The organism is Streptomyces sp. NPDC003248 (assembly GCF_055563235.1).
Map to the genome: position 1 here is coordinate 227877 of NZ_JBVHDT010000009.1, position 95148 is coordinate 323024.

General features: G+C 70.7%; 75 protein-coding genes, 1 tRNA gene, 4 pseudogenes and 1 riboswitch. Of the genes and pseudogenes, 27 read left to right on the plus strand and 53 right to left on the minus strand.

Translation table 11 applies throughout. The annotated features are described in order from the left end of the window. The 7 genes and pseudogenes from ACZ3KJ_RS22360 to ACZ3KJ_RS22390 all read left to right on the plus strand — a co-directional run. Positions 1 to 333 (plus strand): annotated as a pseudogene (locus ACZ3KJ_RS22360) (hypothetical protein); the annotation flags it as partial. Then, positions 330 to 521: a hypothetical protein gene (locus ACZ3KJ_RS22365; protein ID WP_467529366.1), complete on the plus strand. Its 192-nt coding sequence runs from the start codon at positions 330 to 332 to the stop codon at positions 519 to 521. The pseudogene ACZ3KJ_RS22360 and the gene ACZ3KJ_RS22365, both read left to right, overlap by 4 nt. 119 nt (positions 522 to 640) lie before the next feature. Then, complete coding sequence (locus tag ACZ3KJ_RS22370) at positions 641 to 844, plus strand: hypothetical protein (RefSeq protein ID WP_058083009.1); 204 nt, start codon at positions 641 to 643, stop codon at positions 842 to 844. Between the two features lie 302 nt (positions 845 to 1146). After that, on the plus strand, positions 1147 to 1503 hold the full coding sequence (locus ACZ3KJ_RS22375) for a plasmid mobilization protein (RefSeq protein ID WP_466386199.1): 357 nt from the start codon (positions 1147 to 1149) through the stop codon (positions 1501 to 1503). Then, positions 1500 to 3218 carry a relaxase/mobilization nuclease domain-containing protein gene (locus ACZ3KJ_RS22380; RefSeq protein ID WP_351348558.1) on the plus strand — a complete coding sequence of 573 codons (1719 nt, stop codon included), beginning with the start codon at positions 1500 to 1502 and terminating at the stop codon, positions 3216 to 3218. Before ACZ3KJ_RS22375 ends, ACZ3KJ_RS22380 begins: the two co-directional genes overlap by 4 nt. Positions 3219 to 3391: 173 nt before the next feature. After that, positions 3392 to 3751 carry a hypothetical protein gene (locus ACZ3KJ_RS22385; RefSeq protein ID WP_467529471.1) on the plus strand — a complete coding sequence of 120 codons (360 nt, stop codon included), beginning with the start codon at positions 3392 to 3394 and terminating at the stop codon, positions 3749 to 3751. A 77-nt stretch (positions 3752 to 3828) separates the two neighbouring features. Next, positions 3829 to 4524, plus strand: coding sequence for a hypothetical protein (locus ACZ3KJ_RS22390; RefSeq protein WP_467529369.1), 696 nt, complete (start codon positions 3829 to 3831; stop codon positions 4522 to 4524). A gap of 61 nt (positions 4525 to 4585) precedes the next feature. On the opposite strand, the gene ACZ3KJ_RS22395 is transcribed toward ACZ3KJ_RS22390, so the two are convergent. The 8 genes and pseudogenes from ACZ3KJ_RS22395 to ACZ3KJ_RS22430 all read right to left on the minus strand — a co-directional run. Continuing rightward, complete coding sequence (locus ACZ3KJ_RS22395) at positions 4586 to 5194, minus strand: hypothetical protein (RefSeq protein WP_467529371.1); 609 nt, start codon at positions 5192 to 5194, stop codon at positions 4586 to 4588. A 280-nt stretch (positions 5195 to 5474) separates the two neighbouring features. Further along, entirely contained in the window at positions 5475 to 6293 is an 819-nt protein-coding gene (locus tag ACZ3KJ_RS22400; RefSeq protein WP_365170432.1) for an SPDY domain-containing protein, read from the minus strand. Positions 6294 to 6305: 12 nt separating this feature from the next. Beyond that, positions 6306 to 6596 carry a hypothetical protein gene (locus ACZ3KJ_RS22405; protein WP_365170429.1) on the minus strand — a complete coding sequence of 97 codons (291 nt, stop codon included), beginning with the start codon at positions 6594 to 6596 and terminating at the stop codon, positions 6306 to 6308. Positions 6597 to 6969: 373 nt separating this feature from the next. Further along, entirely contained in the window at positions 6970 to 7836 is an 867-nt protein-coding gene (locus ACZ3KJ_RS22410; RefSeq protein ID WP_467529373.1) for a serine peptidase, read from the minus strand. Beyond that, positions 7833 to 12254, minus strand: coding sequence for an AAA family ATPase (locus tag ACZ3KJ_RS22415; RefSeq protein WP_467529374.1), 4422 nt, complete (start codon positions 12252 to 12254; stop codon positions 7833 to 7835). The genes ACZ3KJ_RS22410 and ACZ3KJ_RS22415 overlap by 4 nt, the downstream gene beginning before the upstream one ends. 303 nt (positions 12255 to 12557) lie before the next feature. Continuing rightward, on the minus strand, positions 12558 to 13547 hold the full coding sequence (locus ACZ3KJ_RS22420; protein WP_467529473.1) for an ATP-dependent DNA ligase: 990 nt from the start codon (positions 13545 to 13547) through the stop codon (positions 12558 to 12560). A gap of 272 nt (positions 13548 to 13819) precedes the next feature. Next, a complete protein-coding gene (locus ACZ3KJ_RS22425) occupies positions 13820 to 14242 on the minus strand; it encodes a DUF6233 domain-containing protein (protein WP_450676799.1) in 423 nt (140 codons plus the stop codon). Positions 14243 to 14633: 391 nt separating this feature from the next. Continuing rightward, positions 14634 to 15362 (minus strand): annotated as a pseudogene (locus tag ACZ3KJ_RS22430) (NAD(P)/FAD-dependent oxidoreductase); the annotation flags it as partial. Position 15363: 1 nt separating this feature from the next. Between ACZ3KJ_RS22430 and ACZ3KJ_RS22435 the strand changes: the two are divergent. The 3 genes and pseudogenes from ACZ3KJ_RS22435 to ACZ3KJ_RS22445 all read left to right on the plus strand — a co-directional run. Further along, a pseudogene (locus ACZ3KJ_RS22435) lies at positions 15364 to 15981 on the plus strand (flavoprotein); the annotation flags it as partial. Beyond that, complete coding sequence (locus ACZ3KJ_RS22440; RefSeq protein ID WP_467529376.1) at positions 15978 to 17231, plus strand: MFS transporter; 1254 nt, start codon at positions 15978 to 15980, stop codon at positions 17229 to 17231. The pseudogene ACZ3KJ_RS22435 and the gene ACZ3KJ_RS22440, both read left to right, overlap by 4 nt. A gap of 164 nt (positions 17232 to 17395) precedes the next feature. Further along, a complete protein-coding gene (locus ACZ3KJ_RS22445) occupies positions 17396 to 18241 on the plus strand; it encodes an SDR family oxidoreductase (protein WP_467529378.1) in 846 nt (281 codons plus the stop codon). Positions 18242 to 18364: 123 nt separating this feature from the next. On the opposite strand, the gene ACZ3KJ_RS22450 is transcribed toward ACZ3KJ_RS22445, so the two are convergent. The 5 genes and pseudogenes from ACZ3KJ_RS22450 to ACZ3KJ_RS22470 form a co-directional block, all read right to left on the minus strand. Beyond that, positions 18365 to 19390 carry an MSCRAMM family protein gene (locus ACZ3KJ_RS22450; protein ID WP_467529379.1) on the minus strand — a complete coding sequence of 342 codons (1026 nt, stop codon included), beginning with the start codon at positions 19388 to 19390 and terminating at the stop codon, positions 18365 to 18367. Positions 19391 to 19423: 33 nt separating this feature from the next. After that, the gene (locus ACZ3KJ_RS22455) at positions 19424 to 20179 is read right to left on the minus strand and encodes an SPDY domain-containing protein (protein ID WP_467529475.1); all 756 of its coding nucleotides are present in this window, start codon (positions 20177 to 20179) and stop codon (positions 19424 to 19426) included. Positions 20180 to 20251: 72 nt separating this feature from the next. Further along, the gene (locus ACZ3KJ_RS22460; protein WP_467529381.1) at positions 20252 to 20743 is read right to left on the minus strand and encodes a hypothetical protein; all 492 of its coding nucleotides are present in this window, start codon (positions 20741 to 20743) and stop codon (positions 20252 to 20254) included. Positions 20744 to 20761: 18 nt separating this feature from the next. Then, a complete protein-coding gene (locus ACZ3KJ_RS22465) occupies positions 20762 to 21622 on the minus strand; it encodes an SPDY domain-containing protein (RefSeq protein WP_351348531.1) in 861 nt (286 codons plus the stop codon). 28 nt (positions 21623 to 21650) lie between these two features. Then, positions 21651 to 21965: pseudogene (locus ACZ3KJ_RS22470) on the minus strand (HAD-IA family hydrolase); the annotation flags it as partial. 10 nt (positions 21966 to 21975) lie between these two features. Between ACZ3KJ_RS22470 and ACZ3KJ_RS22475 the strand changes: the two are divergent. Together ACZ3KJ_RS22475 and ACZ3KJ_RS22480 are read left to right on the plus strand one after the other, a co-directional pair. Next, positions 21976 to 22365 carry a hypothetical protein gene (locus ACZ3KJ_RS22475; protein ID WP_467529481.1) on the plus strand — a complete coding sequence of 130 codons (390 nt, stop codon included), beginning with the start codon at positions 21976 to 21978 and terminating at the stop codon, positions 22363 to 22365. Between the two features lie 59 nt (positions 22366 to 22424). Further along, positions 22425 to 23489 carry a Wadjet anti-phage system protein JetD domain-containing protein gene (locus ACZ3KJ_RS22480; RefSeq protein ID WP_467529383.1) on the plus strand — a complete coding sequence of 355 codons (1065 nt, stop codon included), beginning with the start codon at positions 22425 to 22427 and terminating at the stop codon, positions 23487 to 23489. Positions 23490 to 23550: 61 nt separating this feature from the next. Here the strand turns inward: ACZ3KJ_RS22480 and ACZ3KJ_RS22485 are convergent, their stop codons facing one another. The 9 genes from ACZ3KJ_RS22485 to ACZ3KJ_RS22525 form a co-directional block, all read right to left on the minus strand. Beyond that, a complete protein-coding gene (locus ACZ3KJ_RS22485; RefSeq protein ID WP_285430703.1) occupies positions 23551 to 24156 on the minus strand; it encodes a PIN domain-containing protein in 606 nt (201 codons plus the stop codon). Continuing rightward, complete coding sequence (locus ACZ3KJ_RS22490) at positions 24153 to 25259, minus strand: ImmA/IrrE family metallo-endopeptidase (RefSeq protein ID WP_467529386.1); 1107 nt, start codon at positions 25257 to 25259, stop codon at positions 24153 to 24155. The genes ACZ3KJ_RS22485 and ACZ3KJ_RS22490 overlap by 4 nt, the downstream gene beginning before the upstream one ends. 111 nt (positions 25260 to 25370) lie before the next feature. Next, positions 25371 to 26111 carry a DISARM system phospholipase D-like protein DrmC gene (drmC, locus tag ACZ3KJ_RS22495; protein ID WP_031082086.1) on the minus strand — a complete coding sequence of 247 codons (741 nt, stop codon included), beginning with the start codon at positions 26109 to 26111 and terminating at the stop codon, positions 25371 to 25373. Continuing rightward, a complete protein-coding gene (gene drmB, locus ACZ3KJ_RS22500) occupies positions 26104 to 28131 on the minus strand; it encodes a DrmB family protein (protein WP_467529388.1) in 2028 nt (675 codons plus the stop codon). Before drmB ends, drmC begins: the two co-directional genes overlap by 8 nt. Then, complete coding sequence (drmA, locus tag ACZ3KJ_RS22505; RefSeq protein WP_467529390.1) at positions 28128 to 31877, minus strand: DISARM system helicase DrmA; 3750 nt, start codon at positions 31875 to 31877, stop codon at positions 28128 to 28130. Before drmA ends, drmB begins: the two co-directional genes overlap by 4 nt. Next, on the minus strand, positions 31874 to 35914 hold the full coding sequence (locus ACZ3KJ_RS22510) for an Eco57I restriction-modification methylase domain-containing protein (protein WP_467529392.1): 4041 nt from the start codon (positions 35912 to 35914) through the stop codon (positions 31874 to 31876). Before ACZ3KJ_RS22510 ends, drmA begins: the two co-directional genes overlap by 4 nt. Then, positions 35911 to 39117 carry a DISARM system SNF2-like helicase DrmD gene (drmD, locus tag ACZ3KJ_RS22515; protein ID WP_467529394.1) on the minus strand — a complete coding sequence of 1069 codons (3207 nt, stop codon included), beginning with the start codon at positions 39115 to 39117 and terminating at the stop codon, positions 35911 to 35913. Before drmD ends, ACZ3KJ_RS22510 begins: the two co-directional genes overlap by 4 nt. A gap of 412 nt (positions 39118 to 39529) precedes the next feature. Further along, the gene (locus tag ACZ3KJ_RS22520; RefSeq protein WP_467529396.1) at positions 39530 to 40921 is read right to left on the minus strand and encodes a class I SAM-dependent RNA methyltransferase; all 1392 of its coding nucleotides are present in this window, start codon (positions 40919 to 40921) and stop codon (positions 39530 to 39532) included. A 113-nt stretch (positions 40922 to 41034) separates the two neighbouring features. Beyond that, positions 41035 to 43140 (minus strand): APC family permease, encoded by a 2106-nt coding sequence (locus ACZ3KJ_RS22525; RefSeq protein ID WP_467529397.1) that lies wholly within the window; start codon positions 43138 to 43140, stop codon positions 41035 to 41037. A 394-nt stretch (positions 43141 to 43534) separates the two neighbouring features. Here ACZ3KJ_RS22525 and ACZ3KJ_RS22530 point away from each other — a divergent pair, with 394 nt between their 5' ends. Together ACZ3KJ_RS22530 and ACZ3KJ_RS22535 are read left to right on the plus strand one after the other, a co-directional pair. Then, positions 43535 to 44203, plus strand: coding sequence for a potassium channel family protein (locus ACZ3KJ_RS22530; RefSeq protein ID WP_401696718.1), 669 nt, complete (start codon positions 43535 to 43537; stop codon positions 44201 to 44203). Continuing rightward, positions 44203 to 44880 carry a potassium channel family protein gene (locus ACZ3KJ_RS22535; RefSeq protein ID WP_389515665.1) on the plus strand — a complete coding sequence of 226 codons (678 nt, stop codon included), beginning with the start codon at positions 44203 to 44205 and terminating at the stop codon, positions 44878 to 44880. The genes ACZ3KJ_RS22530 and ACZ3KJ_RS22535 overlap by 1 nt, the downstream gene beginning before the upstream one ends. Before the next feature lie 234 nt (positions 44881 to 45114). On the opposite strand, the gene ACZ3KJ_RS22540 is transcribed toward ACZ3KJ_RS22535, so the two are convergent. The 6 genes from ACZ3KJ_RS22540 to ACZ3KJ_RS22565 form a co-directional block, all read right to left on the minus strand. After that, on the minus strand, positions 45115 to 45873 hold the full coding sequence (locus tag ACZ3KJ_RS22540; protein ID WP_467529400.1) for a DUF3159 domain-containing protein: 759 nt from the start codon (positions 45871 to 45873) through the stop codon (positions 45115 to 45117). A 3-nt stretch (positions 45874 to 45876) separates the two neighbouring features. Beyond that, the gene (locus tag ACZ3KJ_RS22545; protein ID WP_385070595.1) at positions 45877 to 46275 is read right to left on the minus strand and encodes an OB-fold nucleic acid binding domain-containing protein; all 399 of its coding nucleotides are present in this window, start codon (positions 46273 to 46275) and stop codon (positions 45877 to 45879) included. Between the two features lie 194 nt (positions 46276 to 46469). Beyond that, a complete protein-coding gene (locus ACZ3KJ_RS22550) occupies positions 46470 to 47630 on the minus strand; it encodes an alginate lyase family protein (protein ID WP_467529477.1) in 1161 nt (386 codons plus the stop codon). A gap of 307 nt (positions 47631 to 47937) precedes the next feature. Further along, complete coding sequence (locus tag ACZ3KJ_RS22555) at positions 47938 to 48708, minus strand: DUF3710 domain-containing protein (RefSeq protein ID WP_467529402.1); 771 nt, start codon at positions 48706 to 48708, stop codon at positions 47938 to 47940. A gap of 1 nt (position 48709) precedes the next feature. Further along, entirely contained in the window at positions 48710 to 49261 is a 552-nt protein-coding gene (gene dut, locus ACZ3KJ_RS22560) for a dUTP diphosphatase (RefSeq protein WP_467529404.1), read from the minus strand. Then, positions 49258 to 49842: a PaaI family thioesterase gene (locus tag ACZ3KJ_RS22565; RefSeq protein WP_467529406.1), complete on the minus strand. Its 585-nt coding sequence runs from the start codon at positions 49840 to 49842 to the stop codon at positions 49258 to 49260. The genes dut and ACZ3KJ_RS22565 overlap by 4 nt, the downstream gene beginning before the upstream one ends. Before the next feature lie 58 nt (positions 49843 to 49900). Here ACZ3KJ_RS22565 and ACZ3KJ_RS22570 point away from each other — a divergent pair, with 58 nt between their 5' ends. After that, positions 49901 to 50365: a DUF3093 domain-containing protein gene (locus ACZ3KJ_RS22570; RefSeq protein ID WP_389515675.1), complete on the plus strand. Its 465-nt coding sequence runs from the start codon at positions 49901 to 49903 to the stop codon at positions 50363 to 50365. Between the two features lie 309 nt (positions 50366 to 50674). Here the strand turns inward: ACZ3KJ_RS22570 and ACZ3KJ_RS22575 are convergent, their stop codons facing one another. From ACZ3KJ_RS22575 to ACZ3KJ_RS22590, 4 genes are all read right to left on the minus strand, one after another. Next, on the minus strand, positions 50675 to 51610 hold the full coding sequence (locus tag ACZ3KJ_RS22575) for a hypothetical protein (RefSeq protein ID WP_467529408.1): 936 nt from the start codon (positions 51608 to 51610) through the stop codon (positions 50675 to 50677). Positions 51611 to 51623: 13 nt separating this feature from the next. Next, complete coding sequence (locus tag ACZ3KJ_RS22580) at positions 51624 to 51920, minus strand: DUF4193 domain-containing protein (protein WP_003993510.1); 297 nt, start codon at positions 51918 to 51920, stop codon at positions 51624 to 51626. A 396-nt stretch (positions 51921 to 52316) separates the two neighbouring features. Next, complete coding sequence (locus tag ACZ3KJ_RS22585; RefSeq protein WP_467529409.1) at positions 52317 to 53552, minus strand: sensor histidine kinase; 1236 nt, start codon at positions 53550 to 53552, stop codon at positions 52317 to 52319. Between the two features lie 4 nt (positions 53553 to 53556). Beyond that, positions 53557 to 54210: a response regulator transcription factor gene (locus ACZ3KJ_RS22590; RefSeq protein WP_003993508.1), complete on the minus strand. Its 654-nt coding sequence runs from the start codon at positions 54208 to 54210 to the stop codon at positions 53557 to 53559. Positions 54211 to 54627: 417 nt separating this feature from the next. On the opposite strand from ACZ3KJ_RS22590, the gene ACZ3KJ_RS22595 reads away from it, so the two are divergent. Beyond that, positions 54628 to 54801 carry a hypothetical protein gene (locus ACZ3KJ_RS22595; protein ID WP_385070576.1) on the plus strand — a complete coding sequence of 58 codons (174 nt, stop codon included), beginning with the start codon at positions 54628 to 54630 and terminating at the stop codon, positions 54799 to 54801. An 83-nt stretch (positions 54802 to 54884) separates the two neighbouring features. Here ACZ3KJ_RS22595 and ACZ3KJ_RS22600 read toward each other — a convergent pair whose 3' ends face one another. Beyond that, positions 54885 to 55700, minus strand: a complete 816-nt coding sequence (locus tag ACZ3KJ_RS22600) for an inositol monophosphatase family protein (RefSeq protein WP_467529412.1) — start codon at positions 55698 to 55700, stop codon at positions 54885 to 54887. A gap of 8 nt (positions 55701 to 55708) precedes the next feature. Next, a complete protein-coding gene (locus tag ACZ3KJ_RS22605) occupies positions 55709 to 56836 on the minus strand; it encodes a ferrochelatase (RefSeq protein ID WP_467529414.1) in 1128 nt (375 codons plus the stop codon). A gap of 766 nt (positions 56837 to 57602) precedes the next feature. Here ACZ3KJ_RS22605 and ACZ3KJ_RS22610 point away from each other — a divergent pair. The 3 genes from ACZ3KJ_RS22610 to sepH all read left to right on the plus strand — a co-directional run bounded on the left by ACZ3KJ_RS22610 (position 57603) and on the right by sepH (position 61567). After that, entirely contained in the window at positions 57603 to 58841 is a 1239-nt protein-coding gene (locus tag ACZ3KJ_RS22610) for an MFS transporter (RefSeq protein WP_467529415.1), read from the plus strand. Continuing rightward, positions 58801 to 60120: a D-arabinono-1,4-lactone oxidase gene (locus ACZ3KJ_RS22615; RefSeq protein WP_467529417.1), complete on the plus strand. Its 1320-nt coding sequence runs from the start codon at positions 58801 to 58803 to the stop codon at positions 60118 to 60120. The genes ACZ3KJ_RS22610 and ACZ3KJ_RS22615 overlap by 41 nt, the downstream gene beginning before the upstream one ends. 415 nt (positions 60121 to 60535) lie before the next feature. Further along, positions 60536 to 61567: a septation protein SepH gene (gene sepH, locus ACZ3KJ_RS22620; RefSeq protein ID WP_467529418.1), complete on the plus strand. Its 1032-nt coding sequence runs from the start codon at positions 60536 to 60538 to the stop codon at positions 61565 to 61567. 88 nt (positions 61568 to 61655) lie between these two features. Here the strand turns inward: sepH and ACZ3KJ_RS22625 are convergent, their stop codons facing one another. Beyond that, the gene (locus ACZ3KJ_RS22625; protein WP_467529419.1) at positions 61656 to 62507 is read right to left on the minus strand and encodes a sulfurtransferase; all 852 of its coding nucleotides are present in this window, start codon (positions 62505 to 62507) and stop codon (positions 61656 to 61658) included. Between the two features lie 294 nt (positions 62508 to 62801). On the opposite strand from ACZ3KJ_RS22625, the gene ACZ3KJ_RS22630 reads away from it, so the two are divergent. Then, complete coding sequence (locus ACZ3KJ_RS22630) at positions 62802 to 63605, plus strand: VOC family protein (protein WP_467529420.1); 804 nt, start codon at positions 62802 to 62804, stop codon at positions 63603 to 63605. Positions 63606 to 63650: 45 nt separating this feature from the next. Here the strand turns inward: ACZ3KJ_RS22630 and ACZ3KJ_RS22635 are convergent, their stop codons facing one another. After that, a complete protein-coding gene (locus ACZ3KJ_RS22635; protein WP_467529422.1) occupies positions 63651 to 64166 on the minus strand; it encodes an ATP-binding protein in 516 nt (171 codons plus the stop codon). A gap of 148 nt (positions 64167 to 64314) precedes the next feature. On the opposite strand from ACZ3KJ_RS22635, the gene ACZ3KJ_RS22640 reads away from it, so the two are divergent. Together ACZ3KJ_RS22640 and ACZ3KJ_RS22645 are read left to right on the plus strand one after the other, a co-directional pair. After that, positions 64315 to 65250 (plus strand): helix-turn-helix domain-containing protein, encoded by a 936-nt coding sequence (locus ACZ3KJ_RS22640; protein WP_467529479.1) that lies wholly within the window; start codon positions 64315 to 64317, stop codon positions 65248 to 65250. After that, positions 65247 to 65462, plus strand: a complete 216-nt coding sequence (locus ACZ3KJ_RS22645; protein ID WP_467529424.1) for a DUF397 domain-containing protein — start codon at positions 65247 to 65249, stop codon at positions 65460 to 65462. Before ACZ3KJ_RS22640 ends, ACZ3KJ_RS22645 begins: the two co-directional genes overlap by 4 nt. A 78-nt stretch (positions 65463 to 65540) precedes the next feature. Here the strand turns inward: ACZ3KJ_RS22645 and ACZ3KJ_RS22650 are convergent, their stop codons facing one another. The 10 genes from ACZ3KJ_RS22650 to ACZ3KJ_RS22695 form a co-directional block, all read right to left on the minus strand. After that, a complete protein-coding gene (locus tag ACZ3KJ_RS22650; RefSeq protein WP_467529426.1) occupies positions 65541 to 66989 on the minus strand; it encodes a COG1470 family protein in 1449 nt (482 codons plus the stop codon). A gap of 127 nt (positions 66990 to 67116) precedes the next feature. Next, complete coding sequence (locus ACZ3KJ_RS22655; RefSeq protein WP_467529427.1) at positions 67117 to 68313, minus strand: vWA domain-containing protein; 1197 nt, start codon at positions 68311 to 68313, stop codon at positions 67117 to 67119. An 11-nt stretch (positions 68314 to 68324) separates the two neighbouring features. After that, a complete protein-coding gene (locus ACZ3KJ_RS22660) occupies positions 68325 to 69530 on the minus strand; it encodes an AAA family ATPase (RefSeq protein WP_467529428.1) in 1206 nt (401 codons plus the stop codon). Beyond that, entirely contained in the window at positions 69527 to 71350 is a 1824-nt protein-coding gene (locus ACZ3KJ_RS22665; protein WP_467529430.1) for an ankyrin repeat domain-containing protein, read from the minus strand. Before ACZ3KJ_RS22665 ends, ACZ3KJ_RS22660 begins: the two co-directional genes overlap by 4 nt. After that, complete coding sequence (locus ACZ3KJ_RS22670; RefSeq protein ID WP_467529432.1) at positions 71347 to 72480, minus strand: leucine-rich repeat domain-containing protein; 1134 nt, start codon at positions 72478 to 72480, stop codon at positions 71347 to 71349. The genes ACZ3KJ_RS22665 and ACZ3KJ_RS22670 overlap by 4 nt, the downstream gene beginning before the upstream one ends. Before the next feature lie 108 nt (positions 72481 to 72588). Next, positions 72589 to 72661: transfer RNA gene (locus tag ACZ3KJ_RS22675), tRNA-Arg, on the minus strand. 216 nt (positions 72662 to 72877) lie between these two features. After that, entirely contained in the window at positions 72878 to 73525 is a 648-nt protein-coding gene (locus tag ACZ3KJ_RS22680; RefSeq protein WP_467529433.1) for a thymidine kinase, read from the minus strand. Positions 73526 to 73571: 46 nt separating this feature from the next. Further along, positions 73572 to 74765 (minus strand): alkaline phosphatase family protein, encoded by a 1194-nt coding sequence (locus ACZ3KJ_RS22685; protein WP_467529435.1) that lies wholly within the window; start codon positions 74763 to 74765, stop codon positions 73572 to 73574. Further along, positions 74765 to 75361, minus strand: a complete 597-nt coding sequence (locus tag ACZ3KJ_RS22690; RefSeq protein ID WP_389515713.1) for a DUF5998 family protein — start codon at positions 75359 to 75361, stop codon at positions 74765 to 74767. The genes ACZ3KJ_RS22685 and ACZ3KJ_RS22690 overlap by 1 nt, the downstream gene beginning before the upstream one ends. Before the next feature lie 301 nt (positions 75362 to 75662). Further along, positions 75663 to 78626 carry a bifunctional acetate--CoA ligase family protein/GNAT family N-acetyltransferase gene (locus ACZ3KJ_RS22695; RefSeq protein WP_467529436.1) on the minus strand — a complete coding sequence of 988 codons (2964 nt, stop codon included), beginning with the start codon at positions 78624 to 78626 and terminating at the stop codon, positions 75663 to 75665. A gap of 178 nt (positions 78627 to 78804) precedes the next feature. Here ACZ3KJ_RS22695 and ACZ3KJ_RS22700 point away from each other — a divergent pair, with 178 nt between their 5' ends. Next, the gene (locus ACZ3KJ_RS22700) at positions 78805 to 79086 is read left to right on the plus strand and encodes an HPr family phosphocarrier protein (protein WP_385064723.1); all 282 of its coding nucleotides are present in this window, start codon (positions 78805 to 78807) and stop codon (positions 79084 to 79086) included. 363 nt (positions 79087 to 79449) lie between these two features. Here the strand turns inward: ACZ3KJ_RS22700 and ACZ3KJ_RS22705 are convergent, their stop codons facing one another. The 4 genes from ACZ3KJ_RS22705 to ACZ3KJ_RS22720 all read right to left on the minus strand — a co-directional run bounded on the left by ACZ3KJ_RS22705 (position 79450) and on the right by ACZ3KJ_RS22720 (position 84490). Beyond that, entirely contained in the window at positions 79450 to 80142 is a 693-nt protein-coding gene (locus tag ACZ3KJ_RS22705) for a GntR family transcriptional regulator (RefSeq protein ID WP_467529438.1), read from the minus strand. Between the two features lie 389 nt (positions 80143 to 80531). Continuing rightward, positions 80532 to 81287, minus strand: coding sequence for a M23 family metallopeptidase (locus ACZ3KJ_RS22710; protein WP_467529439.1), 756 nt, complete (start codon positions 81285 to 81287; stop codon positions 80532 to 80534). A gap of 13 nt (positions 81288 to 81300) precedes the next feature. Next, positions 81301 to 81468: riboswitch (cyclic di-AMP (ydaO/yuaA leader) on the minus strand. A 245-nt stretch (positions 81469 to 81713) separates the two neighbouring features. Beyond that, positions 81714 to 83102 carry a M16 family metallopeptidase gene (locus ACZ3KJ_RS22715; RefSeq protein ID WP_467529441.1) on the minus strand — a complete coding sequence of 463 codons (1389 nt, stop codon included), beginning with the start codon at positions 83100 to 83102 and terminating at the stop codon, positions 81714 to 81716. Beyond that, positions 83099 to 84490, minus strand: coding sequence for a M16 family metallopeptidase (locus tag ACZ3KJ_RS22720; protein WP_467529443.1), 1392 nt, complete (start codon positions 84488 to 84490; stop codon positions 83099 to 83101). Before ACZ3KJ_RS22720 ends, ACZ3KJ_RS22715 begins: the two co-directional genes overlap by 4 nt. A 323-nt stretch (positions 84491 to 84813) precedes the next feature. On the opposite strand from ACZ3KJ_RS22720, the gene ACZ3KJ_RS22725 reads away from it, so the two are divergent. Further along, a complete protein-coding gene (locus tag ACZ3KJ_RS22725) occupies positions 84814 to 87270 on the plus strand; it encodes a DNA gyrase/topoisomerase IV subunit A (RefSeq protein ID WP_467529444.1) in 2457 nt (818 codons plus the stop codon). 41 nt (positions 87271 to 87311) lie between these two features. Here ACZ3KJ_RS22725 and ACZ3KJ_RS22730 read toward each other — a convergent pair whose 3' ends face one another. Further along, positions 87312 to 88529, minus strand: coding sequence for a CobW family GTP-binding protein (locus ACZ3KJ_RS22730; protein WP_467529445.1), 1218 nt, complete (start codon positions 88527 to 88529; stop codon positions 87312 to 87314). 369 nt (positions 88530 to 88898) lie between these two features. On the opposite strand from ACZ3KJ_RS22730, the gene ACZ3KJ_RS22735 reads away from it, so the two are divergent. From ACZ3KJ_RS22735 to ACZ3KJ_RS22745, 3 genes are all read left to right on the plus strand, one after another. Then, a complete protein-coding gene (locus ACZ3KJ_RS22735) occupies positions 88899 to 89837 on the plus strand; it encodes a sucrase ferredoxin (protein ID WP_467529447.1) in 939 nt (312 codons plus the stop codon). A 515-nt stretch (positions 89838 to 90352) separates the two neighbouring features. Further along, positions 90353 to 92023, plus strand: coding sequence for a sensor histidine kinase (locus tag ACZ3KJ_RS22740; RefSeq protein ID WP_467529449.1), 1671 nt, complete (start codon positions 90353 to 90355; stop codon positions 92021 to 92023). Next, positions 92020 to 92700: a response regulator gene (locus ACZ3KJ_RS22745; protein WP_467529450.1), complete on the plus strand. Its 681-nt coding sequence runs from the start codon at positions 92020 to 92022 to the stop codon at positions 92698 to 92700. Before ACZ3KJ_RS22740 ends, ACZ3KJ_RS22745 begins: the two co-directional genes overlap by 4 nt. Positions 92701 to 92743: 43 nt before the next feature. Here ACZ3KJ_RS22745 and ACZ3KJ_RS22750 read toward each other — a convergent pair whose 3' ends face one another. Both ACZ3KJ_RS22750 and ACZ3KJ_RS22755 read right to left on the minus strand, forming a co-directional pair. Then, positions 92744 to 94336, minus strand: coding sequence for a solute symporter family protein (locus ACZ3KJ_RS22750; protein WP_467529452.1), 1593 nt, complete (start codon positions 94334 to 94336; stop codon positions 92744 to 92746). Continuing rightward, positions 94333 to 94893: a DUF485 domain-containing protein gene (locus tag ACZ3KJ_RS22755; RefSeq protein ID WP_467529453.1), complete on the minus strand. Its 561-nt coding sequence runs from the start codon at positions 94891 to 94893 to the stop codon at positions 94333 to 94335. Before ACZ3KJ_RS22755 ends, ACZ3KJ_RS22750 begins: the two co-directional genes overlap by 4 nt. Positions 94894 to 95148: the final 255 nt, after the last annotated feature.

Consider the following 95148-nt stretch of genomic DNA (forward strand, 5'->3'; position numbering starts at 1 on the left):
ACCGGGGACCGGAGGGCCCAGGTTCCCCTGCGCCGGACGCCGGCCCCCAAGGCAAAGGGGAAGAGCAAGCGCAGTAGCCGGTCCCGCGGCCCGCAGGCTCAGCGTCCGGCGCGTGAGCCGGAGCAGGACATCGACCAGCTGGTCGAGCTGATCCGCCCCCACGTGCCCGCGCTGCTGGAACGGGACGGCAACGCGGCCGTGACTCGAGTCCAGCTCAGGGAGATCATCCGCCGCGAGAAGCTCCCCGGCGGCCGAAACGACCGACTCAGCCTGGTCCTGGCAGCCCTGCGCAGCCCAAACAGCAACACGACGACAAGGAGCACCACACCATGAGGACCTGCCCGCAGTTCGCCGCCATGCGTGAGGAATACGAGCGGGAGATCGGCTATCTGAGCGCCCACTCCAGGCGGCATGCCGGCAAGCCGTCGGCGAAGGCCAGCTCGACGTACGCCGCTTCAACGAAGGCGCGGATGGCCCGGGCGCTCAGCGGCCACGTCGGACGCTGCCCCGAGTGCGGCTGACCCTGCAAACCAGCAGGTCACTCCCCCTGTCCCCCTTTGGTGGCCCGGCGCACCCCGGGCCACCGCCCCGTACCGAGAGGCATCCCGTGGTTTCCCACCCCAACCCTCCGTCGCGGCACATGGCCACCGAGGCGGCTGCGTGGGCCACCGTCCTGGTCCGCCGGCACCTCGTCTACGCCATGGTGCCCGTCCCGACCGGCCAGTGGCTCGTCCAGCAGGTGCCGAACGGGCCGGTCCAGCTCCTGCACGGACCGGCCTCCGTTCTCGATCTGGCCGCCACCATCCAGCGGCAGCTCCGTACGGCGAGGCCCGACAGCCGATGACGAACCCGAACGAGAACAGCGCCACCCCGGATCCTGCTCGGGACCCCAACTCGGTCTGGGGGCGAGCAAGTTATCGCAAGAGCATTGCTCCCGTCGGGAGCAATGCTCTTGCCTCCCCCGCCTCTGGAATGGCGGGAGCGGACCGGCACCGGGAGGTGCCGGTCCACCAGGGTGCGACCGAAGGCGGACCGCATCCAGAAGGGGGGCTGCCGCACACGTGCCACACCGCGTACTGCGAGCACGCCGCGCCGCCGAAGCCACACGTGCGCCAGCGCGAGCGCCTGCGTGACGAGCACAAGCGCATGCGTCAGCCCAGCTGCCGTATGAACGACGACGAGTACCAGCTCCTCGTCCGCGCCGCGTCCGCCTGCCGCATGAGCGTCGCCAGCTTCCTCGCCTACGCCGCCCTCAAAGCAGCCCGTGACCTCGACCGCGCCGCTGCCGAGATCGCCACCGAACGAGAAGTGCTGACCGAGCTGTTCGCCGTACGCCGGCACCTCGGCCAGATCGGCAACAACCTCAACCAGGTGGCCAAGGCCACCAACGCCGGCGCCGACGTCCCGCACACCCGAGCCGTCCTCGACGCCGTCCACCGCGCCGCCAAGCGGGTGGAGACCTTCACCCAGCACTACCTGGACACCGAGAACCACGTCGCATGATCCCCAGAGTCCACAAGCGCGGGACACGCACCATCGGGCTGCTGTACTACCTGTACGGGCCGGGCACGCACGAGGAACACGTCGACCCGCACCTCGTGGCCGCCTGGGACAGCCTGGCGCCAGACCCCGGCCGCGACCCGCAGGCGACGTACACGGAGTTGCAGAAGCTCCTCGACCAGCCGGTCGAAGCCCTCGCCCCCAGCCGTCGCCCGGCCAAGCATGTGTGGCATCTGTCGGTGCGTGCCGCGCCAGAGGACCCCGTACTCTCCGACGAGCAGTGGGGCGAGATCGCCCGGCGCATGGTCGCGGCCACCGGCATCGCCCCCGACGGCGACGCCGCCGCCTGCCGCTGGGCGGCCATCCGCCACGCCGACGACCACATCCACATCATCGCCACCCTCGTCCGGGAGGACGGCCGTAGGCCCCGCCTGAACAACGACGCGGGACGCGCTCAGGCCGAAGCCCGTCTGATCGAAGCCGAGTACGGCCTCAAGCGGCTCAACACCGGGGACGGCACCGCCGCCCAGCGGCCGACCAGCGCCGAGCGCCACAAGGCCGAACGACAGCAGCGGGAACGCACCCCGCGCGAGGAACTGCGTGAAACCGTTCGCCGGGCCGTGGCCGGAGCCACCGGTGAGAGGGAGTTCTTCGACCGGCTCGCCGCTGCCGGCCTGCTCATCCGGCGGCGGATCGCACCCTCCGGTGACCTGCTGGGCTACACCGTCGCGCTGCCCGACGACCGCAACAAGGACGGCGAACCCATCTTCTACTCGGGGTCCAGACTTGCCCCGGACCTGTCGCTGCCCCGCATCCGCGAACGCTGGTCCGCCGACGACGACCAGGCCAGCGGTTCAGTCGCTGCGCCGTCACGCACGGCGCCCGGCGCCCCGTCCACCGCGCGCCGCGGCACTGCCTCCGCGGCATGGCAGGCACTGATCGTCATCGAGGAAGGCGACGACGCGGTCGCCGCCGCTCACATCGCCTCGGCCGGCGAGGTCCTGGACGCGCTCGCCAAGACCTCCGCCGCCCACACCCGGACTCAACTGCGCGAGGCCGCCCTCGCCTTCGAGCGGGCCTCCCGTTCGCACTTCCGGGCCGAGCGCGGCCACGACCGGGCGCTGCGGCAGGCCGCCCGCGACCTGGTCCTCAGCGGGCCCGCGCTCGGCCGCGGGGAGGACGGGGCAACCACCGCGATGGCGATCGACATGTTGTTCTTCCTCGTCACCGCGGCCATGCACTGGCACGCGAAGAAGGGCCACGCTCAGCAAGCTGCCTCCGCCCGTCAAGCCGCCGAACACCTTCGTGCCGCCTACCAGGCCGCCGCCGCCCAGCCGCTGGGCGCCCTCTACCAGCGCGGCCGGCGCTTGGGCCACCCTCTCCTGCAGCGGCAGACGGCCGTGCTGCGTGAGGCTGTGCCGGAGTTGGCGGACCAGGTCCTGGCCGAGCCCGGCTGGTACGCGCTCGCAGCCACCCTCGCCGACGCCGAAGCCGCCGGCCACAACGCCACCGCGCTCCTCGCCGATGCCGCCGGACGCAGGGAACTCGACACCGCGGAATCCGTCAGCGACGTGCTGGTTTGGCGCCTGCGCCGTAGTGCCGACCTGCCCGCCGACACCAGCAATGCCGTGACCGCCGACCGCGGGACGGAGCACCTGACCAGCCGCACCGGACGCGCGGAGCAGGGCCGGACCACCGCCCGGCGAGGCCGGTCGTGACTGTGGACTTTGCGAGTTGAACAGGTCACATGCCTTCGAGGACGATCATGACGCGAGCAGGACGAGGCGCAGGAGGAGCCAGCGTGTTTGATCGGATACGCCGCCGCAAGCCGGATGTGTTCGACATCGAGATGCAGCGCCGGCACGAGGAGATGTGGGAGATGTGGCAGCGCATGCCCCTCCCCACGCCTCCGATGCCGCAGCCTGGCGTGCAGCTGTCCGAGCCAGTGGCCGAGGTGGACGACTTCCTGCCGCCGGATCTGCGGGTCCCGAGCCACGACCAGGTCGCCGGCCGGATGATGCCCTGGCTGCGGCCTCTCGTCCTGGACGGCGAGGTCGTCACCTGCGCGGAGTGCGGCGCGTACCGGGACTGGATCATCATCTCGACCCAAGATGAGCTTTGGCTGCGCTGCCGCGCCGGTCACCAGCAGCAGGAGAGGCGCCTGGACACGGCCTGGTACAACCGGAACTCCGCGTCGGTCGATGCCACGCACGCCACGTTCGAGGACTGCCTGCGCCACCTCGGCCACTGACCCCTATACCCCTACGACCCCACAGGGCCCACTGGCCCGCACTGCCCAACCTTCTCCCAGAACCAAGGGGTTAAGTCGTGCGCGTTCGCGTCGCCACCAACGCCGTCGGCATCACCGCCGTTGCCCTGCTCGCCCTGCCCGCCTGCTCGCCCCACAGCGCGGCACTTCCTGCACCGTCGTCCTCCGCCGCCTCCGGCAGCCCGGCCGTCAATGAGGTGAACAGCACCCCACTGTCGTCGGCCGCACTCACCGCCCGCCTGCTCGACGAGAGCGACCTGGGCAGCGGCTACACCCGCAAGGCCGAGCTCCCTGCACGGCATGACGACGTCACCGTTCTCGGCTGCCCTGCCCTCTCCGACCTCGGCGGCGAGGCGGCCACCGGAGGATCGCTCGACTTCCCCCGCCAGGCGAAGACCTCCTTCACCTACGCCGGCCACAGCGACTCCGAGGTCTCGGAGGAGCTGTACAGCGACACGCCCGCCAAGCTGTCCGACGGCATGGTCGAGGTCTTCGACGCCATGGCCGGGTGCCCCGAGTACCAAATCCTCGTCGGCGGCTCCGCCGTTGACATCGCCACCCAGAAGACGGCATCGCCCCACCTCGGCGAGGAGCAGTGGAGCCAGCTGCTGGCCTTCTCCGCCGGCGGACACGACAGGGTGGTGAAGCAGACCGCGATCCGCGACGGGAACGTCCTCGTGGTCGTTTCCGGTTCGCCCGCTCTCGTCGACCGGCACCTCGACAAGGCCCTCACCAAGGCAACCGCAGGCCGCTGAAAATCCCACTGCTCGGTGCCCCGCCCCGCGCGTTCCTGGCGGGGCACCGTCGCATGGCCCTTCATTCACATCGCAGCGAGCCGCGCTGGACCTCGTACGCCCACCCGCGTGGGACAGGCCGTCCTTCGGCGAGCAGTAGGGCCTCGTACGTGTCGCATATCAGCCGGAATGCGGCGTCCTCCGCGGCCAGGATGTCGATGCGGTAGGGGCCGGCGACGTATACGGGGCGTCGTTCGTCACTGGTCCCGGCCCACTCCAGACGGTGCCTGAATTCTTCAGACAGTTGATCGTCCGGCTGCCGCTGTCTGAAGTTGCGCACCTGGGGCTGTTGCAGGTTGCCGACACCCATGGCGTACTCGTCGAAGTGCTCGATTACATCCCGGGCGTGTTTTCCGCCCGGCACCGCACGGTCGAATGCCTCAAGGGCGTCGCTGACCAACTGCCGAGCTGCTTCTGTCTTCACGTGTGTGCGTGTCATCTCGACGCCCCGCAAAACGTGGCGTAGTGCCATCACCGTATACGGAGCGTCTATGACGGCCCGGCCGGAGTCGCGTTCATGGGTAAGCCTGTGAACGTCCAGAGCCACCTTCCGGTGGGCCATAACGGCAGACGAGTGTCCGATGTTGGCTCCGTGCTCGGTTGGCCGCCACTCGCTCTCGGCTTCGCTCATTCTTTCAACTCCCCGTGCCTTCCTGGGCGAACAGGTCAGCCTACGGCGCCAACCCATACCCGTGCGGCGCTTTATTCGTATCTCTGGCGTTCTTGATGAGCGCAAGACATGTGACGGGTGCGCGAAAAGGCCCGGACACCTTCGAGGGTGTCCGGGCCTTTCGATAGCACGCGGAGGGCCGCTAGGTACATGCCCCATTGAGGGCTCCGACCAGTCGATGCCACACAAGGGCCCTGACCTCATTTCTCCTCTCTGTCCCTGTGGATCACGACGCGTGGCGTCAGATGGCCGGAGCGCGCAGGAGCCGGTCTTCGGTGCTCGCGGGAAGCACCCGGCGCAGGACCGGTGCGGTGGAGCTGATCGAGCCTGCGAAGGCGGCGACCAGGTCGTGGGGGACGCTGGAGCTGAACGACGCGGCCCACAGGCATCGTGCGCCGAGCACTGGCTCGGCCCATGCCTGCCACCCGTCCAGGCTCGTCCCTGTGTCGTCGGTCAGGGTGCGCGGGTCGGCGTCCTGAATGAGGGCCGGCACCGTGCCGTAGCTGATGTGGGAGGTGAAGGTCGCGTCCATCGCTCCCGCACGGGGCTGGTCGATGTCGAGGAGCCAGCCGTGAGTGGTGACGGCGTCGAGGACCAGCTCGGTCCCGCCGAACTTCTCGGCCGGGCGCTGCCGTGCGTCGAGTGCGACGAGAAAGTCGACGACGGCCTCTCCGGGGACGTCGGGGGTGAAGTACGCGGACCACTGCGCGAGCGGACTGGCCGTGTCCGTGCGAGCCGACACGTGCCAGGCGACTGGCAGGTCCCCCAGCAGGAACGGCTCGTCCGCCAGAACCCACTGGGCCCATCGGAGGGTGTCGGGGCTGAGGTGCAGGACGGTGCTGCGTACGACCTGTCGGTCCTCCGGTACCTCGTCCGGCTCCTGCCGGCCGCGGACCATCGTCAGGCTCATCCAGCCAAGGCCGGTGAGGGTGTCGGCGACGGTGTCGTAGAGCCGTCCGTCGTCGCCGGCCAGGTGGCGGGGGCCCACCCAGTACGCGGCCTGGGTCCGATCGGGTGCGGCGGGGTCGAGGGGAAAGTCGGGATTCAGGGGCACCTCCAGGATGATGAGGATCTACTGGCCGCCGCGAGCCGTGCGGCGGGGCCGACGCGGTGGCTGGACGGGAGACTGCCAGGCCAGCGTCACGGCTACCTCGGGCGGCAGGACACCGAGCTGGCTGTGCTCATCGCTGCCCTCGGCGAGATGGACGACCGTCTGCCCGGCTGCGTCGAAGGACTGGACGACCTGGGCGAGGCGGTGCTCCATCGGGAAGAACGGGTTGATCGCCTGCCGGACCGGGGCGTCGCGGTCGCAGGCGGACAGCAGGTCGATGAGATCTCCAACGGTCATTTCCGTAGACGGCACGGACAGGCTCCTTGCATGGGGATGGGTGGCCAGCCAATAGGCAGAGCTGGAGCATGGCGCGCTGCACGCGTCGGGCGGCTCCGGCACCTCTGGACGGCGACGCAGCATGTCGGCCGGCGTCTCGGAATGAAGGAACCTCGGGAGAAGCGGCTAGCGGCCGACCGTCACGCGCCATCACCTTCCTGACCTGGCGCTTTTCCGGGAAGGTCGTCTACGTTGACATGCCGCTGGAAGTGTTGGCCAGTCCTTCGCGGATCTTTCCTGTCTGCCCCAGGCGAACTACTGTCCTTTGCCATTCAATCGAGTCGTTTGCCTGCGTGGAGGGGCGTTACCTGCGACGCCGGATCATTTAAGACGCAGACTGCCGAAAGTCTCAGGCGATCTGGTCCGGGATCGTCGGGTTGTGGACGAAGGGAGTGATTGCCGCAGCGGTGAGCGGGGAGGACAAGTACGCTCCGAAGGTGTGGAAGTCGATACGGCCAATCGGAGTGTCGGCGTGCTGGTCAACGGGGAATCGGTCGCCGAGCCGATGAGGAATCGCGACGAGGTCACCTGTGTCGGCGAGGTTCACCCAGTAGCGGACCCCGGCAGGCCGGGCACCCCGATCGGCGATTGGCGCGGGCACCAGGTGATCGAAAATCCCGCCCGGCAGGCCCAGGGGGGAGCCCAAGGTCACGAAGCAATCCACGGTCAATTCCGGGTGGGCATGGAGAGCCTCGTACGCGATGACGGAGCCGAGGGAATGCGCTAGCACCACGTGGGGGCGGACCCGTCGGATCGACTCGGCCACGGTGGACCGGGCGGCAGCCCGTACCTGCGGAACGTGGAGGTAGCGGCGGACCTCACCGGCCAGTTGGACAGCGAGCCGAATGACCGTACCGATGGGGATGTTGCGGCGTCGGGAAACCCAGGACAGGACCTGCCGCAGTGGTGCAGTAATCAGTCCCTGCCGTTCCTGGAGGGTGGGTGAACCTAGGGCCAGCGCCCAGGCGATGACGATGGACTGTTCTCGATCGTCGAGAGAAAGTACATCGGGCACGACGGCCTGCCGCTCCGCGGCGTGGGTGTGGTGAGCGTAGTACGCGACGTGCAGGGCAGGGAGTCGGTGGGCGCCCAGCCCGGCGGCAGTGAACCCATGCTGAAGTTTGAGCTGCCACTGTCCTGCTAGTTGGGTGGCTGCCTGTTCCGGCGACCGGCCGCTCAGGTGGTTGCCGATGCCGTGCACTGCGAGGATCGTCACTGCTCTGGTCCTTCCTCCGAGTGACAATGAACGGAGTAGGCCGGGAATCGCCACGGGCCGCCGTTGGTCACGCCGTTGACGTTGCTGATCTCGTACCAGTGTGCCTCCAGCCGCACGGCCTCAAATCCGTCGGGCGTCAGTACGTCGATGAGAGCATCGTGGAGTTCTGCCGTCGTCGCAGTGATGGGGCGGGCGTAGACCAGGCCGAAGGAAGGCGGCAGTCCTCCCTCCCATTCGTCGACGGTGTACAACTCCCATCCGTCTGCGCGGGCATCGCCGCATAGCAGTTCGCCCGGCAACCAAGCCAGGACGTGGGTGACGTGGACGGTCGGCCGCGTCGGGCGGAGTGCCGACGCCGCTGTGGTGCAGGCCCAGCCGAGGGCCGTGACATGGCCTGCCTTGCTGCCTACCAGCACGCCGCTCTCGTGGGGGGCGATCGTGTGCACTCGATCGGGCACTGGGGCCGGGTATCCGAGTGGATCGCCGGATTCGGCATCCCATGCCTGGACTTCCGCCTCGTTGACAGCGGCCACGAGTACCGGCCTGCCGTTTACTTGGCTGACAGTCATTACCTGTGGGCCGGCCACGGAGACAGAGCCCACGAGGGAGGCCGTCATAAGGTCCCAGATCCGCACTTGGTCGTCGTCCGACGATTGCTCGGCGGCGAGCAGGCGTCCTCCTTGCATCGCGATCGCTCCGGTCCGGTCCAGCATGATCGATTGCCGCAGGGTGCCGTCAGCCAGGGACCAGAGACAGACCCTGCGTTCGTTGTGGACGCTGATCAGGAGAGACTCGCCGCCGACGTCGCCCGCGACCAGCTCCGTGACCGGTCCGTCCACGCCGGTGAGGACGTGGGAAGGCGACTCCTTGCTCGTGTCCCACACATGAATATCACCGTCGGCACCGCCGACCACGGCCCACACGGAATCGCCTTGCGGCACAGCTGCCAGCGCGGTGGCCGGAGCGGGGAGGCGGACCGTTTTTTGCAAGGCGTCCTCACGGACATTCCAGGTGTCGAGCTCATTCTCCGTGGTTACTGTGACGACGTAGGACGCATCGCCGGCCGTCACGACGGCGGCATGGCTGAGCCCGCCCAGTTCGGTCAGTTCATGATCCTCGGCGCCGGTGCTCAGGTCCCAGCCCTTGATCTCGCCAGACGCGAGTTCGGCGCTGAGGACGAGTTCCGAGCCGCCGAGCCGGATGGTGCCGAGGATTGTGGCAGGCTGCCAGTGGTTTTGGCCGTGACCGAACTGCGGGCAAACGTCCAGGTCCCACACCCGCATGTTGCCGTCGCGATGGGCGGTCAGCGCGAGCTGAAAGCGGTCTACATGACGGATGTCTGCGAGTGTCAGCCCGCGGTCTTTGGCCTCCGTGACGAAGTGGACAGTCTCACCCTTCACCCTTACCGCATACATGCTGGGGTGGTAGGCGATAAGGGAGAACAGCGGGGTGCGCGCGTTGATGGGCTGGATCCGCACCTCCTGGAGCCGTCCCCCCGACGATATGATGACGGGCCGCTCGCCCAGATTCCGCAGCACCCTCGGCCCATGTGCCTGAGACTCAGCGGAAACGCAGTGGAAGGCGAGGGAGCCGTCTGCGGACTCCTCGCCGAGCAACGAACCGATGGCGGCGCCCCCGGCTTCGACAGTGTCGAAGATCCTGCCGAACGACTCGCCGAGCAGGCCGACCAGGCTGATCTCGCCACTGACTCGACCGACTGCAAGAGCCGTTTCGTCGCCGGTGCCGACGACCGCCAAGGCTGAGACTGTCGCGCCGTCGAGGCGTGTGTCGGCGACGAGCGCACCCGTTGCGAGGTCGTACAGCAGAAGAGCGTTTTGGTCAGTCACCGCGGCGATGACTGACCGCTCATCCAGATCCGCGATCGCCATTTGGGTGATGGCGCCCTTGTCTGTTCTCGGAGCCGAGAAGTACGGGACCGCGCTGTCAGGGCTCGGTGTGATGTCCCACGCTTGGAGGGAGCCATCGGTGCCGCCGAACACGGCGAGGAGCCGTCGATCGACGGCTCCCAGGGCGAGGGCTGACACGGCGGCGCCCAACTCGTCCTCGCTGATGACGTACAGCAGGGACTCCTCAGGCAAGCCCGTGCTCCAGTGCGTGCGGAGCGGGGTCCGTTCGTCGTGGAGACGGCGTGCGAGCTCGGCCGCGTGGTAGGTCACGAGGCTCTGCTGAAGCCTGGCACGTCGCGTCTCCAGCGGTATGCGCTGGCCGAAGAGGCTGCCGAGGTCGGAGCGGTCGAATGCCTTCCGGTACGCGACTCCGGCCCGCCGCGCCGTGGGGGTCTTCGTCCTGTGGGCGGCGTCCCAGATGCCGGCGTGGTCGGCGCGGACTAGGTACTCCGGGTCTAGGAACAGCTGGTCGACCGCGGATCCGCCCGGGACAGCGACGGCATGCTCCATGAGATGTCGCAGCAGATACGGTGCGGCAAGGTCCCACCGAGGCCCTTCAGCGGCCCACCGCCCGGGGACGGTCGACAATAGCTCGTGAAAGAGCGTGTCGGCGAGCCCGTCGAGTTCGGCCCCGGCGTCACGGAAGTGCTCGGTGATCGTCTCGTGGAAGAACCGGTAGAGCTGACGTCCGTCCGAGTCGATGTTCGTTCGTAGATAGAAGCGGGCGGTAGCCAGCTTCTCGCGGGCCTCGGCCGGGGTCAGCGGGCGGAGCTCCTGACCCGCGGCCATGGCGGCAGCGGCGGCGGCTGCGGCCACAAGGTCCAGCGGCATACCCTGCCCTCGCGCTTGTGCCAGCCCCACCATCAAGTGCCGCATCCACGGGTCGCCGTCCAGCGTGGTCCGCAGGTGCAGTTCGAGCAGGTGCGGCAGGTTCTGCGGCAGTTGGGCGACCGCCTCCGCGGGATTCAGAGGTGCACCGGTTCGCAGGAAGTCGGCGAAGAGTGCTGCGACGAGGAAGGTGCTGCGATCGGGGCTATGAGCGATCTCGGTAGCGACCGCACGGGCTACGGACTCGCGAAGGGCCTGGTCGTTGTAACCGGGTGCGCTGTACAGGATGTCGGCGATGTAGGTCGTGAGGTCGTCCGCGAGGTCCTCGACATTGGAGGAGGTGTCCAGGTCGAGCACCATCGCGTGGTCACCGGGCACCTCGCAGAACCGGTGGCCGTCCGCCTTCGGCGGGCGCATCCCCACGAGTGCCCGGAAGGCGGGGCGGCCGTCAGAGCGGAGCGTGCGCAGGAGGTCGGGGAGCAGATAGCGGGCGATGTGGCCGCTCTCCAGGGCTTCGTCAATGGCATCGAGGATGAGTACCACCGGTTCCGGCAGGTCCTGGGCGATGCGTTTGAGGTCGTCTAGAGCTTGCTCACTGCTAGCGGCGGCTGGCTCCGCGTCCTCGGGAGACAGTTGAACCATGATCGATGCGATCACCTCGTCCGTGCTCCGGTGCCGGGCGTGGACCGCGACAAGAGTCGGGTACCGACGCTCTGGGCGGTACTGAGCACGAATGCGGCCAACCAGCCCGGTACTCAGCTCGGCGAGCTGGTTGTGCGCCAGGAAGACCGTCACCCCCAGTAGCGCCGACTTTCCGGCGCCAGGGCTTCCGGTGACCAGCAACAGGGGTTCGTCGCTCGCCAACCAGGAGCGAATCTGGGTCAGCTCACGTGTCCGTCCAGTGAAGAGGCAGCCCGTCATCGCAGCGGCGTCGTCCAGGCGGCCGGACGCCCGGGTGAGGAAGTGCACTGGGTCCAGGCCGGGGTCGAACTCCGCCGCCAGTTCCCGCACTGCAAACCGTAGTCGGCTCCGAAGACGCTGCCAGCCGTCAGTGCTGAACGCCGGGTTGGCGAAGAACTCCGGTACCGTCAACGAGGCAGCCCGGCGCGGCGAGTGCACCACGGTCTGCGGATACCCTTCGCCGAGGCAGACCAGCTCCCGCGCGATCTCGTCGGCGACAGCCTCCACCGGCACGTGGGACAGAGTGGGAGAGATGTCCCAGTGCCCCAAGCGGAGCCGTTCCAGCGCCTGGGCTGTGGCCTTGGTGAACCGTGCGTCGAAGGCGCTCTCGTCCGCCGTGCAGGCCGCAATCACCCAGGTCTTTCGGTCGCCCTCGGGAACGTCCTGGAATAGCTGGTAGTCCGTCGCGGCCCCTGCACCGCAAACATCGAGCAGGAATAGGACGGGAGATTGGTTGGAGCCGTGCTCGACCTCGTTCAGCCAACGGCCGACATCGATCGCCGACTCCGGGAGGTCGGTCGGACGGCTGTCGTGCACGGGCAGGTACAAGACCCGGCCACGAGAGACCCCGTGACCGGCAAAGTGAACGATACGCGGCCGGCCCACCGAATCGTGCCGCAGATGCTGCCAGCTCTCCTGAACGCTGACCCAGTCCGCGTCGATCAACGGTTCACTGACGTTCAGCCCGTCGAAGCGCGAGAGCACCACGGCGAGTTCACGCACCTGCGGTTCAACCGACGGCAGCGGAAGCAACCCCTCCGACGTGGGACTCCACTCTCCGTCGACCGCGCTCTCGAAGGTCCCAACTCCAAGCAGAAGTGCTCGAACCATCATCCCCCCGTGCCCGCACGATTCAGTCTCCAGGCTATCGGGATCGAGGCTGCTCAGCCCTCACGACTAGATTCACTGTCAGAGAAGCCGAAACGGCTGGGTTCGCTGTCAAACGCCTCGATTGGATGACAAAGGACAACTACCGGGATTGCCTGCAACGCGCCGGTCCGTCATCTGCGGGCCCGGAGGCTCTGGTCATCCTGCGGACGGTATGGCACCCGCACCGAAGGGAGGCACGTCCCTGACGGTGACGTCCGAGCGAAGCCGGGCGAAACGAACCGGGTGGCGCCATCCCCCGCGGTCTTGAGACGTGTCGACCACGATCTCAGCCACCAAGTCGGGCTGGACCAGTACGACATCAAGTGGGGTACGCGAGCCCCACGAGGTGGTGAACCGCACGCCTTCCCATGGGTGGTCCGGCCCTGCAAGCGTCAGCTGCCCGGCCAGTTGCCGGGCGGCGTCCGGCCGCACCGGTGTGCTCCGGCCTACGGGACGCAGGACCCCGCTCTGATCGAAACGCCCCAGCAGCAGGGTCTGAGGGCGGCGCGGCGCGCCGGTGATCGCCCCCACGATGGCCTCCGTCGTGTCCCGACGGCGCACCTTGATGAGCGCTCGTGCTCCGGGGAGGTAGCGCTGCTGGCTGCCCCGGATCACGAGGCCCTCGATGCCGGGAACCTGGGTCCAGGAGGTAAACCACTCCTGCGCGAGGGCAATGTCAGTCGTCTCCGGGCACAGCCTCCAGGGATCACTCAGGCGGCGCTCGGTGAACATGGCCTCCAGGCAAACACGTCGCTCGACGTACGGCGTCCGCAAGAGTTCACGCCCATCGATCTGAAGGGCGTCGAACACAACGAAGTGGGCCGGCAACTCCCCGGCAAGCCGGGCAGCAGTCAGCCCCCCGGAGGCCGCACGTCGCTGGAGGGCCTCGAACGAAAGTCGCTCACCGGCAAGTACGACCAGTTCGCCATCGAGGACCAGGCCGTGAGGCAGGCTGGACGCCGCGCTCACCAGGTCAGGGAACCGCCCCTGGATGAGAGTCCCCCGGCGAGACTGCAGCAGCACCGGTCCGGGCGACGGACAGGGAGTAAACAAGATCGCCCTGTAGCCGTCCCACTTCGGCTGAAATATGAGTTCGCCCGGGAGCGCGCTGGGCGGGGGCAGGCTGTCGCGGGCCTGCGCCAGCATCGGTTCCACCGGCGGTCGAAGCACCATGTCACTCCGAAGCACCAGCCGCCGGCGTGGGCTCAGCGGCGCGGCAGGCTGGACAGATGATCCGGGCATTACGACCGTATCGGTGAGTCAGCCCCTGGCAGCGTGGGCAGTACCCGACCTCGTCGGGCGCACAGCCCAGCAGGCGTGCCGCAACGGACCGGTCTGTTTCCGGGTCGATGCGCTGAAGCACCCCGTCCATAGGTGCGAATATGTCCGGCCACACGGGGGCGCGCGCACAGCGACGGTCACGCAAGATCCATACCCAGCTCGGTGTCCGGTCTGCAAAATACGCAGGGCTCGATGGCGGGATCGGTGAGCGCCGCTCGTGCCTCGTCTGTCCTGATCGGGTGCGGTGTGCCCTCGATCATGGAGCAGTCTGCGAGGTGAACGAGGGCAGGCTCCAGACCGTTCGGGGTGCGCTTCCGCTGCACTACGTAGCCGGCCCTCACCTGCGCCGGAGGGAAGGCGGGCAGTGAGCCGCCGCCCTTCACAGGGCGGCTCGGGCGCCGCGGCGGCGACGCCGGCCGCTCGGCGCGATTTAGCGCCTTCCGTACGGCGTCGTGCTGAAGGCGCAGATACCTGCCGACCGTGTCGTTCTCCGCGATCTGCCGGTCAAGGTACGCGAGGATCGCCCGAAGGCGGGGCGGGTCAGGAGGCAGCTCGGACATGGCGAGCACCGTGCAGCGCTGCCCAGGCTCCGGTCCTCCGGCCCTGCCAGTAGGGGTGGAACAGCACCTGCGCCGACAGGTGGATGAGCTGACACCGCTGAGCGGTCTGCGGTCGCGCGGCGAGCTGGCGGTAGACAGCGCGCCACGCCTCTTGTGCACGAGCGAGGTCGCTAGGGATGGGACTCACGGCCAGATTCAATCATGTGTTCGATTTTTTGCGCATGTCGTGCCAGCAGGCACCTGTCCGTTGTGTGACTGAGTGGTCCAGTTGGCCACTGAGTGCTTGAGTTGGCCGCTCTGGCCCTCACCGGATCGATACCGCCTTGACCCAGGCGTGCGGGCCGACGACGGGGCCGCCCGGAGCGTCCGGGCGGCTCGCCTGCGAGTGCGCTCAGGCCGGGACGGCAGCGGCCGACGGGACGGCAGCGGTCTCCGGGTCGGTCTCGGCCGTGCCGCGAGCGGCGAGGTAGCGCTCGGCGTCCAGGGCCGCGGCCGCGCCGGTGCCGGCGGCGGTGATGGCCTGGCGGTAGGTGTGGTCGACGACGTCGCCGGCCGCGAACACCCCGGGCAGGCTCGTACGCGTCGAGGGGGAGGCCACCTGGATGTAACCCTCGTCGTCCAGCTCGAGCTGACCGGTGAACAGCTCGGTGCGCGGGTCGTGGCCGATCGCGATGAACAGCCCCGTCACGTCCAACTCACGTGTGGCGCCGGTGAAGACGTCGCGCAGGACGACGCCGCCCAGCATGCCGCTCGTCTCCTTGATCTCGGCGATCTCGCTGTCGAAGGCGAAGGAGATCTTGTCGTCGGAGAAGGCCCGGTCCTGCATGACCTTCGACGCACGCAGGGCGGAGCGGCGGTGCACGACGGTGACCGACTTCGCGAAGCGGGTCAGGAAGGTGGCCTCCTCCATGGCGGTGTCGCCGCCACCGACCACGGCGATGTCGCGGTCGCGGAAGAAGAAGCCGTCGCAGGTGGCGCACCAGGACACGCCCCGGCCGGACAGCTCCTCCTCCTTCGGCAGGCCGAGCTTGCGGTAGCCGGAACCGGTCGCGACGATCACGGTCTTCGCACGGTGCACAGTACCGGCGGAGTCGGTGAGCAGCTTGATGTCACCGGTGAGGGCGGCCAAGGCCGCCGTCGACGAGGGACACGCGGACGCAGTCACCGGCTTCCGCACCGAGGCGATCCACCGAGACACCGACGGCCGCTTGGTCCTGGTCGGCGAGGACGGGCGCCGCCTGGACGCGGTCGACGAGGTGATCGTGCTGACCGGCTTCCGCCCCGACCTGTCCTTCCTGGACGAGCTGCGTCTGGGTCTCGACGAGCGTCTCCAAGCGCCCGTCGCGCTGGCTCCGCTGATCGACCCCAACCAGCACTCCTGCGGCACCGTCTACCCGCACGGCCACCGGGAGCTCTCCCACCCGGAGCAGGGCGTGTACCTGGTCGGGATGAAGTCCTACGGCCGCGCCCCGACCTTCCTGGCGATGACCGGCTACGAGCAGGTCCGCTCCGTCGCCGCAGCGATCGCCGGCGACCTCGACGCGGCCGACCGCGTGGAACTCACCCTGCCCGAGACCGGGGTGTGCGGCGGCGCCGGCCTGTTCGATGCCCCCGACGCGGCTCAGGCCGACGGTGGCGGCTGCTGCGCGCCCGCGCCGCAGCTCGTCCAACTCGGCGCCCCCACCTCGGTCGGGGCGGCTGCCGAGCAGGCCCCGGCGGGCGGCTGCTGCGGCTCGTGACCGACCTCGGCACCCCCGCGCGCGGGACCGCGACCGGATCGGGGGACCGGTCGCGGCCCCGCGCCGCCCTGCCCGCCCTCTGCGCCACACAGATCGTGAGCTGGGGCATCGTCTACTACGCCTTCCCCGTTCTCAACCCCCAGATCACCCACGCAACCAGCTGGCCGGCCGGGGCGACCACAGCGGCGTTCTCCCTCGGTCTCGTCGTCTCCGCCCTCGCCGGGATCCGCGTCGGGCGCATCCTCGACCGTCGCGGCCCGCGCACCGTCATGACCATCGGTTCTGTTCTCGGCGTGGTCAGCCTGCTGATCGTGGCTGCGGCCCCGAACGTTTCGGTCTTCATCGCCGGTTGGGCGCTGGCCGGGCTCGCGATGGCATCCACCTTCTACCAGCCCGCGTTCGCCGCTCTCACCCGCTGGTGGGCCCCCGACCACGTGCGGGCCCTGACGGTCGTCACCCTCGCCGGCGGCCTCGCCTCCACCGTCTTCGCACCCCTGACCGCGGCCCTCGCCAACCATCTGTCCTGGCGCCACACTTACCTCGTGCTCGCCGGCATCCTCGCCGCTGTCACCATCCCCGCCCACGCCCTGGCCCTGCGCGCGCCCTGGCCCGACGCCCCAATCAGCCGCGCACACGCGACCGCAGGCGCTGCAGGGGTTGGGAGCAGCCGACCGTTCCTCCTGCTCGCTGCCGCCTTCACCCTGTCCGGCTTCGCGATGTACGCCGTCGTCGTCGCCCTCGTCCCGCTCCTCCTGGAACGCGGGTATACCACCAGTCAGGCCGCCTGGGCCCTCGGCATCGGCGGCGCCGGACAAACCCTCGGCCGCACCCTGTACGCAGCCCTCGCCCGCCGCACCACCGCCAGAGCCCGCACCACGATCCTGATCGCGCTCGGAGGCTTCACCACCGCCGCCTTCGCCGCCGTCCGCGGCCCGTACGCCCTGCTCATCGCCGTGTCGGTCGTGGCCGGCATGGTCCGCGGCAACCTCACTCTCCTCCAGGCCACCGCCATCACCGACCGCTGGGGCGCCACGCACTATGGAGGCCTCTCCGGACTCCTCGCGGCGCCAGCCACCACTGCGGCAGCCCTCGCGCCATTCGCGGGCGCCGCCCTGGCCGTTGCCCTCGGCGGCTACGGACCGCTGTTCTTCCTCTTGGCCGTCGTCTCCGTGGCCGCCGCGCTCATCGCACCGTGGACAGACACCGACGCTGTACGCCGCCGATTCGGACGACTGCCCCGCAGTTGTTGACCACGCCTGATCGCTCCGCAGAGTAACCGCAGATCGGCATCAGTGGCGTTTGCCAACAAGCGTGCTGATTTGCCAACTGTGTTGGCGTCGTCATAACACTGGCTCCGTCTGCCTGTTTATGGAAGACCGGTTGGAGACATCCGTGATTCTCTATGGTGTCGGTTATGTCGGTCTTAATCGTTGGTGGCAGCGGGTTCCTCGGCAGCGAGCTGGTCCGTCAGGCGAGAGCTGCTGGTCATGTCACGGGCGCGACGTTCGCGACCCGGCCGGGTTCGGCTCCGAACGCCATCTGGCACGCCCTTGATCTGCGGGATCCACAGGACATGGAGAGCGTCGTCGCTGACCTGGCGCCGTGCGTCATCATCAACGCGACCAGCGGCGGAGTCGACTGGGCGGTGACGGCAGAGGGGCCTGTGCGGCTCGCGCTGGTCGCCGAACAGCATGGCTGTCGGCTAGTCCATGTGTCGAGCGACGCGGTGTTCTCCGGCGCCAGCGCCCACTACGACGAGTCCCAGCTGCCTGATCCTGTCACCCCATACGGCGCGGCGAAGGCAGCGGCTGAGACCGGCGTCCGCCTGGTGTACCCGGACGCCGTCGTCGCCCGTACTTCCCTGATTATTGGCGACCGACGCTCAGTCCATGTACGGGCAGTGCATGAACTGGCATCGGGCAGGTGGGACGGGGTGCTGTTCACGGACGACGTCCGCTGCCCGGTGCATGTGTCCGATCTGGCCGCCGCTCTGCTGGAGCTGGGGTTCTCCGACGCTTCCGGTGTGCGCCATCTTGCGGGGGCCGATGCTGTCAGCCGTTACGACCTCGGTGTCCTTATCGCTCGCCGCGATGGGCTGGACATCTCCAGGCTGCGGGCGGGACGGCGCAGCGAATCCGGGATTCCCGGTGCGCTCGACGTCCGCCTCGACTGCCGCGCGACCCAACGCGAGCTGGTCACCTGCTTGCGCGGCGCCCGTGAGTTCCTCCTCGAAGGAACCAATACGCCGAGCACCCCGTAACGTGCCGGCTTCCAGTGTTCCGAGACGCCTGGTGAAAGCCACCGCCCGCAGATGGGCTGACCAGCCGAGAGCCCCCGGTCCGCGAGGGGTCCGGGGGCAGATGGGCACTGCGCTCAGCTGGGGTTAGCTGTCGGCAGGGGTGTCCTCACTGTCAGTCCTGGCTCGCCGCCGAGCGGCAATGACGGCGGCGGTGCCGCCGGCGAGAAGGAGTCCCGCGCCGCCCAGGAGCCACGGGCTGGCGTCGGCGCCGGTGTGGGCCAGGGAGCCGATCGGGGCCGTGGGCGATGCATCATCGGTCGCGTCCTGCACCGGGGCGGCCGAAGAGGCGGTGTCGGGTGTGCCAGAGGTGGCCTGGCTGGGCCCGGATCCGTCTGAGGTTCCGCTGGTCGGCTTGTCCCCCGATGTGGAGGGAGTGCGGGTGGGCTTCTTGGTCGGTGTGGGATTCGGCGAGGACGAGCGCTTCGAGTTGGTGACGGTTACGGTGACCGGGTCGCCTGGGCCTGCGGTGAAGGTCTTGGTGCGCGTGTAGAGGTCGTATCCGGCGGGAGCCTTGGTCTCTTTGATCCAGAACTCGGCCTTCCGGCTGCTCACCGGCAGGTCACCGGTGGCCGTTCCCTTGGGCCCGGTGGTGAGGGTGAGCAGGATCGTGTCGCCGCTGCCGATGTTCACGGTGGCGCCGGGCAGGAGCTTGCCGGTCTTGTCGTCCTTGGCCTGGAGCAGGACGTGGCCGGGCTTGAACGGGGCGACGATGGCCAGGCGGGTTGTGCCGCCGGGTGTGACGATCACGTCCTGGTCGGCGACGACGTCATAGAGGGGGCTGCCGGCGGCGGTCTCCTTCAGCCGGTAGACGCCCGGGGCGAGGCCGGGGAAGGTCAGCGTTCCCTGTGCGTCGGTTGTGCCGTGCCCGGCCTCCTGGCCCGTGGCGTCGAGAAGCAGATATGAGGCGCCTTGGACAACGTCCCCGGCCGGGTCCTTCGTGGTGAGCGCGACACTTCCGGCATCGGGTGCCGGGGTCTCGGTGAGGGTGGTGCTGGAGGGCGTCGGCTGGGAGGGCTGTGCGGTCGCTGCCGGTGCCCAGGTAAGGGTGCCGACCACTGCGGCGGCGATGGCCGTGGAGCGGACGGTGCCGCGGACGGTACGGGGGTGCACGAAGAAGGGGCTCCTTGGTGGCGGGTACTGGCGTTAGCGGGTTCGGCTCATAGCCGGTCTTGGAGGCGGCGTAGCGACCGGGGGAAAGGGCTTGTTCTGCTTGGCCGTTGTGGTCGCTATGGAGACGTGGTGGCGCGTGAAGAAGGGGATGTCCTTCACGGTGCGCTCTAGCGGTTCGGTGGAGAGCAGGGAGGCGGTGAACGCTGCGACCAGCGCGACGCGGGTTGATGGTGAGAACTGCACGCGCCAGTCGGGGTTGGCCGGCCGGCCGCCCCAGATCCGCCAGGACGGCGCGAGGTCGGAGCTGGGGGTCCTGTCGTACTGGTGCTGCATCCCGCTCAGGGCGTCTGGGGCGAGGAAGGTCTGGGTGCCGTCGGTCTTGATCGTGTGCCTCCAGCCGTGGGCGAGCAGCGGGACGTACGCCTCCTGCGCTGACGTCTGGGACTGGAACAGATGATCTTTGTCGCTGTGTCGGTCTTCGAGGTACAGGTCGAGTAGTTCGCTGTGCACGTCGCCGAGCAGCTCGACCGGCGTGGTGGCGTCAGAGGTGATCTGCCAGGTGGCCGGGCCGAAGGGGTCGCGGTGTGCGGCGGTGATCCACTGCATGTGGCCCCGCCTGTTGGGGTCGGGGACGTAGCCGGTACGGAGCCGAAGGCACGGGCTGCACGCGACCGCCCCTTCCTCCTTTGAAGGCTGATGCAGGGACCAGTCGTCGTCGAAGGGGAAGGGCCAGATGGCTCGGAAGTCGACCGAGCCGGGACCCGCCAGGTGGCGGGGCAGAACGCGCACCGTCTGATCACGGTCGGGGTCTTCGAAGGGGTCGGGCAACAGAAAGGGATCCTGTCTGTGGGAATTTCGTGGTCAGCGGGCCCTCGCGGCGCTGCGTTGAGCCGCCGGCGACGGGACCGGCCGCACCGTCCGGCCCGCGGCTCGGCTGAGGGCGGGTGCCGGCCACGTACCGGGGAACCACACAGCGCTGTACTGCTCGATCGCATCGCGCAGGCCGTTTGTGTGGGCCCCTTCCCACGGCACCCAGTCGGGTCGGTCCTTGAACTCCTTGAACGTGCCGTAGCCCGAGTTGTGCGGCTGAAGGCCGCGCGTGGAGTCGCGGTGATCGAACGTCCCGTGATCGGCGAACCGCAGAACGGTGACGTCCAGTTGCCCGCAGTCCTGGTGGAGGGTAGCGAGGCGGAGGCCGGCGTACTCGTTGGCCCATTGGGTGGGGCTGAAGTCGATCCGCAGCCGCAGCGGTCCCCCGGGTACGGGGGTGGCGTAGTAGGTGTCGCCGACAACGGCACTGTCGGCGAAGGGCAAGACGAGTTGGGCGAAGAACTCGGGGGCGTGCATGGCCATGTGGGTCTCCCGGTGGTGTCAGCGGTGTGGCCCGGCCAGCACGGGTCGGCTGGTGGTGCTCCAGCGCGGGACGCTGGCAGCGGGCCGGGCGGTCGGGCGGCGGGTGACGGCACGCTGGACATCGAGCGGGGTCGGAGCCGGCGGGCTCGGCGGGACGATGGAGGTGACCTGGCCCTTGCTCTTGACGTAGCTGTAGGTGTCCTCGCGCCAGCGAGGCAGCGGCGCCGGGTCGGAGACGCACTCGGTGACGGCCTTGAGCAGAGCCACGGGGGTGTCCGTGCTGGCAGTGGCGTACCAGTAGGGCCGGTCGATGGAGGTGCCGGCCCACAGCTGCCAGCGTGCCCCACGGGTGGTCAGCTCGGTTTCCGGGTCGAGGTCGCCGGTGGTGTATTCGAGCCCGGCCAGCTTGTCGGGTGACTGGACGGCGAAGACGCCCCAGCGGGGCCGGTCGATGAGCCAGCCCCGGTTGATGAGTGGTGCGACCGCGAGGAAGGGGTCATGGTCTTTGTCCCCCGAGAGGGGTCTGGCCAGGTAGCTGTCCGGCCCCTGCTGATATGCCTCGGCGAGCGCGGTGGTGAAGGCGGTGACGAACTCCGTCGGACAGGAGTCGTTGAAGCACACGCCCCAGACGGGCGGGCCGAAGGGGTCTTTGTAGGCGTTGATGCGCCACAGGCCGTCGTCCTCGCCCTCGGGGAGGTAGCCGAGGCGGACCTTGCTGTCGGGCGCGGTCAGGTAGGCGTTGCCGAGATCGTCGTGGCGGAGTTCCCAACCGAGGTTGCGCAGCGGGTCGAGGCCGGGATCGCCGATCGCAGTGGCGCGGGCAAGGTAGCGCGGGGAGACGTAGACGTCCCCGTCGATGGTGTCGTCGTGAGGTAGCACAGGATCCTGGACAGTGAGGTGGGGCGGTTCACGCCGTGGGGAGCAGTGCCGCTTCAAGGACGGCGGGCCGACCGGTGTAGTGCAGCGCGGTCAGCCCCAGGCTGCGAGCGGCCTGGCAGTTGTCGGCGCGGTCGTCTACGAACAACACGCGCTCCGGGTTGCGGGCGCCGGTGGCCGCAAGGGCATGGTGGTAGGCGGACGGGTCGGGCTTGCACGCCTCCAGCCGGGCCGAGTACAGGGCCTGGGTCATCAGCTGCTGCCAGTCGTGGGTGTCGAGCACGTCGCTGAGGTGGCGGGGTGCGTTGGACAGGAGCACCATCGGCAGTCCCTTCCGGTGGACGCGGATCGAACGCGTGCCAGTCGAAAAGATGGGCAAGATCTTCTCCGGTGGCCAGGAACTGACCGGCGCCATCCTGCTCTACTGCGCTCTCGCCGCATTGCGCACCTCCCCCGGCCCCCGCAGCCGCACCCGCCACGGCGGACTGCTCCTCCTCGACAACCCCATCGGCCGCGCCAATGCCCCCTACCTCGTCGACATCCAGACGCAGATGGCGGCAGCCCTCGGCATCCAGCTCATCTACACCACCGGCCTGAGCGACGAAGCCGTAACAGCCCGATTCCCCGCCACCATCCAGCTGCGCAACGACGCCGAAGCCCGCACCGGCCTCTCCCGCATCCGCCTCGACGACCACGTCCGCAACGCCCTCATCCCCACGCCTCGGACCGCCCCGGAAACCCACTAGCCCGAAGCGAACGGCTACCTCAGCTCCGCACGCCTGTACACCAAGGGGGATACGAACCGATGATCGCGCCCACCCCCGAGCAGCTTCCTCGCCTCTCACCAGGCGCCGTCCGCCTCAGTGCCGCACTGCACGCTCGCGCCGAGAGGGCCACCGTGCCGCGCGCCACCGTGATGGAAGCCTTCACCGCGGCCCTACCCGGCACCGCCCGCGGTGAGGACTCCCGCACCGCACTGGCCACCCTGCTCGAAGAACTCTCCGACGCCGGCACCCTGCGACTCCCCCACGGCCAGAGACACAAATGGGACGCAGGCCGTCCCGCCCTGCCCGAACAGATCCGGTTGCCCGCAGTCACCCCGCGCAAGCCTCCTGCTGTCAGCACACGGCGCTCCTACCGCCCAGAACTCGACTGGGCCCACACCGCATACCTCACCTCCGCCCATCACGAGGACCTGGCCCTCATCAACCGATGGTTCCGCGACACCAGCAATCGCCCCGAAGTTCGCGTACCGATCCCCCTGCGCGAACGCTCCTACGAGATCTTCCGGGACGAAAAGCGTCTCGATGGTCTCCTCTCCGGTGCGCTGTTCGCCCCCGGCCGCCTTACCCTGGAACAGCTCGGCACCTTTCGCGAACCACCGCCCCTCGCCTACCGATTGCTCGGTGACGGAGACACTCTCCTGGTCGCCGAGAACAGCGACACCTACGCCACACTCCGAGACCTGCTCACCTCGAATCCCGGGCGCACCAGAGGCGTGGCTTTCGGCTCCGGAAGAGCCTTCGAAGCCTCCGTCGAAACGGTCAAAGAGATCCATGGAATCCAACGGATCGTCTACTACGGCGACCTCGACGCCGAGGGGTTGTCCATTCCCGCCCGCGCCTCAGTAACGGCCACTCAGTGCGGGCTGCCCCCGGTCGAACCCGCCTCCGCGTTGTACGACCTCCTCCTGAGTCACGCCTCCACCCCGGGTCAGATGGTTTCCGCTGAGCGCGCTCACACGCTTACGGCATGGCTGCCGCCCAGACTGCGACAGAGGACCCACGAGGTCCTGCTGTCAGGCCGCCGTGTTGCGCAGGAGGCCACCAACCGTAACCAGTTGTCCGGCGACGCCACCTGGTGCCCTTGAGCTCGTCGGGAGATCGTGGGCGCCTTCAGGCCCGACGGCATGACCGCCACGTCACGAGTTGCTACGTGGCGTGTGCGGTGGCTTCGTCGTCGCTCTGTCCAGGCAGGAGCTCTACAAGGGACCATGGGAGGACTGCGAGGTCGGCAATAGAGCCAGGAAGCCGCGGATAGCGTTCCAGCTGGTGCATTTTCTGCATCAGGGCGTAGCCGTCCTCCGCCGTGACTAATCCCGCTTTCACGGCCAGCTGCATGATGCCGAGCGTCTCCGCCGTCATGATGCCCTGCCTGATCGCATACTCAAGGGCAGACCTATCGTCTGATATCCACCACGCGCCAGCGAACTGGGGCCAGTGCTGGATGATGTGGCAAGTCTCAGCCTCTCCGAGGTGCTGAAGGTTCCGGTCGGCTTGGCCGCCGAACACGGCTGTGCGGAGATGCCCGACGCTCTCGCGGTCGTTCGAAGCGGTTACTCGGATGGCTTCGCCGAGCCAGCCTTGCTGCCTCAGTTCGTGAAGGGCAGGCAGCTTCTCGGCCGATTTGCGGGCCTCCCGTGCCACCGCCGCGGTCCACTTGCCGCGGCCGTCCAGGACGGCACGAAGCAGGTCGAGGCGTTCGATGGCGGCGAAGTTGCACAGGACGGTGTTGTCCGGGAACAGGATGTCGCTCATGCGGCACCGCCGTTGTCCTGTTCGGCCGCGAGCTGCTCCCTGAGCTTGTCGACGTCAACGCCGAGCAGCGATGCGTACGGACGCAGGGTTGCCCTGCCGGCCTCATAGGCGGCGCGCGTGTCGCGTGCCAGGAGTCCAGGGAGCCTCTTCTTCTCTGAGGCCGCGATTCGCTGGTCGAGTTCGTCTGCGCGGCCGGCGACGGCTGCGGCCTCGCGGACGGTCATGCTCTTGTAGTAGTCGCAAGCGCCAGCGTCGATCACGCGCAATTTGAGCAGTCTGTAGGCCATGGTCTCGGGGCTGACCCTGAAGTCGCAGCACAGCGCGCTGAAGGTTTCCCGCGTCAGCTTCGCTGCGCTGACCGCATCGCGCAGGCTTTGCTCGGGCAGCAGGAAGGCGGAGGCGAACGCGTTGGCTCGCTGCTCGCTCGGATCCTTTTTCTGGGCCTGGTCGAAAATGTCGCGATCGAGGTGGATGTCCTGGTCGTCGTCGGCGAGGAGATGTCCGAGCTCGTGGGCGAGGGTGAAGCGCTGACGCGCCGGGTTTGACGTCGTGCTCAGGACGATGAGCTTGGCACCCTGGCCCATCGCGGCGAGGCCGTCAAAGCCGTCTCCCAGCGGCTCGACAGCCACATCAGCGCCGAAGACCGCCTCGATCATTTCTGGCAGGCCGTCCTGGGGTACGGACCGTCCGTGGTGCTGCACCGCCTTCAGAGCTGATCTCGCCAGCGCCTCTCCCTGGGCTGCGTAGCCATTGCCGGAACGCGCTGTCGGGGAGACGGGCCGCCAGGGCTGGGGATAGCCCAGCTTGTCCAGGTCGGCGCGCCGGGCAACGTAATCCCGGGCGACTGCCAGTGCTTCGGCTGCCTTTCCGGTGGTCGTTCTCGCCGCCACGGCCAATGGCTGCTCAGCCCCGGTGAGCAGCCAATCCATCGAGACGTGGAATTCATCGGCAATGACAGCGAGGTCGACGGATGAGAAGGGGCTCGTACCGCTGAGGCACTCGGTGAGTTGCTCGGCGTCGAGGTCGGCCTGGTCGGCGAAGTCGCGAAGGCTAAGGCCCGACTGGTCGATCAGGCTTCTCACGCGATCGGAGATGCTGGACACCCGTGGACAGTAGTCCGCCGTCTGTGCAGTTCACAAGGCGCGCCGTGCGCGATGTCCCAGGTCCGCGTGGACGCTGGCCACGGCTCGCCTCAAGGGTGCGACGGTCTAGTGCTATCTGACCTTGACCTGCTCATACAGGGTGCCTTCGGCTTCGCTCATCTCGCGTTCGACGGTCTCGGTGAGGGTCGGGTTGTCGATAAGGACACCGAACTCGACGTTGTTGTTCTCCGCGCTCCACGAGAAGTTGGCGCTGGTCACGAGGAGAAGATGGTGGTCGATGGCGAGGAACTTGGCGTGATTTCGGACGTAGGTGCCGTCGAAGGTCTTGGTCCGCCATACCGCAGCGGGTCTCAGATGCGCGGCGACCTCGTTGGTAGTGGGTGCCCGGAACACCACGCTGTCGTCTGCGGCTCTGGCGTCCAGGTAGACGCGTACGGCGACTTCGGGGCGCTGTGCGGCCTTGTGCAGGGCCGTCCACAGGCCGGAGGTGCGCTGGAAATTGAAGGTTGAGCAGGTCACCGTGTGACGCGCGTTGTCGACGAGGTAGGGCACGGATGTCGTGAGCGGTCCGCTCTGGGCCAGATGGCCGGGCATGGTCCACAGCGGAGTGACCGTGGCGGGCAGCGTCCGTGCGCCCTCGATCGCGCGCAGGAGGGCAATGTGGTGGGCTGCTGCCCCGGGTCCTGCGGCTACGTTCTCCAGTAGGTTCCTGGCCTCTGCTCGGTGGCCGAAGGCGACGGCCTTGAGCGCGGAGGTGAGGGTGTCGCCGTCGGCAAGCCGGTCGGCGACACCCTTGGCCTCGCTGCGGGTGAGGAGTTGGCCCAGGCGCAGGCCGGCCGGGGCGTCACTCATCGGATGAGAAATAGCCCAAGCTGCTGCCGGGCAGGTCGAGCAGGAAGCGGCGGTCGAGGAACCGGTTGGCACGCTCGCAGGAGGTTTCCGAAGCCATGACGCAGCAGTGGCAGGCGGCGCCGTGGAGGAAGTCCTCTGGGGTCTGCGGGGTGCGCATGGAGCAGACCGGGTCGGAGGAACAACGTCGTGCCTTGCGCAGAGCGCTCGTGACGACGCTTTGGAACCGGGTGGGCTCGCTGAGCTGGACGAGGCCGCCGAGGGTCCCGTCGCTGTCCGAGGCAGTGGTGCAGATCAGGAGTCCGGCTGCAGGCTCCCGGTTCTCGGCTTCGGGCCAGGCATAGAGGCGTTCGCTCAGGCTGGCGGCCGAGTAGCCGCAGGTGAGGGCGAGTTCACGGATCAGGACGTGGGCAAAGGTGTGCAGGAGCCAGTAGCGCGGGGGCTTGAGGCGGCTGTCGGAGTCGACTTGGCCGGCTGTCTCGGAGAAGCGCCGCTCGAAGTTCCGCTGGTGCGCTTCTCGGTGGGCCTGCCACACGTCGGTGTCCAGGATGCGCTTCTCCCAGCCGGCGACGGAGGTTTCGTCGAGCTGGAGGAAGATACCCTCGCCGCGGTCTTCGGTCGCCACGGTCCATGTCGGCCGGGCCGTCCGGGTCAGCGGCGCCAGACGGCGCGAGAGGTCGCCGACACGGTCCATGTCGTCGATCCTGGTGAAGCCGACCAGGGCGTTGACCTTGCGAAGCTTTTCGACGGCCAGGACACGGGTGATCTCCGGTCGGAGCAGCGGGCCGCGCTCGCGGGTGGCCAGGGTGAGTCCGCTCTTGGGATCTTCGTTGCGCATGCCGAGCATGGGCAGCAGCAGATGCTGCCATTCGGGGACGAGCAGGTCGACCGGATCCCAGTTCTGCCGTTTTTCTGCCTGTTCCTCCGGGGTGTCCTGTGGAGCACAAGCAGTTTCAACAGCCGCTGCCAGTTGAGAATCGGTCAGATCGGAGACGTCCACCTGCGAGGTCTCCAGCAGGTCCCGGAGGATGTCGAGGTGGGCGCGGTATTTGTCGAGCTTGTCGCCCAGTGTGGTGCGGATCCGGTCGGCGAGGTCGTGTGCCTTCTCCTGCGGGGAGTCGGGCATGACGATGATCGACTGGGTGGCGGGGAACCACAGGTTGGAGGCACCGACCAGCATCAGACGGGTCTTTTGGCCACAGCCGCGGTGGTCGAAGGCGTCCAGGTGCGGATGGCGGCCCCGGCAGTCCGGAAGCTTGGCCTTGCCGGCCTCGCCCTGCGCCTCGTTCATCGGTCGCTGTACCTGGCACGATTCGCAGCGGATCACCGCCGATGCACCCTTGCCGGCGGTGCGGTCGACCATCTTCAGTACGGGGAGTTCGGCGTTGGAGCACGGCTGGCCGTGGTGCACCCAGAGGTCGTAGGGGAATTCGTCCAGGTGCCCGTCGACGCACGCCAGCAGGTAGCGGGCGGGCACCGCCGGGCGGCGCATCGCCTTGCGGCTGCGATTCCCGGCCCGCCCGGGACACTTGGTGTGCTCAAAGATGGCCAGATCGGTGCGGTAGGGGTGGGTGTTCTTGTAGTCGAACTGAGAGAGCTTGCCGAGCAGGTCGCAGCCGGTGCATCGCAGCCACTGCGGGAACACGCGGGCCGGCACCCCCAGGTCGTTGCCTTCCATGGAGCGGCTGTGTTTCTTCGGCTGCCACGGGTGAGGGCGCAGTTCGACGTCGTTGGAACCGAGCATGAACCGCACCACCTGCTTCAGCCGCGGTGCGTGGATGGACGGAGGCGTACCGCGGCGGCGCCAGATGCGCTCCCAGTCGTCCAGGCCAGTGGACATGATCGTGAACTGCGGCAGGTCCATGATCGAGCCGGGGCCGTAGGTGTAGAGCAGGGAGGAGGGGCGGGCCGAGCCGACCTTAGCGCGGTTGTGCTTCGCCTGCTTCTCGGCCTCCTCTTCCAGGTCACCGAGCGGATCGACGGCCCTGGCTGCGTCGTAGACGAAGCGCTCCTGGTCGCTCACGAGTTCTCCTCCGGCATCACCCACTGGGGCGCGGTCATGGGTTCGATGTACACCAGTCGTTCCTTGATCGGGCTGACCAGGAGGTTGATTTCCGGCTGCACCTCACGCATCGAGTTGGCCACGATGAACGGTGGCGCGTCCCGAGTGTCGATACCGGACTTGGCGTCCTCGGCGCTCATCATCAGGGCGTCGTGCCGGCTGTCGTCGGTGACCTTTTCGTAGACCAGTGACTTGCGCAGTTCCACCAGGTGCTTGCGGCGCTTGCCCCACTGGTCGAGTCGGTTCTCCAGCCGGTGCCGGGCCCGCTCGGCTGCGTCCTCGTTGCCGGTCAGCTCGATGCGGCGCACGAGCGCCTCGATGAGCTCGGTAGCGAAGTGCCGTTCGGTCTCGATGCGGTCGGCGCCGTCTTCCGGGGACAGGCCCTGGGCGCGTACGGCTTGCCGGACCCGAGCCGCGCTGACCAGGACGCCGTCCAGACCACGCTCCAGCGAAGTGACCGAGAACGGCGTCACCGACAACGCCTCGACCTGCGCGTAGAACGTCTCGTGGTAATGCCGGAACTGCTCGAAGTGGGCCAGGTCGCGCGGTCGTGCCCAGTTGCCCAACGATACGACCAGGCCAGGGCGGTCGGCGTCACGGCCGACGCGAGAGGACGCCTGGATGTATTCGGCGGTGTTCTTCGGCTGACCGACCACGAGCATCAGCCCGAGCCGGGTCACGTCTACACCGACTTGGAGCATGGACGTAGCCAGCACCACGTCGTACGGGTTCACTTCCCGCTCGGGCACGCGCGTCTTCGCCTCTCGCAAGGTGCGAAGGTTCCGCTTGCCTGCAGTGGAGTCGAAACCGGGGTCGAATGCGACCGACATCTGATCCAGGGTGGAGGTGATGTCCGCGCTGGCCACACGCGAGGTCAGCTCGGCCACATGAAGTGCCCCGAAGTTGGTGCCAGTCCGGCTCGGCAGCCTGGACCAAGGACGACGCTTGGCCAACGCCGTCTGAATGTCATCCCCCATGTACCGAGCCATACCGGCCAGCTCACGCGTCGCGCTGAAGTAGCCGACCAGCGTCATATACGGATCGGCCGCCTTGCCCGAACGGTCAAGAAGCAACTGCCCGCCGGCCATGAGCACCTCGGCCACGCGGATCTCCGCCGTGGTGAGACGCACCCCCGTGGTGCTGATCCCGACGTACCGGCGTCCCGGAGCCTTCTCGGAGATCTCGATCTCCTTGGAGAAGAAGGTGTTGCCAGCGTCCAGCACCTGCGGCGGGAAGATGGTCACGTACCGCCCGTACAGAGCCCGCACGTGGTCGGCTGCATTGCGGGCGGTGGCCGTAGAGGCCACCACCAAGGGGCGCACGGGCTGTCCGTCATGAGTGCGCCAGCTCGTCATCACGTCAACGCCGACCTCGAAAAGTCCGACCGTGGTGCCGAGAGAACCGGTGATCAGGTGCAGCTCGTCCTGGATGATCAGGTCCGGCGGTCGCAGCCGCGTCGCCGGGTGCACCGCGGCGGCCTCCAGGCCGTCCTTCTTCGGGTGCTTGCTGCCGTCCTTGATCGCGCAGTGCGAGTAGTCGGGGTGGACAAAGCCGTGCCGTTCGCAGCGCCGCGAGACGTGCCCGAACAGCGATGCCGCCTCGCCCTCGCGTGCGAGCCGGGCGAACTTATCCACCGTGGCGATCACGAAGGCGGGGGCGAGCCGGTAGATCTCTTCATCGACGGTCAGGACCGGAAGTCCTTCATCGACCTCGCCGCCATCGGCGAAGGGGCACTCGGCCATCTCGTCGCCGCAGTAGACGTACACGCGGCGATGCGCCTTGTCTGCCCGCACGTCCCGCGCCTCGATGCGGGTACCGCACCAGGGGCAGCGCTGGATCTGTAGCACGGTCAGCCGGTAGCCGCGGCCCTGGTTGGCCTTCTCCAGCTGGCTTTCAGCCTCGTCGTACCACTTCGGGCTCACATCGGTACCGACCCACAGCCCGATGCGGAACGGCTCCTGGCCCCACGTCGCCGGGTCCTTCAACCGGGCCCGCTCCGCAGCACACACCAGAGCCGTGGCCCGCTGGAACTGCTGGGCGGTCAGCAGCCGCAAGGTGTAGCGCATCAGCACCGCCACGCCCGACCGGCCGTCCAGCGGACCGTCGAACGCGTCGATGACGCCCTGACGGCGCCGGATAGCGAAGGTGTAGGCGGCCAGCCCCAGGTACGCCTCCGTCTTGCCGCCGCCGGTCGGGAAGAACAGCAGCTGGGCTTTAGCAAGATCACCGGACCGCTTCTCGGCTGCAGGATCCGACAGCAACGGCAACTGCATCAAGACGAAGGCGAGCTGGAAGGTACGCCACGAGTGCGCGCGGTTGCCCCGCTCCCCCTGCTGCCCTTCCTCCAGGATGGCTTCGCGCGCCTGCTCGATGCTTTCGCGGTGGTCCTCGTTCTGGTTCGCACGCCGCTGCGCCACCTGGGACTGGACACGCTGGTCGGCCATCACTCGGTTCATGAACCTGAAGCACCGCAGCGCCTCGGCATCATCCAGCAGGAACTGCAGTCCCTCATCGAGCTGCCTCAGTACCTTGCGTGCGTCGCCGACCGCTTCCCGGCCCTCGGGGCGAAGATGCTCCGGCAGCGCCTCGGCCCGCTGTTCCTCGGCGTCGAGCCAGGCCGCATAAGCGGACACGATCGGCTCCAGCCCCGCGCGCAGCTGCTCCGGGGTGGCCTCCTCCAGCTGACGCATGTCCAGCATCGCCGCCTCGATCTCCTCGGCGGCGATCTGTGGTGTCTCGCTGGTCGGCAGCCACGTCGTCCACACCCTGCTGGCGCGGCGCGCGTCCTTGTCCGCCTCCCAGTCCACCGAGCAGGTCCGCCCGACGGCGAACTCCAGCCGGTTGCGGTACTGCAGCTGCAGACGACGCACCTCGTCGTCCGGCTCGTAGCGAGTGTCCTCCAGAACATCGTTGACCGGCAGGAAAACGGCCGTGCCCTCAGCGGTCTCGACGCAGAGCCGGGTCTGGTAGAGCCACGCCTCCACGGGAATCTTGCGGGGCGTCTCCTGGTCGTTGCACAGCGCGATCTCGATCAGGCGGCAGCCACGCTCGGCGTCGTCGTGGCGGTCCACCCGCAGCACGATCTTGTCCTTCAGCACGAACGTCGTCGTATGGGACGGCATCAGTTCGCTGACCTTGACCGTGGTCTCGAACCTGTGCGGCGTGCGCTGGTACCGGCGAAGGCGCGAGGTCGGCCCCCCGCCCTCGCCCTGTTTCTCCTTCACCGGCTCGTACGTGCCGAACTCGGTCACCACGGTGAACGCGTCCAGGCCGTCGGGGATCTGGCACCGCAACCCCATCGAGGCCGGGATCATCAGCCCGCGCTTTTGCGGTTGGTCCTCGACGTCGTCCTCTTCCGAGCCGGCACTGCTCTCGTCCACCGCGGTCAGGGGCACGCCCCGGCTCTCGGCCGCGTCCACGGCGTCACCGACGTCGGTCGCGGCCTCCGCAGAATCTGCCTGGGTGGGGTCATCCTGGCCGGCGGTTAGCCGGACTGGAGCAATGCGGCCGATCAGATACGCGGAGTCCGGGACGCCTTCGAGGATCTCCTCAGGGCCGCCTGCCGGGCCCAGGAGTTCACGCTCCAGGATGTCAACGAGGTTTTCACGCACCGTCCAGGAGCGTTCGTCCGGATCGAGGGCGAGGCGGTACGCCTGATCTGGTCCGGCGACGGAGTGCTTAGGCTGGTGTGCCGATCCGGTGGTCACGCGTCGCCCTCTTCCTCGTCTCCATCACTGTCGTCGGCCAGCAGTGTCACATCACCCTGGCCAGCGGCGCGGCGATGGTTCTCCTCCAACAACCGGTCCAGGATCTCCACACGAGCTGCAGGGCTCACCGTCCAACGCTCCATCTGACGGTAGGTGTGAAACCCGTGGTCGAGAGGGAAGTCATCCCAACCGTAAGCGGCCATGACGGCCTCATCGAGCTCGACGTGGATCTGGCGCAGACGGGCCACATCCGCGTCGGCCGAATCGACGACGTCTGGATCGTTAACCAGGTTGTAAAGCTTTGTTAGACCCAGACCGCGACGAAGCATGATCTCCCGACGTTCGGTATCGAGCGTACGCCCCATGCCGGTTACGTAACTCGTGCGCTTAGGGCGAGGGAATGTTTCGAACACATCCGAAGGCGTATAGCGAAAGCGTGTTTCCAACGTGGATCCGTACTTGATGGCCCAGATCTGATGCAGCGACGACGAGAGAAACGCCTGGTCTGCATACGAATTTGAGGCGAAAACCCCCAACATGTGACTGAATACTTGATCACCCAGTGATCTTACTGGCATCACCGACTTGCTCACGAGCGCAATGGTGAGTACCTCGTCCAGTTGTGCGATCGCCTCCCGCATCGCGGGCGCTGGCCTAGCGAATTGCCACCACTCTTCTCGACGATGCCTTTCCTTGTTGTTAGCCCGCTCTGGCTTTACACGCTCCAACACCCGCGCATACGGAAGTGCATACGTCTTCGCCTCATTTTCAGACAGGACGTTGAAGTCGATGACCCAACGCGACGCCGAGCCATCTGGGCGGGAGTTCAAGTCCTCCCCATTGAGATAGGGACGGAGCACTTCGGCGTTACGCGGGTCGGCCTTAATCCACTCGGCAGCCTCTGCAGCCTCCAGCACAAAGCCCATGCCCAGCACATAGCAGCCAACAAACGCAACCCCGGCGTTCTCCGCCAGCCGTGCCGGATCGCCATCGGCCCGACCACCTGGCTCCAGCAGTGTGGAGATTCGCTTCACTTCAATGTCGCACTCGCTTTCCACGACCGCCCGGGGAACTGCGGCGTCCACCGCGCCACGGCTCCCCCATACAGCTGCGTACTCCAGATTGGCGCTCGCCGCTGGCCAAGATCGGCTCTGCACGGCCCGAGTGATCGTGAAACCTTGCGCAACCAGTTGATCAAGGCCGACCTGCCGGGTGTCACCCTGGGCGACAGTATTCGTCGCGATCAAACCCAACCTGCCCCGTGGGGACAGCAGCTTGTAGGCGCGCAGGAAGAAGTACGCTACGAGGTCTGCGCTGCCCTTGCGACCGTGCGCGAGGGTGTTGACAAACCAGTCGCGGACATTGGTTCCCATCGTGCCGGTGAGCTTCTGTCCACCCAGGAAGGGCGGGTTGCCGATGATCGCGTCGAAGCCACCATGCTCCATAACATCCGGCACTGCCAGGATCCAGTGCAGCGGCTTCCACCGCTCGTAGTCCGTCTCAACGGTTGGGGTGAGCCCTGCTTTCAGGATGCCGTCGAGCATTGCCCGGTTCGGCGTCTCTCCCTCCCCGGGATGGGCGAGATCGACTGCGATGCGCAGGTTCTCGTACGCCTCGCGCAGCTTCTTGCCTGGCTTTCCGCCCAGTTGCAGTCCAGCGGCGATCACCCCGTCGGCCACATCCGAAAGTTGGGCGACAACTCCTTGATAGGTGCGCCACTGGCGTCGCTTGGTAGCTGCGGAGCGTTGGGGGTCGTTGTCGTCAACCTCGGTGGCGAGCTGACGACGCAAGCGGGCGGCCTTGCTCAGGGTGCCGTCGATATCGAGGTCGAGGAAGCTGGTCTGAGCGCCGGCCGAGTCCGGGTCAATTTGGAGCTCGCGAAGCTGGCGGGCGTTGGTCAGGCCGAGGAGTGCGTTGCCATGGAGGACCTTGTCGTCGACGAAGGAGAACGGCAACTTGGGATCGAGAGAGACCAACCACAGGGACAGCTTGCACATCTCTACGGCCATGGCGTTGATGTCCGCGCCGTACAGGCAGGTGGCCACCACCATCCTTATGGCGTGGACGCTGAGCTCGTGCGGCGTGCGCCCATAGGCCACGCCTTCGCGTTGCCATGCCTCCACCAGACGGTCGGCGAGGAAGCGTGCTGCGGCGACGAGGAACGCACCGGAGCCACACGCGATGTCGGCGATCTTGAGGTCGAGGATGTCGTCGGAGGATAGGGGCTGCCAGGCGTCCCGGTCCGCGGTCTGGTGGGGGCCGGGTGAGTAGACGAGGGGTTCGAGGGCGTGGAGTACGACGTCCTCGGCGAGCGACCGGGGCGTGTAATGAGCGCCGGCCGAGGCCCGCGAGGGCGTTTCCACGAGAAGGACGCCACCGGGTTCTACCACTAGGGGACGCTTGCGCAGGTCGCGGCGGATGATCCCGATGAAGGGGCGCAGTCGGTCGCGAAGGTCGGCGTCGTCGGTGAGGTCCCGCAAAGCGTTGTCGGCGTCGTCGAGTGTGTCTCTCGTCTGGAGGGCCTTGGTCAGGGCGGCCTTGGTGGGAGGCTTGGCGGCCGGCTGGCTCTGCTTGATCCAGGCGAGGATCGCGTCGACCAGGGCTGCGTCGGTGCGCTTGGTTTCGGTGAGGTTTTCGAGGGTGGCGAGGGGGATTTCCGGTTCGGAACCGGGGCTGCCGATGAGACTTACGACGGTCTCCTCCGCACCGACGCAGGAATAGCCGAGGAGGCCCTCGTAGATGTAACCGATCTGCTCGACGTCGATGTCGCGGAAGGAGATCTGGCGAGCTCCGCCGGGTAGCTGGGCGATCTGGATGGCACGCAGGACTTCGAGCATGACACGGTCGCTGACCGTGATCGCGAGGGAGCCCTGAGCGTTGCGGGCGGTGAGGAAGGGGAAGCGAGCGGGATCGAAGAGTGAGCCGCCGTACTCGGGCAGGCGGAGGTCTTCGAAAGTCGCGCCTCGGTAGAGGGCCTGGGAGGTGGCCAGGAGGCGGTGCCAGGTGAGCGACGTGGCGTCGATGGCTTGGTCGCCTTCCTCCTTCTGCCGGGCGTCGAGCTTGCCGAGTTCGTCGCTGATGCCGTAGCCCATGGCGAACAACTGGTTCTCGGGGAGCAGGCCACGTTCTTCGGCGAAGAGGAGGAAGACGACGCGCATCATGACGGTGACGGCGGCTTCGTAGACCTGCCCGCGCTCTGCCGGCAGTGGGTCGGGCTCTCGTCGGCGTACCGCCTTGAGGCCGCCTTCGGACAGAGCCTGGACGATGAGTTCGACGGCACGGCGGACCTGGGTGCCGAGCGCTTCGGTGATCTTCTCGGCGGCGGTGACCGACTCGGCGAACAGCTCGGTGAGCCGGTCCTGGGCCCTGCCCCCGACGAGTCGCTTGCGCTGGAGGAGTTCGATGAAGGCGTTGCGGGCCTGGGGCTCCTCGATCCAGGTCTGGGAGTCCACGATGCCGGAGGCGACCATCGTCTGCGGACGGGCGCTGACGATCGCCCACCAGCGGCCGTCGGTGACCACGCCGATGGTGGCACCAGACGTCCGCAGGAGTTCCTCCATGCGGTCGATGGGGCTGGCGGACCAGCCATCGGTGAGCGGGTCGCGCAGGGAGTCGACGGGGTCGGTGAGCAGGACGAGCGCGCCGATGTTCTCACCGTGGAGGAGGGCTCCGTTGGCGCGGACGGTGACGGCGTGATCGGGTGAGCGGACCTCGGCGGTGGTCGGGGCGGGGACGGTGTAGGCGGTGCCCCAGCGCAGGCCCTGGCGCAGGACACCGTCCACCCAGGTGTCGCGGGCCTCTCGGTAGAGGTCGAGGGCGGCGTCGTCCTCTGGGTGGGTGTCCCAGTGCTCCCATGCCTTCTCGAAGGCGGGCTTGGCGTCCTTGATGAAGGCGAGCGCGCGGGCGTCGGGCTGAGGGATGCCCTGGGGCCAGGCTCGTTCGAGTGCGGGGACGGCGAGGAAGGGGCCGTCGGTGTCGACAAGGGCGAGCCAGGCGCGGTGGAGGTCGGCGATGGTCGGGGCGTGCTTCCTGCTCATGCCTGAACCGTTCCGTTCTTCGCGTCTTCGGGGGTGAGGGCGAACACGACCGCGGCGGCCGATACGTAGGGCCGGATGTCGCTGTAGCGCTCCCGGATCGCGGCGATCTCGCGCGCTTCCTCATCGCCCAGGCTCTCAAGGCGGTCGATCATGTTCTGCAGGTCGCGGCGGCGCTGTTTCTGTTGGTCGTCGGTGAACAGAAACTGCTCCTTCTGCTCGCGAATTTCCCGGTCGAGCCGGTCGCGGGAATCGCTCAGGTTGACCCGGAAGGCTCCGAAGATCTCGTGGGCGCGAGTGATATCCGTTTCCTGGCGCTTCTTGAGTGCTTCGGTGACCTTTTCTTGCCGGCTCTCGCTCTTGCGCTTCATCGCGTTGAGCAGCCGGGTACGTAGCCGGGCATCATCCGCGTTCCACAGGGCCGCGAGGTGAGCGCGGACCTGCTCGTCGGCCAGGACGAGGTCGTGTGAGTCGAGGGTCTCGTCCAGGACCTGCTCAACCTTGGACTCGGCAAGTGCCTGGCCGCGCAGCCGGATTCCGGTGAGGAAGACCTCCTCGTGCAGGCGCAGGCCGCCGCGGCCGACAAGCACGAGTCGGGAGACTGCGGCAACGCATGATTCGGGCAGGCCCGGTGTGACGACGGCGGTGACCCGATTGACGGGCGCGTCCACACTGAACAACGCGCCGCGAAGGGTGCGTGTGGCGCGTTGCATGAGGGCGTGGCCCAGGTGGATGTGCACAAGGTCCGTGCGATTCGCCGCGGCCTTGTCGTCGAAGGTGATGGAGCGCAGGACCCCGGGCTGGAGACGGGTGTCGAGGCCGCGCAGGGCCGGCTGCCAGGTGCGGCCGAGGTTCGGGAGCTCGAATACCTGGGCGTCAGTGTCCGCGTCGCCGATCTCCACCAATGGCGGCTGGGAGTCCAGGGCCAGTGCGGTGTCCACGACGCGGCGTGCGTTGCCCGGCGTGAGGTGCATGACCTCCTTGCGCTGTTCGTAGGTCGCGGTCAGCTCGGTGAGCTGCCGGTTCAGCTCGATACCGCCGGCCAGAGCCTCGTTCATGGCCTCATCGCCGTCGTCGGGCGCCGCTGGACGCAGCTTGCGCAGGCTCCCGGTTGGGCTGAAGTGCTCCTGGACTTCGGCGTCGATGACCTGGTTGACCTTCCCCAGGTCCTGGGTCGCCGTGCCGACCTTCCTGGCGATGATCCCCATGAACTCCATGTCCGCCGCGTACGTGGAGGAGGAGGCCACGGGTTTGAAGTGGTAGATCTCCGGGTTCTTGGTCTGTCCGTAGCGGTCGATCCGGCCGATTCGTTGTTCCAGGCGGGACGGGTTGAACGGGATGTCGAAGTTAACCAGCCGGTGGCAGTGAGCTTGGAGGTCGATGCCCTCGCCGGCGGAGTCCGTGGCGAGCAGCACGCGCACCGGATGCTTGTCCGGGCTCTCGGTGAACCGGGCGCGGATCAGCTCGCGCTCCTCGATCGGGGTGGATCCCTGGATCGTCTCCAGTGCGTCCTTGTAGCCGCGCTGCCGGAGCACGCCGGCGATCCAGTCGAGCGTCGCGGCGTACTCGGTGAACACCACGACGCGCTCGTTCGTCCAGTGCCGGCCGTCCGATGTCCGGCAGTGCGCGTCGAGGAAGGACACCAGAGCCTCCAGCCGGGAGTCCGGCTTGTGCTCGTAGCTTGAGCCCCACGCGACCAGCGAGGCTGCCTCGCTGGTGATCGCGTCGGTCAGTGGGTCCGTTCCCTTGCTGTGCCGCAGCGCGGTGAACTCGGGGTGCTCGGCCTCGCCTTCCTCCTCATCGGACTGCCCGCTTCCGATGACCTCGGTGTAGTACTCGTCCTCGTCCAGTTCCAGCTGTCGGTTGTCGTCAGCAGCCGCTTCGTAGAGCTCCATGGTCCGGGCGAACGACCACGGGCTGGACAGGAAGCGCTTCTTGAGCAGCATCGCGACGATGTCGCCGCCCTTGCCCTTGCCTTTCGCTCGGGCGGCCTCTGTCAGCATCCGTGCCAGCCGGTCGAACTGCTCCTGCTCGTCTTCGGAGGGCGTGAACGGGATCGTCAGCAGCTTGCGGGACTTGAATCCCTTGTCCGGGAGGTCGCTCTTCAGACGGCGGACCCGCACCTCGCCCAGAGCGCGCTGATCGATGCTCGCACCGCGAGTGAACCGGCGACTGTCGATCATCTCCAGGAGCGCCGTGAACGACTCCGAGTAGCCGTTGTGAGGGGTCGCACTGAGGAACAGCCGGTGCTCGCAGACGTCCGCCAGCGCCTTCGTCGCCGTCGTACGGTGACTGTCCACCGCGTACCCACGCTGACCGGGGGCCGTCGTCGGACTTGCCGGGGCCACGTGGTGAGCCTCGTCGACCACCAGGACGTCGAAGGCGAAACGTCGGGCGCTGGAGGTCTTGCGCACATCGGCCAGGACGTCGCGCAGCAGACGCTGGGCCCGCAGTGACGGCAGCCACGACATGCTGACGATCACGCGCGGGAACAGTCGGAACGGGTTGGCGTTCAACCCGTGGCTCCGCCGGACCTTCGCCATCAGGTCGCTGTTGACGATCACGAAGTCCAGACCGAACTTCTCCCGCATCTCGTCCTGCCACTTCAGCGACAGGCTCGGCGGGCACACGATGACTACGGTCCGTGCTCGGTGGCGCAGAAGCAGCTCTTGGACGACCAGGCCGGCCTCGATGGTCTTCCCAAGGCCCACATCATCGGCCAGCAGCAGGTTCGTACGGGAAGATTGCAGAGCGCGACGCAGCGGTTCGAGCTGGTACGCCTCGACGTTCGCACCGCTGCGGAAGGGGGCCTGGTAGGAGTTCGCGTCCGCCGACGTCACCGCGCCCCAGCGCACCGCGTCCACAAACGCGGCCAGCGTGTTCGGGTCATCGAACGCGTCCGGCCGCACCACCTCAGGAAGGCCCTGATCGGGCTGCAGCGTGTGGCCGACCTCCAGCTCCCAGACCACGGTCAGCTCCTGACCGAGCCGATCCTCATCCAGTGACTGGAGACACACGACGTGGGCGAGCCCAGGGGCTCCTTCGTCGGCGGGGCTCCGTGGCAGGCCCTGGCGGCGGACGTCCGAGACCGCCCAGATGGAGCCCCGGACCTTCACCACCTGCCCCGGTTCAGGAACCGGCGGAAGCGCCGCCGTCCGCCCCGTGCCGCCTTCTGCGCCCTGCCGATACTCCGTAGCGATCGCCACCCGACAGCACTCCTTCATCGACGCATCACACCCAGCTGACTGACCTCCTTCGCACAAGAATTAGCCTCAGGGAGACCTGAGACCTTTGGGGAGATCGTCAACGCACCAGTATTCCCGACTGTCGTCGGCGCCCATGCAAAATCTTCAGATCGACACCTCATCTGCGACCCAGCGTTGGTCAGGTGAGGGGAGGCGGGACGGGCTCGTGAGAGTCAGGTAGGTCCAACTCGCAGCGCTGCTTCCCGAAGAACGGACCGCAGGGAACACACTGGCCGCCCGAAACGACCTGCGATTGCGCAAGTGACACCCCATCAGAACGAGCGTCAAATGAGCGTCACGAGCGTCATTTCAGCGTCAAGATATCGCCCGTAACGCCCACACCGCACATAATGCGCACAGGCAAAACCGCAGGTCAGGAGCCCTTCGAGACCGGTTCAAGGATCGCCACGCACTCCACATGATGCGTCATCGGAAACAGATCGAACGCCCGCAGCGTCCGCACCCGGTACCCCCCGTCCCGGAAGTACCCCAGGTCCCGCGCCAGGGCCGCCGGGTCGCACGCCACGTAGGCGATGCGCCGTGCTCCGAGCGAGGTCAGGTGGTCCACCGTCGCCCGGCCGGCGCCCGCGCGGGGCGGGTCCAGGACGATGAGGTCGACCTCGGTGATCCCGGTGCGCGGCAGGACGCTCTCGACCTTGCCCTGCTCGATCCGGACCCGGTCGAAGCCGGCGAGGTTGTGGCGGGCGTCCTCGACGGCGCGCTTGCCGGACTCGATGCCGAGCACCGCGCCCTTCTCGCCGAGCCGGTCGGCGAGGGCGCCCGCGAAGAGGCCCACGCCGCAGTACAGGTCGAGGGCCGTGTCGCCCTTGCGGGGCAGCAGGCCCTGCATGACGGCGGTCACCAGGGTGTCCGCCGCCTTCGGGTGGACCTGCCAGAAGCCGCCGCTGCCGACCCGGTGGGTGCGGCCGTCGGCGCGCTCCCGGACGAAGGGGCGGCCGTGGACGCGGTGGACGCCGCCGTCCTTCTCGCCGACCCGCATCACCGACACCGGCCGGTCCAGCTCCACGATCGGCAGGCGTGCGCCCGGCCGCGGAGTGAGGATCACCTGGCGGTCCTGCGAACCCGTCGCCGCGATCGCCTCGATCGAGGCCATGCCGCTCCAGTCGCGTTTCTCCACGCCCAGCTCGCTGACGCCCTCCGCGGCGATCATGCAGTGGTCGATCGGCTCGACCTCGTGCGAGCGGTGCCGGCGCAGCCCCGCCCGGCCCGTGTCGGCGTCCACCGCGTACTGCACGCGCGTGCGCCACTGCGGCACCTGGCCCGCCGGCAGCTTGTCGCCCTCGGCCGGCATCACCGTGCCGTCCCAGCCGGCCTCCTCGGGCGTGAGGCCCGCGAGCCGCTGGAGCTGCTCGGCGATCACCTCGCCCTTCATCCGCCGCTGGGCGCCCGGCTTGGCGTGCTGCCAGTCGCAGCCGCCGCAGCGGCCGGGGCCGGAGAAGGGGCAGGGGGCCTCGACCCGGTCCTTGGAGGCCTCCAGGATCTCCACCGCGTCAGCGCGCAGGAAGCGGGCGCCCTGCTCGCCCTCGGTCACCCGGGCCACCACCCGCTCGCCGGGCAGCGTGTGCCGGACGAAGAGCACCTGCCCCGAGTCGGTACGGGCGATGCAGTGGCCGCCGTGGGCGACGGGGCCGATCTCGACCTCGTACTCCTCGCCCACCAGCGAGCCCGTCGGCGAGCCCTGCGGCGAGCCCTCCGGGGCGCCCGACCGGGAGCCCGCCTGCGACTTCTTCGGTTCTGCCTGCATGGCGGGGTGACTCCACAACGTCGAACGAGGAACGGCCGGACAACAGCCCACCAGTCTACGTGGCTGTCGTCCGGCCGTTCACCACGAGCCGCCCCGCACGGGGATCGGCCCGGTCAGCTCGCGGGGCCCGCCCCCGGGGAACCCGAGCCCGACGACCCCGTTCCCGAGGAGGCCGAACCCGACGGCTCCTTCGCCTGCCCCTCGGCCACGGGTCCGCGCCGCACCGAGCCCGGAGCGCTCCAGTCCTGCCGCTTGCGGGCCCGGTTCTTCGCCGCCTCGGAGGACTGGAGCTGATAGGGAACCGACGTCACCATCACGCCCGGCGTGAACAGCAGCCGGCCCTTCAGCCGCAGCGCGCTCTGGTTGTGCAGCAAGTGCTCGTACCAGTGGCCGACCACGTACTCGGGGATGATCACCGACACCGCGTCGCGCGGCGACTCCCGGCGCAGGCTCTTGACGTACTCGATGACCGGTCGCGTGACCTCCCGGTAGGGCGAGTCCAGGACCTTCAGCGGTACCTCGATGCCGCGCCGTTCCCACTCGTCGCGCAGCGTCTTCGTCTCGGCCGGGTCGACGTTGACGGTGAGCGCCTCCAGGGTGTCGGAGCGCATCAGCTTCGCGTAGGCGAGGGCGCGCAGCGTCGGCCGGTGGATCTTGGAGATCAGCAGCACCGAGTGGACGCGCGAGGGGCGGACGCTGTCGTCGCTGGGCCCCTCGGGGGCGGCGATCTCGGCGGCCACGCCGTCGTAGTGGCGGCGGATCGCGGTCATCGTGCCGTAGAAGATCACCATGCCGAGCAGGGCGACCCAGGCGCCGTGGGTGAACTTGGTGACGAGGACGACGATCAGGACCAGGCCGGTGAAGAAGGCGCCGAAGGTGTTGATCGCGCGCGAGCGGACCATGTGGCGGCGCTTGGCCGGGTCGGTCTCGGTCGCCAGGTGGCGGTTCCAGTGGCGGACCATGCCGGTCTGGCTGAGCGTGAAGGACACGAACACGCCGACGATGTACAGCTGGATCAGGCGGGTGGAGTCGGCCCCGTACAGGACGATCAGCAGGGTCGCCGCGCCGGCCAGCAGCACGATGCCGTTGGAGAAGGCCAGGCGGTCGCCGCGGGTGTGCAGCTGGCGCGGGAGGTAGCGGTCCTGGGCGAGGATGGAGCCGAGCACCGGGAACCCGTTGTAGGCGGTGTTGGCCGCCAGGAAGAGCACCAGGGCGGTGGCCGCCGCGAGGATCACGAAGAAGAAGCTGGTCTTGCCGAAGACGGCCTCGGCGACCTGGGTGATCACCGGGTTCTGGACGTAGCCGGAGCCTACGGCGACGCCGTTCTTCATCAGGTCGGCGGCCGGGTTCTCGGCCATGCGGACGTCGGTGACCAGGGCCAGGACGATGATGCCGCAGAACATCGTGACGGCCAGCAGGCCCATGAGGGCGAGCGTGGTGGCCGCGTTCTTCGACTTGGGCTTGCGGAAGGCCGGCACGCCGTTGGAGATGGCCTCCACGCCGGTGAGCGCGGCACAGCCGGAGGAGAAGGCCCGCAGCAGCAGGAAGAGCAGGGCGAACCCGGCGAGTCCCTGGTGCTCGGGCTTGATCGTGTACTCGGCCGTGGGCGCCTGCATGGTGTCGCCGAGGACCAGCGCGCGGAAGGCACCCCACGCGATCATGATGAAGACGCCCGCGACGAACACGTACGTCGGGATCGCGAAGAGCTTCCCGGACTCCTTGACGCCCCGCAGGTTCATCAGCGTCAGCAGCACGACGACGGCGGCCGCGCAGGCCACCTTGTGCTCGACGACGAAGGGCACCGCGGAACCGAGGTTCTCGATGCCGGAGGCGATGGAGACGGCGACGGTCAGGACGTAGTCGACGAGCAGCGCGCTGGCGACGGTGAGGCCTGCCTTGGCACCGAGGTTGGTGGTGGCCACCTCGTAGTCGCCGCCGCCGCTGGGGTAGGCGTGGACGTTCTGCCGGTAGGAGGCGACGACGGTGAACATCAGGACGACGACCGCGACCGCGATCCACGGGCTGAAGTGGTAGGCCGACACGCCCGCGATGGACAGGACCAGCAACACCTCCCCGGGCGCGTAGGCCACGGAGGAGAGGGGGTCGGAGGCGAAGACGGGCAGGGCGACGCGCTTCGGCAGGAGCGTTTCTCCGAGCCGATCACTGCGCAGTGCGCGCCCGATCAGAATCCGCTTGGGCACGTCGGTCAGTTTGGACACAACAGTGGATCGTATGCCTTCGAACACCGGGCCGCCCACCCTCCCCCGGGGTCGGGCGGGTGATGCCGTGCCGCGTCTGCCTCACGGGTGAAATCGGCCACGGCGCGGCTACGGAATGTGCACCCGGAGCAATCGCCATGCCTATATGACAATCCCCCGCCCGCTCCCGTCCTTGGGAGGTTCCATGCACACCACCGCGGAGCTGATCGGTGCCGCAGGCACCCTTGTCGGCCTCGGCATTCTCACCGCCCTCAGCCTGTGGAGCATCAGCCGTCGCTGAGGCCGCCGACCGTGCACGGGGGTGCCGTCCACCGACCGCACGTGTGTAGCTTGGTCGGCGGTCTGAGACCCTGTTACAGCCAAGTCAGCAACACTTGACCTCGGAAGGACGGTCGTGCACATCGTCATCATGGGCTGCGGCAGAGTGGGCTCCGCTCTCGCCCAGACCCTGGAGCAGCAGGGGCACACGGTCGCCGTCATCGACCAGGACCCCACCGCCTTCCGACGTCTTGGCTCCTCGTTCGGCGGCCGCCGGGTCACCGGCGTCGGCTTCGACCAGGACACCCTGCGCGAGGCCGGCATCGAGGAGGCCGGCGCGTTCGCCGCCGTCTCCAGCGGCGACAACTCCAACATCATCGCCGCCCGGGTGGCCCGCGAGATGTTCGGCATCGAGAACGTCGCGGCCCGCATCTACGACCCCCGCCGCGCCGAGGTCTACCAGCGCCTCGGCATCCCGACGGTGGCCACGGTCCGCTGGACGGCCGACCAGATGCTGCGCCGTCTGCTCCCCTCGGGCGCCGAGCCGCTGTGGACCGACCCGACCGGTGGGGTCCAGCTCGCCGAGGTGCACGCCTCCGCCGCCTGGGTCGGCCACAAGATCAGCAAGCTTCAGGAGGAGACGGGCGTCCGTGTGGCGTTCCTCACCCGCCTCGGTGAGGCGGTCCTGCCGACCTCGCAGACGGTGCTTCAGGAGGGTGACCTGGTGCACGTGATGATGCGCACCGACGAGGTGGAAAAGGTCGAGGCGTCGTTCGCCGAGGGTCCGACGGAGGGCGGTCACTGATGAGAGTCGCCATTGCCGGGGCCGGTGCCGTGGGCCGCTCGATCGCGGGCGAGCTGCTGGAGAACGGCCACGAGGTCCTGCTCGTCGACAAGGCGCCGACCGCCATCTCGGTCGAGCGCGTCCCGCAGGCGGAGTGGCTGCTGGCCGACGCCTGCGAGATCACGTCCCTGGACGAGGCGGCGCTCCAGCGCTGCAACGTCGTGATCGCCGCGACGGGCGACGACAAGGTCAACCTGGTCGTCTCCCTGCTGGCGAAGACGGAGTACGGCGTTCCGCGCGTCGTCGCCCGTGTCAACAACCCGAAGAACGAGTGGCTGTTCAACGAGGCCTGGGGCGTGGACGTCGCCGTGTCCACTCCGCGTCTGATGTCGGCCCTGGTCGAGGAGGCGGTGAGCGTCGGTGACCTGGTCCGTCTGCTCCGCTTCAGCCACGGCGACGCCAACCTCGTCGAGCTGACCCTGCCCGAGGAGTCGGCGCTGGCCGGCACCCAGGTCGGCGATGTCGAGTGGCCCGAGGACACCTCCCTGGTCACCATCATCCGCGGCACGCGCGTCCTCACCCCGTCCCGGGAGGACTCGCTGGAGCCCGGTGACGAGCTGCTGTTCGTGGCCGCGCCGGCGCGGGAGGAGCAGTTGGAGGACCTGTTGTCGGTGCGACGGCAGGAGACCGGCGGCTGAGCCCTCGGGGATACGGCCGGTCCTTTCGGGGATACGGCCGGTCCCTTCGGGGATACGACGACGAGGGCGCCCCTGGAGTCCGGGGGCGCCCTCTCGCTTGCGCGGGCGGGGGCTCGGCGGAGCCGAGGGACGCCGGGGTCCGGGCAAACGGCTGGGGAACGAGCCTCTCCGGCGCCGGAACGGGCGCCGGGCCGGAACGGGCGCCGACGCCGGAACGGACGCCGGAACCGGGACCTACGCCCCCCTGCGGTGACGCCCGCTCTCGCTCTCGCCCCGCTCCGCCGCGGCGGTCGCCTTGCGGTCCTCCTCCGCCTTCTCGGCGGCCTCCATCTCCGCGAACACGTCGATCGGCGCCGGGGCCTTCGCCAGGAACACCCACGTCAGCCAGACGGCCAGCAGGAACGGCGGGATCTTCAACGCGATCAGCACCCATCCGAACTGGGTCGTGTCGGCCCACCAGTACAGCGGGAAGAGGATGGCGCACTTGCCGAGCAGGATCAGACCCCAGGCGTAGCTGGCCTTGGCGTACGCCTTCTTGCGGCCCGGGTTGCGGGTGCGCCAGGAGAGGTTCTCCTTGAAGACCGGTCCGAGGATCAGCCCGAGCAGCGGCACACCGCACAGGGTGGTGACGAGGTACGCCAGCGACAGTCCCAGCGTGTACAGCATGCCGGGCAGGTAGAAGTCCTTGGCGTTGCCGGTCATCATCGCGAAGACGACGCCGAAGGCGACACCGAAGACACCGCTGAAGGCGTGCTTCACGGTGTCCTTCATGGCGAGACGGACCACGACCAGGACCAGCGACACCGCGAGCGCGGCGATCGCCGACATGTGCAGGTCCTTGTTGACCGTGTAGATCGTGACGAAGAGCAGGCCGGGCAGCACCGTCTCGACCATGCCCCGCACCCCGCCGAACGCCTCGAACAGCGCGGCCTCCGTCACTGTGCGGGCGTCGTCCTGCTGAGTGTCTTCGGTCGGCTTGTCGAGCGACGTCACCGGCTACTCCCTACCGAGGGGTCTCAGTTCGTACTTGGGGTTGAACAGCACCCGGCGGCCCCGGCTCATGGAGATCCGGCCCGATGCGATGAGGCGGCGCCCCGGTTCTATCCCGACTATGGAACGCCGGCCCAGCCACACCACGTCCAGCGCGGCCGTACCGTCGAAGAGCTCGGCCTCCAGGGCCGGGACTCCGGCGCGCGGCCGCAGGGTGACCGTGCGCAAGGTACCAGTAACGGTCACGATCTGCCGGTCCTGGCAGTCTCCGATCCGGATACAGCCGGCGGTGTCCGCGTCCTCCCGCAGCTCCTCGGACTCCAGGTCCTCCTGCGACGAGGAGAGCCGGTCGAGCATGCGCCGGAACCGGCCTGCCGGCTTTTCGGAACGAGGAACAGCACTCATACCAGAAGCGTACCGGGGCGCACTGTCGCGACCGTACCCGCCCGCCGGGCCGCCGGACGGCCCGCTTCCGGAAGCGGTGGCCCCTCCCCCGCCCGGTGACGAGGTGCCGGACATGCGACGGATCCACGTGCCCCTCCCCTCACTCGTTCGCCGCCCGCTCTCACCCGTTCATCGGACGACACCCCCCGACCGGTTCACACGGTGCTGTCCCCGTGCGTCAGCGTCTCCCAGGCGACGAAGAGGTTGTTGCTGCCCGCCGGACGGTTGCTCAGGGTGAGGGCCTCGGTGTTCGTCATCGCGATGCCCAGGCGGTTGTGCAGGGCGTTGTAGCCGACCTCGGTGACCGGGCCGAGACCGAGGTGCAGGGAGCCGCCGCACAGCCAGCTCGGGACGGCCGTGCCGAGCTCGTACCTGGCGTGGAGGCCGAGGGCGTGGCGCAGCCGCTCGCCGACGTCCGTGCCGTAGAGGTCCTGCCCCTGGATCCGGCTGGTCTCGGCGACGTGGGAGATCGCCGAGAGGCCGTAGCCGGTGTGGGTGAAGTCGCGGCAGGTCTCCTGGCTGAGGCCGGTGACGAAGGTGGACTGTCCCTGCCAGTAGGCGACGATCTTCTCCCGGGTGTTCAGGTTCTGGCTCGGCACGGTCTTCGGGAGGTCGCCGTCGGAGGCCAGGTACACGTAGGCGGCCGTGCGGGTGCGGAAGCGCGCCATGGCCTTGTCGTACGCGGCCTTGTCCTCCAGGAAGACGGAGATGCCGACGGCGGCCTCCGTCATCGACAGCTCCCAGTTGCCGTTGGAGTTCGAGCCGTTGACGACCTCGGGCAGGTAGACGTTCCGGAGCATGGTCGCGAAGCGGCCGGAGTGCGCCCAGCCGCCGGTGTACGCGTACCTGATGATCTCGGCGGCCTTCGGCCAGGAGGAACCGGCCCAGCCGGTCTGCAGGGGCGCGTTGCTGTCGGTGTGGTCCTGGATCACGGCGGACCAGGCGTCCATGAGCTCGATCGACTTGCGGGCGTACCGCTCGTCCCGCGTGACGTACCAGGCGAGGGCGTGGGTGTACGCGGCGAGGGCGTCCTCACGCTCGTCCGTGCACCCGTTGTCGGGGTGGGAGTAGGACCCGCACTCGACGACCGCGCGGGGCCGGGGAACACGGTCCAGGTCGGCGTACCTGCTCGCCAGCGTCCGGTCGAAGGCTCCTGCCCAGGGCTGGGCGCCGGCGTCGACCTGCTGCCGGGCGAAGTCGAGCTGGGCCCTGGAGACGCCGACGCCGGGGTGGACGAAGGCGGTGGGGGCGGCTTCGGCGCGGTGGGTCGTCGCCGGCGCCGTGAGGGCACCCAGCAGCAGGGCGGCGACGGTCATGAGGAAGGCGGTTCTCCGCACAGCGACTCCGTTCTCATGTGTGAACACAGAGCGCCCTTATGAACCAGGCGTTGATCGGAGACCGTAGGTACAGACCATGTACGCGTCAAGGGGCCGTGCGGCGGGGAGCGACGACGGGGAGGGGGCAGCGCAAAGGGCCGCACCCACGGTCGGGTGCGGCCCTTTCCGGAAAGCCCGGCGGCCGGAACGCCCGGTGGACCGAGCGTCGGAATGCCTGACGGCCCGGCGGTCGGAACGCCCGGTGGACCGAACGTCGGAACGCCTGACGGCCCGGGCACCGGAACGCCTAGCGGACCTCGGTGATCTCCGGCCCGCGCTGGAGCTGGCCCATGCCGCCGGAGAAGCGGGATCCCGCCTCCTCCTGCTGGACGCCCTCCGGGACCATCTGGGCGTCGTTCGGGAGCTTGAGGACGATGGGGTCGCGGGGGGCCATCGGGCCGTCGCCGCGGACCACGACCGTGTCCCGGAAGATCTGCTCGAGCAGGCCGGCCGCCTGCGGCTGCACCGCGCCCTGGCCCGAGATCACACCGCGCAGGAACCATCGGGGGCCGTCCACGCCGACGAACCGCACGACGTGGAAGCCGCCGGTGCCGTCCGGCAGCTGCACCGGCACCTGGGCCCGCAGCTCCCAGCCCAGCGGTCCCTCGACCTCGTCGACGATGCCGCCCTGCTGGGTGATGCCGGAGCCGATCTCCTCGCGCACCTCGCTCCAGATGCCCTCGCGCTTGGGCGCGGCGAAGGCCTGGAGCTGGATGGCGCTGTCGCGCAGCACGACGGTGGCCGCGACGATCGCGTCGCCCGCGACCTCGACCCGCAGCTCCATGCCGTCGACACCGGGCACGAAGAGCCCGCCCAGGTCCACCCGGCCCTCGGCGGGGTCACGCACCTCCGAGCTGTCCCAGGGCCCGTCGGGCCGGGGCTCCGGCTCGAGCCGGACGCGCTCGCGTTCGCCCTCGCCCTCTACGTCGTCCGCCTCAGTGTCGACACTGTCGACGACCTGCTCGGCCTCGCCGGCCGCGTCCTCGGCGGCACCCTTCTTCTTGCGACGTCCGAACACGTCACTGTCCTTCCCGGTCGGATACGACCGAAGCGTATCGATTCCCACCCGTCGCGCCGCCCACGGCGGCCTGACCGCTTGTGCCGCTCCCGCCGTCCACCGCGGAGTGGCCACCGGTGGACCCGAAGCCCCCCTCGGCCCGCACCGAGTCGGGAAGCTCCGCGACCTCCTGGAAGCTGACCCTCTCGACCTGCTGGACGACCAGTTGCGCAATCCGGTCGAAGCGCTCGAACCGCACGGACTCGCGCGGGTCGAGATTCACCACGATCACCTTGATCTCCCCACGGTACCCGGCATCAACCGTCCCCGGGGCATTCACGAGGGCGACGCCGCACCGGGCGGCGAGCCCCGAACGAGGGTGCACGAAGGCCGCGTACCCCTCGGGGAGCGCGATGGACACCCCCGTGGGCAGGACCGCCCGCTCCCCCGGCGCCAGCTCCCGGCTCTCGGTGGTCCGCAGATCGGCCCCCGCGTCACCGGGGTGCGCGTACGCCGGAAGCGGTACGTCGGGGTCGACGCGCCGGATCTGCACGTTCAGCGGAGGCCGGCTCACGGGTTCACCTCGAAGGCGCGGGCCCGCCGGACCTGGTCCGGGTCGCTCATGGCGGCCTGGATCTCCTCCTCGCGGCCGTGGTGGACGAAGTGCTCCACCTTGACCTCGACGAAGAGCGCGTCGGCACGGACGGCGACGGGCCCGCCGGGGCCGCCGATCCGCCCGGTGGCGGTCGAGTAGATCTTCCGCCCGGCCACCGCCGTCACCTCGGCCTCCAGGTGCAGTGTCGTGCCGACGGGCACGGGCCGCAGGAAGTCGGTCTCGAGCCGTCCCGTCACGGCGATCGTCCGCAGCAGCCAGTTCAGCGCGCCGAGTGTCTCGTCGAGCGCGCTGGCCAGGACACCGCCGTGGGCCAGACCGGGCGCGCCCTGGTGTGCGGGACGCACGGTGAACTCGGCGGTGAGGGCGACTCCCTCGCCGGCCCGCGCCTCCAGGTGCAGCCCGTGCGACTGCGCGCCGCCACAACCGAAACACTGTTCGTAGTGGGCACCGAGAAGCTCGCCGGGCGCGGGGGCATCGGGGTGCCGAACCGGTTTCACGGCGTCGGCCGGAGGCTGAAGAGCTGCGGAAGTACCACTCACAGCCGCAGACCTTACCCGCGCGTCGGCCGATACCGGTCACCGTGCCAAGCTTGGCTCCATGCAGCTCTCCGCCACCCCCTACGAAGAACGTCTCACCGCTCCCCGCTCGTGGTGGTTCGTCTCGTTCCTCGTGGGCGTCTCCTTCGCCCTGATCCTGCTGCCGTTCGGCACGCTGCCCCTGCTCGGCGGCCTGGTGGGCGGCACCGCCTTCGCGGCGGTCGTGGCCAGCTCCTACGGCTCCGTCCGCATCCGGGTCGTCGGGGACTCCCTGATCGCGGGCGACGCGAAGGTGCCCGTCACGGCGCTGGGCGAGGCGGAGGTCCTGGACCGCGAGGAGGCGCGCGCCTGGCGCACGTACAAGGCCGACACCCGGGCCTTCCTCCTGCTGCGCGCCTACATCCCGACCGCGCTGCGCGTGGAGGTCACCGACCCGGACGACCCGACCCCCTACCTGTACCTGTCGACGCGCGAGCCGGAGCGCCTGGCCGAAGCCCTGCGTACGGCCCGGGAGACGGCGGCTTAGCCCCACCGGCAGCTCGCCGCGCGCGACCGGCGGGCCCTGCCGGCGCGCTGGTGCGCGGGGGTACGGCGCCGGGGGCGGGCCGGGCCCGGTTGGGCCAGGGTGCTGCGGGCAGCGCGGCGGACGGCGCTCAGGGCACCGGGGCAGGGCATCCGCGGGCAGCCGCGCAGCAGGCGGCGGCAGAGGCGGCGGGCAGCGGGCAGCGGGCAGCGGGCAGCGTACGGTACGGCGGACGGCGGCGAAGGCGCGTGTGGCGCCCACTCTGTCGCCCGCACCGCGCGGAGCGCCTCACCCGCACCGTACGAGAGGTGCTCAGTTCCCCGACGGTCCGGGGTCCTCGTCGCCGAGGGGCAGCGGGTTCTCCGGCTTCTCCAGGGGCGGGAGGGCGGGCAGCGCCTCCCACGGCACCTGGATCTTGCGCAGGTCGGCCCGGATCTTGGCGGCGAGCTTCTTGGTGTCGCGCCGGTTCATGAGCGCGCCGACCGCGGCGCCCACCAGGAACGGCATCAGGTTCGGCAGGTCGCGCACCATGCGCTTCATGATCTGCTGGCGCAGTTCGCGCTTCATCTGGCCGCCCAGCGCCCCGTTGAAGGAGGCGGGCTTCAGCACGTCGACGCCGCGTTCGCCGGACCACGAGCGCAGGTAGGCGGTGCTGCGGTCCTTGAGGTTCCCCGGCGGGCGGACGCCGTACACCTCGTGCAGTTCGGCGATCAGCTTCAGCTCGATCGCCGCGACGCCGGTGATCTCCGCGGCGATCTCGGTCGGCATCGCGGGCGGCACGGGCATCATCGCCGCCGCGCCGATGCCCGCTCCGACGGTGGACGTGGCGTTCGCCGCGCCGGCCACCAGCCTGTCGGCGATCTGCTCCGGCCCGAGGCCGGGGAACTGCCGACGGAGCGTCCGCAGGTCCCGTACGGGGATCCTGGGGGCCATGTCGATGATGCGGTCGGTGAGATGGGCCAGGCCCGCCCTGGCCCGGCTGCCGCCCTTGCGGACGCCTTCTCTGGCCAGGTCGACGGCCTTGTCCCGGACCACCGCCGCCCGTCGCCTCGCGACGGGCGCGCGGCCCGTTGCCGGGAGGTCACCCCGGTCACCCGTAGCTTCGAGCGAGGCCGATCCCGCCGGGACGGTTCCCTGGCCGGATGAGCCTCGCTCGTCGTCACGCACGCCGTGAGGGCCGTCGGACGGCCCCTTGTCCGCTCCCGGGAAGGGGAAGCGGCGCTTCCGAGGAGGGGTCGAGCCAGTCACGGCCGACCCGCCCTCAGTCGCAGTCGCGGCAGATCGGCTGGCCGTTCTTCTCGCGGGCCAGCTGGCTGCGGTGGTGCACGAGGAAGCAGCTCATGCAGGTGAACTCGTCCTGCTGCTTCGGCAGCACACGGACGGCCAGTTCCTCGTTCGAGAGGTCTGCGCCGGGCAGCTCCAGCCCCTCGGCGGCCTCGAACTCGTCGACGTCGACGGCGGAGGCGGACTTGTCGTTCCGCCGGGCCTTCAGTTCTTCAAGGCTGTCGGAATCGACATCGTCATCGGTCTTGCGTGGGGTGTCGTAATCGGTTGCCATTTCGCCTCTCCCCCTCTGGGTGTCTGCGGTGTCTCCAGCGCACGTAACGCGTGAGAGGCCGGACTTGTGCCCGCCTCGAGGCGGAGATTTTGCCTCACATCAAGGTCTGTTACTCAATCGACACCCAACCGGACTCCTCTTGAGTGATCGGGTTGGATGGCGATGGGGACCGTACACGGTCCGAATGTCGCACTTCAAAGGCGCCTCACCGTGTACTTCCCGTGATCAGGACCCCCGAAAACCCGGAGTTTCCGGGCTTTCCGGCCGCCTCCATGATCACTCTGAGTAGATGGCCGGAAAATCGCCCTTGTGATCGATCACACACGAGGGAGCTGGATCACAGCCCTGAAAATTCCGCGCAAAGCGAACATCCCCGCGTGTGTCGGCGACATGATCTCAGAGAGGAAGGGTGACCCGCATCACGAGCCCTCCCCCCTCACGCGGCTGGGCCGTGATGTGACCGCCGTGCGCCCGCGCCACGGACCGCACGATGGACAGGCCGAGGCCGACTCCCTTGTCGCTGCCCGTGCGCTCGGTGCGCAGCCGCCGGAACGGCTCGAAGATGTTGTCTATCTCGTACGCCGGCACGACCGGCCCGGTGTTCGACACCACGAGCACGGCCTGCCCGTGCCGGATCTCGGTGCTCACCTCGACCCAGCCGTCCTCGGGCACGTTGTAGCGGACGGCGTTCTGCAGCAGGTTCAGGGCGATCCGCTCCAGCAGCACGCCGTTGCCCTGCACGATCGCCGTCTCCCGGGTGCCGCGGATCTCCACGCCCTTGGCCTCGGCCTCGCCGTGCACCTGGTCGATGGCCTGCCCGGCGACCTCGGCGAGGTCGACCGGTTTGCGCTCGACGATCTGGTTGTCGCTGCGGGCGAGCAGCAGCAGGCCCTCCACGAGCTGCTCGCTGCGCTCGTTGGTGGCCAGGAGCGTCTTGCCGAGCTGCTGGAGCTCCACGGGCGCGTTCGGGTCGGACAGGTGCACCTCGAGGAGCGTGCGGTTGATCGCGAGCGGGGTCCTGAGCTCGTGCGAGGCGTTGCCCACGAAGCGCTGCTGGGCGGTGAAGGCGCGCTGGAGGCGCTCCAGCATGTCGTCGAAGGTGTCGGCGAGCTCCTTGAGCTCGTCGTCCGGTCCGTCCAGCTCGATACGGCGGGACAGGTCCGAGCCGGCCACCGCGCGGGCGGTGCGCAGGATCCTGCCGAGCGGGCTCAGGACGCGGCCGGCCATCGCGTAGCCGAAGGCGAAGGCGATGACGGCCAGGCCGAGCAGGGCGAGGAGGGAGCGGCTGAGGAGGTCGTCCAGGGCGTGCTGGCGCTGTTCGTTGACGCAGTCGTTCAGCGCCTGGTTGAGCTCGGACGCGGGCAGCTCGGCGCTGCGCACCTTGCAGACGTCGCTCGTCACCCCGCCGGAGACGATCTTGAAGGGCAGGTCGCTGCCCACGTTCAGCGCGTGCGCGGCGAGCAGGTAGATGATCGACAGCAGCAGGATGCCCGCGATCAGGAACATCCCGCCGTAGAGCAGTGTCAGCCGTATCCGGATGGTCGGGCGCAGCCACGGAAAGGGGGCTTGGGGCCTCCTGGGGTCCCAGGTGGGCTTCGGGGGCGCCTGGGGAGGCGCCGGGGTGGCGGCCACGGGATCAGATCCGGTAGCCGGAGCCGGGGACGGTGACGATCACCGGGGGTTCGCCGAGCTTGCGGCGCAGGGTCATGACGGTCACGCGCACGACGTTGGTGAACGGGTCGGTGTTCTCGTCCCAGGCCTTCTCCAGCAGCTGCTCCGCGGAGACGACGGCGCCCTCGCTGCGCATCAGCACCTCCAGGACGGCGAACTCCTTGGGGGCGAGCTGGACCTCCTTGCCGTCGCGGAAGACCTCGCGGCGGTTGGGGTCGAGCTTGATGCCGGCGCGCTCCAGGACGGGCGGCAGGGGCACGCTGGTGCGCCGGCCGAGGGCGCGCACGCGTGCGATGAGCTCGCTGAAGGCGAAGGGCTTGGGGAGGTAGTCGTCGGCGCCGATCTCCAGCCCCTCGACCCGGTCGCTGACGTCGCCGGACGCGGTGAGCATCAGCACGCGCGTGGGCATGCCGAGTTCGACGATCTTGCGGCAGACGTCGTCGCCGTGCACGAGCGGGAGGTCGCGGTCGAGGACGACCACGTCGTAGTCGTTGACGCCGATGCGCTCCAGGGCGGCCGCACCGTCGTACACGACGTCGACGGCCATGGCCTCCCGGCGCAGTCCGGTGGCCACCGCATCGGCGAGCAGCTGCTCGTCCTCGACGACGAGTACGCGCACGTCGCTTGTCCTTCCTGTGTCTGCCCGCGGGGCGCTCCGTGGGCGCACGCGGGCAGGGGTCTTGGTGAGTGTGTGCTCCCATCCTGCCCTTTTCGGCCATAAGTCGGCGGTAAGGCGGGGGGCCCGGGCCATGAACGACGGGTGAGGGGCCCGGGAATGCGAGATTTTCTCGTCGGGTTGAGGTTTCCGCGGAAGAGAGCTGGGGGAGGACGGCTTTACACCCCGCGATCACGCTCTGCATGTGCCGTAGCACCATGTGGCACTCCGACCGCTTTCCGCAGAGCGGGCGTGGGTGCCCGGCACCGTCGCCGCCCAGCGGGGCAGCGCGCTGGGCATCCGCCGGAGACGTGATCGCCTCTTCCCAACCGGCACACCCCCGTGCCACCGACCCACGACCCAAGGACGAGGGGGCGCAGCATGGACGCATTCACCGCAGGACTTCTGCAGCGCATAAAGGCGACCGAGTCCGACCTGACGCGGGCTCGCGACGAGGGCGACGACTTCCTCGTCGAGGTGGAGCAGGGCGAGCTCGACGACCTGCGCCGCCTCGCCGCCGAGCACGGTGTGGAGGTCGGCGCGTCCGCCGTCTGACGCAGTTCGCGCACGCGAGGGGCCCCTGCGAATCCAGCGCCGGGGCCCCCTCGCGTGTGTGGCGCCCGCCTCGGTGGGCGGGCTCAGTCGTGCCAGGCCCCGAAGTCCTCCAGCAGCCGCTGGAGGGGCTCGAAGACGCCCGGGGTACCGGCGACCGCCAGATCGCCTGAGGGGCGCTCTCCGGGGCGTCCACCGGTCAGCGCGCCCGCCTCCCGGGCGATCAGGTCGCCCGCGGCCAGGTCCCACGGGTGCAGTCCGCGCTCGAAGTAGCCGTCGAGGCGGCCGGCGGCGACGTCGCACAGGTCGGCGGCCGCGGAGCCGCCGCGCCGGATGTCGCGCAGCAGCGGGATCAGCCGTCGCGCGACGTCGGCCTGGTGGGCGCGCACCTCGGTGACGTAGTTGAACCCGGTGGAGACCAGCGCCTGGTCGAGGGGGGCCGTGGGGCGGCAGGCGAGGGTGCGCTCGCCCTCCCAGGCGCCGGTCGCCCGGGCTCCTCCTCCACGCACCGCGTGGAAGGTCTCACCGCGCATCGGGATCTCCACGACTCCGACGACCGTCTCGCCGTCCTGTTCGGCGGCGATGGAGACGGCCCAGGTGGGCAGTCCGTAGAGGTAGTTGACCGTGCCGTCGAGCGGGTCGATCACCCAGCGGACGCCGCTGCTGCCCTCGCTGGCGGCGCCCTCCTCGCCGAGGAAGCCGTCGTCGGGGCGGTGCTCCGCGATCAGGCCGGTGATCAGCTTCTCGGCCGCGATGTCCATCTCGGTGACCACGTCGATGGGGCTGGACTTGGTGGCGGCGACCGCGAGGTCGGCCGGGCGGCCGTCGCGCAGCAGCTCGCCGGCCCGCCGGGCGGCCGTCAGGGCGAGGTCGAGCAGGTCCGTGTGCAGGGGATCGGTCACGGCGGTCCTCACGCGTAGGGGCTGTCGGCGCCCGCCGCGGCGGGCCGGGGGGCACGGGCCGGGCAGCAGCCGACCGGGCAGAGGTCGTGACTCGCGCCGAGCGCGCCCAGGGCGCACGGGGTGACCGGCCGGCCGCTCTCGGCGGAGGCGCGCTCCAGGACGAGCTCGCGGACGGCGGCGGCGAAGCGCGGGTCGGCGCCCACGGTGGCCGAGCGGCGCACGGGAAGGCCCAGTTCACCGGCCTTGGCGGTGGCCTCGGTGTCGAGGTCGTACAGGACCTCCATGTGGTCGGAGACGAAGCCGATGGGGGCCATCACGACCGCCGGGACGCCGGCCGCGTGCCGCTCCTCCAGGTGATCGCAGATGTCGGGCTCCAGCCACGGGATGTGCGGGGCCCCGGAGCGCGACTGGTAGACGAGCTGCCACGGGCGGTCCACGCCGGTGCGTTCCCGGACGGCGTCGGCGATCAGCCGGGCGACGTCCAGGTGCTGCCGGACGTACGCGCCGCCGTCGCCGTGGTCCTCCACGGGGCCGGAGGTGTCGGCGGCGGTCGTGGGGATCGAGTGGGTGGTGAAGGCGATGTGCGCGCCGTCCCGGACGTCCTCGGGGAGGTCGGCGAGGGACCGGAGCACACCGTCGGTCATGGGCTCCACGAAGCCCGGGTGGTTGAAGTAGTGCCGCAGCTTGTCGATCTTCGGCAGGGGGAGGCCCTCGGCCTCCAGGGCGGCCAGCGAGTCGGCGAGGTTCTCGCGGTACTGGCGGCAGCCGGAGTAGGAGGCGTAGGCGCTGGTGGCGAGGACGAGGACGCGGCGGCAGCCGTCGGTGACCATCTCGCGCAGGGTGTCCGTCAGGTACGGGGCCCAGTTGCGGTTGCCCCAGTAGATCGGCAGGGCCAGACCGTGGTCGGCGAAGTCCTTGCGCAGGGCGTCCAGCAGGGCGCGGTTCTGGTCGTTGATGGGGCTGACCCCGCCGAACTGGAAGTAGTGCTGTCCGACTTCCTTGAGGCGTTCCTTGGGGATGCCGCGCCCGCGCGTCACGTTCTCCAGGAACGGGACCACGTCGTCCGGGCCTTCCGGTCCGCCGAAGGAGAGCAGGAGCAGGGCGTCGTAGGGGGTGGCATCGAGCGCGTCTGGCATGACTCGATCCTGCCACCCGGCACTGACAGCCGGAAAACGGCGGGGTGCCGGACAAAAGCGACGGCCGCGGCGGCGCGGGGTGAAGCCCCCGCTCCGCCGCGGGAGAGGACGTGCCGGCGAACGGCAGTGGGGGCGGGTCTGCGGACGGCGGTGGGCCGGGGAGCGGTGGGGCTGCGGACGGCGGCGGGAGGCGGACCGGGAAGCCGCGGGGCGGCCGCCAGCGGCGGGAGGCGGACCGCGAAACCGCGAGGCTACAGACGGCAGCAGGAAGCGGACCGCGAAACCGCGAGGCTACAGACGGCAGCAGGAGGCGGACCGCGAAACCGCGAGGCTACAGACGGCAGCAGGAGGCGGACCACGAAGCCGCGAGGCGGCGGACAGTGACAGGAGACCGACCGCGAAGCCGCGAGGCTGCGGACAGCGACAGGAGACCGACCGCGAAGCCGCGAGGGCTGCGGGCGTCGGCAGGAGGCGGACCGGGGCGCCGCGGGGCTGCGGACGGGCGGTGGGCCGGGGCGCCGCGGGGCTGCGGACGGCGGTGGGCCGGGGAGCCGTGGTCGGCGGCTCGCCCGGCGGGGTGGCGCCCGCGTGGAGGGTGTGAAGGGGAGGTGCGTTAGGGTTGCCTAACTCGTAAGCTGTATGGGCTGCGTTCGCGCCTTACCCGCGCGGTCGCGTCCCCCGCATGCCCGACCGAGCCCCGCAGAGCCGCCTTTCCTCGCGCCGTGCCGAGCCGCCCGCACGCGTGACCGGACCCCCGGAGACCTCCGTGCCCAGCCCCTACCGCGCCCTGTTCGCCGCTCCCGGCTCCAAGGGTTTCTCCGCCGCGGGGTTCCTCGGCCGGATGCCGCTGTCGATGATGGGCATCGGCGTGGTCACGATGGTCTCCCAGCTGACCGGGCGCTACGGGCTCGCGGGCGCGCTCTCGGCGACCATCGCGCTGGCGGCCGCGGCGATCGGGCCGCAGATCTCACGCTGGGTGGACCAGTACGGGCAGCGCAGGGTGCTGCGCCCGGCGACCCTGGTCGCGCTCGCCGCGTCGGCCGGGCTGCTGCTGGCCGCGCACTTCGACTGGCCGGACTGGGTGCTGTTCGTGTGCGCCGCCGGGATCGGCTCCGTGCCGAGCCTCGGCGCCATGATCCGGGCGCGCTGGGCGGCCGTGTACCGGGGGACTCCCCAGCTGCACACGGCGTACTCCTTCGAGTCCGTCGTGGACGAGGTCTGCTTCATCTTCGGGCCGATCATCTCCATCGGGCTGTCCACCGCCTGGTTCCCCGAGGCCGGTCCCCTGCTGGCGGCGGGCTTCCTCGCCGTCGGCGTCTTCTGGCTGACCGCCCAGCGGGCCACCGAACCGGAGCCGCACCCGCGCGCGCGGCGGGGCGGCGGCTCGGCGCTGGGCTCGAAGGGTCTTCAGGTCCTGGTGGCGACGTTCGTGGCGACCGGGGCGATCTTCGGCGCGGTCGACGTGGTCACCGTCGCCTTCGCCGACGAGCAGGGTCACAAGGGCGCCGCGAGCCTGGTCCTGGCCCTCTACGCGGCGGGTTCCTGCGTGGCGGGCCTGGTCTTCGGGCTGCTGCGCTTCGAGGGAGCGCCGGAACGACGCTGGCTGCTGGGCGTGTTCATGATGGCCGTGAGTATGATCCCCCTCCTACTGGTCGGGAACCTGCCGTTCCTGGCCGTGGCGCTGTTCGTTGCGGGTCTGGCCATCGCTCCGACGATGATCACGACCATGTCCCTCATCGAAGAGCACGTACCGCGCGCGCAACTGACCGAGGGCATGACCTGGGTGAGCACCGGGCTCGCCGTCGGCGTCGCGCTCGGCTCCTCCGTAGCCGGCTGGGTCATCGACGCGGCCGGCGCGCGGGCCGGGTACGGGGTGCCGGCGGTGGCCGGTGCCGTCGCGGCCGCGGTCGGTTTCCTGGGGTACCGCCGGCTCGGCAGGCCGGCTCCGGGTCGGGGAGGCACCGTTGAGCAGCACAGCGAGCGGGAAGAACGGCACGTGGCGTAACTGGGGCGGCACCGTCGTCGCCCGCCCCGCCCGGGAGGTCGCGCCCGCCTCCGCCGACGAACTGGCCGCGGCCGTGCGCCGGGCCGCCGAGGACGGGCTGAAGGTCAAGGCGGTCGGCACCGGCCATTCCTTCACGTCGATCGCCGCGACCGACGGGGTGCTGATCCGCCCTGATCTGCTGACCGGCATCCGTGACGTCGACCGCGAGAACATGACCGTCACGGTCGAGGCGGGCACCCCGCTCAAGCGGCTCAACCTGGCCCTGGCGCGCGAGGGCCTGTCGCTCACCAACATGGGCGACATCATGGAGCAGACCGTCTCCGGGGCCACCAGCACCGGCACTCACGGCACCGGCCGCACATCGGGCTCCATAGCCGCCCAGATCACGGCGCTGGAACTGGTCACCGCCGACGGTTCGATCCTCAACTGCTCGAAGGACAGGCACCCCGAGATCTTCGCCGCGGCCCGGATCGGACTGGGCGCGCTCGGCATCGTCACCGCGATCACCTTCGCCGTGGAGCCGGTCTTCCTGCTCACCGCGCGGGAGGAGCCGATGCCGCTCGACGCGGTGCTTGCCGACTTCGACGCCCTCTGGGCGGAGAACGAGCACTTCGAGTTCTACTGGTTCCCGCACACCGGCAGCACCACCACCAAGCGCAACAACCGCAGCGCCGGCCCGCGCAGGCCGGTGGGGCAGCTCGCGGGCTGGTTCGAGGACGAGTTCCTCTCCAACGGCGTCTTCCAGGCGGCCCAGTGGGTCGGCCGGGCGGCACCCGCCACGATCCCGGCGATCGCCCGGATCTCCAGCAGGGCGCTGTCCGCGCGGACCTACACGGACGTGCCGTACAAGGTCTTCACCTCCCCGCGCCGCGTGCGGTTCGTGGAGATGGAGTACGCCGTGCCGCGGGCGGCGGTGACCGGGGCGCTGCGCGAGCTGAAGGCGATGGTGGACCGCTCGGGCCTGCGCGTCAGCTTTCCGGTCGAGGTGCGCACCGCGCCGGCCGACGACATCACGCTGTCCACCGCCTCCGGACGGGACAGCGCCTACATCGCCGTCCACATGGCCAAGGGGACGCCGTACCAGCCGTACTTCACGGCGGCCGAGCGCATCTTCACCGCGCACGACGGGCGGCCGCACTGGGGCAAGGTGCACACGCGCAACTCCGAGGACCTCGCCCGGGTCTACCCGCGGTTCGCGGAGTTCACCGCCCTGCGGGACCGGCTGGACCCCGACCGTCTGTTCGGGAACGACTACCTGAGGAGGGTCCTGGGGGCGTAAGGGCGCCGGTGGGTGGCCGGTTCCGTTTCGGACGGTTGGGTGAACTTCGACACGTTCAAGATCGTGAAAATCGGGCAGGGGGCGGCCAAGTCGCACCTCTTGCCAGAAGTTGGGCGGCGCGGCGATCCACGCGCGTGGGCCGAATGGAGTACTGTTTCGAGCCCTGGGGCCCGGTCTCCCACCAGGATGTCCGGGGCCTTGCTGGACCGCCAGGAGGGGACGAGTTGCACAGGGTGGCCGACCGGTCACTCAGCGTGGTGAAATGGTAACCGTGCCATAACGGCGAGCCAGGGCCCGTGCCCGACACGCCGGGCAACTCGGCAAGGTTGTGGCAGGCTGCACCCGGGCAGGCCACACTCGACTAGCGGAAGCAGCGACGCACGTGACGTCGGCAGGCACCACCCGGGAGGTCCCCATGCCCGAACTGCGTGTCGTGGCCGTCTCGAATGACGGCACACGGCTGGTGCTGAAGGCTGCGGACAGCACGGAGTACACGCTTCCGATTGACGAGCGTCTGCGCGCCGCCGTCCGCGGCGACCGTCCCCGCCTCGGCCAGATCGAGATCGAGGTGGAGAGCCATCTCCGCCCCCGCGACATCCAGGCGCGTATACGAGCAGGTGCCACGGCGGAGGAAGTCGCGCAGATGGCGGGCATTCCCGTCGACCGCGTCCGCCGCTTCGAGGGTCCGGTTCTCGCCGAACGCGCCTTCATGGCCGAACGTGCCCGCAAGACGCCCGTCCGCCGGCCCGGCGAGAACGCGGGACCCCAGCTCGGCGAGGCCGTCCAGGAGCGGCTGCTGCTGCGCGGCGCCGACAAGGACACCGTCCAGTGGGACTCCTGGCGCCGGGACGACGGCACCTGGGAGGTCCTCCTCGTCTACCGGGTCGCGGGTGAACCGCACTCGGCGAGCTGGACGTACGACCCGCCGCGCCGGCTCGTCCAGGCCGTCGACGACGAGGCCCGGTCCCTGATCGGCGAGTCCGACGACCTGGCCGCTCCGGAGCCCAGCTTTCCGTTCGTGCCGCGCATCGCCCGGCTGCCGCGCGACCGCTCGATGGACCGTGCTCTCGAACGGCCGAGCCTGCCCGCGCAGGCCTCCGAACCGGCCGAGGAGAGCACCGGCGAGCGGGAGCGGGACTCGCTGACCAGCCTGCTGGAGGCGGTCCCGAGCTTCCGCGGCGACCTGGTGGTGCCCGAACGGCCGTCGGAGGAACCGGAGGAGCCCGTCGAGGAACCGGTCGAGGAGGAGCCCCCGGCGCCCGCCGCGTCCGCCGGCTCCGCCTACGCCGACGTCCTCATGCCGCGTTCCGTCACCAGCCATCGCGACCGCCTGATCGGCGCCACCGACCGCCAGGCCGAGGCCGACGGCGTCCGTCCGGGCCGCCGCGCGGCGGTGCCCAGCTGGGACGAGATCGTGTTCGGCACCCGGCGCAAGAAGCAGGAGTAGGTCCCTCAGGACGTCGCCGGTTCGCACGGGGAGTCATACGTGAGGGGGAGCCGCACCGTTCGGCGCGGCCCCCCGGGCGTGCCTCACGTCACTGCGGGTCGGGCCCCACGGCGACCGGCCGGGACGGGTCCGACGACCACTCCGACCACGAGCCGACGTACAGGGCCGCCGGAATGCCCGCCACCGCCAGCGCCAGTACCTCGTGGGCGCCGGAGACGCCGGAGCCGCAGTACACGCCCACCGACGTGCCGTCGACCGCTCCCAGCGCCTTGAACCGGTCCCCGAGCTCCTCGGCGGGCAGGAACCGGCCGTCCGGGCCCAGGTTCTCGTTCGTCGGCGCGGAGACGGCGCCCGGGATGTGCCCGCCGACCGGGTCGATCGGCTCGACCTCACCCCGGTACCGCTCCCCCGCGCGGGCGTCGAACAGCACACCGGAACGGGCGAGCGCCGCGGCGCCGTCCGCGTCGAGGAGGCCGTCGGACGCGGGCACCGGCCGGAAGTCGCCCTCCGCCGGCACGGGCGCGTCGACCGAGAGGTCCCCCGTCCAAGAAGGCAGTCCGCCGTCCAGGACGCGCACGTCCGGGTGCCCCGTCCAGCGCAGCAGCCACCACGCGCGGGCCGCCGCCCAGCCCTGGCCGCCGTCGTACACGACCACCGGCCGGGCCGCCGACACGCCCGCCCGGCGCATCGCGGCGCCGAAGTCCTCGACGTCGGGCAGGGGGTGGCGGCCGCCCGTGCCGGGCGCGCCGGCCAGTTCCCGGTCCAGGTCGACGTAGACGGCGCCGGGCAGATGGCCGGAGGCGTACGCGGCCCGGCCGTCGAACGGCGGCTCGCCGGCCGCCTTCGCCACGCCGAGCTGCCAGCGGACGTCGAGCACGACCGGCGGGTTCTCCCCCGCCAGGGCGCTCGCGAGTTCGGATGCGGAGATGATGGCGTTCATGGCCCCATCCTTGCGCACGGGGTGGCCCCGCCGCCGAGGTCCGGCTACTCTCCTCCGCCGGACAGGTCCGATCACCCGACGTACAGGTTCGGGCACATGCCGTACCACTCGATCGACACCTGCCGAAATGGCGCGGAAACGAACCGGCAACCGTATATCGGGCACCTCCCTGCGCGGACCGTGCCGCGGCGGCGCGCCCGGGGCGCGCGGTACCCCGGGTGGTGCGAGCATCGGCACGAGGGCCGGAGGGCGGCAGCGACGCGGCCACCGCGAGGGGCCGAGGAGAGAGCGACGATGACCGAGGCACGTGGATCGGCCGGACGAGACGGCGAGGCACACGCCCGGTACGCGCCCGGCACACCCTGCTGGGTGAGCCTGATGGTGCACGGACCGACCGCCACCCAGGAGTTCTACGGCGGCCTGTTCGGCTGGGAGTTCCGGCCCGGTCCGCAGCAACTCGGCCCGTACGTGCGGGCCCTGCTGGACGGCCGTGAGGTGGCCGGCATCGGCCAACTGCCCCCGGACCGCCGCCTGCCCATCGCCTGGACCCCCTACCTCGCCTCGGACGACGTCGACAGGACGGCCGAAACGGTGCGCCTGTGCGGCGGCACGATCGGGGTGGGCCCGCTGGACGCCGCCGACGCCGGGCGCATGGCCATCGGCTCGGACTCCTCCGGGGCCGTCTTCGGCATCTGGCAGGCGGCCGCCCACCTCGGCACGAACATCAGCGGCGTGCCCGGCACGCCCGTCTGGAACGAACTGCTGACCTTCGAGTCGGTGAGCGTCGCCAAGTTCTACGAGACGGTGTTCGGCTACGAGCGGGAGCGCGCGGTCTCCGACGACACCGACTACGTCATCCTGCGCGTCGCCGGCCGCCCGGTCGCCGGCATCCGCGGCCTCGGCCGGACGCTGCCCCGCGACCGGGGACCGCACTGGCTGACGTACTTCGAGGTCGCCGACGTCGAGGAGGCGCTCGGTCTGCTGAGCGACCTGGGCGGGCGGGTCCTCACACCGGCGCACGACACGGCGCACGGCAGGGTGGCGACGGTGGCCGACCCGGAGGGCGCACGGTTCGCGCTGCTCCGGAGCCCGCACTGACGCGAACGGGGGCGGGCCGCTCCGCTCCCGCGCGGCGGCGCGTACCTACTCGTACTCGGCGTACTCGGCCCAGACGGTCTTGCCCGGTCCGTCCGGGCACGGGTGCCAGTCCCAGCGGGCCGCGAGCCGCGAGACGAGGAGCAGTCCGCGGCCGGTCTCCTCGGTGCCCTCGTCGGCACCCTCCGACGTGGTGGGGCGGCGGGGATGGCGTTCGGTGCGGGTGTCGGTGACCTCGACTCGTACGGTGCGGCCGTCGGAAGTGGCGTTGAGACGCAGGTGGAAATCCCGTCCCGGGACGTGGCCGTGGCTCACGGCGTTCGCGGTGAGCTCGGCGACGATCAGCACGATCGCGTCGTGCCGGTCGGTGCCGTACAGGATGCCCCACGCGTCCAGGCGTTCGGCCGCGAGGCGGCGGGCGAGACGGGCTCCGCGGGGTGTGGAGGTGAAGCGCATCCCGAAAGAGCGGCCCGGTGGCGGGGGCGCCTTCAAGGGGGCGCAGGGGGTGGTGTGTTGCGTGGTGGGTTGCGTGGTGTCGGTGGGATTGATGGGTTTCGTCGTCACGCCCCTCACGGTCCCGCCGGTCGCGTAGCGTGACCAGTGGTGACGCAGCGACAGGGGCGGCTGTACGCGCCATGTCCGGGCGGGTACGCGCTGCGCACCGTGACGGCGTCCCGTGCGGGGGCGTTGGGGCAAGGAGGCGGTGATGGACATGGCGGAGCGCGAAGACGCGGTGGCGGAGGCCGAGGCGGCTTCCGGATCGCAGGGGAACGGCGACTCGGGGACGGTCGTGAGCCTTGGAGACGGCTGGGACAACGACGACGGGGCCGGGCGGCGACCGGAGGAGGACGCCGGGCGAGGCGTCGTCGTCGCGTTCGGGCAGACCCTGAAGACGCTGCGGCTGCGGGAGGGCCTGGAGCGCGGGGAGTTCGGGCGGCGGCTCGGCTACTCGGCGTCCACGGTCGCCTCGTTCGAGCAGGGGCGGAGGATTCCGTCACCCCGGACGATCGAGCGGGCCGATGAGGTGCTGGGGGCGGGCGGATTGCTGTGCCTGTGGAAGGAGCAGGTGGAGCGGGCGCAGTATCCGGTGTTCTTCCAGGGGATGGCCGCCTTGGAGAAGGAAGCCGTTGAGCTGGTCTCGTACAGCATGCCTGTGCTCAATGGCCTGCTTCAGACCGAGGAGCACATGAGGGCTCTGCTTGCCATGAGGCGTCCCCCTCTGGACGAGGAGACCATCGAGCAGCGTGTGGCGGCACGGTTGGTCCGGCAGGACATCTTCGACCGTAGACCCGCACCGTTCCTGAGCTTCGTACTCGACGAGGCGCTCCTACGACGTCCGTACGGAGGCAAGGCGGTGCAGTGTGGCCAGTTGGAGCACCTCTTGCTGATCGGTCAGAAGCGCAATGTCGAGATCCAGGTCATGCCGCTCGACCGTGAGGACAACGCGGGCGTGAACGGACCGTTCACCGTTGTCACGCGCAAGGACGGCAAGAAGTTCGTTTACGCGGAGGCACGGGGCATCGGCTCTCTCCAGACCGACCCGGAGCAAGGGGTTCTGGCGGCCGCACTCTATGGGATTATCCGATCACAGGCTCTCAGTCCGCGAGAGTCAACGGAGTTCATCGAAAGGTTGCTGGGATCACTATGAACAACGCTGAGTCCTCGACCGTCGCCTCCGACCTCGCCTGGTTCAAGAGCAGCTACAGCGGAACCGAGGGCGGCGAATGCGTAGAGGTTGCTGCTGCCAGGGCAGTTGTGCACGTCCGGGACTCGAAGGGCGAGGCCGGTCCCGTGCTCACGGTCTCGCGTGGGGCCTGGGCGGGGTTCGTCGGGCTGGCCGCGTCGGAGGCGTCCGTCTGACCCTCGTACGGTCGTGAGAGCCCTGCCGGTTCCTTTCGGACGGCAGGGCTCTCGTATGCCGGAGGACAACGCTTCGGATCACACCGTGAGCCTGACCGCTTCGATCCACGAGTCGTTGTCCCAGGTGCCGGCGTAGCTGAAGTTGTACGTGGTGGAGCCGGGGTCGCTGCACACCGAGCTGGTCCAGCCGTCGTCCTTGACGTAGGCGGACTGGCAGACGGTGCTGGCGCCGCCGTCGACGGTGATGATGTGTCCCAGCATGTTCGGGGCGTCCTTCTCGGTGCTTCCGACGTAGTTGTCGACGCCGTCGGCGGCACTCGACCAGGGACCGGGGTAGTACCCCTCGCCATTGGTCGACGCGGGGTTGTGGACGTAGGCGTTGCCGGATGTGCCGTTGGTTCCGGACACGGCGACGTTGACGGCCTTGAGCGGTGTCCCCGAGCCCGCCGAGCCCGCCGTCACGCCGTCGCACACGGCGTCGGACCAGCCCTGGTCCGACGTATAGACGCGGTAGCAGATGTGCCGTGCGCTCGGGTCCTTCGCGGCCAGTTGCAGGACCGCGGTCGCCGCGGTCTTCTCCTGTGCCTCGGTCTCCTCCTCCTCGGAACCACCACCCCCCGCCCCGTCTCCGGCTCCGGCTCCGGCTTCGCCGGCCTGCTGTGTCACGGTCGCGGCCGGGGGCGCCGCGACGTCGGCGGACGGGGCCTTCGGCGCCTCGGGGGTCGGTGAGGCAGAAGGCGGCAGCGTGCTGATGGCGGCTTGTTCGAGCCTTTCGGTGGCGGCGCTGCGGACCTGGGGCTTGTAGGCGATCCACAGCATCACGGCCGTGATCGCCAGCGCCATGGAGAAACTGAGGAAGACCGCCAGCCAGCGCGGCAGGAAACCCCGCTGCACATACGTGCCCTCCACGGCCAGCGGCGTCACACCCGACCGCTGCACCGCCAGGGTGTAGGGCCGGTGCTCCGCCGACCCGAACCAGATGATCTGCCGCGGCTTCAGCGTCGTCTCGACGAACGCCGCGCGGCCCGGCTCGATCTGCACATTGCTCGGACGTATGTCGTACGACAGCTGATCACCGTTGTCGCTGCCGCTCACCGACGCCGTCAGCTTCGTGTTGCCCAGGTTGTCCACGGCCAGTCTCGGACGGCCACGGAAACGGCCCTTCACCGTCGGCGGCACCAACTCCGCCCGCAGGTCCGTGAAGGGAGTGATGGTGAGGTTCCCCTCGGGAACCGTCGTCGCCTCCGGATGCTCCGTCGGCGTGATCCGCACCGCGTACGGATTCGGCCCCGCCGTCGCATCCGGCGTACGCGGCGGAGCGAACGTCAGCTCCACCGTCCCCGTCGTCCCCGGATACAAGCGCAGCGACTGCGGCTCCACGACGGTATAGGGGGCGACAGAGCCCACCGCCTCGAAGCGGTACTCGTCCACCACGTCACCGGTGTTGCGCAGACGCAGCCGTACCGTCGTACTGTCACCCGGGTCCACGGTTGCGGAGGCGGGCTCGAGGGAAGTCCAGAGGCTCACTCCCGGACGTTAAACGCAGAAAAGGCGCCGAGTCAGGAAGCAATCGGGCACGATGAGTGCCCGAAGAGGCGAGACAGCTGCCCCGCTCTGGTGCGTCGTGGCCGCGGTCGTGCACGATGGCACACCGCTACCCGGGAGAGCCGGCGGGGATGCGCACGGTCTCCACCCAGCCCGGAGGCTGGGGTGCCTCGGGGCCGATCAGGGCGGCGATGAGGCGGCAGGACGGAGTCTCGTCGGGCCAGGGCGTGTACCCGTCGGTGAGGACGACGACGATGCTCGGGCGGTCCCGGGCGGCGAGGGCGGCGGCGATGCCGACGCGCATGTCCGTGCCGCCACCGCCGCCGAGGGCGATCTGCTCGGTGGCGGTCACCCGGGAGACGGCGTGCACGTCGGCGTCGCAGGCGAGGACGGTGACGCGGTTGCCCCGTACGCCGACCTCGCGCAGGACGCCCGTGACCTCGCCCAGGGCCGCAGCGAGTTCCGCGTCGCCCATAGAGCCCGAGGTGTCGACGACGACGGCCACCCGGGGCAGCGGACGGCGCAGGCTCGGCAGGACGACGCCGCGCAGCGCCGGTGTGCGGCGCGACGGGCGGCGGTAGGTGTAGTCGACGGCCCCGCCGGCCCAGGCGGCGGCCTCCCGGACGGCGCCGGTCAGCGCCTGACGCCAGTCCACCGTGGGTTCGAGGACCTCCTCGGCCCAGCGCTGCCAGCCCGCCGGCAGGGTGCCGCGGCTGCGCTGGTGGGCGCGCATCGCCTCGGCGGTGTGCCGGCGCAGTGCCTGGGCCTCGACCTCGCCGAGCGGGGTGGGACCGGCGGATCCCGGAAGGTCCCAGGGCGTCGGGCAGCCGTGGGCGCCCGATCCGCAGTCGTGTCCGCGGACGTGCGCCGGCAGCCGCTCCAGGTACGCCTCGAACAACTGCCCGGCGGGCAGGCCGAAGAGGCGGGGTTCGACGCGCCCGTCGGGCAGGCGCAGGCCGTCGGCGAGGAGGTCGTCGTTGATCTCGCAGTCCTGCGCGACGTTGACGCGGTGCCGGTCGCGCTGGTCGGCGGCGGGGAGCCGGTCGGCGCGGCCGTGGTGGTCACGCAGCAGGTGCGCCACCTCGTGCACCCACACGCCCGCGAGCTCCTCCACGGGGGTCGCGTCGACGAAGGCGGGTGACACGTAGCAGCGCCAGTGCCGGTCGACGCCCATCGTCGGCACCTCGGGGCTGGGCACGAGGGTCAGGGCGTACAGGGCCGACGCGAGATACGGCCGGTCGCTCGCCGCCCGGTAGCGGGCGGCGAGCAGCTTCGTCATGTCCAGGTTCGCGCGGGGGGCTGTCATGTCCGCGGACGTCACCGGCCGCCGGGCAGAGCCCCGGACAGCTGCAACAGGTCCAGGAAGCCGTCGATGCCGGGCGGTACGGGCCAGTCGAGCCGGCGCATCGCCGCGAGGTCGGTGGCGGCCCGGGCGGCCACGTCCGGCACGCCCGCGTCCACCGCCTTGGCCAGGACCGTCCAGCCCGCCTCCCAGCGGGGCCGGGTGAGATCGCTCTGGATGGCGGAGACCACCGCGATGAGGAAGGCCAGTTGGCGGTCACCGCGCTCGGGCAGCGCGAACGCCTCGGGGTCGGCGAGGACGCGCTCGGGGTCCGGCAGGTCGAGGTTCTCCAGGTACGACAGCAGTTCGATGCCCGCGCCGTGCCCGACGGCGCCGGTGAGCGCGGCGGCCAGCGCCTCGCGGCCGGCGCCGGTCGCGTACCCCGTCGCGAGCAGCCGCAGCGCCATCTCCCAGGTGCGCGGGGACGGCCAGGAGCGGCCCCGGCTCTCGGCGTCGGCGGGGATGTGGTGGACCAGGCCCGGCCGGGCGGTGAGGAAGCCGGAGACGGCACCGCGGGCCCGCGCGACGGCGCCGGGCACCTTGGCCGGATCGACCACGGGAACGGCCACCTCCGGCCAGGTCCCCGCCATGCCGCGCGCGACGGTGCGGGGGTCGTGGGTCCAGTCGAGGTGGACGAAGCGGTTGGCGAGCGGCGGGCTCAGGTGCCAGCCGTCCGCGGCGCTGGACGGCGGGTTGGCGGCGGCGACGATACGCACCGCGTCGGGCAGGACGAGGCTGCCGACCCGGCGTTCGAGGACGACCCGCAGCAGCGCGGCCTGCACGGCCGGAGGCGCCGAGGACAGTTCGTCGAAGAAGAGCAGACCCTGCCCGGCGCGGGTGAGCCGGACCGCCCAGTCGGGCGGGGCCATCGGCACACCGGTCACGGCGGGGTCGTCCCCGACGATCGGCAGCCCGGCGAAGTCCGACGGCTCGTGCACGCTGGCGATGACCGTCTCCAGCGGAAGGCCGAGCCCCGCGGCGAGCTGCTCCAGACCGGCCGACTTGCCGATGCCCGGTTCGCCCCACAGCAGGACGGGCTGATTGGCCGTCACGGCCAGTGCGAGGGCTTCCAGTTGGGGGTTGGCGGCGGGTTCGGTGCGCCGGGTGCGCAGCCTGCGGACCAGGTCGTCCGCGGCGGCCAGCGGGTTCGTCCCGGTCCGGGCGGTGGGGGCGGTGCTCACAGGTCCTCGTCCTCGTCCTCGTCCTCGCCGTCGCGGTCTTCCTCTTCCCTCTCGTCTTCCTCTTCCCTCTCGTCCATCCACTCGTCCCACCAGTCGGCGCCGATGCCCGGGTGTTCCTCCTGGACACGCTTCTGCAGGAAGGCCAGGTCGTGGCGCTTGTACCGGCGGACGGTCTGGGCCAGCGAGAGTTCCGACTGGTCGACCACGTCGATCCGGGCGCCGGCGGCGAGGAACGCCTCCACGAGGGCCCTGGAACCGCCGTCGTTGACCGCCACGTACAGCGGTGTGCGGTACCGGTGGTCCTGCGCCTCGAGGTCGAGTCCCTCGGCGAGCAGCCGGGGCAGGAGCGGCTCGTGGTCGAGCTGGTGCAGCACGTGGAGCAGCGTGCGCCCGCCGGCGTCGCGGACCCGGGGGTCCACGCCGGCGTCCAGGAGGGCGAGCACGCCGTGGGTGTCGCCGTGCTGGGCGCGCAGGAAGAGGTCTCGCCGCTGGGCGCGCAGCGCCTTCGGCAGCCGGCCTTCGCCCGACGTCCACGTCTGCTGGACGGCGAAGCATCCGGCGACGGCGCCGCCGAACGCGCGCAGGGCCTGCTCGCGCCGCTGTTCGTCGTCGCTGTGCGGCATGTGGAGCAGACCGCCGGGGCGGAAGCCCACCTCGTGCCATGCGCCGCGGCACCTGACCCGGACGGGGGCGGGCGCGGCGGGACCGGGCGGGCCGACGGGACCGCCGGTGACGTCGAGGGCGGGGAACAGCGCCTCGCGGACCAGTGGGTGCAGGTGCCGCGGCTCGACTCCGCCGATCCGCATCAGGTCGAGGTCGGGGAGCCTGCGCCAGAGGGCCTCGGCCAGGAAGGGCACGTTCTCGGTGTCGCCCTGGTTGGCGGCCCTGGCGCGCAGTCCGGCACCGGGGCCGGGCGCCGTCGGCTCCAGCAGGACGTTGGTCCGCCAGTCGCCGGCGATGACGAAGCGGTCCCCGAGGCCCTGGTCCGCCAGTCGGCGCATCTCCGGCGCCAGGCGGGTGTGGTCGAGCGCGAGTGCGCCGATGAGCTGCTCGGGGTCGACGCGGTACCAGCCGGGGCCGGTCGGGGGTGTCAGGTCGAGTTCGATCCCGGCCGCGGCGAAGGCCGCCCGGACGTCGCCCCTCTGGTGCAGCAGGGTGACCCACTCGGCGCGGGCCGCCGGGTCGGCGGGACCGGGGTCGGCGGTGGGCAGTTCGTCCGCGGTGCGCGGCCTGCCGTCGGGGTGGAAGAACGGCGGCCGTCCGCCGCCGCCCCACCGCGAGGCCAGGTCGGCGGTGTGCCGGGCGTCCCACAGGTGCCGGGCGTGGCGCCAGTCCTCGGTGAGGCTCCCGAAGACGCCTACGGCCTTCTCGTTCGCGACCGTCCCGAACCGCAGGGTGATCCGCTGCGGGCCCTCCACCATCGTGGGCGTGGTGAGGTGGAGGTAGGGCGTGGAGCGGCGGCGTTCGTCCGCTTCCACCGGACGGTAGCGGGCGAGGACCACGGTCCGGTCGGTGTCGAGTGTGGTCCGCCCGCCGAGCAGCCGGGGCAGGTGCCAGCGCACCAGGTCCGGGACCAGGTGGCGAAGGTCGTCCTCCAGGGCCGCGGCGACGTCGTCGCCCCAGTGTTCGGCGGCCTCCGGCAGGTCGACGGCGATGTCCACGCCGGCCGCCGCGCACGCCCCGCGCCAGTCGCCGGCCTCGCGCCGTTCCGTCGCGCGCTCGATCATGTCCCGGGGCACCGCGTAGCGGCGGATCCGCCGTCGGCTCGCCGCCTCCTCGGAGGAGAAGCTCAGGAGTTCGGGGCGGGGGCGCGGGCTCAACGGTAGACACTTCCTATCGCGCGCAGGTCCGGGTGGGCTCCGGCCGCGGGCCGCAGGCGCCGGCCGAAGGACCGCTTGACCTTCCGGGGCAGGCCGGGGCCCAGACCGACGTACTCCAGCGGCGAGTCGTCCGGTACGGCCGCCAGCAGGGACTTCGCGCCCCGCCCGGTGAGCCCGGTGTGGCACAGCTCCAGCCGGCGCAGGGGGCTGCCCGCGAGCGCGGCGGCCAGCGCGCGGGCGCCGTCGTCGCCGGTGGAGTTGGTGGTGGCGCCGAGGCTCCGTTCGGACATCGGCCGGCCGAGGTCGAGCGCCTCGATCCCGGCCAGGGCGCCGGCGAGGGCGCGCGCGCCGGCCGGGCCGATGCCGTTGCCGCCCAGTCCGAGACGAACGGGCCGCGTGGAGTCGGCCGCGGCCGCGAGGACGGCGGCGCCCTCGTCGCCGAGGTGGTTGGCGGGCAGGTACAGCTCGCGCACCCCCGCGTCGCGGATCAGTGCCGCCAGCAGTCCGGCGGCGTCGGCGGTCAGGCCGTTCCCGCCGAGGAAGAGGCGTTCCACCGGGCGGGGGCGGCCGGCGAGGGCGTCGAGCAGGGCGCGCAGCCCCTCGGTGGTGAGGCCGGTGTTGACCAGGTCGAGGGTGCGCAGCGTGGTGTTGCGGCGGAGCATCGCGGCGAGGGCGAGGGCGCCGTCGTCGCCCACCGGATTGCGCTTGAGCCACAGCGCGCGGACCGTGTCGTCCGTCGACAGCGCGGCGGCGAGGGCGTCGGCTCCTGCCGGGCCGACGCGGTTGCAGCCGAGGTAGAGCGTGCGCAGGCCGTGGCCGTCGGCGAGTGCCCGCGCGACCGACGAGGCTCCCTCGTCCCCGATGGAGTTGGTGCCGAGCAGGACGTGCGCGGCGTGCGGGGAGGAGGCGGCGACGGGCATCAGGCGGGCGGCGCCGGCCGGGCCCAGCCCCTGCTTGCACAGGTCGACCCGTCCGTCGGCGCGCACGGTGCCGAGCGGGAAGGTCTCGTCGGTGTCGACGGCCCGCGCCGACCTCAGCCGGGCCAGCAGCGGGTCCAGCCGGGTGGGATCGACGACCGGGATGTCCGGGTGTTCGATCGCCGGGCAGCGTACGGGTGTCGGCTGCGTCATCACCACTCCACCGGTCCATCGCCGGTGCCCGGCTCGCCGAGGGCGGCATCGCCCCCCGCCCGCCCAGGACGGACCGACGCCTATCGAGTTCCTCCACGACAAGGGCGGCAAGGCTGGTCGGATTCGAACCGACGTCCTCCAGCTCGATGCTAGGGCGCGACGACCTCTGCGCTACAGCCTTGCCTGGGATGATCATAGCCATATTCGGTGCGTCGGCGAGGAGTTGTCGGCGACTTCGGCGCCCGGGGAACGGGCGTCCGGGGAACGGGCATCCAGGCAACCGGCATCCAGGCAACCGGCCTCCGGGCAACGGAATGCCGGCGGTGCCTGCCGCGGGCGGCGGTTCGCGACGCGCGCCGTCGACCGGCGCGGTGCGCGGGTGCGGGCCGAGCGGGGATCAGGCCGGTGTGACCGGCAGCACGTCGGGGGACAGGGCCGCGGCCCGGGCCGTCGCGGCCGTCATACGGCGGCGGTGGTGACGGCGGCAGAGCACCTCGTACCCGACGGTGTCGGCCTGGTCGACGTCGCCGACGACGACCTGGGCCCCCTCGACGACCATCACGCCGCCGACCGTGCGGGCGTTGTGGGTGGCGCGGTTGCCGCACCAGCACAGCGCCTCGACCTGGAGGACCTCGACCCGGTCGGCGAGTTCGACGAGCCGCTGGGAGCCGGGGAACAGCTTGGAGCGGAAGTCGGTCGTGATGCCGAAGGCGTAGACGTCGATGCCGAGGTCGTCGACCACCCGCGCGAGCTGGTCGATCTGCTCCTCGGCGAGGAACTGCGCCTCGTCCGCGATCACGTAGTCCGCCCGGCCGCCGTGGGAGAGGTGGTCGACGAGGTGGGCGTACAGGTCCTGTCCGTCCTTGACCTCGACGGCGTCGGTGACCAGGCCGAGGCGGGAGGAGAGTTTGCCCTCGCCCGCGCGGTCGTCGCGGGTGAGGATCATGCCCTGGAGACCGCGCGCGGAGCGGTTGTGCTCGATCTGGAGAGCCAGCGTCGACTTCCCGCAGTCCATGGTTCCGGAGAAGAAGACCAGCTCGGGCATGGGGGGATGAGCACCTTTCGGCGGGGGGAGGGCGGGGGGCGGCGCTTCAGGAGCGTACTTCGAGCAGCGGGACGAGCTGCTCCGCAGGGGTCATCGAGCCGTGGTTGCCGACCATGGACGACTCGTTCGGCTCCCGCTGGGAGGCGATGAGCAGGACGTCGTCCCGGGCGGCGGCGATCACGTCGCCCAGGCGGGCGTACACGCGCTCGTCGATCCCGGCGGGCGGTCCGAACCAGCCGGCCTCGATCGCCTCGTCCCGCGAGGCCACCCAGAACTGCTCGCCGAGCACCTCGCGCCAGCAGGTCAGGACGTCGTTCTCGGCGCCCGGTACGGCGTAGACGTGGCGGGCCCGGCCCTCGCCGCCCAGCAGGGCGACCCCCGCGCGCAGCTCCCAGTCCTCGTCGAAGTCGATGCGGTGCTGTTCGTCGAAGGGCACGTCGATCATGCCGTGGTCGGCGGTGACGTAGAGCGCGCTGCGCGGCGGGAGCTGCTCGGCGAGGCGCTGGACGAGCCGGTCGACGGTCATGAGCTGGCCGCGCCAGGTGTCGGAGGCGACGCCGTAGCGGTGGCCGGCGCCGTCGAGTTCGGCGTAGTACGTGTAGACGAGGGAGCGGTCGCCGGCCGCGAGCCGGGCGGCCGCCAGGTCCATCCGCTCCTCGCCGGTCAGGCGTCCGAGGAACGTTCCGCCGCTGAGCGCGACCTTGGTCAGGGGGGTGTTCTCGAAGGTGGGCGAGGACACCTGCGCGGCGTGCACACCGGCCGCGGCCGCCAGCTGGAACACCGTGGGGTGCGGCTGCCAGGCGCGCGGCTCGGTCCACGGCTGCCAGCGGAGCTGGTTCATCAGCTCGCCGGTGGCGGGATCGCGCACGGTGTAGCCGGGCAGGCCGTGGGCCCCCGGCGGGAGGCCGGTGCCGACGGATGCCAGGGAGGTGGCGGTGGTCGCCGGGAAGCCGGCGGTGAGCGGGCGTCCGGTGCCGCCGCGCGAGCTGCCGAGCAGTGCGTGCAGGTAGGGCGCCTCGTCCGGGTGGGCCTTGATCTGTTCCCAGCCGAGGCCGTCGATCAGGAAGACGCAGGCGCGGTCGGCCGGGGCCAGTTCGGGGATCGCCGCGGTCATACCGGGTACGCCCATGCCGGCGGCCAGCGTGGGCAGCAGGTCGGCGAGGGAACCGGTGCCGTACTCGGGGACGGGGGCGGAGGAGAGGGCGAGGGGTTCCGGGTGGTCCCAGACGGGCTGAGCCATCAGCGGGTGAGGTCCGCGGTCGCCTCGGAGAGCGCCTGGGCGAAAACGAGGGCCTGGCGCACCGTCTCCGGTCCGTCCCCGGCCTCGCTGACACGCAGGCTGAGGTCGTCCGCCGTCGAGTTGCCGGTGTAGCCGTGGTCGGCGTCGCAGTTCGGGTCGCCGCAGGCCGCGGGCTCCAGGTCGATGCGCGACACGGCGCCCCAGCCGATGGTCAGCACGACCTCGCGGGGCAGGGTGCCGGGCGTGTACGACTCGGGGTTGGCGACCACGCGGCTGACCACGACGGACGAGATCCGGCCGAGCTTCACGGACTCGGTGGACGTCGTGGCGTAGGGAGTCGGGGAGGTGGTGTCGGCGGCCTGCTCGTCGGTGTGGCTGACGATGAAGCGGTTGCCGGTGAGGACCAGCACGGTCACGTGCCGGCGCACCTCGTTCTGGTCGAAGGTGGTCTCCTGGTGGACCAGGTACGACCGGATGGGCTCGCCGCCCACGGCGGCCTCCACCGCCTCGGCCACGAGGGCCGGGTAGTAGCCGCTGCGCTCGATCGCCGCACGCAGCCCCTGGGTCGTCGTACTGGTCTTGGCCATGCGGTCCATCCTACGGGGACCCACTGACTGCGAGGGACCTCTCACGACCGCGGGGAACCTCACGCCCGCCCGGGGGCGTGCGGGGCGCGGGGACCTCGTGGCACCGGGAGCACGGGCACGTGGGGAAGATCGGAGGCACCAGGTGCACGCGCGTGGGGGAACGGCGGAGGCATCAGGTGCACGCGCGCGTGGGGCACACCAGAGGCGCCGAGAGCCGTCGGACGCGAGAACGACGCGAGACGCCCGAAGGCGCCGGGAACCGCGCGGCGGCGGGGCTTCGCCCGGGGCCGCCGGGGAGCGTTCGCGGTCGTCAGTACGCGGGGAGGGTCCGCGGGCCGAGGTCGTCGCGGGCGGGTGGGGGCGCGAGACGGACGGAGGCGCCGAGGACGCTCAGGCCGTGCGGGGCGACGACGACCGGTTCCAGCGTGACGGCGACGACCTCGGGGTGGTCGTCGACCAGCCGGGAGACGCGGATCAGCAGCTCTTCGAGGGCGGGTGTGTCGACGGGGGCCGAGCCGCGCCAGCCGAACAGGAGCGGTGCCGTCCGGATCGAGCGGACCAGGGAGGTCGCGTCACGGTCGGTGACCGGGACCAGGCGGTGCGCCATGTCGCCGAGCAGCTGGGAGGCGGCGCCGGCCAGTCCGAACGAGAGCACGGCTCCGGCCGCCGGGTCGATGACGGCCCGGACGACGGTGTCGACGCCGCGCGGGGCCATGGCCTGGACGACCGGACGCACCTCCTGCGGCCTGCCGAAGAGGCCGGTCAGCTCGGCGTAGGCCCGGCGCAGCTGCTCCTCGTCCGCGAGGTCGAGCCGGACGCCTCCGAGGTCGGCGCGGTGGCGCAGGTGGGGGGCGGTGGCCTTGAGGGCGACGGGGTAGCCGAGGGCGCGGGCGGCCCGGGCGGCCTCGTCCGGGGTCGGGGCCGGGGTCGCCCGGCGTACGTCGATGCCGTACCGGCCCAGCAGCGCGCGGGTCTCGTCGGTGCCGAGGGTGAGGCCCTGCCCGCGGGCGAGGAGGCCGCCGATCAGCTCGGCGGCGCCCTTCTCGTCGATGTCGTCGTACTCGGGCACCTTGCCGGGGTCGGCGGCCTCGCGGCGCCACTGCGCGTACTTCACGGCCTCGGCGAGGGCGCGGACCGCGCGTTCGGCGGCCGGGTAGGCGGGGATGAGATGGGCGTCCTCGGGGGCCTCGGTCGCAGGGGCCTCCTTTGCAGAGGCCTCCGTCACAGGGGCCCCGGTCGCAGAGGCCTCCGTCACAGGGGCCCCGGTCGCAGGGGCCCCGGTCGCAGAGGCCTCCGTCACAGGGGCCTCCGTCACAGGGACCCCGGTGACAGGGGCGGGGACCGGGACGGCGGCGTCCGGGGTTCCCGGCCGCGCCGTCACCGGGGCGGGCGTCGCGGTCCGCGGGCGGGGGGCGGTGCTCGTGGCGGCCGACAGTGCCTCCGCGAGGCCGCCGAGCTCCACGTGCACCACGAGGACCGGCTTGGCGGGGCCGGCGGCCGCCGCCGAGCGCAGCGCCTGCGCCAGCTCCGCGTCACGGGGCGACGCCTCGCCGATCGCGGGGATGGCCGTCACCACGACCGCGTCGCAGGTCTCGTCGGCCAGGGCGCGCGTCAGCTCCGTGTGGAAGTCCTCCGCCGACGCCTCCGTGGTCAGGTCCCGCGGCGGCAGCGGGCGCAGCCCCTCGGCGAGGCACGCGTCGTACGTCAGCAGGCCGAGCGACTCGGAGTTGCCCAGGATGGCCACCCGCGGGCCGCCCGGCAGCGGCTGGCGGGCGAGCAGCAGGCCGGCGTCGACCAGTTCGGTGATGGTGTCGACGCGGATCACGCCGGCCTGCCGCAGCAGCGCCGACACCGTGGCGTGCGGCAGCCGGGTGGCGCGTACGGCGTGCCCCTGGGGGGCGGATCCGGCGCCCTGCACCACCACCAGCGGCTTCGCCGCCGCCGTACGCCGGGCCAGGCGGGTGAACTTGCGGGGGTTGCCGATGGACTCCAGGTACATGAGGGCGACGTCGGTGTCGGGGTCGTCGTACCAGTACTGGAGGACGTCGTTGCCGGAGACGTCGGCGCGGTTGCCGGAGGAGACGAACGTGGACACGCCGGTGACGCCGGTGACGCCCCCGCCCCGGCGGTGCAGACGGGAGAGGAGGGCGATGCCGATGGCGCCGGACTGGGCGAACAGGCCGATGCGGCCGGTGCGGGGCATCTCCGGGGCGAGCGACGCGTTGAGCCGCACCTCGGGTGAGGTGTTGATGACGCCGAAGGCGTTGGGGCCGATGATCCGCATGCCGTACGCGCGCGCGTGCCGCACCAGTTGGCGCTGGCGCTCGCGTCCGTCGGGACCGCTCTCGGCGTAGCCGGCGGAGAGGACGACGAGTCCCTGCACGCCGTGTTCGCCGCACTCGGCGACGACCTCGGGCACCTGCTCGGCGGGGACGGCGACGACCGCGAGGTCCACGGGGCCGTCGACCTCGCGCACCGAGCGGTGGGCGGGTATCCCGTCGAGCTCCTTCAGGTCCTCGGGGAACGCCCTGTTCACGGCGTACAGACGGCCGGTGAAGCCGGCCTGCCGCAGGTTGCCGAGAACGCTGCGGCCGACGCCGCCGGGGGCGCGGCCGGTGCCGACGACGGCGACCGAGCCGGGCACCAGCAGCCGGCGTACGGAGCGGGCCTCGGCGCGCTGCTCCCGCGCGCGCTGGACGGCCAGGGAGCGCTCGGTGGGTTCGAGGTCGAACTCCAGGCGGACGACGCCGTCCTCGAAGCTGCGCTTCTGGGTGTACCCGGCGTCCGTGAACACCTTGATCATCTTGGTGTTGGCGGGGAGCACCTCGGCGGCGAACCGGCGGATGCCGCGCTCGCGCGCCACGGCCCCGATGTGCTCCAGGAGCGCGGAGGCCACGCCCCGGCCCTGGTGGGCGTCCTGCACGAGGAAGGCGACCTCGGCCTCGTCGGCCGGGGCGGAGGCGGGCATGCCGTCCGCGCCGATGCGGTCGTAGCGTACGGTGGCGATGAACTCGCCGCCGACCGTGGCCGCGAGTCCCACCCGGTCCACGAAGTCGTGGTGCGTGAAGCGGTGGACGTCCTTGGCGGACAGACGCGGGTAGGGCGCGAAGAAGCGGTAGTACTTCGACTCGTCCGAGACCTGCTCGTAGAAGCTGACCAGGCGCTCGGCGTCATCGACGGTGATGGGGCGGACGCGCGCGGTGCCGCCGTCGCGCAGCACCACGTCGGCTTCCCAGTGGGCGGGGTACTCGTGCCGGTCCGGCGCGCTCTGCATGGGGCCCAGAGTACGGCTCGCGTACGACAACGGCGCGGGGCACTCTGTGGAGGACGGAACGTCGGGCCGAGGCCGCGGCCCGGCGACCACGTCGGCACGGGACACAGCACCGTTCCGGGCCCGCTTCACGTGTGGAACACTGGTCTAGACAACCCTGAACACCGAAGGGCAGCAACACATGGCTGAGCGCCGCGTCAACGTCGGCTGGGCCGAGGGCCTCCACGCCCGCCCCGCCTCCATCTTCGTCCGAGCCGCCACGGCCGCAGGCGTCCCGGTGACGATCGCCAAGGCGGGGGGCAACCCCGTCAACGCGGCCTCCATGCTGGCCGTCCTCGGCCTGGGCGCCCAGGGCGGCGAGGAGATCGTCCTGGCCTCCGAGGCCGAGGGCGCGGACCTCGCCCTCGACCGGCTGGCCAAGCTGGTCTCCGAGGGGCTCGAGGAGCTTCCCGAGACCGTCTGAGCCCCGCTCGGCCGGAGCCCCGCTCGGCCGGAGCCCCGCTCGGTCTGAGCCCCGCTCGCCGCGCGCACGCAGCCGCGCCGCCCTCGCCGGGCGGCGCGGCTCCGCCGTTTTCGGAGACCTGGCGGGGGAAGCGGAGGGCTACCGGGAATGCGGGGGCCTGCCGGGGGATTCGGAGGCTTGCGCGGGTCCGCTTGGGCTGCCCGGGGATTCGGGGAGGCCTGCCGGGGGAAATTGCCGGAAGCATGCCGACCCCAGCGTGCGAGCATACGAACGACGCGCCGTCGGAAATTCCGGGCGCGCCGGGAAATGGGCAGCGGAAATACGCCTCCGCCGAATATCCCTTCTTTGTATACGGCTCTCGTGTTAATGACGCGGGCCCGACATGTTTACGACGTGTTGCGAAGTCCTCACACGGTCCTGGCGTTCTCCGCCCGCGAAGCGCAGCCGGTGCGCGGTGGAGGAGCGCTCGGTGTGGAGCGCCGTGAGCGACCGCGCGCGATCGCCGTCCCCGCGCGCCACCGCGTCCACGATCGCGCCGTGCTCCGCCCAGGACTCCACCGGGTTGGCCGGCGCCTCCACCGCGTACATCCAGGCGATCTTGTGCCGGAGCTGGGTGAGCGTCGAGGTCAGGGCATGGCTGCCGGAGGCCTGGGCGAGCGTCTCGTGGAACCAGCCGCCCAGGGAGCGCAGATCCTCGCTGCTGCCCCTCCTGGCGCGCTCCTGGCCCAGCCGGACGAGGCCGCGCAGCACCTTGAGGTGTGCCTCGGTGCGTCGCTGGGCGGCCCGGGAGGCGCCGAGCGGCTCCAGGAGCATGCGCATCTCCAGCAGGTCGGCGGCCTCCTGCTCGGTCGGTTCGGCGACGCACGCGCCCGCGTGCCGCCGCGTGACGACGAACCCCTCCGCCTCCAGCGTGCGCAGCGCCTCCCGGACGGGGACGCGGGAGACTCCGTAGCGGCGGGCGAGGAGTTCCTCGGTGAGGCGGCTGCCGCGCTCGTAGACACCCGCGACGATGTCGTCCCGGATGGCCGTGCACACCGAGTGCGCCGGAATACGCATGACCGACCTCCGCCTTAATCCCCGTGAAACGTCGACGAATGACGTGTGTTCAGTGACTCTATTGCAGTGAACCGCACATTCCGACGGCGGGCCGGAATCCAGGGATATTTTTTGGACAGCGAGGCGCAGAAAAACGGCGAAAGCCCCGGCCGCGGGGGCCGGGGCGGGAGGATGTGTCGCCGGGTGCCGTCACAGACGGGGACGCGTCGCCGGGTGGTGCCGGCGGTTCGCATGCGTCACCGGGGTGTCGCCGGAGGCTGGGCCCCGGACGTGGTTCAGGGGGCGCCCCGGACGTCGTTCAGAGGGCACCCCGGACGTCGATCAAGGGTCGCCCCGGACGTCGTTCAGAGGGCACCCCGGACGTCGATCAGGGGTCGGCCCGGACGTCGTCAGAGGCTCACGCCGTGCTTGCGGAGGTAGGCGACCGGGTCGATGTCCGAGCCGTACTCGGCGCTCGTGCGGGCCTCGAAGTGCAGGTGCGGGCCGGTGACGTTGCCGGTCGCGCCGGAGAGGGCTATCCGCTGGCCGGCGGTGACCTTCTGGCCCACCGAGACGCTGATCGACGACAGGTGACCGTACTGGGTGTACGTGCCGTCGCTCATCCGGAGCACGACCTGGTTGCCGTAGGCACCGCCCCAGCCGGCCTCGACGACGGTGCCGGCCCCGACCGCGTGCACGGCCGTGCCGGTCGAGGCGTGGAAGTCGATGCCGGTGTGGCTCCCGGACGACCACAGGGAGCTGCTCGCCCGGTAGGCGGTGGAGACGTAGGAGCCGGTGATCGGCGCCACGAAGGCGTTGAGGCGCTTGCGCTCGGCCTCACGGGCGGCGCGGGCACGTGCCTCGCGCTCCTCCTTGACCCTCTCGGCGGCCTCGGCGGCGGCCTCCTTGCGCGCGGCCTCCGCCTGCGCGGCCTGCTTCTGCGCGGTGGCCTGCTCGTCGATCCGCTCGGCGACCGTGTCACCGATGGCGACGACGGGGATGAGCCCGGTCTGCTCGGCGGAGGGCTCCGCGGCGAGGGCGGGACCGGAGGCGGCGGTGCCGATGACGCCGGTGGTGGTGAGCGCCGCGATGCCCGCCGCGCGGGCGGAGGTGCGCTTCATCCGGCCGGGACGACGGTGCTTCCCGGTGGCGCAGGTGAACGCCATGAAGTTGAGCGGTCCTTTCCTTCCCTCTCGCCTACCGGGTTAGCTGACGGGTTCGGAGCAGGAAGGTCTCCTACGGACCCCCTCGCGACACGCGCGGGCGTCCGATTCACCCCAGGGACTTCATCGTTGGGTCCCCGGCTCCCCTGGCTCGCGCCGTACGGGGACTCGGCGATGGCTGTCCGGTGCCGCGGATGCGGCGCACTGCCCGACGAACAGCCCGGACGAACCTAGACGCGCCCGCGATCAATCCCCAAACGCCCCCCGGTTTTTGTAGCGCATGCCACAGGGCAGACAGGCAGCCTCTCCCTCAATTCGGACATCCCTTTCGGACATCGAAGGGCCCTGGCGACCGGCCGGTCGCCAGGGCCCCGCGCGCACCCCTGTCACCTCGGGGCGCGCGCCTCGCCGTGGGGAGGACCCCCGCCGCTACTCGGCCGGAACGACCTTCACCTCACCGATGCCCAGGGCCTCGACCGCGTCCTTGATCCGGCCGGCGTCACCGACGAGCACGGTCACCAGGCGGTCCACCGGGAAGGCGCTGACGACCGCCGCGGTGGCCTCCACGGTGCCGGTCGCGGCGAGCTGCTGATACAGCGTCGCCTGGTAGTCGTCGGGCAGGTGCTGCTCGACCTGGTCGGCCAGGGTGCCGGCCACGGCCGCGGCGGTCTCGTACTTCAGCGGCGCGACACCGACCAGGTTCTGCACGGCGACGTCCCGCTCGGCGTCGGTGAGCCCCTCGGCGGCGAGGGTGCGCAGCACCTTCCAGAGGTCCTCCAGCGCGGGGCCCGTGTTGGGGGTGTCCACGGAGCCGCTGATGGCGAGCATCGCGGCGCCCGTGCCGTCCGGCGCGGAGCGCAGCACCTGGCCGAAGGAGCGCACGCCGTAGGTGTAGCCCTTCTCCTCGCGCAGGACGCGGTCCAGACGGGAGGTGAGGGTGCCGCCGAGGCAGTACGTGCCGAGCACCTGCGCGGGCCACACGCGCGCGTGCCGGTCGGGACCGACGCGGCCGATCAGCAGCTGCGTCTGGACGGCGCCGGGGCGGTCCACGATGACGACCCGGCCGGTGTCGTCGGCGGTCACCGGCGGCACCGGCCGCGGCTGGGCCGAGGAGCCCGTCCAGGCGCCCAGGGTGTCCCCGAGGAGCGCGTCGAGGTCGATGCCCGTCAGATCGCCGACGACCACCGCGGTGGCCGTGGCGGGGCGGACGTGCTTCTCGTAGAAGGACCGGACGGCCCCGGAGTCGATCTTCTCGACCGTGTCGGCGGTGCCCTGGCGCGGCCGCGACATGCGCGTGGCGGCCGGGAAGAGCTCCTTGGAGAGCTCCTTGGCGGCGCGCCGGGAGGGGTTGGCCAGCTCGTGCGGGATCTCGTCGAGGCGGTTGCGCACCAGACGCTCGACCTCGCTGTCGGCGAACGCGGGCGCCCGCAGGGCGTCGGCGATCAGGCCGAGGGCCTTGGCCAGGCGGGAGGCCGGGACCTCCAGGCTCAGCCGGACGCCGGGGTGGTCGGCGTGCGCGTCGAGGGTGGCGCCGCAGCGCTCCAGCTCGGCGGCGAACTCCTCGGCGGAGTGCTTGTCGGTGCCCTCCGAGAAGGCCCGCGCCATGATCGTGGCGACACCGTCGAGACCGGCCGGCTCGGCGTCCAGGGGCGCGTCGAGGATGATCTCGACGGCGACCACCTGCTGCCCCGGGCGGTGGCAGTGCAGGACGGTCAGGCCGTTGTCGAGCGCCCCGCGCGCGGGGGCCGGGAACGCCCACGGCCTGGCGTCGCCCGCCTGCGGCTGGGGGTGGAAGTCCATCGTGGCGAGCTCGGTCACTTGGCCGCCTCCTCGTTCTCGTCCGCGTCGGCGGTGTCGTCGGCAGTGTCGTTGCCCTCGGCGCCCTCGGCGCCTTCTTCAGCGCCCTCGACGGGCTCGTAGACCAGCACGGCCCGGTTGTCGGGGCGCAGGCGGGCCTCGGCGACCTCCCGCACCTCCTCCGCCGTGACGTCCAGCACGCGCTGGACGGCGGTCAGGGCGAGCTGCGGATCACCGAAGAGCACGGCGAACCGGCACAGTTCGTCGGCGCGGCCGGCGACCGTGCCGAGACGGTCCAGCCACTCGCGCTCCAGCTGGGCCTGGGCCCGCTCCATCTCCTCCGGCGTGGGGCCCTCCTCGGCGAACCGGGCGAGCTCCTCGTCGATGGCGGCCTCGATGACGGGCACCTCCACGTCGCCGGAGGTCTTCACGTCCAGCCAGGCCAGGGAGGGCGCGCCGGCGAGCCGCAGCAGGCCGAAGCCGGCCGCCACCGCCGTACGGTCGCGGCGGACGAGGCGGTTGTAGAGGCGGGAGGACTCGCCGCCGCCGAGGACGGTGAGCGCCAGGTCGACGGCGTCGCACGCGCGCGTGCCGTCGTGCGGCACACGGTAGGCGGCCATCAGGGCGCGGGCCGGGACCTCCTCCTCGACGACCTCGCGCAGCTGCTCGCCGATGGTGTCGGGCAGGGAGCCGTCACGGGGTGCGGGCTTGCCGTCGTGGGCGGGGATGGAGCCGAAGTACTTCTCGATCCAGGCGAGCGTCCGCTCCGGGTCGATGTCGCCGACGACCGACAGGACGGCGTTGTTGGGCGCGTAGTAGGTGCGGAAGAACGCGCGCGCGTCCTCCAGCGTCGCCGCGTCCAGGTCGGCCATCGAGCCGATCGGGGTGTGGTGGTAGGGGTGGCCGTCCGGGTAGGCGAGGGCGGTCAGCTTCTCGAAGGCCGTGCCGTAGGGGACGTTGTCGTAGCGCTGGCGGCGCTCGTTCTTGACCACGTCCCGCTGGTTCTCCATGGACTCGTCGTCCAGGGCGGTCAGCAGGGAGCCCATGCGGTCGGCCTCCAGCCAGAGCGCGAGCTCCAGCTGGTGGGCGGGCATGGTCTCGAAGTAGTTGGTGCGCTCGAAGCTCGTGGTGCCGTTGAGCGAGCCGCCCGCACCCTGGACCAGCTCGAAGTGGCCGTTGCCCTTGACCTGGGCGGAGCCCTGGAACATCAGGTGCTCGAAAAGGTGAGCAAGACCGGTACGCCCCTTGACTTCGTGGCGCGAACCGACGTCGTACCAGAGGCACACCGCCGCGACAGGGGTCAGGTGGTCCTCTGAGAGCACCACGCGCAGGCCGTTGGCCAGGCGGTGCTCGGTCGCTGTCAGGCCCCCGGAGCCTGCCTGGGCTGTGGCCGTGTGACCCATGGGCATGTACGTCCCTTCCGATCGCGGACGCGGTCGTCGAAACCGCGCTTTTCCTGCCGGTCCTGCCACTGTATGCAAGCGCGCGGAGCGTCGGCGAAGTTCCCGGACGACGTACGCCCAGAGCGAGATCGCGTAGCCTGCGGGCAGCCGTGCGGGAGACACCCCTCCGGCCGGGCCGGGCGCCGACGCCCGGGCCCCGGCCCGCGCTGTCAGTGCCACGGTCCACAATGGTCCGCATCAGATCTCGTCACACGCTTCAGCAAGAGTGAGCCGAAGGGCCGCGAGCGTCCCGTAGGCGAGCGCCCAGGAAACAGGAGGAGCCGGCAGCGATGGCCCGCCGCAGCACGAAGACCCCGCCGCCCGACGACTCGTACGAGGAGAAGATCCTCGACATCGACGTCGTGGACGAGATGCAGGGCTCCTTCCTCGAGTACGCGTACTCGGTCATCTACTCCCGCGCCCTGCCGGACGCACGCGACGGTCTCAAGCCGGTGCACCGCCGCATCGTCTACCAGATGAACGAGATGGGCCTGCGCCCCGAGCGCGGCTACGTCAAGTGCGCCCGTGTCGTCGGCGAGGTGATGGGCAAGCTGCACCCGCACGGCGACGCGTCGATCTACGACGCCCTGGTGCGCATGGCCCAGCCCTTCTCCATGCGCGTGCCCCTGGTCGACGGCCACGGCAACTTCGGCTCGCTGGGCAACGACGACCCGCCGGCCGCCATGCGGTACACCGAGTGCCGTCAGACCACGGCGACGAGCCTGATGACGGAGTCGATCGACGAGGACACGGTCGACTTCACGCCCAACTACGACGGCCAGGAGCAGGAGCCGGTGGCGCTGCCCGCCGCCTTCCCGAACCTCCTGGTCAACGGCTCCTCCGGCATCGCGGTCGGCATGGCCACCAACATGCCGCCGCACAACCTGGGCGAGGTCGTCGCCGCCGCCCGCCACCTGATCCGCTACCCGAACGCGGACCTGGACGCCCTGATGCGGCACGTCCCCGGTCCCGACCTGCCCACCGGCGGCCGTATCGTCGGCCTCTCCGGCATCAGGGACGCGTACGAGACGGGCCGCGGCACCTTCAAGATCCGCGCCACCGTGTCGGTGGAGACCGTGACCGCCCGCCGCAAGGGGCTGGTCGTCACGGAGCTGCCCTTCGCGGTCGGCCCCGAGAAGGTCATCGCCAAGATCAAGGATCTGGTCGGCTCGAAGAAGATCCAGGGCATCGCCGACGTCAAGGACCTCACCGACCGCGAGCACGGCCTGCGCCTGGTCATCGAGATCAAGAACGGCTTCGTGCCGGAGGCGGTGCTGGAGCAGCTCTACAAGCTGACGCCGATGGAGGAGTCCTTCGGCATCAACAACGTGGCGCTGGTGGACGGCCAGCCGCTGACGCTGGGCCTGAAGGAGCTGCTCGAGGTCTACCTCGACCACCGCTTCGAGGTCGTCCGGCGCCGCAGCGAGTTCCGCCGGAGCAAGCGTCGCGACCGCCTCCACCTGGTGGAGGGCCTGCTCACGGCGCTCGTCGACATCGACGAGGTGATCCGCCTCATCCGCTCCAGCGAGAACAGCGCGCAGGCCAAGGAGCGGCTGATCGAGCGCTTCTCCCTGTCGGAGATCCAGACCCAGTACATCCTGGACACCCCGCTGCGCCGGCTGACCAAGTACGACCGCATCGAGCTGGAGGCGGAGAAGGAGAAGCTCAACGAGGAGATCGCCGAGCTGACCCGGATCCTGGAGTCCGACGCGGAGCTGCGCAAGCTGGTCTCGGGCGAACTGGCCGCGGTGGCCAAGAAGTTCGGCAGCGAGCGCCGTACGGTCCTGCTGGAGTCGGCAGGCACCACGGCCGCCGCCGTACCGCTCCAGGTCGCCGACGACCCGTGCCGGGTGCTGCTCTCCTCGACGGAACTGCTGGCCCGCACGGCGAACGCCGAGCCCTTCGCCGAGGACGCGGACGGCAGGCGCACCAAGCACGACGTGATCGTCTCCGCGGTGCCGGCCACCGCCCGCGGGGAGATCGGCGCGGTCACCTCGGCGGGCCGGCTGCTGCGGATCAACGTCGTCGACCTGCCGCAGCTCCCGGACACGGCGTCGGCGCCGAACCTCTCGGGCGGTGCCCCGCTGGCGGAGTTCGTCTCCCTGGAGGGCGACGAGACGGTGGTCTGCCTGACCACCCTCGACGAGTCGTCCCCGGGGCTCGCGATCGGCACGGAGCAGGGGGTCGTCAAGCGTGTGGTGCCCGACTACCCGTCCAACAAGGACGAGTTGGAGGTCATCACCCTCAAGGAGGGCGACCGGATCGTCGGCGCGATCGAGCTGCGCACGGGTGAGGAAGACCTGGTCTTCATCACCGACGACGCCCAGTTGCTGCGCTACCAGGCCTCGCAGGTGCGCCCGCAGGGCCGCCCGGCCGGCGGCATGGCGGGCATCAAGCTCACCGACGGCGCCAAGGTGATCTCGTTCACGGCGGTGGACCCGGCGGCGGACGCGGTGGTCTTCTCCGTCGCGGGCTCGCGCGGCACCCTGGACGACTCCGTCCAGACGACCGCCAAGCTGACGCCGCTCGACCAGTACCCGCGCAAGGGCCGCGCCACGGGCGGTGTGCGCTGCCACCGGTTCCTCAAGGGCGAGGACTGCCTGGCCCTGGCCTGGGCGGGTGCCGCCCCGGCGCGAGCCGCGCAGAAGAACGGCACTCCCGCCGAGCTCCCGGAGATCGACCCGCGCCGCGACGGCTCGGGCGTGTCGCTGGCGAAGACGGTGTCGGTGGTGGCGGGGCCGGTCTAGGGCTCCGTGGAGGGGCTCCTCCTGGGAGCCCCTCAAGGTCCTCAAGGTCCTCGAAGGCCGTCCAGACCCTCGAGGTCCAGGTCCTCCAGATCATCAGGGGCGCCGGGGTCGTCGAGGCAGTGAGGGTCTTCGAGGCCGTCCCGGTCCTCGGAGGCCTCGTAGGCCTCGTAGGCCTCGGGGTCATCGGGGCCCCGGGAATCTCCGGGCCCCGCAGGGTCCTCCGGGTCCTGTACGTAGCGCAGGACGCCCCACATGCCGTGCTCGTCGGCGTGCGGGGCGTCGCTCGCGCAGGCCTCCAGTTCCTTGCCGAGGGCGTCCGCGTCGATGCCGGAGCCGATGAGGACGAGCTGGGTGAGGCGCTCCTCCCCGGCTCCCCAGGGCTCGGGGTAGAAGCGCAGGAAGGGGCCGACGGCGTGGACGGCGTACCGGTTGCCGGGGTCGTGCGGGCCGAAGTCGACGTACCCCTTGATCCGGTACAAGCCCTCGGGGCGGCTGTCCAGGAACGACATCAGCCGGCGCGGGTCGAGGGGGACCGCGGAGGCGAAGGACAGGCTGTCGTACGCGGTGTGCAGGTGGTCGTCGTGGTCCTCGCGCCCCGGGTCGTCCTGGAGGTGCAGATCGTCGAAGGAGAGCTGTCCGACGCGCTCCTCGCTCGGCCGGCAGTCGAAGAGGAACTCCGGGTCGACCCGGCCGTAGGTGGCGGGGACGACGGCGGCATGGTCGGTGAGCGAGCGGACGAGGCCGAGGACCCGGTCGGCGTCGGGCGCCCGGTCGATTTTGTTCACGACGACGAGGTCGGCGAGGGCGAGATGCCGGTCGATCTCGGGGTGCCGGGAACGGGTCGCGTCGAACTCGGCACCGTCGATGACCTCGACGAGCCCGCCGTACACGATCCCCGGCTGTTCGCTGGCCAGCACCATCCGGACGAGTTCCTGGGGCTCGGCGAGCCCGCTGGCCTCGATCACGATGACGTCGACGCCGACAGCGGGGCGGGCCAGCCGTTCGAGGTAGACGTCCAGCTCACCGCCGTCGACGGCGCAGCACAGGCAGCCGTTGCCGAGGGAGACGGTGGAGTCGCCGAGCGCGCCGGCCACGGCCAGGGCGTCGATCTCGATGGCGCCGAAGTCGTTGACGATCGCGCCGATCCGGCTGCCGCCGCTGCGGTGGAGCAGGTGGTTGAGCAGGGTCGTCTTGCCGGAGCCGAGGAATCCGGCGAGGACGACGACCGGGATCTGATGCGGGCTGCGGCTCTGTGTCACCGTGCGACCTCTCTGTGACCTGCCCGTGCACCGGCTCGCAGCCCGGCGCACGGTCGAGGACGGGCATGCGGACCCAGGATACGAGCAGGAAAGATCACCGCGAAGTGACCGACGGCGGCACCCCCCGGGCAGACGCCGGGCGAGGCGCTGTCGGGCCGTGCGTCACCCGGGCCGGGCGGCGCGGCCCGCACAGCCACCTCCGGCCCCCTGACCTCCCTCACCAGGCACGACGGGCAAGCACGATGAAGCGTCGGCGTTCCGGCGCGGTTCCGCGCGCGGGCCGGGGAGTGGGCCGGGGAGTGGGCCGGAGAGGGGACATCCGCGTGCCCCGCGCGCGACACCCTGTCAAGTCAGGTTAGGCTCACCTTCGTGAGTACCTGCACGGCCGACTCGCGGAATCTCGACGAGCCCATGTCCGGAACCGCGCCCACGGCGAGTACCTGGCTCCTGCTGGAACAGCCCGGCCCCTGGGGGGCCAACGCGCTGGTCGCGAGCCACCTCGATCCCGCGGTCGGCCGCGCCCTGGAAGCGGCCGCCCGGGGCACCGGCGTCCGCGTGGCCCTCATCCGGCGCCCCGGACGCCACTCGGACCCCGGCGCGCCGTTGCTGCGCCGTGTGTACGCGGCCCACACGGTGCCGGGACGGGTCTGGCTGCACTCAGCCGTGGCGGACGACCCGAGCCGACTGCTGGACATCGACTTCGCCGCGCTCGGCAGGGGCGACCACCACGGTTTCGACACCGCGCTCCGGGCCCGCCCCCACACCGGCGATCCGCTCGCCCTCGTCTGCACCAACGGAAAGCGCGACCGCTGCTGCGCGCTGCTGGGCCGCCCCCTCGCGGCCGAACTCACCGCCTCGGGCGCGAACGGCGTCTGGGAGGTCACCCACCTCGGCGGTCACCGTTTCTCCCCGACCGTGCTCGTCCTGCCGTACGGCTACGCCTACGGCCGGGCCGAGGCACACACCGTCAAGGAGGCGCTGCGCGGCGTCCGGGAGGGGCGGATCGTGCTGGAGGGCTGCCGGGGCGGCTCCGCCTGGGAGCGGCCCGGCCAGGCAGCCGAACTGGCCGTGCGCGCAGCGACCGGCGAGTACGCCGCGGAGGCACTCCGTGTCGTCCGGACGCAGGGCCGTGCGCCGCGCTGGGAGGTCACCGTCGAGCACAGCGACGGACGGCACTGGAGCGTGGTCGTGGCGCAGGGCGCCTCGCTGCCGCCCCGCCCGGAGAGCTGCGGGGCGTCGGTCCTCGGATCACCGGCGCGGATGGACGTGGTCGCGATACGCGAACGGGCCCCGGCACTGGCGGGCTGAACTGCGGGACGTCGGTACCCGGGCCACCTGCGCGGACGGACGTGGTCGCGGCACGCGAGCAGGCCCCGGCACCGGCGGGCTGAACTGCGGGACGTCGGTACCCGGGCCACCTGCGCGGACGGACGCGACCGCGATACGCGAACGGCCCCGGCACCGGCGGACTGAGCTGCGGGACATCGGCCCCCGGACCAACCCGCGCGGACGGACGCGACCGCGATACGCGAACGGCCCCGGCGTCAGCAGACTGAGCTGCGGAACGTCGCTCCCTGGACCACCCACGCCGATGGACGCGACCGCGATACGCGAGCAGGCCCCGGCGCCGGCGGACTGAGCGGCTGACGGGGCTTCGAGCGGGACGCGGAGCGGGCGGCGGAGGACCGTGGTGTCCGCTGCCGGCGCCCGCGTCGGCACCTCCGCTCGGGTGAAGCGGCTCGCGGGAACCCGCTCGAGCCGATCAGGAGATCCCCGCCACACACCCCTACGGCTCGACCGGACCGTCCACGTACCGTCGGGGCATGAGCCCCACTCCCCCCGTCCGACGCCTGCGCCTCGGGATGCCCCGGCGCGTGTTCTCGCAGGTGCTGCTCATGCAGCTGGCGATCGCCGCCGGAGTCGTGGTGCTCGCGACGGGGCTGTTCCTCGCCCCGCTCGGCGACCAGCTGGACGACCAGGCGATGCGCCGCGCGCTCGCCATCGCCCAGACCACCGCGGCGGTGCCGCAGATCGCCGAGGACCTGCGCGACACCCCGCCCTCCGCGGACGGGCCGGTGCAGCGCGAGGCGGAGCGGATCCGCCGGGCCAGCGGCGCCGAGTACGTCGTGGTGATGGACGTCCACGGCACGCGCTGGTCCCACACCGACCCCGAAGCGGTCGGCGGCCACGTCTCCACCGACCCCAGCCAGGCGCTGGCCGGCCGGGACGTCATGGAGATCGACGACGGCACCCTGGGCCGCTCCGCCCGCGGCAAGGTGCCCCTGCGCGACAGCGCGGGCGGGATCGTCGGGGCGGTCTCGGTCGGCATCGAGTACGACAGTGTGCGCGCCCGGCTCGTCCACGCGATCCCGGGGCTGTTCGCGTACGCCGGCGGCGCGCTCGCCGTGGGCGCCCTGGCCGCCTGGCTGATCTCGCGACGGGTCCAGCGGCAGACCCGCGACCTGGCCTTCTCCGACATCTCGGCGCTGCTCGCGGAGCGCGAGGCCATGCTGCACGGCATCCGGGAGGGCGTGGTGGCCCTCGACCGCGCGGGGCGCATCCGGCTGCTCAACGACGAGGCGCAGCGTTTGCTGGGCATCGGGGACGAGACGGTGGGGCGCTCGCCCGACGCGGCGCTCGGCGAGGGCCGTACCGCCGACGTCCTGGCCGGCCGGGTGACCGGCAGGGACCTGCTCACCGTGCGCGGACAGCGCGTCCTGGTCGCCAACCGGATGCCCACCGGCGACGGGGGCGCCGTGGCGACCCTGCGCGACCGCACCGAGCTCGAACAGCTGGGCCGCGAGCTCGACTCCACCCGCGGTCTGATCGACGCCCTGCGCGCCCAGGACCACGAGCACGCCAACCGCATGCACACCGTGCTGGGCCTGCTCGAACTGGAGATGTACGACGACGCCGTGGAGTTCGTGGGCGAGGTCGTCGGCGACCACCGGGCGACCGCGGAACAGGTGACCGAGAAGATCGCGGACCCGCTGCTGGCGGCCCTGCTCGTCGGCAAGGCGACGGTCGCGGCCGAGCGCGGTGTCGCTCTGCGGATCACCGACGGCACCCGGCTCCCCGACCGGCTGGTCGATCCGCGCGGGCTGGTCACGGTCGTCGGCAACCTGGTGGACAACGCCCTCGACGCCGTCGCGGGCACGCCGCACGCGCGCGTGGAGGTCGAACTGCGCGCCGAGGGCGGCACCGCCGTCCTGCGGGTCCGCGACACGGGGCCCGGCGTCCCGGCCGAGCACCGCGAGTCGGTCTTCACCGAGGGCTGGTCCACGAAGGAGCCGCCGGCGCACGGCGGGCGCGGTATCGGTCTCTCCCTGGTGCGCCGGCTCGCCGAGCGGCAGGGCGGCAGCGCCCGGGTCGGTCCGGCGCGCGGCGGCGGGGCCGAGTTCACCGTGGTCCTGCCCGAGGCACTGACCGGGTCCGGCCTGGAGACCGTCCCGGCCGGCAGCGCGCGGAGCACGGACGGAGAGGAGCCGCGATGATCGAGGTCCTGGTCGTGGACGACGACACGAGGGTCGCCCGGGTGAACGCCGCGTACGTCGAGAAGGTGCCGGGCTTCCGCGTCGCGGGCGTGGCACACGGCGCCGACGAGGCGCTGCGCCGGCTGGAGTCGTCGCCCTGTCCGGATCTGGTCCTGCTGGACCACTACCTCCCCGACGGGACGGGTCTGGAGGTCGTCCAGGAGATGCGCCGCCGTGGCCACCCCGCGGACGTGATCATGGTGACGGCCGCGCGGGACGTCTCCACGGTGCGGGCGGCGATGCGGCAGGGCGCCCTGCAGTACCTGGTCAAGCCGTTCGCCTTCGCGGGCCTGCGCGCCAAGCTGGAGGCGTACGCGCAGCTGCGCCGTACGCTCGACGGCGGCGGCGAGGCCGAACAGGCCGACGTCGACCGGATCTTCGGCGCGCTGTCCGCTCCGTCGGAGCCGGAGCTGCCCAAAGGGCACTCCCCCACCACCGCCGAACTCGTACGTCAGTCCCTGATGACCGCGCCGGGCCCGCTGTCCGCCCAGGAGATCGCCGACCGGACCGGCGTGAGCCGCCAGACCGCCCAGCGCTATCTGAAGCTCCTGGAGCGCACCGGCAGGGCCCGCCTGACCCTGAAATACGGTGACGCGGGCCGCCCGGAGCACCGATACGCGTGGGCGACCCGCACCTGAGGGCACGGCCCGGCTCGACGGCGCGCGCCCGCCCCTCGTCGCTCTAGACAGCCCCCGCCCCGGTCAGCGACCGCACCTCGGTCTCCGCGTGCTTGGCCTCGTCGGCGGCCTCGGTGGAGGTGACCGTGCCGAGCCAGCCCGCGAGGAAGCCCGACGGGATCGAGACCAGGCCGGGGTTGTCGAGCGGGAAGAGCTGGAAGTCGAGGTCGGGGAAGAGCGACGCGGGGTCGCCCGACACCACCGGCGACAGCAGGACCAGCCCCAGCGCCGGGACGAGACCGCCGTACACCGCCCACACGGCGCCCCGTGTGGTGAAGCCCCGCCAGAACAGCGAGTAGAGCAGGACCGGGAGGTTCGCGGAGGCGGCGACCGCGAAGGCGAGCCCGACCAGGAAGGCGACGTTCAGGTCGCGGGCGAGCAGGCCGAGGCCGATGGCGACGGCGCCGATCCCGACGGCGGCGATCCGGGCCACCGCCACTTCGCTGCGCGGCTCGGCGCGCTTGCGCCGCAGGGAGGCGTAGAGGTCATGGGCCACCGACGCCGAGGAGGCGAGCGTGATCCCGGCGACCACCGCGAGGATCGTGGCGAAGGCGATGGCCGCCACGAGGGCGAACAGGACCGTGCCGCCCGTGGAGCCGGCGCCGCCGCCCAGGTCGAGCGCCAGCAGCGGCACCGCCGTGTTCCCCGCCGCGTTGGACGCGCGGACGGCGTCGGGCCCGACGATCGCCGCCGCCCCGAACCCGAGGACGATCGTCATCAGGTAGAAGCCGCCGATGAGCCCGATCGACCAGACGACGGAGCGCCGTGCGGACCGTGCGGTCGGCACGGTGTAGAAGCGGGAGAGGATGTGCGGCAGCCCGGCCGTGCCCAGCACCAGCGCGAGGCCCAGGCTCATGAAGTCCAGGCGCGCGGTCCAGTCCCCGCCGTACCTCAGCCCGGGAGCCAGGAACGCGGCGCCGTGGCCGCTGCGTTCCGCCGCCGTGTGCAGCAGCCGGTCGACGTCACCGTGGAAGCGGACCAGGACCAGCACGGTGAGGGCGACGGTGCCGCCGAGCAGCAGGACCGCCTTGACGATCTGGATCCATGTGGTGGCCCGCATCCCTCCCATCGACACGTAGATCACCATCAGGGCGCCGACACCGATGACGGTCCAGGCCTGGGCGGCCTCGCCGGTCTCGCCGAGGAGCAGCGCGACGAGACTGCCCGCGCCCACCATCTGCGCCACCAGATAGAGAACGGACACGGTGACCGAGGAGGTTCCCGCCGCGATCCGCACCGGTCGCTCGGCCATCCGCGCGGCCACCACGTCGGCGAGCGTGAACCTCCCGCAGTTGCGCACCAGTTCGGCGACGAGGAACAGCACCACCAGCCAGGCCACCAGGAAGCCCACCGAGTACAGCAGTCCGTCGTAGCCGAAGAGCGCGATGAGTCCGGAGATGCCCAGGAAGGAGGCGGCCGACATGTAGTCGCCCGCGATGGCAAAACCATTTTCCATCGGGGAGAACAGCCGCCCGCCGACGTAGAACTCCTCCGCGGAACCGTGCCGTTTCCGGCTCACCCACGTCGTGATGCCCAGCGTGACCGCGATGAACGCGCCGAACAGCAGCAGGCCCAGCGTCTGGTGGTCGCCGGTCATGACGCACCGCCCCCCGCCTCGCGTGTCAGCTCCTGTGTCTCCCAGCGCACCTCCAGCGCCGCGCGGTCCCTGCGCAGGCGTGCGTGCCGGGCGTAGGCCCAGGTGAGCAGGAAGGTGCTGAGGAACTGCCCGAGGCCCGCGAGCAGCGCCACGTTCACCGCCCCGGCGACGGGCCGTGCCATCAGTGAGGGGGCGGTCGTCGCGGCCACGACGTACCCCACGTACCAGAGGAGGAAACCGACGGTCGCCGGAACCACGAACCGCCGGTACCGGCTGCGCACCTCCTGGAAGGCCGCGCTGCGCTGCACCTCCAGGTAGATTTGGGCAGCCGCCGCGGTGGCGTCCGCCTGCTGCCGCCGTGCCGGCGAAACCTCGCTGACGGGCCTGCTCAGGGCGTCCGACTCGCCCCAGCCCGAGGCGAGCGCGTCGTACCACGGATCCTCGTACCGCACGTCTCCGGCGGTCCGGGCGAACACCGGTCCGTGGTCCTGTTCATGATCGCCCGATCTTTCGGGACCGTCCCCGGTGCCACGGGCACGGCCGTTGCTTGACTGCATGCCCAAGGATGGACAGAACGGGAAGACCGCCGACTCTCGTTCCCCCCGCTCTTCACCCCATCAGGTGACCGGAACGCCCGCGCTCCCCCTCTTCCGTGTGATCGGTCCTCCTGCCGTACGCCGCCGGGTCCTGTCGGCCCAGGGCCCGTTGCGAAAGGCCCTAGGAGTTGTCTTCGAATGTCACGCCCACATCAGGAGCGATGCGAGGGTGACGGCTGCCTGGTAGGACTCGGCGGTCTTGTCGTAGCGGGTGGC

Coding starts and splice junctions, on each gene's coding strand:
- ACZ3KJ_RS22365 (WP_467529366.1), top strand. CDS start 330: ATGAGGACCTGCCCGCAGTTCGCCGCCATGCGTGAGGAATACGAGCGG.
- ACZ3KJ_RS22370 (WP_058083009.1), top strand. CDS start 641: ATGGCCACCGAGGCGGCTGCGTGGGCCACCGTCCTGGTCCGCCGGCAC.
- ACZ3KJ_RS22375 (WP_466386199.1), top strand. CDS start 1,147: ATGCGTCAGCCCAGCTGCCGTATGAACGACGACGAGTACCAGCTCCTC.
- ACZ3KJ_RS22380 (WP_351348558.1), top strand. CDS start 1,500: ATGATCCCCAGAGTCCACAAGCGCGGGACACGCACCATCGGGCTGCTG.
- ACZ3KJ_RS22385 (WP_467529471.1), top strand. CDS start 3,392: ATGCCCCTCCCCACGCCTCCGATGCCGCAGCCTGGCGTGCAGCTGTCC.
- ACZ3KJ_RS22395 (WP_467529371.1), bottom strand. CDS start 5,194: ATGAGCGAAGCCGAGAGCGAGTGGCGGCCAACCGAGCACGGAGCCAAC.
- ACZ3KJ_RS22420 (WP_467529473.1), bottom strand. CDS start 13,547: ATGCTGGCGCAGGCCCGCGACAGCCTGCCCCCGCCCAGCGCGCTCCCG.
- ACZ3KJ_RS22425 (WP_450676799.1), bottom strand. CDS start 14,242: ATGTCCGAGCTGCCTCCTGACCCGCCCCGCCTTCGGGCGATCCTCGCG.
- ACZ3KJ_RS22445 (WP_467529378.1), top strand. CDS start 17,396: ATGTCGGTCTTAATCGTTGGTGGCAGCGGGTTCCTCGGCAGCGAGCTG.
- ACZ3KJ_RS22460 (WP_467529381.1), bottom strand. CDS start 20,743: ATGGCCATGCACGCCCCCGAGTTCTTCGCCCAACTCGTCTTGCCCTTC.
- ACZ3KJ_RS22480 (WP_467529383.1), top strand. CDS start 22,425: ATGATCGCGCCCACCCCCGAGCAGCTTCCTCGCCTCTCACCAGGCGCC.
- ACZ3KJ_RS22485 (WP_285430703.1), bottom strand. CDS start 24,156: ATGAGCGACATCCTGTTCCCGGACAACACCGTCCTGTGCAACTTCGCC.
- drmC (WP_031082086.1), bottom strand. CDS start 26,111: ATGAGTGACGCCCCGGCCGGCCTGCGCCTGGGCCAACTCCTCACCCGC.
- ACZ3KJ_RS22510 (WP_467529392.1), bottom strand. CDS start 35,914: ATGAGCAGGAAGCACGCCCCGACCATCGCCGACCTCCACCGCGCCTGG.
- ACZ3KJ_RS22520 (WP_467529396.1), bottom strand. CDS start 40,921: ATGCAGGCAGAACCGAAGAAGTCGCAGGCGGGCTCCCGGTCGGGCGCC.
- ACZ3KJ_RS22535 (WP_389515665.1), top strand. CDS start 44,203: ATGAGAGTCGCCATTGCCGGGGCCGGTGCCGTGGGCCGCTCGATCGCG.
- ACZ3KJ_RS22545 (WP_385070595.1), bottom strand. CDS start 46,275: ATGAGTGCTGTTCCTCGTTCCGAAAAGCCGGCAGGCCGGTTCCGGCGC.
- ACZ3KJ_RS22550 (WP_467529477.1), bottom strand. CDS start 47,630: ATGACCGTCGCCGCCCTGCTGCTGGGTGCCCTCACGGCGCCGGCGACG.
- ACZ3KJ_RS22570 (WP_389515675.1), top strand. CDS start 49,901: ATGCAGCTCTCCGCCACCCCCTACGAAGAACGTCTCACCGCTCCCCGC.
- ACZ3KJ_RS22580 (WP_003993510.1), bottom strand. CDS start 51,920: ATGGCAACCGATTACGACACCCCACGCAAGACCGATGACGATGTCGAT.
- ACZ3KJ_RS22595 (WP_385070576.1), top strand. CDS start 54,628: ATGGACGCATTCACCGCAGGACTTCTGCAGCGCATAAAGGCGACCGAG.
- ACZ3KJ_RS22605 (WP_467529414.1), bottom strand. CDS start 56,836: ATGCCAGACGCGCTCGATGCCACCCCCTACGACGCCCTGCTCCTGCTC.
- sepH (WP_467529418.1), top strand. CDS start 60,536: ATGCCCGAACTGCGTGTCGTGGCCGTCTCGAATGACGGCACACGGCTG.
- ACZ3KJ_RS22625 (WP_467529419.1), bottom strand. CDS start 62,507: ATGAACGCCATCATCTCCGCATCCGAACTCGCGAGCGCCCTGGCGGGG.
- ACZ3KJ_RS22630 (WP_467529420.1), top strand. CDS start 62,802: ATGACCGAGGCACGTGGATCGGCCGGACGAGACGGCGAGGCACACGCC.
- ACZ3KJ_RS22640 (WP_467529479.1), top strand. CDS start 64,315: ATGGCGGAGCGCGAAGACGCGGTGGCGGAGGCCGAGGCGGCTTCCGGA.
- ACZ3KJ_RS22645 (WP_467529424.1), top strand. CDS start 65,247: ATGAACAACGCTGAGTCCTCGACCGTCGCCTCCGACCTCGCCTGGTTC.
- ACZ3KJ_RS22655 (WP_467529427.1), bottom strand. CDS start 68,313: ATGACAGCCCCCCGCGCGAACCTGGACATGACGAAGCTGCTCGCCGCC.
- ACZ3KJ_RS22670 (WP_467529432.1), bottom strand. CDS start 72,480: ATGACGCAGCCGACACCCGTACGCTGCCCGGCGATCGAACACCCGGAC.
- ACZ3KJ_RS22680 (WP_467529433.1), bottom strand. CDS start 73,525: ATGCCCGAGCTGGTCTTCTTCTCCGGAACCATGGACTGCGGGAAGTCG.
- ACZ3KJ_RS22685 (WP_467529435.1), bottom strand. CDS start 74,765: ATGGCTCAGCCCGTCTGGGACCACCCGGAACCCCTCGCCCTCTCCTCC.
- ACZ3KJ_RS22690 (WP_389515713.1), bottom strand. CDS start 75,361: ATGGACCGCATGGCCAAGACCAGTACGACGACCCAGGGGCTGCGTGCG.
- ACZ3KJ_RS22695 (WP_467529436.1), bottom strand. CDS start 78,626: ATGCAGAGCGCGCCGGACCGGCACGAGTACCCCGCCCACTGGGAAGCC.
- ACZ3KJ_RS22700 (WP_385064723.1), top strand. CDS start 78,805: ATGGCTGAGCGCCGCGTCAACGTCGGCTGGGCCGAGGGCCTCCACGCC.
- ACZ3KJ_RS22705 (WP_467529438.1), bottom strand. CDS start 80,142: ATGCGTATTCCGGCGCACTCGGTGTGCACGGCCATCCGGGACGACATC.
- ACZ3KJ_RS22710 (WP_467529439.1), bottom strand. CDS start 81,287: ATGGCGTTCACCTGCGCCACCGGGAAGCACCGTCGTCCCGGCCGGATG.
- ACZ3KJ_RS22720 (WP_467529443.1), bottom strand. CDS start 84,490: ATGCCCATGGGTCACACGGCCACAGCCCAGGCAGGCTCCGGGGGCCTG.
- ACZ3KJ_RS22725 (WP_467529444.1), top strand. CDS start 84,814: ATGGCCCGCCGCAGCACGAAGACCCCGCCGCCCGACGACTCGTACGAG.
- ACZ3KJ_RS22740 (WP_467529449.1), top strand. CDS start 90,353: ATGAGCCCCACTCCCCCCGTCCGACGCCTGCGCCTCGGGATGCCCCGG.
- ACZ3KJ_RS22745 (WP_467529450.1), top strand. CDS start 92,020: ATGATCGAGGTCCTGGTCGTGGACGACGACACGAGGGTCGCCCGGGTG.
- ACZ3KJ_RS22750 (WP_467529452.1), bottom strand. CDS start 94,336: ATGACCGGCGACCACCAGACGCTGGGCCTGCTGCTGTTCGGCGCGTTC.
- ACZ3KJ_RS22755 (WP_467529453.1), bottom strand. CDS start 94,893: ATGCAGTCAAGCAACGGCCGTGCCCGTGGCACCGGGGACGGTCCCGAA.